This window comes from Paenibacillus sp. JDR-2, assembly GCF_000023585.1.
Classification (GTDB): Bacteria; Bacillota; Bacilli; order Paenibacillales; family Paenibacillaceae; genus Pristimantibacillus.
The window spans coordinates 785,690-901,032 of record NC_012914.1 but is presented as its reverse complement, the minus strand read 5'-3'; the positions used below and the strand labels follow the sequence as shown (position 1 = coordinate 901,032).

General features: G+C 51.6%; 96 protein-coding genes and 1 riboswitch (1 of these 97 cut by a window edge). Of the genes, 25 read left to right on the top strand and 71 right to left on the bottom strand.

Annotated features, from left to right (window positions below):
- Positions 1–316: 316 nt before the first annotated feature.
- The 4 genes from PJDR2_RS04005 to PJDR2_RS03990 all read right to left on the bottom strand — a co-directional run bounded on the left by PJDR2_RS04005 (position 317) and on the right by PJDR2_RS03990 (position 5,542).
- Positions 317–1,972, bottom strand: coding sequence for an alpha-amylase family glycosyl hydrolase (locus PJDR2_RS04005; protein ID WP_015842400.1), 1,656 nt, complete (start codon positions 1,970–1,972; stop codon positions 317–319).
- Positions 1,973–1,981: 9 nt separating this feature from the next.
- Positions 1,982–2,830, bottom strand: a complete 849-nt coding sequence (locus PJDR2_RS04000) for a sugar ABC transporter permease (RefSeq protein WP_015842399.1) — start codon at positions 2,828–2,830, stop codon at positions 1,982–1,984.
- A complete protein-coding gene (locus PJDR2_RS03995; RefSeq protein ID WP_015842398.1) occupies positions 2,827–4,134 on the bottom strand; it encodes a carbohydrate ABC transporter permease in 1,308 nt (435 codons plus the stop codon). Before PJDR2_RS03995 ends, PJDR2_RS04000 begins: the two co-directional genes overlap by 4 nt.
- Before the next feature lie 82 nt (positions 4,135–4,216).
- Positions 4,217–5,542 carry a maltose ABC transporter substrate-binding protein gene (locus PJDR2_RS03990; protein ID WP_015842397.1) on the bottom strand — a complete coding sequence of 442 codons (1,326 nt, stop codon included), beginning with the start codon at positions 5,540–5,542 and terminating at the stop codon, positions 4,217–4,219.
- 436 nt (positions 5,543–5,978) lie between these two features.
- Here PJDR2_RS03990 and PJDR2_RS03985 point away from each other — a divergent pair, with 436 nt between their 5' ends.
- Complete coding sequence (locus tag PJDR2_RS03985; protein WP_015842396.1) at positions 5,979–7,013, top strand: LacI family DNA-binding transcriptional regulator; 1,035 nt, start codon at positions 5,979–5,981, stop codon at positions 7,011–7,013.
- A 57-nt stretch (positions 7,014–7,070) separates the two neighbouring features.
- Positions 7,071–7,505 carry a Dps family protein gene (locus PJDR2_RS03980; protein WP_015842395.1) on the top strand — a complete coding sequence of 145 codons (435 nt, stop codon included), beginning with the start codon at positions 7,071–7,073 and terminating at the stop codon, positions 7,503–7,505.
- 77 nt (positions 7,506–7,582) lie between these two features.
- Here the strand turns inward: PJDR2_RS03980 and PJDR2_RS03975 are convergent, their stop codons facing one another.
- The 5 genes from PJDR2_RS03975 to PJDR2_RS03955 all read right to left on the bottom strand — a co-directional run bounded on the left by PJDR2_RS03975 (position 7,583) and on the right by PJDR2_RS03955 (position 14,621).
- The gene (locus tag PJDR2_RS03975) at positions 7,583–9,100 is read right to left on the bottom strand and encodes an MDR family MFS transporter (protein ID WP_015842394.1); all 1,518 of its coding nucleotides are present in this window, start codon (positions 9,098–9,100) and stop codon (positions 7,583–7,585) included.
- Positions 9,101–9,236: 136 nt separating this feature from the next.
- A complete protein-coding gene (locus PJDR2_RS03970; protein WP_015842393.1) occupies positions 9,237–9,866 on the bottom strand; it encodes a fumarylacetoacetate hydrolase family protein in 630 nt (209 codons plus the stop codon).
- A 44-nt stretch (positions 9,867–9,910) separates the two neighbouring features.
- Positions 9,911–11,857: an ABC-F family ATP-binding cassette domain-containing protein gene (locus PJDR2_RS03965; protein WP_015842392.1), complete on the bottom strand. Its 1,947-nt coding sequence runs from the start codon at positions 11,855–11,857 to the stop codon at positions 9,911–9,913.
- Between the two features lie 526 nt (positions 11,858–12,383).
- Positions 12,384–13,769: a class II fumarate hydratase gene (gene fumC, locus PJDR2_RS03960; RefSeq protein ID WP_015842391.1), complete on the bottom strand. Its 1,386-nt coding sequence runs from the start codon at positions 13,767–13,769 to the stop codon at positions 12,384–12,386.
- Between the two features lie 183 nt (positions 13,770–13,952).
- Positions 13,953–14,621, bottom strand: a complete 669-nt coding sequence (locus tag PJDR2_RS03955) for a bifunctional 2-keto-4-hydroxyglutarate aldolase/2-keto-3-deoxy-6-phosphogluconate aldolase (protein WP_015842390.1) — start codon at positions 14,619–14,621, stop codon at positions 13,953–13,955.
- A 178-nt stretch (positions 14,622–14,799) separates the two neighbouring features.
- Between PJDR2_RS03955 and PJDR2_RS03950 the strand changes: the two genes are divergently transcribed.
- Complete coding sequence (locus tag PJDR2_RS03950) at positions 14,800–15,027, top strand: DUF2642 domain-containing protein (RefSeq protein WP_015842389.1); 228 nt, start codon at positions 14,800–14,802, stop codon at positions 15,025–15,027.
- 81 nt (positions 15,028–15,108) lie between these two features.
- Here PJDR2_RS03950 and PJDR2_RS03945 read toward each other — a convergent pair whose 3' ends face one another.
- The 4 genes from PJDR2_RS03945 to PJDR2_RS03930 all read right to left on the bottom strand — a co-directional run bounded on the left by PJDR2_RS03945 (position 15,109) and on the right by PJDR2_RS03930 (position 18,311).
- The gene (locus PJDR2_RS03945; protein WP_015842388.1) at positions 15,109–15,417 is read right to left on the bottom strand and encodes a Dabb family protein; all 309 of its coding nucleotides are present in this window, start codon (positions 15,415–15,417) and stop codon (positions 15,109–15,111) included.
- A gap of 56 nt (positions 15,418–15,473) precedes the next feature.
- On the bottom strand, positions 15,474–16,403 hold the full coding sequence (locus PJDR2_RS03940) for a TauD/TfdA dioxygenase family protein (protein ID WP_015842387.1): 930 nt from the start codon (positions 16,401–16,403) through the stop codon (positions 15,474–15,476).
- A gap of 26 nt (positions 16,404–16,429) precedes the next feature.
- A complete protein-coding gene (locus PJDR2_RS03935) occupies positions 16,430–17,461 on the bottom strand; it encodes an aliphatic sulfonate ABC transporter substrate-binding protein (protein ID WP_015842386.1) in 1,032 nt (343 codons plus the stop codon).
- 256 nt (positions 17,462–17,717) lie between these two features.
- Positions 17,718–18,311: a TetR/AcrR family transcriptional regulator gene (locus PJDR2_RS03930; RefSeq protein WP_015842385.1), complete on the bottom strand. Its 594-nt coding sequence runs from the start codon at positions 18,309–18,311 to the stop codon at positions 17,718–17,720.
- 113 nt (positions 18,312–18,424) lie between these two features.
- Here PJDR2_RS03930 and PJDR2_RS03925 point away from each other — a divergent pair, with 113 nt between their 5' ends.
- A complete protein-coding gene (locus PJDR2_RS03925; protein WP_015842384.1) occupies positions 18,425–19,219 on the top strand; it encodes a 3'-5' exonuclease in 795 nt (264 codons plus the stop codon).
- On the opposite strand, the gene PJDR2_RS03920 is transcribed toward PJDR2_RS03925, so the two are convergent.
- Positions 19,216–20,085, bottom strand: a complete 870-nt coding sequence (locus PJDR2_RS03920; protein ID WP_015842383.1) for an ABC transporter permease — start codon at positions 20,083–20,085, stop codon at positions 19,216–19,218. The genes PJDR2_RS03925 and PJDR2_RS03920 overlap by 4 nt on opposite strands.
- Positions 20,086–20,423: 338 nt before the next feature.
- A complete protein-coding gene (locus PJDR2_RS03915; RefSeq protein ID WP_015842382.1) occupies positions 20,424–21,194 on the bottom strand; it encodes an ABC transporter ATP-binding protein in 771 nt (256 codons plus the stop codon).
- A 336-nt stretch (positions 21,195–21,530) separates the two neighbouring features.
- Here PJDR2_RS03915 and PJDR2_RS03910 point away from each other — a divergent pair, with 336 nt between their 5' ends.
- A complete protein-coding gene (locus tag PJDR2_RS03910) occupies positions 21,531–22,409 on the top strand; it encodes a DMT family transporter (protein ID WP_015842381.1) in 879 nt (292 codons plus the stop codon).
- 177 nt (positions 22,410–22,586) lie between these two features.
- Here PJDR2_RS03910 and hisA read toward each other — a convergent pair whose 3' ends face one another.
- Entirely contained in the window at positions 22,587–23,345 is a 759-nt protein-coding gene (gene hisA, locus PJDR2_RS03905) for a phosphoribosylformimino-5-aminoimidazole carboxamide ribotide isomerase (protein ID WP_015842380.1), read from the bottom strand.
- A gap of 153 nt (positions 23,346–23,498) precedes the next feature.
- Between hisA and PJDR2_RS03900 the strand changes: the two genes are divergently transcribed.
- Positions 23,499–24,275: an exodeoxyribonuclease III gene (locus PJDR2_RS03900; RefSeq protein WP_015842379.1), complete on the top strand. Its 777-nt coding sequence runs from the start codon at positions 23,499–23,501 to the stop codon at positions 24,273–24,275.
- Here PJDR2_RS03900 and PJDR2_RS03895 read toward each other — a convergent pair.
- Both PJDR2_RS03895 and PJDR2_RS03890 read right to left on the bottom strand, forming a co-directional pair.
- On the bottom strand, positions 24,272–25,792 hold the full coding sequence (locus PJDR2_RS03895) for an ABC transporter substrate-binding protein (protein WP_049790014.1): 1,521 nt from the start codon (positions 25,790–25,792) through the stop codon (positions 24,272–24,274). The two genes, PJDR2_RS03900 and PJDR2_RS03895, sit on opposite strands and share 4 nt — an antisense overlap.
- A gap of 187 nt (positions 25,793–25,979) precedes the next feature.
- Complete coding sequence (locus tag PJDR2_RS03890) at positions 25,980–26,861, bottom strand: helix-turn-helix domain-containing protein (protein ID WP_015842377.1); 882 nt, start codon at positions 26,859–26,861, stop codon at positions 25,980–25,982.
- 214 nt (positions 26,862–27,075) lie between these two features.
- Here PJDR2_RS03890 and PJDR2_RS03885 point away from each other — a divergent pair, with 214 nt between their 5' ends.
- From PJDR2_RS03885 to PJDR2_RS03875, 3 genes are all read left to right on the top strand, one after another.
- On the top strand, positions 27,076–28,683 hold the full coding sequence (locus PJDR2_RS03885; RefSeq protein WP_015842376.1) for a glycoside hydrolase family 43 protein: 1,608 nt from the start codon (positions 27,076–27,078) through the stop codon (positions 28,681–28,683).
- Positions 28,684–29,008: 325 nt separating this feature from the next.
- Positions 29,009–29,866, top strand: a complete 858-nt coding sequence (locus tag PJDR2_RS03880; RefSeq protein WP_015842375.1) for a YwqG family protein — start codon at positions 29,009–29,011, stop codon at positions 29,864–29,866.
- Between the two features lie 38 nt (positions 29,867–29,904).
- Complete coding sequence (locus tag PJDR2_RS03875; protein WP_015842374.1) at positions 29,905–30,420, top strand: tetratricopeptide repeat protein; 516 nt, start codon at positions 29,905–29,907, stop codon at positions 30,418–30,420.
- A 22-nt stretch (positions 30,421–30,442) separates the two neighbouring features.
- On the opposite strand, the gene PJDR2_RS03870 is transcribed toward PJDR2_RS03875, so the two are convergent.
- The 8 genes from PJDR2_RS03870 to PJDR2_RS03835 form a co-directional block, all read right to left on the bottom strand.
- The gene (locus PJDR2_RS03870; protein WP_041613282.1) at positions 30,443–32,233 is read right to left on the bottom strand and encodes a right-handed parallel beta-helix repeat-containing protein; all 1,791 of its coding nucleotides are present in this window, start codon (positions 32,231–32,233) and stop codon (positions 30,443–30,445) included.
- Positions 32,234–32,345: 112 nt separating this feature from the next.
- A complete protein-coding gene (locus PJDR2_RS03865; RefSeq protein ID WP_015842372.1) occupies positions 32,346–34,016 on the bottom strand; it encodes an extracellular solute-binding protein in 1,671 nt (556 codons plus the stop codon).
- A 51-nt stretch (positions 34,017–34,067) separates the two neighbouring features.
- Entirely contained in the window at positions 34,068–35,003 is a 936-nt protein-coding gene (locus tag PJDR2_RS03860; protein WP_015842371.1) for a carbohydrate ABC transporter permease, read from the bottom strand.
- Positions 35,003–35,911: an ABC transporter permease gene (locus PJDR2_RS03855; RefSeq protein WP_015842370.1), complete on the bottom strand. Its 909-nt coding sequence runs from the start codon at positions 35,909–35,911 to the stop codon at positions 35,003–35,005. Before PJDR2_RS03855 ends, PJDR2_RS03860 begins: the two co-directional genes overlap by 1 nt.
- A gap of 189 nt (positions 35,912–36,100) precedes the next feature.
- Positions 36,101–37,519 (bottom strand): response regulator transcription factor, encoded by a 1,419-nt coding sequence (locus tag PJDR2_RS03850; protein ID WP_015842369.1) that lies wholly within the window; start codon positions 37,517–37,519, stop codon positions 36,101–36,103.
- The gene (locus PJDR2_RS03845) at positions 37,512–39,302 is read right to left on the bottom strand and encodes a sensor histidine kinase (RefSeq protein ID WP_012772743.1); all 1,791 of its coding nucleotides are present in this window, start codon (positions 39,300–39,302) and stop codon (positions 37,512–37,514) included. Before PJDR2_RS03845 ends, PJDR2_RS03850 begins: the two co-directional genes overlap by 8 nt.
- 142 nt (positions 39,303–39,444) lie before the next feature.
- Positions 39,445–40,428 (bottom strand): Gfo/Idh/MocA family protein, encoded by a 984-nt coding sequence (locus PJDR2_RS03840; protein ID WP_012772742.1) that lies wholly within the window; start codon positions 40,426–40,428, stop codon positions 39,445–39,447.
- Positions 40,429–40,447: 19 nt separating this feature from the next.
- The gene (locus tag PJDR2_RS03835) at positions 40,448–41,425 is read right to left on the bottom strand and encodes a Gfo/Idh/MocA family protein (protein ID WP_012772741.1); all 978 of its coding nucleotides are present in this window, start codon (positions 41,423–41,425) and stop codon (positions 40,448–40,450) included.
- A 131-nt stretch (positions 41,426–41,556) separates the two neighbouring features.
- On the opposite strand from PJDR2_RS03835, the gene PJDR2_RS03830 reads away from it, so the two are divergent.
- The gene (locus tag PJDR2_RS03830) at positions 41,557–42,459 is read left to right on the top strand and encodes a helix-turn-helix domain-containing protein (RefSeq protein WP_012772740.1); all 903 of its coding nucleotides are present in this window, start codon (positions 41,557–41,559) and stop codon (positions 42,457–42,459) included.
- Positions 42,460–42,516: 57 nt separating this feature from the next.
- Here PJDR2_RS03830 and PJDR2_RS33800 read toward each other — a convergent pair whose 3' ends face one another.
- The 3 genes from PJDR2_RS33800 to PJDR2_RS03815 all read right to left on the bottom strand — a co-directional run bounded on the left by PJDR2_RS33800 (position 42,517) and on the right by PJDR2_RS03815 (position 44,411).
- On the bottom strand, positions 42,517–42,900 hold the full coding sequence (locus PJDR2_RS33800; RefSeq protein ID WP_012772739.1) for an RDD family protein: 384 nt from the start codon (positions 42,898–42,900) through the stop codon (positions 42,517–42,519).
- A gap of 133 nt (positions 42,901–43,033) precedes the next feature.
- On the bottom strand, positions 43,034–43,801 hold the full coding sequence (locus tag PJDR2_RS03820) for a hypothetical protein (RefSeq protein WP_041613281.1): 768 nt from the start codon (positions 43,799–43,801) through the stop codon (positions 43,034–43,036).
- 64 nt (positions 43,802–43,865) lie between these two features.
- Complete coding sequence (locus PJDR2_RS03815) at positions 43,866–44,411, bottom strand: GNAT family N-acetyltransferase (protein WP_012772737.1); 546 nt, start codon at positions 44,409–44,411, stop codon at positions 43,866–43,868.
- A 194-nt stretch (positions 44,412–44,605) separates the two neighbouring features.
- On the opposite strand from PJDR2_RS03815, the gene PJDR2_RS03810 reads away from it, so the two are divergent.
- Positions 44,606–47,908 carry an OmpL47-type beta-barrel domain-containing protein gene (locus tag PJDR2_RS03810; protein ID WP_012772736.1) on the top strand — a complete coding sequence of 1,101 codons (3,303 nt, stop codon included), beginning with the start codon at positions 44,606–44,608 and terminating at the stop codon, positions 47,906–47,908.
- Between the two features lie 36 nt (positions 47,909–47,944).
- Here the strand turns inward: PJDR2_RS03810 and PJDR2_RS03805 are convergent, their stop codons facing one another.
- From PJDR2_RS03805 to PJDR2_RS03795, 3 genes are read right to left on the bottom strand one after another with little or no spacing between them, the layout of a single operon-like run.
- Complete coding sequence (locus PJDR2_RS03805; protein ID WP_012772735.1) at positions 47,945–48,946, bottom strand: NAD(P)-dependent alcohol dehydrogenase; 1,002 nt, start codon at positions 48,944–48,946, stop codon at positions 47,945–47,947.
- Between the two features lie 33 nt (positions 48,947–48,979).
- Positions 48,980–49,423: a hypothetical protein gene (locus PJDR2_RS03800; RefSeq protein WP_012772734.1), complete on the bottom strand. Its 444-nt coding sequence runs from the start codon at positions 49,421–49,423 to the stop codon at positions 48,980–48,982.
- Between the two features lie 14 nt (positions 49,424–49,437).
- Positions 49,438–49,902, bottom strand: coding sequence for a hypothetical protein (locus PJDR2_RS03795; protein WP_012772733.1), 465 nt, complete (start codon positions 49,900–49,902; stop codon positions 49,438–49,440).
- A 148-nt stretch (positions 49,903–50,050) separates the two neighbouring features.
- A riboswitch (TPP riboswitch) is annotated at positions 50,051–50,154 on the top strand.
- A 302-nt stretch (positions 50,155–50,456) separates the two neighbouring features.
- Here PJDR2_RS03795 and thiC point away from each other — a divergent pair.
- A complete protein-coding gene (gene thiC / locus PJDR2_RS03790; protein WP_012772732.1) occupies positions 50,457–52,220 on the top strand; it encodes a phosphomethylpyrimidine synthase ThiC in 1,764 nt (587 codons plus the stop codon).
- 324 nt (positions 52,221–52,544) lie between these two features.
- Here thiC and PJDR2_RS03785 read toward each other — a convergent pair whose 3' ends face one another.
- The 9 genes from PJDR2_RS03785 to PJDR2_RS03745 all read right to left on the bottom strand — a co-directional run bounded on the left by PJDR2_RS03785 (position 52,545) and on the right by PJDR2_RS03745 (position 60,291).
- Positions 52,545–53,423 (bottom strand): carbohydrate ABC transporter permease, encoded by an 879-nt coding sequence (locus PJDR2_RS03785; protein ID WP_012772731.1) that lies wholly within the window; start codon positions 53,421–53,423, stop codon positions 52,545–52,547.
- Positions 53,424–53,524: 101 nt separating this feature from the next.
- A complete protein-coding gene (locus PJDR2_RS03780) occupies positions 53,525–54,406 on the bottom strand; it encodes a carbohydrate ABC transporter permease (RefSeq protein ID WP_012772730.1) in 882 nt (293 codons plus the stop codon).
- A 99-nt stretch (positions 54,407–54,505) separates the two neighbouring features.
- The gene (locus tag PJDR2_RS03775) at positions 54,506–55,852 is read right to left on the bottom strand and encodes an extracellular solute-binding protein (RefSeq protein ID WP_012772729.1); all 1,347 of its coding nucleotides are present in this window, start codon (positions 55,850–55,852) and stop codon (positions 54,506–54,508) included.
- A 102-nt stretch (positions 55,853–55,954) separates the two neighbouring features.
- Complete coding sequence (locus PJDR2_RS03770; RefSeq protein WP_012772728.1) at positions 55,955–56,743, bottom strand: response regulator; 789 nt, start codon at positions 56,741–56,743, stop codon at positions 55,955–55,957.
- Positions 56,740–58,494: a sensor histidine kinase gene (locus tag PJDR2_RS03765; protein ID WP_012772727.1), complete on the bottom strand. Its 1,755-nt coding sequence runs from the start codon at positions 58,492–58,494 to the stop codon at positions 56,740–56,742. Before PJDR2_RS03765 ends, PJDR2_RS03770 begins: the two co-directional genes overlap by 4 nt.
- A 99-nt stretch (positions 58,495–58,593) precedes the next feature.
- Entirely contained in the window at positions 58,594–59,016 is a 423-nt protein-coding gene (locus PJDR2_RS31710) for a PH domain-containing protein (RefSeq protein WP_012772726.1), read from the bottom strand.
- Positions 59,013–59,462, bottom strand: coding sequence for a GNAT family N-acetyltransferase (locus tag PJDR2_RS03755; protein ID WP_012772725.1), 450 nt, complete (start codon positions 59,460–59,462; stop codon positions 59,013–59,015). The genes PJDR2_RS31710 and PJDR2_RS03755 overlap by 4 nt, the downstream gene beginning before the upstream one ends.
- Positions 59,463–59,576: 114 nt before the next feature.
- Complete coding sequence (locus PJDR2_RS03750) at positions 59,577–59,888, bottom strand: carboxymuconolactone decarboxylase family protein (protein ID WP_012772724.1); 312 nt, start codon at positions 59,886–59,888, stop codon at positions 59,577–59,579.
- A complete protein-coding gene (locus PJDR2_RS03745) occupies positions 59,881–60,291 on the bottom strand; it encodes a tautomerase family protein (RefSeq protein ID WP_012772723.1) in 411 nt (136 codons plus the stop codon). Before PJDR2_RS03745 ends, PJDR2_RS03750 begins: the two co-directional genes overlap by 8 nt.
- A gap of 112 nt (positions 60,292–60,403) precedes the next feature.
- Here PJDR2_RS03745 and PJDR2_RS03740 point away from each other — a divergent pair, with 112 nt between their 5' ends.
- Together PJDR2_RS03740 and PJDR2_RS03735 are read left to right on the top strand one after the other, a co-directional pair.
- Positions 60,404–61,291, top strand: a complete 888-nt coding sequence (locus tag PJDR2_RS03740) for a LysR family transcriptional regulator (RefSeq protein ID WP_012772722.1) — start codon at positions 60,404–60,406, stop codon at positions 61,289–61,291.
- Positions 61,292–61,364: 73 nt separating this feature from the next.
- Positions 61,365–61,763, top strand: a complete 399-nt coding sequence (locus PJDR2_RS03735) for a GNAT family N-acetyltransferase (protein ID WP_012772721.1) — start codon at positions 61,365–61,367, stop codon at positions 61,761–61,763.
- 218 nt (positions 61,764–61,981) lie between these two features.
- On the opposite strand, the gene PJDR2_RS03730 is transcribed toward PJDR2_RS03735, so the two are convergent.
- From PJDR2_RS03730 to PJDR2_RS03715, 4 genes are read right to left on the bottom strand one after another with little or no spacing between them, the layout of a single operon-like run.
- Positions 61,982–62,584 (bottom strand): response regulator transcription factor, encoded by a 603-nt coding sequence (locus PJDR2_RS03730; RefSeq protein ID WP_012772720.1) that lies wholly within the window; start codon positions 62,582–62,584, stop codon positions 61,982–61,984.
- Positions 62,585–63,748: a sensor histidine kinase gene (locus PJDR2_RS03725; protein ID WP_012772719.1), complete on the bottom strand. Its 1,164-nt coding sequence runs from the start codon at positions 63,746–63,748 to the stop codon at positions 62,585–62,587.
- Positions 63,748–64,506 carry an ABC transporter permease gene (locus tag PJDR2_RS03720; RefSeq protein ID WP_012772718.1) on the bottom strand — a complete coding sequence of 253 codons (759 nt, stop codon included), beginning with the start codon at positions 64,504–64,506 and terminating at the stop codon, positions 63,748–63,750. The genes PJDR2_RS03725 and PJDR2_RS03720 overlap by 1 nt, the downstream gene beginning before the upstream one ends.
- 14 nt (positions 64,507–64,520) lie before the next feature.
- Entirely contained in the window at positions 64,521–65,411 is an 891-nt protein-coding gene (locus tag PJDR2_RS03715; RefSeq protein ID WP_012772717.1) for an ABC transporter ATP-binding protein, read from the bottom strand.
- A gap of 198 nt (positions 65,412–65,609) precedes the next feature.
- Here PJDR2_RS03715 and PJDR2_RS03710 point away from each other — a divergent pair, with 198 nt between their 5' ends.
- Positions 65,610–66,068 carry a VOC family protein gene (locus PJDR2_RS03710; RefSeq protein WP_012772716.1) on the top strand — a complete coding sequence of 153 codons (459 nt, stop codon included), beginning with the start codon at positions 65,610–65,612 and terminating at the stop codon, positions 66,066–66,068.
- Between the two features lie 260 nt (positions 66,069–66,328).
- Here PJDR2_RS03710 and PJDR2_RS03705 read toward each other — a convergent pair whose 3' ends face one another.
- From PJDR2_RS03705 to tynA, 5 genes are all read right to left on the bottom strand, one after another.
- Positions 66,329–66,991 carry an HD domain-containing protein gene (locus PJDR2_RS03705; RefSeq protein ID WP_012772715.1) on the bottom strand — a complete coding sequence of 221 codons (663 nt, stop codon included), beginning with the start codon at positions 66,989–66,991 and terminating at the stop codon, positions 66,329–66,331.
- A 9-nt stretch (positions 66,992–67,000) separates the two neighbouring features.
- Positions 67,001–67,576, bottom strand: coding sequence for a CDP-diacylglycerol--glycerol-3-phosphate 3-phosphatidyltransferase (gene pgsA, locus PJDR2_RS03700; protein WP_012772714.1), 576 nt, complete (start codon positions 67,574–67,576; stop codon positions 67,001–67,003).
- Positions 67,573–67,917: a hypothetical protein gene (locus tag PJDR2_RS03695; protein ID WP_012772713.1), complete on the bottom strand. Its 345-nt coding sequence runs from the start codon at positions 67,915–67,917 to the stop codon at positions 67,573–67,575. The genes pgsA and PJDR2_RS03695 overlap by 4 nt, the downstream gene beginning before the upstream one ends.
- 146 nt (positions 67,918–68,063) lie before the next feature.
- A complete protein-coding gene (locus tag PJDR2_RS03690) occupies positions 68,064–68,522 on the bottom strand; it encodes a GNAT family N-acetyltransferase (protein ID WP_012772712.1) in 459 nt (152 codons plus the stop codon).
- Between the two features lie 58 nt (positions 68,523–68,580).
- Positions 68,581–70,878, bottom strand: a complete 2,298-nt coding sequence (gene tynA / locus PJDR2_RS03685; RefSeq protein ID WP_012772711.1) for a primary-amine oxidase — start codon at positions 70,876–70,878, stop codon at positions 68,581–68,583.
- A 192-nt stretch (positions 70,879–71,070) separates the two neighbouring features.
- Between tynA and PJDR2_RS03680 the strand changes: the two genes are divergently transcribed.
- The 3 genes from PJDR2_RS03680 to PJDR2_RS03670 all read left to right on the top strand — a co-directional run bounded on the left by PJDR2_RS03680 (position 71,071) and on the right by PJDR2_RS03670 (position 73,767).
- Positions 71,071–71,871 carry a helix-turn-helix transcriptional regulator gene (locus PJDR2_RS03680; RefSeq protein ID WP_012772710.1) on the top strand — a complete coding sequence of 267 codons (801 nt, stop codon included), beginning with the start codon at positions 71,071–71,073 and terminating at the stop codon, positions 71,869–71,871.
- 97 nt (positions 71,872–71,968) lie between these two features.
- Positions 71,969–72,775 (top strand): alpha/beta fold hydrolase, encoded by an 807-nt coding sequence (locus PJDR2_RS03675; RefSeq protein WP_012772709.1) that lies wholly within the window; start codon positions 71,969–71,971, stop codon positions 72,773–72,775.
- A gap of 17 nt (positions 72,776–72,792) precedes the next feature.
- Entirely contained in the window at positions 72,793–73,767 is a 975-nt protein-coding gene (locus PJDR2_RS03670) for a sensor domain-containing diguanylate cyclase (RefSeq protein WP_012772708.1), read from the top strand.
- Between the two features lie 165 nt (positions 73,768–73,932).
- On the opposite strand, the gene PJDR2_RS03665 is transcribed toward PJDR2_RS03670, so the two are convergent.
- Positions 73,933–74,202 carry a hypothetical protein gene (locus tag PJDR2_RS03665; protein ID WP_012772707.1) on the bottom strand — a complete coding sequence of 90 codons (270 nt, stop codon included), beginning with the start codon at positions 74,200–74,202 and terminating at the stop codon, positions 73,933–73,935.
- 162 nt (positions 74,203–74,364) lie between these two features.
- On the opposite strand from PJDR2_RS03665, the gene PJDR2_RS03660 reads away from it, so the two are divergent.
- Positions 74,365–75,570 (top strand): MFS transporter, encoded by a 1,206-nt coding sequence (locus PJDR2_RS03660; protein WP_012772706.1) that lies wholly within the window; start codon positions 74,365–74,367, stop codon positions 75,568–75,570.
- A gap of 65 nt (positions 75,571–75,635) precedes the next feature.
- Here the strand turns inward: PJDR2_RS03660 and PJDR2_RS03655 are convergent, their stop codons facing one another.
- The 6 genes from PJDR2_RS03655 to PJDR2_RS03630 form a co-directional block, all read right to left on the bottom strand.
- Positions 75,636–76,835 (bottom strand): glycosyltransferase family 4 protein, encoded by a 1,200-nt coding sequence (locus tag PJDR2_RS03655; RefSeq protein ID WP_012772705.1) that lies wholly within the window; start codon positions 76,833–76,835, stop codon positions 75,636–75,638.
- Complete coding sequence (locus PJDR2_RS03650; protein WP_265525154.1) at positions 76,825–77,823, bottom strand: lysylphosphatidylglycerol synthase domain-containing protein; 999 nt, start codon at positions 77,821–77,823, stop codon at positions 76,825–76,827. Before PJDR2_RS03650 ends, PJDR2_RS03655 begins: the two co-directional genes overlap by 11 nt.
- Before the next feature lie 117 nt (positions 77,824–77,940).
- On the bottom strand, positions 77,941–78,390 hold the full coding sequence (locus tag PJDR2_RS03645) for a GNAT family N-acetyltransferase (RefSeq protein WP_012772703.1): 450 nt from the start codon (positions 78,388–78,390) through the stop codon (positions 77,941–77,943).
- Positions 78,391–78,515: 125 nt separating this feature from the next.
- Positions 78,516–79,286 (bottom strand): ABC transporter permease, encoded by a 771-nt coding sequence (locus PJDR2_RS03640; protein WP_012772702.1) that lies wholly within the window; start codon positions 79,284–79,286, stop codon positions 78,516–78,518.
- Positions 79,279–80,259, bottom strand: a complete 981-nt coding sequence (locus PJDR2_RS03635; protein ID WP_012772701.1) for an ABC transporter ATP-binding protein — start codon at positions 80,257–80,259, stop codon at positions 79,279–79,281. The genes PJDR2_RS03640 and PJDR2_RS03635 overlap by 8 nt, the downstream gene beginning before the upstream one ends.
- A 27-nt stretch (positions 80,260–80,286) precedes the next feature.
- Complete coding sequence (locus PJDR2_RS03630; RefSeq protein WP_012772700.1) at positions 80,287–80,889, bottom strand: TetR/AcrR family transcriptional regulator; 603 nt, start codon at positions 80,887–80,889, stop codon at positions 80,287–80,289.
- A gap of 502 nt (positions 80,890–81,391) precedes the next feature.
- On the opposite strand from PJDR2_RS03630, the gene PJDR2_RS31705 reads away from it, so the two are divergent.
- Together PJDR2_RS31705 and PJDR2_RS03620 are read left to right on the top strand one after the other, a co-directional pair.
- A complete protein-coding gene (locus tag PJDR2_RS31705; protein WP_012772699.1) occupies positions 81,392–88,378 on the top strand; it encodes an Ig-like domain-containing protein in 6,987 nt (2,328 codons plus the stop codon).
- A gap of 92 nt (positions 88,379–88,470) precedes the next feature.
- Positions 88,471–89,088, top strand: coding sequence for a DUF975 family protein (locus tag PJDR2_RS03620; RefSeq protein ID WP_012772698.1), 618 nt, complete (start codon positions 88,471–88,473; stop codon positions 89,086–89,088).
- A gap of 245 nt (positions 89,089–89,333) precedes the next feature.
- Here the strand turns inward: PJDR2_RS03620 and PJDR2_RS03615 are convergent, their stop codons facing one another.
- From PJDR2_RS03615 to PJDR2_RS03585, 7 genes are all read right to left on the bottom strand, one after another.
- Complete coding sequence (locus PJDR2_RS03615) at positions 89,334–90,371, bottom strand: ABC transporter substrate-binding protein (protein ID WP_012772697.1); 1,038 nt, start codon at positions 90,369–90,371, stop codon at positions 89,334–89,336.
- A gap of 100 nt (positions 90,372–90,471) precedes the next feature.
- Positions 90,472–91,308 carry a helix-turn-helix domain-containing protein gene (locus tag PJDR2_RS03610; protein ID WP_041613278.1) on the bottom strand — a complete coding sequence of 279 codons (837 nt, stop codon included), beginning with the start codon at positions 91,306–91,308 and terminating at the stop codon, positions 90,472–90,474.
- 84 nt (positions 91,309–91,392) lie between these two features.
- On the bottom strand, positions 91,393–92,427 hold the full coding sequence (locus PJDR2_RS03605; RefSeq protein WP_012772695.1) for a FecCD family ABC transporter permease: 1,035 nt from the start codon (positions 92,425–92,427) through the stop codon (positions 91,393–91,395).
- Between the two features lie 3 nt (positions 92,428–92,430).
- Positions 92,431–93,507: a FecCD family ABC transporter permease gene (locus PJDR2_RS03600; RefSeq protein ID WP_012772694.1), complete on the bottom strand. Its 1,077-nt coding sequence runs from the start codon at positions 93,505–93,507 to the stop codon at positions 92,431–92,433.
- A gap of 154 nt (positions 93,508–93,661) precedes the next feature.
- Positions 93,662–94,669: an iron-hydroxamate ABC transporter substrate-binding protein gene (locus PJDR2_RS03595; RefSeq protein ID WP_012772693.1), complete on the bottom strand. Its 1,008-nt coding sequence runs from the start codon at positions 94,667–94,669 to the stop codon at positions 93,662–93,664.
- Between the two features lie 233 nt (positions 94,670–94,902).
- Positions 94,903–95,775: a carbohydrate ABC transporter permease gene (locus PJDR2_RS03590; protein ID WP_012772692.1), complete on the bottom strand. Its 873-nt coding sequence runs from the start codon at positions 95,773–95,775 to the stop codon at positions 94,903–94,905.
- An 18-nt stretch (positions 95,776–95,793) separates the two neighbouring features.
- Entirely contained in the window at positions 95,794–96,741 is a 948-nt protein-coding gene (locus PJDR2_RS03585; protein WP_012772691.1) for an ABC transporter permease, read from the bottom strand.
- Between the two features lie 157 nt (positions 96,742–96,898).
- Between PJDR2_RS03585 and PJDR2_RS03580 the strand changes: the two genes are divergently transcribed.
- The 3 genes from PJDR2_RS03580 (at position 96,899) to PJDR2_RS03570 (ending at position 102,117) form a co-directional block, all read left to right on the top strand.
- Positions 96,899–98,647: a sensor histidine kinase gene (locus tag PJDR2_RS03580; RefSeq protein WP_012772690.1), complete on the top strand. Its 1,749-nt coding sequence runs from the start codon at positions 96,899–96,901 to the stop codon at positions 98,645–98,647.
- Between the two features lie 37 nt (positions 98,648–98,684).
- Positions 98,685–100,292 (top strand): response regulator transcription factor, encoded by a 1,608-nt coding sequence (locus tag PJDR2_RS03575; protein WP_012772689.1) that lies wholly within the window; start codon positions 98,685–98,687, stop codon positions 100,290–100,292.
- A gap of 118 nt (positions 100,293–100,410) precedes the next feature.
- Positions 100,411–102,117 (top strand): ABC transporter substrate-binding protein, encoded by a 1,707-nt coding sequence (locus PJDR2_RS03570; RefSeq protein WP_012772688.1) that lies wholly within the window; start codon positions 100,411–100,413, stop codon positions 102,115–102,117.
- A 333-nt stretch (positions 102,118–102,450) separates the two neighbouring features.
- Here PJDR2_RS03570 and PJDR2_RS03565 read toward each other — a convergent pair whose 3' ends face one another.
- From PJDR2_RS03565 to PJDR2_RS03550, 4 genes are all read right to left on the bottom strand, one after another.
- On the bottom strand, positions 102,451–103,416 hold the full coding sequence (locus PJDR2_RS03565; RefSeq protein ID WP_012772687.1) for a glycoside hydrolase family 43 protein: 966 nt from the start codon (positions 103,414–103,416) through the stop codon (positions 102,451–102,453).
- A gap of 58 nt (positions 103,417–103,474) precedes the next feature.
- A complete protein-coding gene (locus PJDR2_RS03560; protein ID WP_416202264.1) occupies positions 103,475–104,278 on the bottom strand; it encodes a carbohydrate ABC transporter permease in 804 nt (267 codons plus the stop codon).
- A gap of 46 nt (positions 104,279–104,324) precedes the next feature.
- Positions 104,325–105,221: a carbohydrate ABC transporter permease gene (locus PJDR2_RS03555; RefSeq protein ID WP_012772685.1), complete on the bottom strand. Its 897-nt coding sequence runs from the start codon at positions 105,219–105,221 to the stop codon at positions 104,325–104,327.
- 85 nt (positions 105,222–105,306) lie between these two features.
- Complete coding sequence (locus PJDR2_RS03550) at positions 105,307–106,644, bottom strand: ABC transporter substrate-binding protein (RefSeq protein WP_012772684.1); 1,338 nt, start codon at positions 106,642–106,644, stop codon at positions 105,307–105,309.
- A 263-nt stretch (positions 106,645–106,907) separates the two neighbouring features.
- Between PJDR2_RS03550 and PJDR2_RS03545 the strand changes: the two genes are divergently transcribed.
- Entirely contained in the window at positions 106,908–107,978 is a 1,071-nt protein-coding gene (locus tag PJDR2_RS03545; protein WP_012772683.1) for a GntR family transcriptional regulator, read from the top strand.
- A gap of 251 nt (positions 107,979–108,229) precedes the next feature.
- Here PJDR2_RS03545 and PJDR2_RS03540 read toward each other — a convergent pair whose 3' ends face one another.
- From PJDR2_RS03540 to PJDR2_RS03530, 3 genes are all read right to left on the bottom strand, one after another.
- A complete protein-coding gene (locus tag PJDR2_RS03540) occupies positions 108,230–109,060 on the bottom strand; it encodes a sugar phosphate isomerase/epimerase family protein (protein ID WP_012772682.1) in 831 nt (276 codons plus the stop codon).
- Positions 109,061–109,178: 118 nt separating this feature from the next.
- Positions 109,179–114,842, bottom strand: a complete 5,664-nt coding sequence (locus PJDR2_RS31700; RefSeq protein ID WP_012772681.1) for an S-layer homology domain-containing protein — start codon at positions 114,840–114,842, stop codon at positions 109,179–109,181.
- Between the two features lie 34 nt (positions 114,843–114,876).
- On the bottom strand, positions 114,877–115,343 hold the 3' portion of the coding sequence (locus PJDR2_RS03530; RefSeq protein WP_012772680.1) for a carbohydrate ABC transporter permease. The gene runs 424 nt beyond the window's last position; only the last 467 of its 891 coding nucleotides appear in the window; its start codon lies beyond the right edge, outside the window — the gene reads right to left on this strand; its stop codon occupies positions 114,877–114,879.

The window sequence follows — 115,343 nt, the reverse complement described above, 5'->3', positions numbered from 1 at the left end:
ACTTCGGACTCGAGCACTCCAGCTCCACCTGCTGTAACACGGTTTTTCCTTGCTATTTCGCTACTTCGGACTCGAGCACCCCAGCTCCACCTGCTGTAACACGGTTTTTCCTTGCTATTTCGCTACTTCGGACTCGAGCACTCACGATCCACCTGCTGCAACACGGTTTTTGCCTGCTATTCCGTACACATCTGGCACGTCAAACAACGCCTGCCGAGCTGCAGCAAGTTTTTTGCCTGTGCGTTACGACCGGGTGGCAAGAAACCTTCGTCCAAACATACAACAAAAAATCCGGTGCCTGAGGCACCGGATTCGTCTACTTCAATATAACGCTGCTGTATGGCGGCAGCGTGACGCCGCCGCCGCTTAACTCGGCGGCGTTATCGCTCTTACGGCTCAGCTCCGCGAATGAGCCGAACTCTCCGGCCAGCTCCGCCTTCTGCGGCTGGCCGGACAAATTATGCAGCACGAGCACGCGCTCGTCTGCTGTTGCCCTCACGTACGCGGATACTTGCGGTACCGCGTTCTTCAAGCTGTACGCGGCGATACCCCCGTCGCGCAATGCCGGCTCCTCGCTGCGCCACTTGAGCAGCATCCGATACCAAGCAAGCAGCGACTGAGCATCCCGCTGCTCGCTTTCCACCGATACGGCCGATCCGGCAACATTGTATTTACTCTGCTCCCAATTTGTCTGGCCCTCCCCGCCTTCCGGGCTTGCATACCAGACCATTGGCTCGCGCAAATACTCATCCGGCTTAGCCCCAGCCATGCCAATCTCTTCGCCGTAATAAATAAACGGATTTCCCGGCAGGGTGAGCAGCATGGCCGCAGCCATCTTGGCATGGGCCAGATTGCCGTTTAAAGCAGTCATCACCCGAGTCTGATCATGGTTGCTCAGAAACGGCGCATCCACATACGTTCCGCCCGAGGACTTCTCGTACAACCCGTATGCCTTGCCAAGCGTAAAGGCCAGATCCGAATCCCGCTCCCGGTCAGCCGCGCTGATCAGCTTGCCAGCAAGATCGAAATCAAAAGCCGAGTCCAGCCCCTTATCCAGATAAGGAGCAATAACAACCGGCGAATCCCATACCTCGCCTACCAGGTAGGCATCCGGCTTCACGTCGGACAAGCCACTGCGAAACTCCTGCCACCATTTTTGATTCGCCGCTTGAATCCCGGCGCTATTAATGGTTGAAGCATAGTCTCCGTAAATATGCTTGGCCGCATCGAGCCGGAAGCCGTCCAGTCCCTGCTCCAGCCAATATTGGCCGATGGACGCAAGCTCTTGGCGTACATCCGCATTGTCAAAATCCAAATCCGGCATGCCTTCCCAGAACACGCCTAAATACTTGCTTTTCCCGTCAGCCGCCAGATGCCACGGATTGCTGCCAACCGCGCCGTCCGCCTTCGCATCCTCATCGGCCCCGGCAAAATGATACCAGCTCCGATACGGACTATCCGGATCCGCAAGAGCCTCCTTAAACCACGGATGCTCCGTGCTCGTATGATTCACGACCAGGTCCTGAATGACCTTGATACCGCGCTTATGCGCCTCAACCGTCAGCTTCTTCAGATCTTCAAGCGTACCGTAATCCGGATTGACCGCCCGGTAATCCGTCACGTCATACCCGTGATAGCTTGGCGAAGGATTAATCGGCATCAGCCAAATCCCGCCGACGCCGAGCTGCTGCAGATAGTCCAGCTTAGCCGTTACGCCGTTCAGATCGCCAATCCCGTCCCCATTCGAATCATAGAAAGACCGGACAAAAATCTCGTAATAAACGGTGCCCGGCTGTTCATCCACCGGCTCCGCGGCAGCTTCCTTTACAGCAGCGGCAACCGTCGGGGCAGCCGAGGCAACAGGCTCATCTTCCACCTTCCCGACGCCAGCGTTATTCACCGAGCAGCCCGCAAGCGAAGCTGCCAAAGCGGCAGCAACCGCAGCGCGGGCGCACCAGCCTCTATAAGCCATAATCGCCCTTTATCCTTTCGAAGCGCCTGCCGTAAGCCCTTGAACAAGGAACTTCTGCAGGAAAACGAAGAGCAGCGTGATCGGAACCGCGATCAAGACAGCGCCGGCGGCAAACATCGTAAAGTTCGAGTTCTGATACGAGCTGACCAGATCCCACATGCCTACGGCAAGCGTCCAGTTCTCTTTCGAACGAAGCACCAGCCGGGCGAAAATAAAGTCGACCCAAGCTCCCGCAAACGTCGTCAGCGCGACATAGATCAGAATCGGGCGGGCAAGCGGCAGCATGATCCGGTAGAAAATCTGCAAGTGGTTCGCGCCGTCAATCCTTGCCGACTCATCAAGGCTGCGCGGAATCGTATCGAAGAACCCTTTTATCACAAACCCGTTCATCAATACCGAACCAGCGGAATAAACGATGATAATCGCTGCGTGGGTATCAAGAAGGTTAAGCTGAAGCAGAAAAATATACACCGGCACCAGGCTCATAAAGCCCGGGAACATGCCGAGGACAAGCAGGGTTGTCAGCAGGGTTTTCCGCCCCTTGAAACGGAAGCGCGACAACGCGTACATGCTCATCGTCGACAGAATCGTCGAGAAGATCATGGACAGGAAAGCAATTTTGAGCGTATTGAGATACCATCTGCCGTACAGGAATACCTTCGAATGGAACAGCTCCGTGTAGTGCGACAGCGTAAACGACTTTGGAATAAACGAATCGCTGTACAGCGAGGTACCCGGCCGGAAAGAAGACAGCAGCACCCAAAGAGCCGGATAAAGACAACAGATCGCAAGCAAGGTCAGCACCACGTAGCTGAGCGTCAGACGTATATAACGGTTCTTCGATTGACCAGCCTTCATTGGATCATATCCTCCTCTTTGAACGACTTCGTGCGACGATAGTTAATAATCGAGAACGTTGCGATAATGATGAAAATAATAATGCCAATCGCCGAAGCCATATTGAATTGGCTGTTGTTCAGCGTCAATTTGTACAGCCACGTAACAAGCAGGTCCGTGCTGCCCGCATATTGGTAATTGCCGTTCAGCGGTTCGCCGTTTGTCAGCAGGAAGATCAAGTTGAAGTTGTTGATATTGCCGGCAAACTGCGTAATCAGAATCGGCGCCGTTGCAAACAGGACAAAAGGCAGCGTTACGATTCGGAACTTCTGGTAGCCGGAGGCTCCGTCCACGTCCGCCGCTTCGTAGAGATCCTTCGGAATAGCGGTTAGCACGCCAAGAATAAGAACCATCGATACCGGAATGCCCACCCACATATTAACGAGAATAGCGGTTGCCTTCGCCCAGGTCGGATCCGTCAGCCAAGGCAGCTTGCCGAAACCGAAATACGACAGGTACTGGTTAATCGGGCCAAATTGTCCGTTGAACAGGTTGCGCATAACAAGCAGCGAGATCAGCTGCGGAATCGCGTAAGGCAGAATAAAGAGCGTCCGCCACAGCTTTTTAAACTTAACATCCTTCTGTTCAATGAGCAGAGCAACAAGCAGGCCGCCGAAATAGCAGGTTGCGGTCGCAAGCACGGCCCAAATAATCGTCCAGGTAAAGACGCCAAAAAACGTTCTGCTCCAGGATTTCAGCGTCAGCAGGTCCTTAAAGGTGTTGAAGCCAACCCAATCGACCAGCTTCGCCGGCGGAATATGTTGAGGCAATGAGTAGTTCGTGAAGGAAAGCAAGATCATGAAGACAATCGGCATAATCGTCAGGAACAATACGCCGAGCCCCGGAATGGTCAGCAGCAAATGAGGAAACTTGCGGTCCCACACATACCTGACGGACTCCCGGAAGGTCGCGGCCTGAATGCCTTGATCTCGATTCGCCCCCGTACGGTACGCATCGCGGATATTCATAATGTAAATGGTGATAAAAAGCGCCAATACCAGAACCGTAATTAGTCCGTTAATCATCAGGAAGATCGAATGATCCCCTTTGACCGTCTGATAAACCTTGCCTACCTTCACCATCTTGGATGGCGTATCGCCAAGCGTCCAAATCCCCCACAGATCATGCACAAGGCGAGGGATAAAATAAACAAGCGCTGCCGCCTCCGTCAGGAGCAGCAGTATTCCCTTCATATATTGCCGGTTGTACAGTTGGCCAAGCCCCATAGATACGGCGGACAAAATAGCACTGCGACGACCATTCATACCCGTGTACTCCTTCCACGGCTTACGCCCGCCGAAACTGCTTTCGGCGGGCGAGCCATCTGTCTCTTATTTCGCTATGCTATTATTTCGTCGTGCCTTTAGCCGCCTCTTGCACTTGCGTAACCGCATTGTCGAGAGCTGCCTTCGGATCTTTGTTCTCGTTCCAGATATCAGCTAGAGCTGCACCGATTGGATCCCAAACGCTGCCCATTTCCGGAATGGAAGGCATCGCTTGCGAATTTACGAATTGCGCCGCAAAACCGCTCGAGATTTCATCCGCTTTGAACGTTGGATCTTCCATCGCTTCTTTGTTCGCCGGAATGGCGCCAGTCAGCGAGTAGTCTTTCAGTTGGCCTGCTTTGGAAGAAATAAAGTTAGCAAACAGACGGGAAGCATTCGGGTATTTCGTAAACGAGTTCACGTACCAAGCTTTTACGCCGGAGAACGAAACAGCCGGTTTGCCGTTGATGGTTGGGATTGGAGCTACGCCAAAGTTAATGCCGAGGTTCTTGAAGTCGCCCACTTTCCAAGGACCCGTAATCGTCATCGCCAGCGATTTGTCAGCGAATTTGCCTTGGATAATGTCCGCGGAAGCGTCGCCGGATTTGATCGGCAGAATTTGCTTCAAGGACTGGAAGTACTTCAGACCTTCAACCGCGCCATCGTTGTTCAGGCCGATGTCAGCAGCGTTTGTACCGTTCTCGCCAAACACATAACCGCCGGTTGATGCGAAGAAGATGTAGTTGAAGTAGAAGTTGCCCATTTCCCACATGAGGGCATATTTATTTTTTGCGGGATCATTGAATGTTTTCGAGAATGTAACGATGTCGTCAAACGATGCCGGAGGAGTCTGTACCAGGTCTTTATTGTAGAACAGCGCGTACGTTTCTACCGAACGCGGGTAACCGTACAGGATTCCGTCCGAAGTTACCGCGTTAACCGCAGCTTCGGCGTTTGCTGTTTTCGTGTCTTCTTCGAAGAAATCGTTAGGAAGAATAAGTCCGGCTGCTACCGCTTGACCAAGGTTGTCATGCGGGAACGTCACAATGTCGGCACCAATGCCTGCAGGGCCGTCAGTTGTCAGCTTTTTCACTTGATCCGGCGACTCTACTTCCTCGATTTTGACTGGAATATTGTATTGCGCCGTAAATTCCTTCGCCATTTCTTCTACGAAGCTGCGTTCGTTCTTGGAATCCCATACGGTAAGCGTTGCGCCTTCTTCCGGTACGATCGCCTCATCTGCAGGATCCTCGCTTGCGCCTGCATTGCCTGCGTTAGCCGAAGCTTCTTCCGTTGCCGCGGGAGCGTTTGTTGCCGCGGAATTACCGTTGTTATTGCTGCCGCCGCTTCCGCAAGCCGACACGATGAACAATGCCGTGATCATCGTCGTTACAAACCATTTTTTCATTCTTAATGATCCCCTTCCGTTTTTTGTATGACTTGGATAGTTGCGCCCGATCTTACCCGTTTTCTGTGTCTGCAGCGGTCTACCGCTATTTGTCGATCTGTGCAAACGTTTGTGCAATTGGCAGCAGAAAATCAAGGGCACTCGTCGTTTTCATCCGTTTTTGGCCTTTTTAACGCCAATACTTGTCATGAAAGCGTTATATCCACGAGCTCATCATACAACAGCCTATTACGTTTGTTAAAACGTTTGCACAGATGATTAGCGCAAGTAAATTTATGGTTATCTCCCGTTTTCTTTGATTTTCTTAAATTTGCCCAATATTTCACTTATTGCTGGGCAAAGTACCGAACTGCCAGTTTACTTTAAATGACCGTTCAAGTAACATGGATGCATAGAGTTCAAACGATTGCATAAGAGTAAGGGGATCACGATAACGATGGTAACCATTAAAGATATTGCGAAAGCTGCAGGTGTTTCCCCTTCGACCGTGTCGAGGGTCGTATCCAATCATCCTCGGATCAGCAAGGAAACGTCCGCCAGGGTAAAGAAGATCATGGAAGAAATGGGCTATCACCCAAACGTCATGGCCAAAAGCCTTGTCTCGAAGACAACCAAGACGTTAGCCATCATGCTCCCCCGCCCCGCGGAAGAGCTGTTCCAGGACTTCTTTTTCGGAGAACTGTTACGAGGAATATTGACCCACTCCACCAGAGCGGGCTACGATATGCTGCTTACGACGGCAACAAGCGCGCATGACGAGACCGAGACGATCTCCCGCCTCGTGTTCGGCCGGCGCGTAGACGGCGTCATTCTGCTGTCCGCAAGAGTGAACGATCCGCTTATCCGTTATTTGCACGAGCAGGACTTCCCAAGCATTCTGATCGGCCGCGCCGGCGAGGAATACAGCCGCGTGATGACGGTCAACAACGATAACGTGCAAGCCGCTTATGACGCCACTCAACACCTGATCAAGCAAGGCCATAGCCGGATCGGCTTTGTGAGCGGACCAACCAATCTGACCGTTTCGAACGACCGGTTGGAAGGCTATAAAAAAGCGATGCGCGAGGCGGGACTGCCCATGCAGTCGGAGTGGATTGTGGAAGGGGAATTTCTGCAGGAAAGCGGCTTCCGCGCGATGTCTTTTATCATGGGACTGCCGGAACGACCGACAGGACTTGTCGTCATCGATGACGTGGTGGCGTTTGGCGTGCTTCGCGGCTTAACCGAAATCGGCTACAAGGTGCCCGATGACATCAGCCTTGTCAGCTTCAATAATATTGCGTTGTCCGAGCTTGCTACGCCGCCGATCAGTTCCGTGGATATCGGTACGTACCAGCTTGGCTATACGGCCTCGCAGCTGCTGATCCGCCAAATTCAAGACGAGCCGATCCATCAATCGCATGTCATTATCCCGCACCGGCTGATCGTACGCGAATCCTCCGTTCGCCTTGCCGCCAGCCGCGGTTTTTAAGTATGCAAAACCTTTCCTTCGCGCACACTACTGCCTAGGAAAGGAATGTGAAACCCAATGACACAAACAAATGACGTTCTCAATAAACAAATCGCCAATTGGAGCGTCCTGTACATCAAATTGCACAACTTCCATTGGTATGTCAAAGGCACTCAGTTTTTCACCCTGCACGTGAAGTTTCAGGAGTTTTACGAAGAAGCGGCTCTTCATGTCGATGAGCTTGCCGAACGGCTGCTGGCGTTAAAAGGCGCACCGGTTGCGACGATGTCGGAATACCTTAAAATCGCCAGCATCAAGGAAGCTTCCGGCAGCGAATCGGCCCACCAGATGGTCGAGGCGCTGATTACCGATTTCTCCATCGTCATCAGCGAGCTGAAAGAAGGCATGGATATTGCGCAAGACGCAGGTGACGAAACCACCGCCGATATGCTGCTTGCGATCCACACCACCCTCGAGAAGCATGTCTGGATGCTGACCGCGTTTAACGCATGATTTCTCGTTCTAAAACAAAAACCCCCGTTTCAGCCTTCCGGCCTCCGCGGGGGTTTTTGTTTTGATGCGAAAAAGATCTAAGCAACCGTTTGTCCAGCTGCCTCTACTTCCGTTTCCTCATGCTTCGTGAGCACTTCCTTCTTCAAGAACCAGGTAATTACAAAAGATACAGCCGCGAATCCAAGCGCTATAGCAAAGATATGGTCAAACGAATTGGCAAATACCGTTTGGATTTTGAGCACGAGATCCGATGGCAATCCGGCCGGAATACCGCCTGTCTTGATCGAATCCACTGTCCCCGGGTCCATTCCGCTCGACAAGCTGTTTATGCCGTCTTTGATACTCTTGGCAAGAACACTGCCGAATACGCTGAGACCAACCGTAGCGCCAAGCGACTGGAACAGCTGAACCGTGCCCAGCGCTACGCCGCTATGCTTCTTCTCTACGGACTCCTGCACGATCAGATTATCTCCGCCAAACAAAGCTCCAATGCCTAGTCCCATAACAAAGAAGGCAATAATAACAAACACCGGGGTTGTGCTTACGGCCAGCTGCGTGAGCATGAATATTCCCACAAGCGGCAGGATGAAGCAGGTAATAAACAGGTTACGATAAGCGACGCGGGTAATTAAAAATCCGTTTACGATGCTGGACGGAATTGCTCCGGCCATAAAGGCGAACATCAGATAGCCCGCTTCGGTTGGCGTAAGTCCCATCACATTCTGCGCGAAGAACGGGAAGGTTGCGATTCCGCCCATAAGCCCAAGCATTAGCGTAAAGACAAGAAGGGATAATACAACGACATTCCGGTTGCGGAACAGATGCAGCGGAATGATTGGCTGCTTCGCTCTCGACTCAATCCGAATAAACAGGCCGATCAGTACAGCTGATAGGATGAGCAGACCTATGATAATAGGCGACGACCAGCTTAATCCCTGATTATCGATCAGTACAGGCGCAATCAGGAAGGACAGCAATGCGGCGACAAGCGTTCCCGCCCCTGCCCAGTCAATCGTATGCTTTTCTTCCCCTTTGGACTCATGCAGTCCTTTGAACAAGAAGGCAACCGCGATAACCGCTACGGGAATATTGATCAGGAACAACCAATGCCAATTGAGATTTCCGACAAAATAACCACCGATGGTTGGTCCGATTAGCTGCGGCAGAATCATCAATGGACCAATAAGGCTCTGCACCTTCGCTCGCTGCTCGAGCGGGAAGGACTCTCCGATAATAACAAGAGCGATCGGCATTAATCCGCCTGCGCCAATCCCTTGAATGCCTCGGCCGATAAGCAGCTGGGCCATGGAGTCGGCGGAGCCGCACACGATGGAACCGAGACAGAACAAGGCCATACAGCTCATGTATATTTTTTTCCTGCCAAATACATCCGCAAGTCTGCCCAATATCGGCATGGCAATCGTCATAGCCAGCATATATACGCCTGCTACCCAGCCGTACAGCGATAAACCGTGCAGCTCGCGGATAATCGTTGGCATTGCGGTCGAGACGACGGTCTCATCCATCTCGGCAAATATAAGGCCAAGAAGCAAGCCGATCAGGATTAGCGTTTTATTGTTTTTATTCACATTCACAGTTAAGCACCTCTCTACTTCTTTGATCTGGAATCATCATACCCGCCGAATTTAAACGGAATTTAAACCGAAGCATAAAAAGAAAAAAAAGACTGTCGATATGATCTCGACAGTCTAACTCTTTTTATGAGGTGTTCTATACCAGCTTCACCGTGCAGCTTGCTGCTTTTTCGCCGTTAAACAGCGCTTCAAGCACGTCGCCGTCATGCAAAGCGGCTACGCCGGCAGGCGTGCCGGTAAAGATAATATCGCCTTCGCCAAGGCCGTAGCGGGAATCGATATGACGTACCAGCTCGGAGATGCTGAACAGCATATCCTTCGAGTTGCCAAGCTGAGCCTGCTCGCCGTTGCGAATCAGGGCAAAATCAAAGGCTTTCAGCCCTTCCTCGCCCGGATAAGCCATCCATTCGCCAAGCGGCGCGGAGGCTTTGAAGCCTTTGGCATCCAGCCAAGGCTGGCCTTTCGCCTTCAGCTTGCTTTGCACGTCGCGCAACGTCAGGTCGAGTCCTAGCGCCAGTCCGTCAATAATCTCGTCCGGCGACATACCAGGTTCAAGCGGACGCGCAATGCGAAGCACCAGCTCCAGCTCGAAATGCACTTCCCCGCGTCCGCCCGGAATTTCAACGACGTTGCCGTTCATCGGCGCGACCGCATGAGAAGGCTTCGTAAAGACAAGCGGCTCCTCAGGTACTTCATTGCCGAGCTCAAGCGCATGAAGCCGGTAGTTCCGGCCGATGCAATAGATGTTGCGAATCTCGTTTGCCATGATTGGAGTTCCTCCTAATAAGAATTGTCATCGAAAGCATGAACCTATTTCTTCTGAGCCGCAATCTGCTCCGCCAGCTCGTTAAGCTCCGCCCAGCGGTCCATCAGCTCTTCCAGCTTGGTCTCCAGCTGCTGCTGCTCATCAACCAATTGCTGCAAGAGCGCAGAGTCGCTGCCTGCGTTATTCATCTTTTCCGTCACCGCTGCCAGCTGTTCCTCCGCTTTCGCGATCCAGCCGTCAATCTGCTCGAATTCCTTCTGGTCCTTGTACGACATGCGCAAGCGTTCGCCGGATGGCTTGCTTCCGCCGTCAGCTGCCGCAGAAGATTCCGCTGCCGGCTTAACTGCCGCTTGTGCCGGTTTTACGCTGCCCGCCGAATCCGTGGAGACGCCGTATTTTTCCGCATACTCCTGATATTCGGTGTAATTGCCGACATGCTGCGTAATCACGCCATCACCTTCAAAGGCGAAGATTTTATCGACGGTCCGATCAAGGAAGTAACGGTCATGGGATACCACAAACACAACGCCAGGGAAATCGTCGAGGTAATCCTCGAGTACCGACAACGTCGCAATATCCAGGTCATTGGTAGGCTCGTCGAGCAAAAGCACGTTAGGCGCGTTCATCAGGACGCGCAGCAGCTGCAGACGGCGCTTCTCGCCGCCGGAGAGCTTGCCGATAATCGACCATTGCATCGCAGGCGCGAAAAGGAACCGCTCCAGCATCTGACCGGCAGAAATAGTCGTGCCGTCTGCCGTCTTCACCTGCTCCGCTCCTTCACGGATATACTCGATGACGCGAAGCGATTCGTCCATCTCTTCATGCTCCTGCGAGAACCATCCCAGCTTAACGGTCATGCCAAGCTCGATCTTGCCTTCGTCGGGCTGCAGCTTGTCCGCTATTAGCTTCAGCAAAGTAGACTTGCCTTCGCCGTTTCGGCCAACGATGCCGACGCGGTCTTCCGGTACGGCGATATAGCTGAAATCGCGGATAAGCGTACGGTCGCCAAACCGTTTGCTGACCGCCTCAATCTCCACGATTTTTTTGCCGAGGCGCGTTGATGCTACAGATACGTCCATTTTGCCGCCTGCTTGCTTCGGCGCTTGCGCCTTAAGCACTTCAAACCGGTCGATCCGGGCCTTCTGCTTGGTCGTCCGGGCTTTCGCTCCGCGCCGGATCCAAGCCAGCTCGTTACGCAGCAAATTTTGACGTTTGTCCTCCGAAGCCGCTTCCCGTTCCTCGCGTTCTACCTTCAGCTCAAGGAAACGGCTGTAGTTCGCTTCATAGAAGAAAGCCCGCCCTTTATCCAGCTCGATGACGCGGTTGCTCACCCGATCCAAGAAGTAGCGATCATGGGTAATCATGAGCAGCGCGCCTTTGCGCTTTTGCAGCATGCTTTCCAGCCATGCAACGGATTCGTTATCAATATGGTTGGTAGGCTCGTCCAGAATAAGAATATCCGAAGGCTGTAGCAGGGCAGCCGCCATCGCAACGCGTTTTCTCTGCCCGCCGGAGAATGTCTCTACCTTATCATTAAAATTCTGGATGCCCAGCCGGCCAAGCGCCGTCTTTGCTTCGCTTTCCAGCGTCCAGGCGTCCAGCTCGTCCATCTTCTGATTAGCCTTGATCAGACGCTCCTGCAACGACTCGTCGCTTGGCTTCAGCTCAAGCGCTTCAAGCGCAGCCGCATATTCGCGCACGGCGCGCAGTTGCGTCGAATCGCCGCCAAGCACATGCTCTAGTGCCGTCTCTCCGGGCGCAAAGGTCGGGTCCTGCGCCAGCATTCGCACAACGACGCGGTTGCCGATCGAGATACTGCCGGAATCGGCAGGCTCAAATCCGGCGATAACCTTCAGAAACGTCGACTTGCCTGTTCCGTTGACGCCGATAATACCGATTTTGTCGCCCTCTTCGACGCCAAAGGTCACGTCCTCGAAGAGCATTTTCTCGCCGTAGCTTTTTGTTATATGTTCAACTGATAATAAATGCATAATAAGTTACCCTACTTTACATCCAAAATGTGCAGCTGGCCTGTAGACAACTGCCATCCGTATCATACCATATTCCGCCGCCTGCTGGCACCCGAGCCCTTGCTCCATGCATGCTCAGAAGTCCCGCCTCACGCCTCACATTAGCAGCTTAACGATGTCGGGCATCGTTAAACTTAGCTTAGCCAGCCTCCTGCAACCAAACCAGTCTCTGCTGCTTCGGCCTACCTTAAGACCCTTTAGGGACCTTAAGTAGCCCATTCACACTCGCTTGAACATACCTAAGATCCCTCAGGGACCTTAACCTTCTACATTTCAACCCGTTTGCGCAAATTTCAGCGTTCTCCGCCAGCCTTAAGGTCCCTAAGGGACCTTAAGTACCCAAGTCACACCTCGCCGAACACCGTTAAGGTCCTTTAGGGACCTTAAGCTCCGACTGTTCAGCGCAAAACCGCCAGCCACATGATGCATCTCCCCGGTCGGCCGCATAAAAAAACAGGCTCCGGGGACCCGGAGCCTGCCTCATCTATTAACGTTTGCCAACCATTGCTTCCGGCTTCACGTATTCGTCGAACTGTTCGGAAGTAAGAAGGCCGCTTGCGATTGCGGATTCTTTCAGCGTCAGTCCTTTTTTGTGCGCGTTTTTCGCGATTGCCGCCGCGTTCTCGTAGCCAATGTACGGGTTCAGCGCCGTTACCAACATGAGCGATTGCTCCAAGTTGCGCTTAATAACCGCTTCGTTTGGCTCGATGCCAATCGCACAGTTATCGTTGAACGAGATCATGCCGTCCGCCATCAGAGCAACGGATTGCAGGAAGTTGTAGATAATAACCGGCTTGAACACGTTAAGCTCGAAGTTGCCTTGGCTTGCCGCGAAACCGATCGTTGCGTCATTGCCGAACACTTGGCATGCAGCCATTGTCAGCGCTTCGCTTTGCGTAGGGTTTACTTTACCCGGCATAATGGAGCTGCCCGGTTCGTTCTCCGGAATGGAAATCTCGCCGATACCGCAGCGAGGACCGCTTGCCAGCCAGCGAACGTCGTTTGCGATCTTCATCAGATCCGCAGCGAGTGCTTTTACCGCACCATGCGCGTACACGATTTGATCATGGCTTGTCAGCGAGTGGAACTTGTTAGGAGCTGTGATAAACGTTTTGCCAGTCAGAGCCGTTACTTCTTCCGCTACCTTCACCGCGAAGTCCGGATGAGCGTTCAGGCCTGTACCAACCGCCGTACCGCCAAGCGCCAGCTCACGCATTTGATCAATGCTTTGGATCAGCATCGCGCGCGTTTTCTCGAGCATGGCATGCCAGCCGCTGATTTCTTGGCCAAGCGTAATTGGAGTAGCATCCTGCAGATGCGTTCTGCCGATTTTGACGATGTTGTCGAACTTCTCCATCTTCTCAACAAATGTACCAGCCAGTACATCGATTGAAGGGATCAGCTTGTCTTCCACGTCGATTACGCCCGCGATATGCAGAGCTGCCGGAAACGTATCGTTCGAGCTTTGGGAACGGTTAACGTCGTCATTCGGGTGAATGCGAGCTTCGCTGCCGCGTTCAGCAAGCAATTGGTTCGCACGGTGAGCAACGACTTCGTTCACGTTCATGTTCGTTTGCGTGCCGCTGCCTGTCTGCCATACAACAAGCGGGAAATGCTCGTCCCATTTGCCAGCCAGAATCTCGTCAACCGCTTCGCCGATTACGCCGGCTTTCTCCTCTTCAAGCTTGCCCAACTTCAGGTTTGCGTTTGCTGCCGCTTTCTTGATGATGGCCATCGCATATACGACTTGAAGCGGCATTTTCTCGCCGCTGATTTTGAAGTTTTCCAAGCTGCGCTGGGTTTGAGCTCCCCACATTCTATCCGCAGCAACTTTGATCTCGCCCATTGTGTCTTTCTCAATCCGGTACTCCATGCTCTTTAACGGCCTCCTTCATGTTTACATGCACATAGTACTACTTTATACAAAATCACCAGGTCATTTCAATACGATTACCGCCTCATATCCATGCCGGGACGGCATAATTCCAGGCCCAGCATGCAAAAACGCCCCAAGTGGGAGCAGCTAAGCCCTCCATCCCCGGGACGTTTCAAAAACTTACAGCCCTTTCGCGGCGCGATAGGCTTCCATATAAGCGCTTGCTTTTTGCTCGATCAGCGAGAAGTCGCCTGTTGCTACGGCATCCTTCGTCAGGTCGGAACCGATACCTACGGCTACGGCGCCCGCTTTAACCCAATCCTTCAGGTTGGAGAGCGATACACCGCCCGTTGGCATAATGTTTGCCTGCGGCAGAGGACCTTTAATCGACGGAATGATGCTTGGCGAGAACAGGTTGCCAGGGAACAGCTTGACTACGTCAACACCCATCTCAAGCGCGCTTTGAATTTCATGAACCGTCATCGTGCCCGGCATAACCGGAATCGCGTAACGGTTGCAAAGCTTAATCGTATCCGGGTTAAAAGCAGGTGCTACTACAAATTCCGCACCGGCCATAATCGCGGCGCGTGCCGTTTCCGGATCAAGCACGGTACCTACGCCGATAATCGCGAAGTTGTCCGCATCCGGCGAAGCCGTGCTGGAATACTCTTTGGACAGCTGTTCAATCGCACGGAGCGCGAACGGCACTGTCATCGTAATTTCAATCGCTTTAATTCCGCCTTTGATGGCACGGCGCGCCATCTCAGCTACTTCCTCCGGCGAATCCGCGCGCAGAACTGCAACGACACCCGCCTCTGTTAATTGCCCAAGTACTTTCAGCTTCTTCATGAAAAATGACCTCCCATAGTCATAGGTGAAATAAACGCAAAAAGATTGAACATTCCCGCTCCATTATAGGCCTATGTTTAACATTCGGACAACCCTGCAAAAAAACTGGTTCCGTTTTCGCTTGTAAGCGGATACTTATAATATACGAATCAGACCTAACTAGAAAGGAATGAATCCAATGACAACGCCATCCGCTTCCCATCTGATTACGCCGGGCTCCACCCTTTTCTCCCTGATGACCCGCCACAAGGGCCAGTTAATGACCGTATCGACCGCAGCCGGCGATGTACAAGGCATTCTGACGGCTTTTGACCCGGCATATCTCACCTTAACCACGGATACAAATCAGACCAAATACGTGCTTGTCATGAATATTGCTTCGTTTGCCTTTGAGCCGGCTTATTAATCGAATTGCGCAAGCAAAAAGAGGGTGTCCCGAGCAGCCTGAACCGGCCCCAAAGGAACACCCTCCGTTGTTTATGCTTCTTTAAACTTCCGAATAATCGATTTCGAGGAACGCTTCCACTTCCTTCTCCCAACGCTCCGATACGAAGGCAACATGCAGCGGATGCTCATTATAAGCCTCGTAGGCCGCCTGGTCGGCGAACTCCATCGAGAACCCGAATTTATAGTCATTCTTCGGGCTTACTTGACGGAAAACCCGGAACTGCTGAACAACGGGAATGGAGCTGAGAATCGCTTTGCCGTCCTCGAGAAACTGTCGTTCCTGCTCCGAGCCTTCGGCATGCTTTAAGGTAAAAATAACGGAATGCTGAATCCATGTTGCTCTGGGCACGTACTTCCTCTCCTTTTTGAACGCTATGATAGGCCAAGCCTGCCCTAAGTATATAATTAATAAGGACGGTCGCCAAGAATGGAAATCCGCTCCGCTACGCGGCGGTTCGGATAATAATCGGAAGAGGCGTAATGCTGGGTCGCGCGGTTGTCCCACAGCCCAATCGAATTTTTCTCCCAATTAAAACGCACTTGATATTCCGGAATCTCCGCTTGACGGAATAAGTACTGGAGCAGCTTCTCTCCTTCTTCCTCATCCAGGCCAACAATACGCGTCGTAAAAATCGGATTCACGAACAACGTCTTGCGTCCCGTCTCCGGATGCGTACGGACAACCGGATGCTCTGCAGCCGGGAATTCAGCCTGCTTCTGGGCAAGCAGCTCCGGCGGCATGTTCCTGCCAAATGTCGGAGTAAAATCATGAATTGCGGTTAAGCCGTTAATGCGCTCCTTCACGGCTTCAGGAAGATTATCGTAAGCAGCACCCATGTCTGCCCACAGCGTGTCTCCGCCTTGAGGAGGCACCTCGGACAACCGTAGAACAGCACCCAGGGACGGCTCCAAACGCCAGCTTACATCGGTATGCCAGTTGTTCTCCTGACCTTTCATATTGGCGTCCTTCTCGAAACGGGTAATTTCGGCGGCCTCGCCTTTTGGCAGGAACGGATGGTTCTCAAGCTCTCCCCATTGTTTTGCAAAATTCAACTGCTGCTCGCTTGTAATGTCCTGGTTGCGGAAGAAGAGAACCTTCCACTCCAGCAGCGCACGGTGAAGCTCTGCTTTGACCTCCGGCGATACTTGCTCTTTAAGGTCTACGCCTTCAATCTCGGCACCGATGACCGGGCCAAGCGGCTTCAGCGTAAACAACGTATAAGGACGGTCTCCCAAGCCATCAGCCAAACGCTGCAGGAAACGAGGGCCGCCTTGAATGGTGCGTTTCGAAAAAAGATCAAATTGACGGGATGTGTCTACGGTTAATTGAGTCATGGGTAATCGCTCCTTTTATAAATGGTTTATTGGGACAGCTTCTCAAGAAAACTGGCGTCGACATGATCCTGGAAGCTAATCTTGTTCTTAATGAAGCCGTTGCCGAGCAAGAGCTCCGCCGACTTCTGCTGAGCATCCAGCTCTTCTTGCTTGTAAGCGCGAAGACTAGGCGCAGAGCTGGCAAGCAGAGCTTTTACTACGCCTGCGTCAATCTTTTTCAGATCCGCATAGATCTGCACCGCCTCGTCGTTATGGGCGTTCTGCCAATCAATCGCCTGCTTGTAAACCTTCAGGAACGCCGTGACAAGCTCCGGATTGCTCTTCGCAAAATCCGTTCTTGCAATAGCCGACACCGGTGCGGCAATCCCTTCATTGGAGCCCGCGATAATCGTCGCTTTGCCCGATGCCGTCTCCTTCGTCGTGTAAGGATCCCAAGTTACCCAAGCATCCACCTTGCTAGTCTCGAAGGCCGGCAGCGCGTCCTCCGGCTGCAGCGCAATCAGATTGACGTCCTTGTCGCTCAGCCCGTACTTCTCCAGCACTTTGAGCAGGAACACATGCGCCGTTGTGCCTTTGGCAACCGCAATCGACTTGCCCTTCAGGTCCTCGACCTTCGAGATCCCTTTATCCTTCGGCGTAATAATCGAGTTGGACAGCTTGCCGTCGCTTAGAAGAGCGATGACCTCAAAAGGCAGGTTTGCCGATAAACCGGAAATCGTAGCGCCATCCCCCAGGAAGGAGAGGTCGACGCGTTTGGAAGCCAGCGACTCAAGCAGCGGAGGCCCGCTCTGGAATTCGCTCCAGCTGACGTCGGCGTTTAGCGTCTTGAACTCCGCCTCAAGCCACCCCTTTTCCTTTGCCAGAAGCAGCGGCGACAATCCACCGTTAATAGCTACGTTGACCGTAACATGCGGCCGTTCACTCTTACTTCCGTTAGCAGATGCCGCGGATGCGGTTGACTCCTTCGACGCTTTGCCGCCGCAGCCGGCCAGCACCGTCACGAGCGCCACAACCGATAAGGCAGTTATCGTTAAAGCCCGAAACTTGTTTCTCTTCATATGCTCCATCTCCCTTAATACAACTTTACTTATTTGTTTAATCGGATTTAGAGAATAAAAAAGATCCGATCCCTATCCTTTCCCTGTGATCAGGTAAAAGGTTAGGAAATCGAATCTCCGGTCGTCCAGTCGATTCTTCATTCTCTTCGTTTAACAAACTGATAAAATGATCAATTTGTCATTTGGTGATTCTGATATTACCAGCTGACTTTTTTGCTGTCAACCACTTTTTTCCGATTATTCCAACCAGTTTGGTTTACTTTTTGACAACAAGCCTCAGCATAATATCTACGGCATGACCGGAAGGCTCGCCGAAGCCGCGGTAGCCCCATATCGACGTGCTTTGAAACAGCGACAGCAGCAGCGTTGCCAGTTCAACCGCATCCCCATCCACTATTGTGCCTTCTGTCTGCCCGTCACGTATTATATCAGCGAGCAGATCGCGGTTAGCCTGGGCTTTCTGATTGATCTCCGCTTTCTCTTCCGGATTCAGCACCTCGGTGGCCTGCGCCTGCAGCACCACCCAGAAATGCGTGGACGTCCTGCCCTTCTGCAGGTATTGCTCGATGAGCCATCTAAGCTTATCCAATGCCGTTCCGCTGCCGCCGCGGGCTTCAAGCAACAGCTCGGTGTACCTTTCCTGCGAGGACTGTACAAGTGCCAATAGAATCTTCTCCTTGGATTCGAAAAAATTATAAACATGACCGTAGCTTAATCCCGCTTCGGTCGCAATATCGGATATTTTCGCTACGGCAACGCCGCGCACGGTAAAAACGGAAGCCGCCGCCGACAATATCTGATTGCGGCGCAGTTCCCTCTGCTGCTGGTCTTTGATGACATTCCTGGCCATAATATCTGCTCCTTCGCCATGATCCTCTCAAGAGGTTCTCATACGCTCATTCCTGTTTCCTTCGCATTTCTGTTAGAATGGATAGGCATGAGCAATTTATCGGGGGTTAATACATGGATTATATAATTCTGGACATTGAATTTAACGGACGCAAATTCGCAAGCGATCTTCCCATGGAAGTCATTGAGATTGGCGCCGTACGGCTGAATGCCGATTTGCAGCAGACCGATATTTTTTCTTCCTTGATCAAGCCGGTCTACTTCTCCAAGCTGAATTCCTTTATTAAGAAAAAGACGGGTATTCCGCAGGAAGAGATTGATATAGCGCCAAAATTCCCTCGCGTGATCGGCGAGTTTATTAATTGGCTGGACCGCGGAGAGCCTTTTATGCTCTTTACTTGGGGCGGCGAAGACCTGAAACGGATCGTCTACGATACGCGGATGCATAAGCTGGATGACGCTTTTTGGCTGTCCATGGATACTTTCGACCTGCTGAAGGGCTATCTCCGCTATAAAAATATCACAAACGACGTCAGCGTAGAAGCCGCTTTGGCCGATCTTAACCTGGTCTTCGAAGGGAATGCCCACCGGGCGCTGGACGATGCGATCATGACGGCTGATGTGTTCCGTGCTATCTTCGAACATTTGGATCTCGATACTTATAAGCAGAAATACAAGGATCTGTACACTAACGCGAAGGAACGCCGCATGGTTAAAAACGCCGTGCGCGCCATGCGTGCCCAAAAGGCAGCCCCCACTTGGGAAATGCTGGTAAGCAAGCATTTGGAAGGCAAGATCGCCTTAACGGATCCTCGCAAGGAAGCCGAGCTGAAGGAATATTTCGAAGCGGAGGCCGCCAAGATGCCGCCGCGGCAGGTTCCGCCGCAGCAAAGCCCAGCCGGCAGCTAACCCTTGTAGCTGTCGCGCCATTTGAGCAGGCGCCGCTCCAGTACCCGTACCAGCGAGTCCGTCAGCTTGCCGACGGCAGCAAAAAGTATAATGCCGATAAACACCACCTCGGTGCGCATAAACGACCGGGCATCTTGAATCAAGTAGCCGATGCCCCGGTCGGCACCCATCAGTTCAGCCACGACAAGCACCAGCCACGCAATACTGATCGAAAGCCGGAGTCCCAGCAGCACGTTGGGCATAGCCGCCGGAAGAACAAGGCGGATCATCTGGTTCACTTTCTTGAATTCCAGTACTCTCGCAACGTCAAACAGCTTGGAATCCACGTTCCGTACGCCAAGAAACGTATTTACATACAGCGGGAAGAACGCTCCAAGCGCGATTAGCAGGATTTTCGACGTCTCCCCAAACCCGAACCACAAAATAAACAACGGCGTAATCGCGAGCAGCGGTACGGTGCGAATCATTTGAACGGTAGGATCTACAATTTCCTCGACCTTGCTGAACATGCCAACCGTAAGGCCAAATAGCAGGCCAAGGCTGCCGCCAAGCAGAAAGCCTATCAGCGCCCGAAGTACGCTGATCTCCAGATGGCGGAACAGCTCGCCGGAGACGATCATTTCATAAAATTCTTTAATAATGAAGGAAGGCGCCGGGAACATCATGGCATCTACGATTCCCGTGCCGCTGACGTATTGCCAGCTTCCAAGAATAATAAGCGGCAGCAAACTGCCCATCAGCAGCTTTCTTCCCTTGAAATCCCCTTTCTTCCTTGCGGCGCGAACAGCAGGGATCGGCTTGGATGCCGCCGGGGATGGCGTTACTCCTTTTAATGCTTCAGTTGCAGGATTGGACATGATTATCATCCTTTCATAGCTCCGGTTGTTTAGGGCAGGTGCTCCTTGCGGCGGTTTGTTCGGTGCTGAGGCTTCGGTTGTTCGGTCGATTGTTCCTTGCGGTTTGGCGCTACGGTTATTTCGGTCGACTGCTCCTTGCGATTTGTTCCTTGATTAGACGTTCTCATTTGTTGGAACAAACACGCAATAGTCACATTCGACCGAAATAACCTCCGCTGGCCTTTAGAACACGCAATAGTCAAGCTCGACCAGAAAACCTTCGCTAACCGATACAAAACACGCAAAGTCACAACAGGCCGAAACAATCTCCGCTGGCGTCTTTATTAACAGAACAACATCGGCCGGAGCTAGATTGTATAAGATTCTTTATCCGGCTCTTCGTGATCGAGAGCCCGGAGGATTAACGTGCGGAGATCCTGGAACGCCGAACCCGTTCTTTTGCGGGGGAACGGAAGATCGATCGGAACGATCGTCTTGATCCGGCCGGGACGAGGGTCCAGTACGATAACCCGGTGCGACAGGAACACCGCTTCGTCGATATCATGGGTGACAAACAGCATCGTTGTGCGGTTTTCGCGCCAAATATCCAGAAGAGCCTCTTGCATATGGCTGCGGGTGAAGGCATCCAGCGCGCCAAACGGCTCATCGAGCAGCAACACCTTAGGATTGCGGAGCAACGCTCTCGCAATAGCCACCCGCTGGGACATCCCCCCGGACAGCTGCTTCGGATACGCTTTTTCGAAGCCTTCCAATTTGACCAGCTTGATCAGCTGATCTACCTTCTTGCGGGTCTCCGGATTTCGAAGGGATAAATCAGCGGCAATGTTACGCTCAACCGTCAGCCAAGGGAATAACCGATGCTCCTGAAAAATAAACCCTTTCTCCTGGGACGGCTTCTTCACTTGCTCCCCTTCAAGCAGAACACGGCCCTCGATATCGACATCCAGCCCCGCTATAATCTTGAGCAGCGTGCTTTTTCCGCAGCCGCTTGGTCCAATAATCGATACAATCTCCCCTTGATTGATGGTCAGCTTCAACCGGTCAAGCACGGGAACCGCCTCGTTAGAATTGCGGAACGTTTTGCTTACATCTACAATCTCCAATAATGCCGTCGACATAGCCGGCACCTCCTCTGCCTGATTGTTCATCACATAATTTAATTTTTCCTTATTGGAATAGTTGGAATTAGGATAAAAAAAAAGATCCAATGGACGTCTAAGCAGACAGTTCCATTGAATCTCTGGTTGGTCCAGTCGATTCGATCTCCGTGTTACAGACTGACATTTTCGTCAATCCGTATCTGTTGATAAGATCATAGCGGGTTGGGAAAAGACTGTCAATCGTTTTTTGCAGCCTAAAAACCAACAGTTACAAATTGCTCCTTTTACCCGCCTGTAGTAGTATTACATGTTGGGATTTTTATACGAATTTATTGCATGGGAGAAGTAACATTCATGAATCGCGCATCCAAGTCGTTCTCCGCCTACGAGCTCCTCTACGTCGTTGGCATCATCGCCATCTCATTCTCGTCTATTTTCATCAAATGGTCCAGCGCCGAACCTTCGGTTATCGGCATGTACCGCCTCTACCTGACTGTCCTGATTATGCTGCCGCTAGCGTGGAAATATAAGCAGGAGCTGCTCTACCATACGGCTCGCCAGCTTCTGCTGCTGCTTGCTTCGGGTGTTATGCTCGCCTTGCATTTCCTGTTCTGGATGTCGTCCCTGAAGCATACCACGGTTGCGAGTTCTACGATCTTCCTGGCGCTTGAACCGGTGCTTGTGATGCTGGGCTCTTATCTCATCTTCAAGACGAAGGCTAACAAAATGATGCTGCTGGGCATGGGAATCGCCATGATCGGCACGGTTATCATCGGCTCCAGCGACCTGGCCTTATCGAAGGAAGCTTTGTACGGCGATGTCCTGTCGATTCTCGGCACGATTGCGGTAGCGCTCCATATGCTGATCGGCAAGCAGCTCCGGAGCAACACAAGCGCCTTCGCCTATAACTTCCTTGTGTTTACGATTGCCGCTACAACGCTTGCCGTCTATAACCTCATTCAAGGCTACCGGTTTACCGGCTACAGCTCGCATGAGTGGGGCATCTTCCTGCTGCTGGCGATTGTGCCAACCCTGTTCGGCCATTATCTGTTCAACTGGCTGCTGAAATATATGAATGCAACGGCCGTCTCCATGTCCGTGCTGGGCGAACCGGTTATCGCTTCGCTGCTGGCATGGGCGCTGCTCAAGGAAGCTCTCACGGGCTGGCAGCTTGGCGCAGGTGTCGTAATCCTCTTCGGTGTGTGGCTGTTTATGCGCCACGGTAAAGAGTAGGGTCGGATTAATTCCGCCATAATTAGAACGCAAAAAATGTATCTCCTTCCGCTGCTGTTGCCTTCCCTTTGCCTTAACAATTCTACAAGGTTGCAAAGGGAAGACAAAGGCAGGCGCTGACGCTCTCCAGGAGATACATTTTCCGCTTATCCTCTATTTGGCGATTAAAACGACCGCTTATCCGCGCGAGCAGTAAGCCACAACCTCATCGTAGGACAAATTGCCGCCGAAAATGTCCAGCGCGCTGCCGATCGTAATGTCCAGCTTGCCGTCCGTCAACCGGCGGAACAGCTCGAGATCTTCCAGCGAGCGGGCGCCGCCGGCATAAGTCGTCGGGATCGTTACCCAATCCGCCAGCTGCTTCACCAGGCTCTCCAGAATGCCTGTCCGCTTCCCCTCCACATCTACCGCATGCACGAGAAACTCGCTGCAATACGATTCCAGCTCGCGAAGATTCGCTTCGTTTACCTGGAAGCTGCTGAAGGTCCGCCATTGGTTCGTCACGACATACCAGCTTCCGTCCTTTTGCTTGCAGCTCAGATCGATAACAAGCTTGTCTTTGCCAACCTCGGAGACAATCCGCTTCAGGTTGTCCATATTGAGCTCGCCGTCACGGAAAATATAAGATGTCACAATCACCTGCGAAGCGCCAGCTTCGAGATATTTTGCCGCGTTATCCGCCGTAATTCCTCCGCCGATCTGCAGGCCTCCCGGATATTCGCGCAAAGCGGACAACGCCGCTTCTTCATTACCTCCGCCCAGCATAATGACGTGACCGCCTGTGAGCGCATCCCGCTTGAACATCGAAGCGTAATAAGCCGAGTCATGCTCGGACACAAAATTTTCAACCACGCGCCCCGGATTGGCATCCAGCGTTTCTCCAACGATTTGCTTCACTTTCCCGCTATGCAGGTCGATACACGGTCTGAACTTCATGCAATCTCCTCTTTCTCGTCTTTAAGTCCTTTTATTGTAACAGAACTGTCCATCATGGCGTATGCCGCATAGGCAAAATTTTAAAGCCTTCGAACGGATGGACGTATGTTACACTAGAGTACGAGAGTTAATAGAGAAGGAGATTCGCAAGCAATGAAGTTTGTATCCTGGAATGTAAACGGCCTTAGAGCTAGTGTAAATAAAGGGTTTTTGGATTATTTCAACGAGATGGACGCGGATTTCTTCTGCCTGCAGGAGACAAAGCTTCAGGAGGGACAAATCAAGCTGGAGCTAGGCGAAGCCTATCATCTGTTCTGGCATTATGCCGAGAAAAAAGGGTATTCCGGCACGGCGATTTTCACGAAGCATAAGCCTCTATCCATAAGCTACGGCTTAGGCGAAGAAGACGAGGATACCGAAGGACGGGTTATTACGCTTGAGTACGAGAACTTCTATCTCGTGACGGTGTACACGCCAAATGCTAGGCGGGACCTGTCGAGGCTGGATTTCCGGCTGGCTTGGGAAGAAATGTTCAGAGGTTATCTCATTAAGCTGGACGAACATAAACCGGTGATCGTATGCGGGGATTTAAACGTGGCTCATCAGGATATCGATCTAAAAAACGCCAAGTCGAACCGAGGCAACTCCGGCTTCACGGACGAGGAACGGGAGAAAATGACGCGTCTGCTAGACGCCGGATTTATTGATTCCTTCCGTTACTTGTACCCGGACCGCACCGATGCGTATACCTGGTGGTCCTTTATGCCGAAGATCAGGGAACGGAATGTCGGCTGGCGCATCGACTATTTCCTTGCGTCCGCAAGACTTGCCCCGGCCATTGTTGAAGCAGGCATCGATTCTCAAATTCTCGGCAGCGACCACTGCCCGGTTGTTCTGACCCTCGACACGGAAAAGGGACACCAAGCTTAACGCTTAATGTCCCAATCTTGCACATGAATAAACATGCCGTAATCCGAAGGATTCACGCCGGTTACCGCATTATTCACAACACTCAAAGAACGAGTCGCATAAATGGACAGCATGGGCACGTCTGCCGCCACAATCTGTTGAAGCCTGCTGTAGGATTCCTTAATGTCGGCTTCGCTCTTCTCCGATTTCAGGAAAGAGAGCAGCATGTCCACTTCGGGATTACGGTACCCGTTAGGATTCCCCTTCTGCAGAAAATAGCTCACGTCCGGCAGAGGATTAACGAGTGACATCGAGACCGTCATAACGCCAAGATCGTAGTCTCTTTCAACAATTTTGTGGATTAGCGGGGCCAGACTCACCATTTGAATTTTTGTCTCTATTCCAACAGCCTCTAAATCATCGGCTGCCATTTTGGCCGCCTGCTCCAGCGTGCTGTCCCCGGACAAGACGGATAACGTCAGCTGCTTACCGGGTACCCAGCCTGACTCCGCGAGCAGGCTTTTTGCTTTGTCCGGATCATATTCAACTTGCTTGACCGACGGATCAAGGTAAGGGCTGTAGCTGGTGAACAAGCCGTCTACCGTCTCTCCCGCTCCCCTCAGCAGATCGTTCACAATCCTCTCCCGGTTAATCGCGTAAGAGATCGCTTGCCTTTGCCTTGCATCCGGCAGCTCTTGTTCATTGATATACATGAACTGGGTCGTAATAGATGGACCATTCACCGCCGTCACATTCGGGAGCGCTTTGATTTTACCGTAGTCATCAATCGGGATAACCCCAAACGACGGGATATTGAGATCAATATCCCCGCTTTCGAGCTGATCGGCAAGCGCCTCGCCCTTCAATATTTTAAAGTTTAACCGGCCGATTCTTGGCGCTCCCTTGAAATAAGCAGCGTTTGCCTTCATCTGGACAAGTTGATCCCGCTCGTAGCTATCGAAATGATATGGACCATTGATGACAGCTGATTTTTGCACAAAATCACCGTTCCTAAGCTGATCCACCGGCTCATTCTCAAGCGCTTTTTTCGGGAGAGTAAACAAGTTTCGGCCTATCGTGTCCTGCATAATGGTTAAAGTTGTCGGTTCTTTGGTCTTGATCGTTAAAGTATGCTCGTCCACTGCTTGTACACCGGTTAACCCCAACTGCTCCTGCGGCCGGAACCCCGCTGAATCTGTCCCCTCTATAATGGAAAACATATACGCATAAGTCGAAGCAATCTCCCTGCTTGTCATCAGCTGCAGCGTAAAAACAACATCATCCGCCGTGACAGGACTCCCGTCGCTCCATTTGGCGGCCGGATTCAGGTTGATTGTAAATAACGTATGATCCATTGTGGTAATGGAATCCGCCAGCATCGGCTTAAAGGTCAAATCCTGATCCAATTCAAAGAGCGGCAGATACATTAAACCGGAGATATACGAAGAGACCTGTCCAACCGGTGACAATGGATTGAGAGTGTTAGGCGAGTACGTTACTCCGATATTAATGGTTTTCGCCGAGGAGATCGGCTTCATGGATAGTTCCGTTCTACTACATGCAGATAGGATAAACAGCATAGCTATCAGCAGTCCTAACAGGGAGCGCATACGACTAAAGTTATGCAAGCTAGCGTCACTCCTCTTCAACAATCCAAGCGTAAACGGCTGCCGAAAGCATACGTTTCGCGAAAAATACCTCTTCCTATAGTTTACCACTATATGTCTAATCGTGGAATCTATCCCTGAAACGGCTCGGAGATTCACCGGTCCACCGCTTGAACTGTCTGCTGAAATGGGCAATATTGTTATAGCCAAGTCTCGAGGAGATTTCTTCAATGGTCAGCTCGAGATCCATTAGCAGCAGCTTCGCCTTCTTCAGCATAATCGTGGATAGATATTGCCTCGGGGATACGCCAAAGGCCCTACTAAAGAGACGGTTCACCGACGAGGTGCTGTAGCCGACCGCAGCGGCAATCGAGGTTATCGTATCCTTGTCATTCATAATTCCGGCATCCGCAGCATCCTCCACGGCTTCCTCCAGCATGATGGCGACCCGCGAAGCCAGCTCGGAATTTCTAAGGCCGGCAGGGTCTTGATTCAGCTTGGACAACGTACCGCTAAGGACGGCAAACAGCTCAAATAACGCGGATAGGATATGCATGCGGGCTTCCGTTCTCAAGACCGCTTCATGCGATACCGTTAACCCGATAAGCTTGTCCAGCGCCGGCCTTATCGCCATAGCAAGCTCGCTGTCCGAGGGGTAGAAGCATCTTGGGCTCCGGCAGAGCAGTTCGCGGAACGACGGCTCGTCCACGTCAAAATGAAGACAATAATACGTCATGTCTTCCTCGCCCGACACCCGGCTTTCATGCTGGTCGCCAGGCCTGAAGAGCAGCAGGTCGCCGGCTTTTTGCTTGTAGCTTGTCCGTTCAACGCTAAACTGCTGGGTACCCGTCAGAACCAGATTGATCTCAAACAACGGATGTTTGTGAAGCGGATAACTCCAGCCGGGATCAACGGTTCGGGAGTGGGCTCCGAACACCCGGAAGGTCGAGTCCATATCGGGGAGCATAAACTCCCTTTTTTGACGCTCTTTTTGCTCCATTTCAAACTCCTCTCCAGCAGCGCCCTCAGCTTGATCGATTTGGGTAAATACTGTCCTGCTATGGATATGGGATATCCTTAAAGCCCTTGATAATATAAAAGATATTATAACATACCAGCCAAAAGAAGACGGTAGCGAAGAAGGGTAATTCCTATACACTTCCAGTCTTTCCAATGGCTTATTTGCTGACTGATGAGAGGAGAATTTTGTCGATATGTCTGCTATTACGAATCCTATTCTTCCCGGCTTTAATCCGGATCCTTGCATTTGCCGCGTAGGCGAAGATTATTATATTGCGGTGTCGACCTTCGAGTGGTTTCCTGGCGTGGGAATTTACCATTCCAAGGATCTGAAAAACTGGCGGCTTGCATCCCGTCCGCTGAACCGCCTAAGCCAGCTGAACATGATGGGCAATCCGGATTCCGGCGGGATCTGGGCGCCTCAATTGTCTTACAGCGACAATCAGTTCTGGTTGATCTACACCGACGTAAAGGTTGTTGAAGGGCAGTGGAAGGATTGCCACAACTACCTGGTTACCTGCGATACGATTGACGGCGAATGGTCCGAGCCGATTCATATGAACAGCTCCGGCTTTGACCCTTCCCTCTTCCATGATGAGGACGGCAGAAAATATTTCGTGAATATGATGTGGGATCAACGCTTGGGCAATCACCCGTTCTACGGGATCGTGCTGCAGGAGTATGATGCGGCTGAGCAGCGTCTGGTCGGCAAAGCGGAAGTCATTTTCAAAGGCACCGACATTAAGCTAACCGAAGCGCCGCATTTGTACAAAATAGGCGGCTATTACTACCTGCTGACCGCTGAGGGCGGCACTAAATACGATCATCAGGCAACTATCGCCCGCTCGAAAAATCTCCGCGGACCGTATGAGGTGCATCCGGAAAATCCGTTAATTTCCTCGCATGCTCATCCCCGGAGTGCGCTTCAAAAAGCGGGACATGCTTCCATCGTTCAGACGCATACGAATGAATGGTTCCTTGTCCACCTGGTGGGGCGTCCGCTCTCCCGCGAAGGACAACCATTGCTGGACCCTCGAGGTTATTGCCCGCTTGGACGAGAAACAGCTATTCAACGTCTTGAATGGCATAACGATTGGCCTTATGTGGTAGGCGGCAATAAACCTTCGCTGACCATTGAAGGGCCAAACATTGAAGAAGTGGTGTGGGGACCCGACTTCCCCGAGAAGGACGAGTTCGATTCGGAGACGCTGAATCCGCATTTCCAGACTTTGCGTATTCCGCTCGGCGAGAAGATTGTGACCTTGAAGGATAACCCCGGCCATCTACGCATCTATGGGAAAGAATCGCTGACTTCGAAGTTCACGCAGGCTTTTGTTGCCCGCCGCTGGCAGCATTTCAACTTTACCGCGGAGACGAAGGTAGCTTTCAACCCAGAGACGTTTCAGCAATCCGCCGGTCTCGTTAACTATTACAATACGCAGAACTGGACCTCGTGCCAGATTACCCGGCATGAAGAGAAAGGCCGTATTCTGGAGCTGGTTGCCTGCGATAACTTCTCGTTCTCGCAGCCGCTGCAAGGCTCCGAGGTTGTTATCCCAGGCAGCGTGGCATACGTATTCCTCCGCGTTGACGTTACGGAGCTGACTTACCGCTATTCGTACTCGTTCGATGGCGACAGCTGGACAACGCTGCCGGTTACTTTCGAGTCGCATAAGCTGTCGGATGATTACATTCATGGCGGCGGCTTCTTCACCGGCGCGTTTGTCGGCATGCAATGCCAGGATACTTCGGGACGGAGTCAGTATGCAGACTTTGACTATTTTGTTTACAAAGACAACTAACTCAGAAGAGGGAACGGACATCTGAGCTCGTCATGAGCTCGTCATGGCGGGAATTGTTCTCCTTCCGGTTGCTGTTGCCAGTGTGAAATTTTGATTATACTCGTTTAACGAGATTTCACACTGACAAAGGCAAGCGCTCCGCTCCTCCAGGAGAACAATTCCCTCTATTCCTCGCCGTTGTCTTATTTTTTTGGGGGACCGAAAGAAAAGGAAGGCCTGCTTAATTGGGCCTTCCTTTTTTTTATATTGGGATAGTTCTTCTTTTCCAGTAAATGATAGAATGAGAGTTACTGATTCTAACCTAACCGTGGATTGGAGGAGCTGTATGATTGACAGCAAGATAGAACAACTTATTCGTTCCAGTAATCTCGAGAAATATGAAGATGCCATTATCTCTAATTGTTTATTATCACTTAGAATGACCACGGAAAACCGGGACGATGGTAACATCCCTGTTGCACATTCTAAGCTAGGCGGCAAACCAGATCTGCCAATTGGATTTGCTTGGCCAATGTATGAGGATCGTTCTCTACATTTTGTTGCACAAGTTAATCTTGGAGAGCCGGAAAATAAACTTTCTCTATTGCCTGATAAAGGTCTACTCAGTTTCTTTTATGATTCGCTTGAGCAGCCGTGGGGATTTGATCCCAATGACCGTGGAAGATGGAAGGTTCTCTATTTTGATCGTATCGAAGATCTAGAAAGAAGAGAAGAACCAGAAGATATCATTGAACAAGGTAGTTACTCGTCATGTATGACGGTCTTCAACCTACAGACAACATTACCTCCTGTCGAATCATTGTTTATTGAGAAACTTCGATTAACAATTGAGGAAAAGGATAACTACTATGCCTTACTCGAAGAAATGGAAGAGCATTATAATTTTGGCGATACGAGTCATAGATTATTGGGACATCCCAATCCAATTCAGAATGAGATGCAATTAGAGTGCCAACTAGTCACTCATGGTTTATACTGCGGAGACGGTACTGGGTATAGGGATCCAAGGAGAGAATTGCTCGAACAAACAGCAGACTCCTGGAAGCTTCTCCTCCAAATCGACTCGGAAGAAGAAATTGGAATGATGTGGGGAATGACAGGCAGGTTGTATTTCTGGATACGCGAAGAGGATCTCAAGCAACTGAATTTTGAAAATGTATGGGTCGTTTTACAATGCAGCTAATAACTTAGTAACTACCACAGCTATGGGAGTCGTGAAATATGACAAGAGACGATTTGATAAGAATCATAGAACGCCGAGAAGAAGGACGAGCAAAGCAGGATCAAGAAATTTTAAGCGAGGTACGCGAGCAGCTGTTAGAACTGCTTTCCTTGTACCCCGATGATGCGGAGATTAATTACCAGATGGGGATAGCCTATGATAATTCCGGTCTAGGAGATAAGGCGATCCCCTATTATGTGCGCGCGATTGAGCTAGGCTTGTCCGGCGCCGATCTGGAAAGATGCCTGATGGGACTTGGCAGCACTTACCGTTACTGGGGACAATACGATAAAGCGGTCGCGACTTTGCGCAGAGGCATGAAGGAATTTCCCGAGAACCGCGCTATTCAAGTATTTCTCGCCATGGCGCTGTATAACAGCCACAGCTACAAGGAAAGCGTGGAGCTTCTTATCGCTAACCTCATGGAAAGCACCACGGACGAGAAGCTCCATTATTTCAAACGCGGAATAAACTATTACAAGGAAAATCTCGATGAAACGGCTGAAAACGAATAGCTATAGCATTGTCGAGCTATTGTTATTCCACTCTTGTCTGCAGCCCCTGGCCTGCTTCGACAACCGCTTCATCCTCCGGCATCTGCCGTAATCGGACATCCCGCTCAAGACCTTTGCCGAATAGGATGTTGCCGGCGATTCGCACGCCGCTGCAAGCCGTTAGCGTTATGAGACTTCGTACAGGCTTATCCTCATCAGCCGTCATGACGATCTCGTTGCCTGTAAAATCGATTAACCCCGCGCTCTTTGCGCCAAGCGCAGCAGCGTCCCGCGTTTCGATCCTATTGCCCTCGATGCGGATACCGGCATGCACCGGCCGGGCGGCATCCAGCTCGGTATTTTCCGGAGCGATCACGATGACGGGATGATCCGGGCCGCCGCATTCGATAAACCGGTTATTCCGGATCGTCAGATCCCCTACCTTCCCCGACTCGAACCAGCTCTCGGCGTCGTTGGCTACGGAAATGCCGCTCATCGTTAGCCGCTCGAAAAGGTTGCCCTCGATGACGACCTTGCGGCGCGTCGTAACGAGCACGCCCCGCGTCGGAATACGGGCGAAATAATTGCCCATGATCCGTAACTCTGGCGTCCATGTCACGTTCTCGACGACGTCACCCAGATGGATGTCCACCGGCGCCGGCGTCTCTAGCGTTAGCAGCACCTCTCGCGGGCTGAGCCGCTCCGCCGCCTTGACGGTGCCCGAGCCGTAGGCGAGCAGCGAAGCGTGACGAACGAATTCGATCTCGTCGCCAGGGATGAAGGCGTCGAAGCCGTAGGTCTGATGGTGCATGAAGCGCAGCACCAGTTGATCCGGAGCCTGCCTGCCAACAATCCGGAGATGGGTGCCATGCGCGTTGATCGGGTCGTCATGGCCGCCAACGAACCGGCTGTCCGCAATCTCCACCTTCCCCCGGCATCCCGACAGATGGATAAAATCGGCGAACGCGGTCACCGTCCTGCCCGTTTCCGCGCGGGGCGAGAAATCCATCTGCTTGAAGCTTAAATTCTCGCTGAATTGGCCAACGATGCCAAGGCCATGCATGAAATGCATGCCAACCCCGCTCCACGATACATCGCGGCTCCGATGGATAAATACTCCAACCTGGTCGCGGATGCCGTCGCGCATCTGCAATACCCGGCCGGCGGTCAGGCCGGATACCTCGCTTCCATCCTCAACAAAAAGCCTAAGCCGATTCGGCGCCGTTTCCTCCACCATGGATGCCCGCTCAACTAGATTATCGATCCTCCATGTCGTGTTACGGATGGGGTCGTATTCCTGCATCGGCCCTTCCGTGAACCGCCAGCCCTCGCCAACCCAGACCAGTCGGCCTTCCTCGATCGCATATCCACTATTAGGATGGATATCCGCGTCGAAGTAATTGCTTCCGACGGCGGTGATGGTCATTTCCGTCACCGTAGGCCATTCGTAATCGGCATGCAGATTGCGGATCCTTATGCCTTCGCAGCCGTCAATCGCCAGCATCGTCATCTTGCCGCGAAAGACAAACAGCGAGCCGTTACCCTCGAGCGTTAAATCCTTTAAGCCTTTGAGCAAAATGCCGATCGTCTTCGTAACATCGGGATTCTCCGACTCGCTGGCCGTATTCGAAATATAATATGGTGCCCGGATTGCCTCGTCCGTATAGAAATCGTAGCGTCCCCGCGGAATATCCAGCAGCACGGGTCCCTGAACGCTCGATGCGGCTTCGATTGCCCGGCGCATGGCCGGCTGAGCGTCCTTCCCCGAATCGGGGACTGCTCCATAATCGGTCAAGCGGATAACAACCGGATTCTCTGGAATGATCAACACCATCCTTAAAATAAATTTAAACTCTTAATTCAGTTACTAGACGGCGGCCGCGGCCTCCGGCAAAAAGGGAGGAGCTCCGCCGGATAACAAGCGAAGCCCCTCCCATTCCAAGCCTTTATTTCCCTTGCTTCGCCATCTGCTCGGTAACTTCTTTAATCGCATCCTGCAGTCCTTTGCCGTCGTAGCTCTTCTGCACGTCATGCAGCATTTTCACGGGGTCGTCCTTGCCGAGCACGATGCGGGTGAAATCGTCGTCGAAGTTGATCGCCGATAATTTGTCCTTGGCTGGCGTCGACATCGAGAAGATATCGAAGGCCGTCGGAATCGCCTTGGCATTGTCCATTTGCCATTTCAGCTCGCCTTGAATGAAATCAACCACGTCATCGCCCTTGGCGACTCTGTTCGCCGGGCTGTCTTCAAGGGCGCTTGCGTCTCTCCAGGCGGCCAGCGCCTGAATAATATCGAGCGACGGATATTCCTTGTGTAGGTCAATAAAGTTATCTCCGTCCTTCGGACGAGTAATCGTAATTTGGTCGCCGTTCTTCGTATAATCCTTGCCCTCGATACCGTAGTCGTACATTTCCTTCGCCTCCGGCGAAAGCAGCCAGTCGTAAATGCGCAGAATGCGGTCGAGCTTCTTGTCGTCGACGTCGGCGTTAATCATCGATTCCGACCAGAACGATTGCGTCGTATGACGGTAAACCGTGCCGTCGGCGGCAGGCCACAGATGAAGAATCTTTACATGGTCGAAAAATTTCTCGCCGAGGTTGTTCTTCTCCCACTCGGCTTTGATCCCGGTTGGACCGCTGACGGAGCCGACGTTATACGCAAGCGCCCCCGCCTTGCCTTGATAAAACTTCTGATTCGCTTCGCCGGCTTTTTCAACCGCAAAGTCCTGATCGAGCGCACCGTCCGCATAAAGCTTGCGAGCCTCTGTAACAACCTGATCCATCTGCTTGGAAGCGAAGTACGGAATCCATTTACCGTCCTCCTGCAGCCAGCTGGAGTTGTCGTATTGCGGGAATGCAGGCATGAAGACCGATTTGAAGTAGCCCAGCGTGTTCATGACAATACCGGTCGTATCCTTTTTGCCGTTGCCATCGGGGTCCTGCTCGGCAAACGCTTTCAGCATCGCGTAAAATTCGTCGAAACTTTGCGGGTCCTTAATGCCGAGCTTATCCATCCAGTCCTTGCGCACGTAGATAGCCCGGTCGACCGCCCACATGTCGGTATTCGGATAGGTCATCCGCGGAATCGCATACAGCTTGCCGTCGCGGTAGACGCCTTGCACGTCCGGTGCCTTGGCTACTTTCTCAACGTTCGGATATGCGCTTAAATCATCCGGCAAAGGATGAATGAGCTCTTGGCTGACCCATTCGTTGTACGTACCCGGATTGTCGTTGACGATGCTGTTGGTGATAATATCCGGCAGCTGGCCGGCAGCGGCCCAGACCTGGTTCTTCTCTTTATAGCTGTCCCAGCCGATATCGACCGGTTTAAGCGTCACGTTAAAGTCCTTCTCTAGTTTTTGCACGAGATCATCATGCTGCTGGAAGCCGACGCCGATTCCCCACCAGGAGAGGGAAATATCCATATGATCCTTGAACGGATTGTCCGCCGCCGGAGCACTCGAAGCACCTGAATCGGCAGGATCGGCAGAGGCCGCGGGTGTATTATCCGAATTGTTCGCGTTCGAATTGCCGCCAGAGCTGCTGCAACCGGAAACGATCGATGCCGTCAAGACGGTGATTAAGCTGAGCGAGCCCAGCAGTTTTGCTTTCCTCATTTCTCTTATCCCCCTAATGTTAAATTTTATAATAACAGCATGACGCCCTTATTATCCTTTAACGGATCCTATCATAACGCCTTTGGCAAAATATTTTTGCAGGAACGGATACAGGCAGACGATCGGCAGCGCGCTGACGACGAGCACCGCCATCTTCAGCATCTCCGGCTGGAGACCGGTATTCTGCAGCTGAACGCTGGTCGTGATGCTCGAGAGCACCTGCGCATAATTGGTCAACAGTTCGCGAAGGAGGGCCTGCATCGGAAGCAGATTCACATTGGTCATGAACAAAACGCCGTACCACCATTCGTTCCAGCGGTCGACCGCGTAGAACAGGGTAATCGTGGCAATCATCGGCATCGAGATCGGCACGATGATTTTAACCAGCACCTGAAGCTCGTTGGCGCCGTCTATCTTGGCCGACTCCTCGAGTGCCGCCGGAAGCGTCCGGAAGAAGGCGATGCAAATGATCAGGTAGAACGTGTTGACCGCTACCGGAAGCACCATGACGAGCAGATTGTTGATCAAGTGCAGATTTTTCATCGTTAGATAGAACGGGATGAGTCCGCCATTGAAGAACATGGTGAAAATGATGCCCGACATGACGATTTTACGGCCGGGAAAACCCGTCTTGGACATGACGTAGGCACCCGTGATAGTTACTAGCATGTTGATTGACGTGCCGACGACCGTCACAAACAGCGTGACCAGCAGGGCCTTCAGAAACCGCGGCTCATGTAAAATATAACTGTAGGCTGACAAGTCGAAGGTCGTCGGAAAGAGATAGACCAGCTGCTTGGAGATCGCTGCCGTGTTGCTGAACGACATCAGCACGACATTGTAGAACGGCAGTATCGTACTGAGCGTAAGCAGAATAAGTACGAAATGAATGATGATGTCCGCGATGCTGAACTTGCGCTGCCTTCGCGGCCCCTGACGGACTTCGGGCGACGATTGGCCCGCCGATGCGGCCGAATTCGATTCCATTATACCAGTCCCTCCCCGCCCAATCTTTTTACGATGAAGTTGGCGCTATACAGCAGGGCGAAGTTTAGAACCGCCTTGAACAGGCCGATTGCGGTCGTGACGCCGAACCCTAAGCCGCTGTCGAAGGCCGACCGGTAGACGTAGGTGTCGATAATGTCGCCGGTGCTGTAGACGCCAGGATTGTATAGGTTGAAAATCTGATCGAAGCCGCCGTTCATCGCATTGCCGACGGCCAGAATTAGCAGAATCGCCGCCGTGCCGCGAATCGAGGGCCAAGTGACCGACATCAGCTGCTGGAAGCGGCCGGCTCCGTCCACATAAGCAGCCTCATACAACTCCGGATTGATCCCCGCGATGGCCGCCAGGTAGATAATCGCGCTCCAGCCGACCTCCTTCCATATGCTCGAGATGAACAGGATCGGCCTGAACAGTGACGGATCGGTCAGGAACGTGACTTTCTCAAAACCTAGCGAAGCGAGCAGCTCGTTGAGCACGCCGGCGCTTCCCAGGAAGTTGAACATGATGCCGCTGATGATAACCCACGAAATAAAATGCGGAAACGTATATACGGTCTGGTAAAATTTTTTGAGCTTCTCTCTTGCCACCTCATTGATCATCAGCGCAAGAATGATCGCGACCGGAAATTCGAAAATGATCCTGCCGCAGCTGATGTAGACCGTGTTCCAAAACGCTTTCCAGAAATCGCTCTGCCCCACCAGTTCCTTGAAGTTATCGAGGCCGATCCACGGGCTGCGGAGTATGCCTTCGCGGATGTGAAAGTCCTTGAATGCGAGCAGCACGCCGTACATCGGAAGGTATTGGAACAAAGCGTAGTAAAGCACGGTAGGAAGGAGAAGCAGATACAGATAACGGAATTTATAAAGTTCCTTCCCGATAGATTTCCCCATTGCGAACCTCCTTGTAAGCGTTGCCATCCTTTTGCTATTACCTATGCTACCAGCCAAGCCGCGCCCCGGGTATGCACGCAATTTATAGGTTCCGCCTCCCAAACCGTCCTTGCATAAAAAAAGAAAACCTTCGGCGAAGGTTTTCTAAAAAGAATCCATAGCGGTACTAAAAATAATGCATATCGAAAGTCACTTCCGCTCGCTGCGGTATTGAGTCGGCGTCTTGCCGGTCATTTTCTTAAACAGCCGCGCAAAATAAAAATAGTCGTTGTATCCGATTTTCTCGGCAATCTCATGAATCGAATAATCGTCATTCTCATCGAGCAGCTTGCATGCATGCGCGATCCGAAGCTGTGAAATATAGCCGACGAACGTCTCGCCGACTTCCTTCTTGAACAGCTGACTGATATAGCTGGGATTCATGAAAAATTGCTCCGACAGGCCCTGCAGCGACAGCTCCTCCCGGAAATGGTCGGTCACGTACTGCAAGATCTGGTTGAAGGTCCTGTTCTTCGTCTCCGGGGGATGCGCCTCACCGCCGCGGCAGTGGCGGACGACAAGCGCCTGCAGCTCGCCCAGCATGTCGAACACGTCGCCGAACGACTGGACTAGCTGCTCGTAGCTGTACAGCGTTTCCTCCGTCTGCCCCAGCTTGAACAGAAACGAGATCGTCATGTTGTACACCCGGAAGGCGTGACGGGTGGACAACGCGTCTTCCCGAAACAGCTCCGCGATATGGCGGAACGCCGCATCGATCGCCGGCATGTCCACCGCGGCGATCGCGTCGCTTATCTCCGACATTCGCCGGTTCAGCTCGTTTTCCTTGTACGGCCGGTGTTCGTAAACACCCCGCTTTCCCGTCACGAAGAATTGATGGGCCAGCATATCCGCGCCCGCAATGGCGCTGCGCACCCCGCTGAGATCGGTAATCCCGGCACCGATGCCGATACCCGATAAATCAGGCGGGAACTGCCTCCTCCACCCGCTTGCCAGCTCCTCCGCCTTGACCGCCCCGAGCAGATAGGCGGTCTTCGACGGTCCCATCTTCAAGCGGATCGAAGGTCCGCGCAGGCCGGGCAGCTCGCCCTGCCCGACCGATACGACCGGGACGATGCCCGCCGTCGCCCAGTCTCCAATGCCAATCCGCTCGAGCTCGCCTTGAAGCTTCGCGCGGGCGTCTTCGCTTGGCTCCTCCAGCAGTTGAACGAGCGGCGAATCGGCCGTTCCTTTGGCGGCATCGAGCAGCTTGCCCAGCTTCATCAGGACGCCGGAAATTTCCGGCTCGTCGAAAGGCTTCAGACAATAAGCGACCGCTCCGTACGACATTGCCTTTTGCGCGTAAGCGAATTCGGCGTAGCCGCTGACGACGACGAAATGGACAGGAAAGCCCACACTCCGCCCCCGCTGGATCAGCTCCAACCCGCTCATCTCCGGCATCCGGATATCGGTGAAGACGACATCCGGCCGGAGCCTGCGCATCGCCTCCAGCGCATCCGTCCCGTTATTCGCTTGTCCGGCCACTTCGAACCCGTAGCGGGCCCAATCCACTAGATCTTTGAGACTTTCCAGCACCCAACTCTCGTCGTCCACAATAAGCACCTTATGCATCAGGCGCCCTCCCCTCTCCTATGATCAGCTCGACCCGCGTGCCGGATCCCGCCCCGCTGTCGACGCGAAGCCCGCAGTCGCCGCCGAACATGAGACGGATGCGGTTGTTGACGTTAACCAGGCCAATGCTTTTGCTCTCGCCATGCTCCTCCGGCCCCGAGGACGTGGCAGACATCATGAGGCGCAGCTCCTCGAGCCTTGCGGGCTCGATGCCAACGCCGTCATCCTCCACTTGCACAATCAGCTGACCATCGCCGCTTACGGCGCCTCTGATCCACAGCCGTCCCTTCTTCAGCGTTGGCTCAAAGCCGTGATAGATCGCGTTCTCCGCAATCGGCTGCAAAATCATTTTCGGTACGCGGAACGCCATCGCATCGTCCGTTAGCTCGTATTGGACGTCGAACCTGCCCTCGAAGCGGATTTGCTGGATGCGGATATACGAATCGACCATCCGGATTTCCTCGCTCAGCGGCACCTCGCTCGAACCCTTGATGCTGTAGCGGAAAATACTCGACAGAGACCGCGTCATCGTTTTGATTTTATCCTGTCCCTCGACGACGGCGATGCCCGTAATCGCTTCCAATGTGTTGTACAAAAAATGGGGATTAATCTGGCTGCGCAAAAAGGCGAGCTCCGACTTTTTCTTCTCCAGCTCGGTACTGTAAAGCCGCGTATTGGTCTCGAGCAGGCTCTGCGTCAAATGGTCGATCTCGTCAAGCATGCTGTTCAGCTCCGTTGCCACGATGCTGATTTCCATGTAGCCATGGAGCGAAATCCGCTTTTTGAGCTTGAGCGGATCTCCCCGCCTGAGCGTCGTGATAAAGAAGATCAGCCTTTTCAGCGGACGCAGGATGTTGTTGACGATAAACATAAACGGAATGGCCAGCATGAGCAGGGCAATGCCGAGAATAATCAGCTCCTGCCTGCGGATGTCGAGCAAATCGCGCAGCAGTTCGTTTTCGGGCACCATGCTGAGAACGGTGCCGTCAATTTCGGGCAGCGTTTCCGACTCGACCACGTAACTTTGGTTTTTCCATTTCACGATTCGGTTGTCCCCGCTTGGCGGGTTTTCTTCCATGGCCGGGAATTCGCTCCCCGCGCTCAGCGAGGAATTGCTTGCGACGACTTTGCGGTCGCGGTCGAGCAAATAAATTTGCGTGCCGGGCTGCTTCGAGGAGTATTCCTGCTCGCCCATGAGGGCGGTTGGATCAACGACGAAGAACGCCGTTCCGATATTGCGGTTGAACAGTTCCCCTGGCCGCGAATAAACGATGGACGTAGCGAAGACAAGCATGTCCGCGCCGCCGTACAAATTTTCGAACTTGCGCATCCCCTCATAGTTGGCGTTCAAACTCTGATCGGAGAGCTGTGCCCGAAGCGGCACCAGATAGCGGTTGCCCCCGGCCAGGTCGATCCATGTGTCGTTGTTGCCTGAGATGATGATATCCTGGATGCCTTCCTTCAGATCCTTCTGACCGCTCAAATATTTGGTCAGCTTGGTGAACTTGTCGTAACGGACCAGATTGTCCGTCTCAACCAAATAATCCTGTATATCCGGATTGTAGGAAATATCCTGCATGAGGCGGTAGATGACATCCCGGTTGGAGGCGACGTTCTTCTTCATTTCCGTCACCGTCTGCCTTACGTATTCCTCATGGCTGCGGGTGATCATCCCAGACATCATGGTGTAGGTATGCAGAACGATCACCAGTATGACGATAATGGTCGAACCGGCCAAAATAAGCAGTTGCGAACGGATCGACAGTTTTCTCAGGAAAGCCATGGCGCACCGTCCCCGACTTCAAAATCTTTATGTGCTATTATGAGCATGAACAAAGACGGGCGTCAATTGGCGCCTCTGGAGATTGCGAAAAGCCGATGGACGCCTTGCGGTTCCATCGGCCTATTTATTCTATTATTCCCTATTACAGCGCGACCGGCTGTCCCAGCTTCGCGGACTCGTAGGCGGCCAGCGCCACGGCGGCGGACCGCAAGCCGTCTTCGCCGGTTATCGGCACCGGCCGACCCTCCAGCAACGACCCTACGAACGACTCGATCATCAGCCGATCCATATCGTCGCCCCAATAGCTCCAGCTGCCTTTGCCGGCAAGATCGCTGTACACTTCATTTTTCTGGGCGAAGCCGTCGACGGCGATGCAGCCTTTCGTGCCGATGATTTCCATCGTCACGTCGCCCCAGGTAGGGAACGATTTCGGACGGGACCAGCTTGTATCGATAACGGCGAAGGCGCCTCCGGCGAATTTCACGTGAACGAGGCCCGCGTCGTCGATTTCCGTTTCGCCGAACCGCGTTGCCGCGTATCCGTAAACCTCCTTCACCTCGGTGCCGATCATCCAGTTCAGCAGATCCATCACATGGACCGTATGGTCAAGCAGGGCTCCGCCGCCCGAAAGCGCCTTGTCGGTAAACCAGCCGCCGGGATTCGTCCCGTGGTTGGTTCCTTTGACGGCGACGATGTCGCCGATATCGCCGCGCTCGATCGCGGCTTTGGCACCGGTCACGGCCGGCAGATAGCGGCATGGAAAGGCGGTCATCAGCTGGACGCCGTTATCCCGTGCGGCGGCGATCATCCGTTCCATTTCGCTGACGGAGATGCCAAGCGGCTTCTCGCACAGCACATGCTTTCGCGCTTCGGCCGCCGCGATCGCATGCTTGGCGTGATGGACATTCTCCGAGCAGATGACGATGGCATCGGCGTCGGTAGCGAGCAGTTCCCGATAATCGGCGTAGTAAGGCAGGCCCGTGCTTTCGACGATCGATGCCACACGGCTCTGCGACTCGTCGGCGATGCCAACGATCTCGACCTCCGGCATAGCGGCCAGACTCGCTAAATAGCTGTATGCATGGCCGTGCGCAAAGCTGATCAGACCTACTTTCAGTTTTTTCACCGTTTACTCCTCCTTGCGATTATAATAAAACGACTTTTCCCGTTTTTATCGATTCCAGCGCGGCCAGTGCAATGCGGAGCGCCTCCCGCGCGTCCTCCGCCGTAACAAGCGGCTCCGCGCCGTCCCGCACGCATGCCAGAAAATGCGCCAGCTCCCTGTCGTACGGACTCAGAACGCCAGGGCTTTGCGGAATTTCGGCGAACCGCCCGTCCCTATCAGCCTGAGCGCGGGTGCGGACGTGCAGCGAGCCGGAGGCCGCGCTGTCCAGCCGGATCAGTCCCGCAGAGCCGGAAATTTCGGCCGCGTACCGGAACGGACCGGGATCGCCCCAATGCGCTTCCAGGTTGGCTGCAGCCCCGTTTGCGAACTCCAGCGTGACCAGTGCGTAATCCGAGTCGTCCGTGCAGGCATTCATGGCGTAAACCGACTTGACCTCTCCCCAGATCCACCGCATAAAGTCGATGTCATGGATCATCATGTCGACGATAACGCCGCCGCTTTTCGCATGATCCTTGAACCAGTCCCTCGCGATTCCGGGATGGCCCCCGACCCGCTTCGTATGGGCTACACCGGGTTCGCCGATTCTCCCGTCTTCAATCTGCCTGCTTGCCTGCTCGTATTCAGGAAAAAACCGGACGACATGTCCAACAAAAAGCCGAACGCCGTTTCGGCGGCAAGCCTCAATGATCTCATCGGTATCCTCCAGCGACAACGCCACCGGTTTCTCGCAAATGACATGCCTGCCGGCCTCCGCCGCCTCCAGCACGGCCTGCTTATGCAGATAGCTTGGCAGCGCGATGCTGATGACCTGCGCATCCGTCTCTCTCAGCATATCGGCGAATGAACAGAAGGCGCGTGTTCCCGTCATGCGGGCCAGCTCGCCGGCCAGCTCCGCATCGATATCGCATACGCCAACTAGCTCAGCATCCGCCATTCCGTCGAAGTTTTTCGCATGCACATGCCCCATGCCGCCGCAGCCTACCACCGCTACTCTCATCTCGGACACTCTCCTTCTTTTATGGTATACTTCACATAAATTATCTTAGTACGAGGGTTTGCGGGCTACAATTACGATATTTGGGCCTTTTGTATCCAAATTGACTATGGCGCAAAGAGGGCGATCAACCGGTGAAAAACGTTCAGGTGCATGTCCCGGAAAGCGAACAATTTCAGGAGCCGATCCATTACCAGAACCAGCATCTCTGCATCAAAGCGTGGCAGTTCACGGACGAGTCGAAACCCGGCCCGTCGAATAGGCGCTGGCATTATCACAAGGAGGTCGAACTCATTCTGGTGCAGGATGGGTCCATGAATTTCCATACGCCGGGCCATTGCTACGCGCTTGACGCGGGAGATGTCGCCATCGTTGGCTCCTCTGAGCTCCATCTCAGCCAAAAGACGTCGGACGGGCCTTTAATCTATATCGTGCTGCACGTTGATCTGCAGCGCTATTTCGACCCGGCGATGATGATGTATTACCGGCACTTCTCGGAACTCATCCGACCTCTCGAGGAGCTGAACTATATATTCAGGGAGAACACCGCGGCAAGGCGGGAGATGGCCGGCATCCTGACGGACATACACGAGGAAATGATCGGCATGCGGAAGGGGTACGAGATCGCGGCCAGCATGCATATCAAGCATTTGCTGCTAACGCTGCTCCGCCACGACAGCCGCGGGCTGCTGCAGAGCTACGAATTCGTGGACGACGCCGTCATGCGCCCCGTTCTCGACTATGTAAGCCGCCATTTGAGCGAGCGCATCGACATGGACGAGGTAAGCCGGATCGCCCGGATGAATTATAGTTATTTTTCCAAGTATTTCAAAAAAGCGGTCGGCGTTTCGTTCGTCGATTACGTCAACCGACAACGCATACTCAAAGCGGCGCATATGCTCGTCGCGGAGCCTGCCAGCGTCTCCTCCATTGCCGCGAGCGTCGGCATCGAAAATATGGCGCATTTCTACGAGCTGTTCAAACGGTATAACGGCTGCACGCCGAAGGAATACGCGCGGCGGCTGCTCCGGAGCTAGTACGGAGATGACACGCAGGCCGGTTCATTCCGGCAGCGCGTTTCCTTTTACCGATTGCTATTTATTGAGTTCAATTACCTTAGTTCTCATGAGCATGTCGCCCAGTCTCCTCCCCTTAATCAGCAATAGGAAGAGTTCGACCGGCCACACGATCAGAGATATATTCCGGAGAAAAAGCCTCAATTTCCCTGGCGTGTTATGAGGATTAGAATATTCCCTTACACCCAACCCTACTATTCGTTTGCCGATGCTTCTGCCGCCTATAAGATCTCTATTAGAGATAACAAACAGCACTAGAAACAGAAGCGGATAAAATATTTCAAATGGTCGATTAGAATTTTCTTCAGTCGAGTTGATATTAATAAAGATACTAATTGGAACAAAGATAAACAGAACCAAGATATAATCGATAAAAAATGCCAATAGTCTATTCTTCTTCATTACTGCCCCTGCTTTCAACGTTAAGTTTTTATGGTATTTCTAGAAAAATACGTTATAAGCAAACAATATCCTCCTTCAACACAATAAGAAACTAAAACAAAAAGGCTGCCCCCTCTAACGGGAGACAGCCCGGTTATACCATGGAATTCGCGATTTTCAGCAAGGTTTCCGGTTTGTATTGGACCTTCAAATATTTCTTGTTCCCGATCGCAAGCGTATACTGCATTCCGTTCTTCTGAAACCTCAACTCATAGGCTAAGTTATTATTTACTCGATAGAGCGCCTTGGTTCCGTCTTTCAAAGTGTAATAAGCATCATCGTTATCAAATTTGAACCGATCCAAATCCACGGTTACAGGAGATGCTTTAACCTTGAAAAAACCGTTTATTTCATCGCTCCGATACAGCAGCTCAATCGAGCTGTCATCCTCGATATAGCCATGAAATTCAGTAACTTTCCTAAAAGGCAGCTCGGTTGGGGTTAGAAGATGACGCTTGAATTTGGTTTGATATTCTCGTATTAACCGGGCCTCGTCCGCCAGCGGGTTGAAGCCCTCATATAAAACGTGAATCTGAGTGATACGGCCGTAGTTAACGGACAATTCCCATATATAAGCCAGTCGTTCGGTTTTTCGCTTCTCGTCATAGAAGCTCACCATAAGGATTTGTTCTCCGCTTATTGGCGAAGGCGCAAGCTTGTAGCTTTGAGCGGAAACATGCTCCGGAATCTCGGGAATGCGCACGTAATCTTGAGCGATATAGCTTTGTGCTTCTCTATAGTCATTACGCGTAATGGCATTGGCGAATTCAATTGCAGGGTTACTCTCTTTTGCAAAAGCAGTCGTTCCGGCTAACGAAGTAAATCCGAGGATTATCACGATTGTCCATATCCACTTTTTCAATAGCAAACACCTCATTGATGGGATATCTCTATTTATTCCCAAAATAAGGAGTTGAATGCGTTCTTTATCGCCCTTCCCATTCCTCGCGCAAAATCCCCATCCGAATGGAATCGTAGTACTCGCCATTATACAAGCGTACCTTGCGGATTCTTGCTTCCATCGTCATTCCAAGCTTCCCGGCGCAGCGGATCATTCGATTATTGCCCGACCAAGTGGTGAGCCCGACTCGCACGAGCGGCATAGCCCCGAACAGATAGTCGATCCATAACGTCAAAGCCTCCGTTCCGTAACCCCCGCTCCAATGCTCCGGGCTGTAGATCGTAATGCCAAGCTCAAGCCACAGCGAAGGCTTGTCTTCCCAATAGTAGGATACGATCCCAATGATCTGTCCTTCCGATTCCATAATCAGCATGGAAGGACCGTCATCGGCGGACAGCCGGACCTCCGTTTGGGTTTGAAAGGCTTCGAAATCTATTCGGTTATGAGGGAAATAAGGGGCGTCCCATTTTTTCCACTCCGGATTCTCTTCCCCGTATTTTAATTGCCACAGCCGGTACATATCTTCCCGTTCAATGGTTCTAAGCGCTAAGGTTTCGCCGTCAATACGCATGTTGTATTCCTCCTTCCAACCTTTCTTCAAGTATACGTTAGTAGGTGTCCGTTAAAGGGAAAAAAACAAATAAAACCGTAAAGAACCCTACTTTTGAACTAGTCCATGCGGTCCCTCTTTTACAATACCCTATCACACAAATCTGGAAGCACGTGGTAAACTAACGCCGGAAAGATACAATGGGAGGTATGGTTATGGAGAGATTGCTTCAAGTGAGACACAAATGGCTAAAGTTGTTGCTGTTAATGCTGCTGGTTGTACCTGTTCAGTATCAATGGACAAGCAATAGCGCTCATGCGGAGGGACCATCGGACCCTGCCCCTTTCATCAACGCTAAGGTCGTCAACGAGAATGCGGGCAAAAAGGTATTGTTCGACAACACGCACGCGCAAACGGCAGGAGCTGCAGACTGGGTAATCGACGGCGGATTCTCGGATTTCGCCAACGGGCTTGCCAACAATGGCTACTACGTCCAAGAGCTTCGCAAGTCTACAGCCTTTACGTATGACGATTTGAAAGGTTATGACGTTTTCGTTATTGCTGAACCTAACATTCCGTTTAAAACCTCGGAGCAAGCGGCCATGGAGCAATATGTCGAAGGCGGCGGCAGCATCTTCTTCATCGGCGACCATTACAACGCAGACCGGAATAAAAACCGCTGGGACGGCTCGGAGTCCATTAACGGTTACCGCCGCGGCGCATGGACGAATCCTGCTCAAGGCATGAGCGCGGAGGAAGCCAATTCCTATGCCATGCAAAATGTCGCAAGCTCGGACTGGCTGGCCGATAACTTCGGCATCCGCTTCCGTTACAATGCGCTTGGCGACATTAACGCAACCAACATTGTGGCTCCAAACCAGGCGTTTGGCATTACGGAGGGCGTATCGGCCGTAGCTATGCATGCCGGCTCGACGCTTGCCATTATTGATCCGACAAAAGCAAAAGGCATTGTGTACCTTCCGCAAACGAATGAAGCTTGGGCAAGCGCGGTTGACCAAGGGGTCTATAACGGCGGCGGGAAAGCGGAAGGCCCTTATGTCGCCGTCTCCAAGCTTGGCGGCGGGAAAGCGGCTTTTATCGGCGATTCCTCCCCGGTTGAAGACGTAACGCCTAAATATTCGCGTGAAGATACGGGCGCGAAGAAAACAACTTACGACGGCTTCAAAGAAGTGAATGACGGCGTTCTGCTTGTTAACATGATCGATTGGCTGTCGACGAAAGAAAGCTATACAAGCCTGAGCCAAGTAAACGGCTTGCAGCTTGACCAGCCTACTGCTCTTCTTCCATTCGAGACTCCATCCCTGTCCACTGAGCCGCAGCCTGAACCATGGTCTGCTCCAAATGCGGGCTACAAATGGTATGACCGCTCGACGTATAAAGCAGGTTCATTCGGCGGGGTAGCTGCGGTCTCCAATCCGGCGTACAGCTTTGTCCGCCAGGCAACGCTGCCCAGCAGCGGAACGTCGTTCCCGGTTCGCGTCGTATTTAACAACCTGGCTCCTAATTCGACCGTGAGCAATTATCAGATCGGCGTTTATTTAGTAACAGGCGGCGCCCAGATCGCTCAGGTGCAAAATGCGGACGGAACTTGGCCAACCGCTTACGGCTACAGCGCGAACTTTAACGTTACGGCCGATGCTACGGGACATGCTTATAAGGATTTAACCATTCGCTTAAAGTCCGGCTCCACCGGCGCGGCTAATCTTCGCCTTAGACAAAACAGCACGAACCTGCTGACAGAAGGCGTTACGCTCGGCAACGTAGCCGCTGAGCCTCTTCCGGGCGATGAAGGAGGAATTCCCGCCAAAATCACGATCGCGGAATCCCGTGCCAAAACCGTCGGCGCTACCGTTACGGTTGAAGGCGTGGTGACGACGGAGCCCGGTATTTTCGGCGGACAAACCTTCTACCTGCAGGATCAGACGGGCGGTATTTACGTGTACCAGAACGCAGCCGGTTATCATCAGGGCGATGTTGTCAAAGTAACCGCGACTACGGCACTTTATAATACCGAGCTTGAGCTTGGAGATATTGCCGCCATCGAAAAAACGGGAACGGCAGCTTTACCAGCCCCAAGCCCCGTAACCGCGGTGGACAGCTCCAATCAAGGCCAGCTGCTGCAGCTGAATGACGCGACGATTGCCAACATCATCTCTGCCACGCCATCCGGATCCTTCGAGTTTGACGCTGTCAGCGATAACGGAACGGTTAATCACATCCGTGTTGACGGACGTACCGGCCTTACGCAAAGCAGCTTCCCTTACACCGTAGGCCAAAAGGTAACGATTACCGGCGTGTCCGCTATCTTTAAAGACTTGTTCCAGCTGAAGCCGCGCAGCCTCGCGGATTTCATGGTTGTACAGCCGGTGGATAACGAGCCGCCAACCGCTGAAGCCTCGCTGTCCGCTTCCCCAAATGCGGAAGGTTGGTTTAATCAGGATGTCCAAGTGACCGTAACCGCTAAAGACAACTCGGAAGGTACAGTAGAGTCGTTTTACGCGTTAAACAACGACAGCTTTGCGAATTATACATCGCCCGTTAACGTAACTGCAGAAGGCAATCATACATTCTCCTATTACGCGGTTGATGCTGCAGGCAACAAAAGCAGCGTGTCTTCGGTCAATGTTCAATTGGACAAGACCGCTCCAGCAGCAGTATTAACGCAGTCCGGCGGACAAGTGTCGGACGTTGTTGAGACCGCGAACCTTGTCTATGACCTTGCAAGCAGCGATTCGCTTTCCGGCGTAGCTTCGGAGCAGTTGCTCTTGGACAATAACGTAATTGCAAACGGCTATTCTGTCGCAGCCTCCAAGCTTGGCATCGGAAGCCACACGGTCAAATACACGGTAACCGACAAAGCAGGCAATACATCCACTGCAAGCTACACGTTCAAAGTGACAAGCAAGCCGCTTGCCACCGGCGCTCCGGGAACACCGGTCTTATCCCATAACAACGGCTGGGATAACGGCCTTCAAGACGGAAGCTATACGGTAACGATGAACCTCTGGTGGGGCAATAACGGTTCCGAATACCGGCTGTACGAGAATGGCGTCCTGATCGATACCGTTGAATTGAAAGACGCTTCTCCTTCCGCCCAATCCGTTCAAACCAAAATCGCGGGCAAAGCTAACGGAACCTACACGTATACGGCGGAATTGATTAATGCGTATGGCAAAACAACCAGCAGTACGCTGGTCGTAAAAGTAACCGACGCTTCCCCGGGCAAAGCCGTCCTGTCCCATGACAACTGGGATCAAGACGGAAACTACAAATTAACGATGAATTTGTGGTGGGGTACGAATGCCACGGAATACCGCTTATACGAGAATGGCGTACTGATCGATACGCAATCGCTGAAGGATGTTACTCCCGCGGCGCAAACCGCTGTAACCGTCATTTCGGGCAAAACGCCCGGTACTTACGAATACCGCTGTGAGCTTGTGAATGCGGCAGGCGTTACCACGAGCGATACGATTACCGTTACGGTCAGGAAATAATGGCTTAAAAAACGATCGGCAAGAACCCCCATGCCTTTATGGCATGGGGGTTTCGCTTTTTATGCGGACAACCACTTTTCCTTTAAACTCCCCTTCCCCGAAGTACCGTAGAGCTTCGGCGGCATCCTGCAATCCATACAGCCGGTCAATGACGGGAGCAATCCGGCCCGCTTCCACAAGCGACTTCCATACCTGTTGATCCGCATGATTGGGCTTATGAACCAGAATAGTCATGTTCTTCTTCTCAAGCCTGCGGATCAGCGGTGCGGCGAGCAGCGTCTGGAGAAGACGAGGCATTAAACCGCCAATCATGACGTATGTGCCGCCTTTTTTTAGCGCACGCTTCACTTCGAAAACGGAACGGGTTCCCACTACATCCAGGATAAGATCGTATTGCCGGCCATTTGCGGTAAAATCCTCTTTCTTGTAATCCAGTACATGATCCGCTCCGAGGGTTAGCAGCATGTCCCGCTTGCCCGCACGGTCAACGGCGGTTACCTCCGCTTCGTGCAGCTTGGCATATTGGATGGCAAACGTACCGACACCGCCCCCTGCCCCATTGATGAGCACTTTCTGGCCCTTTTGCAAATTTCCTTTATCGCGCATTCCCTGCAGGGCAAGCACGGCGGCTTGCGGAATCGCTGCCGCTTGCTCGAAGCTCAGCCTCTCCGGCATTGGAGTCAATGCCTCCTCGCCCGCGCATACGTATTCGGCAAATCCGCCCCAGCCGCAGCCGGACAGATCGCCGAACACCTCATCGCCGGGCCGGAACCGCGAGGCGGAGGCGCCAACGGCGATGACTCTTCCGGCAATATCGGCGCCAAGAATCGGGAACCGCGGCTTGCGGAGTCCGCCAATGCGGGTTATGTACGGTTTGCCGCGGAGCAGATCCCAATCCCATGAATTGACCGAAGCGGCATGAACCTCGATCAGCACTTCATGCTCCTTCGGCACGGGGACATCCACTTCTTTGATTTGGAGAACCTCCGGAGAACCGTAAGCCTTATAGACCAGCGCTTTCATCTTGCGAGCCTTCATGTCCGTCCTCCATTTTACGCCGTTCAAATCGCATTAAAGCTTTTCCATCGCTTGGTTGATCTGCTTTAGAAGAAGCGGGTTATCTTTGTTGTACGACCAATAGGTCACGATTGCATTTTTCTTTTTCAATAAAGTTGGGTACAAATCTTTTAACTGTATTGGAGTAGGAGTACCATCTGATTTTTCTACACGGACTCTCTCCTTTTCAGAGCGGAACACATATACGAGCAAAAACTCACGATGGGCCATATCTGCAGCCGGCAAAGCTAATTCCAAAGGTACGGGTTCTTTTCCGTTGATTGCAATGGTAGGACTAGCTGCAAGCAGGTTCGCCTCATCGACCGTTAACTCACGAACTTCAAGGCCTTGCTTCTGAAGAGCTTTGCTCACGTCATCGGCAGTCAAGGCTCCTTTGCCTGCACAAGCAGACAGCAGCAGGACAAACGTAACCAGCAAGATTCCCGTTAATTGTTTCATTTCATACTCCCTATCTATATCCATCTGAAAAAGAAACCGTAGTCGACTTTTACGTTATTCCTCTTCGCCCAGTCGGCGATATCCGCGAAGCCTTTATCCTCTTCGTCCACATACCTGAAGCACATGCGGACAGGAACAATTCTCGCGCCATGAGGCTTAATCCCGATAATCGGGTGAACCGAGTCCCGCCTGATCATGATGACCTCAATCTGCTCCGCGGTGATTGTGCTTCCGCTCAGCAAAAGCGTATCCTCCTGCAAACAGAGATCAATCGGCTTCTGTACCGCCCGGTACAGAGACCAGAGCAATGCGGCAGCGCAGAAGCAGAACACCACGATACCCCATACGTACAGGATCGTATCATCGTCTTTTCCCCGCAGCGTACTAACAAGAAAGAGTGAACACAGCACCGTCATCGCAAAAATGTTTTTAACGCCCGAAGGGTTCCTAACCGCATGCTTGAATGGCTGTTTGTCCAATTCATCCAACCTCCCCTGATCAAGTACGAGATTGTATATTACTATTCAATAAACCCCCAAATCATCCTGCCTATCAGCCATAAAATGAAAGATTCCTCTTGAACGGCTGCTTGACAGACCCTTTTTTCGAGTGTACTCTTTTGACTAGGAATTCCACTAGGGGCGCCCGCAAGGGCTGAGATAAGGCGTAGCCTTGGTCCCTTTGAACCTGATCTGGGTTATGCCAGCGTAGGAAAGTGGTCTTGTGCGCGTCAGCCATATGCGATAGAAACGGGTGCGATTGTCATTCGTCCGTTTCGATTTGCACGGATTTCGACACCTCAAGCCGCTCCCGACGGGGCGGCTTTTTTTGTTGCCGGTGATCGTCCGGCCGCATCAAAAGCTGCCTTTAGGGAGCGACCGGGGGTTGCAAGCTGTGCCCTGCCGGGGCGAGCTCTGCCTATTTGTCCGTGTCTAACTGCTGAAGCTATCCCGCGTACAGTCTCATTTCCCTAAACAACGGCCTCCTAGCGGACATTCCGAACCTATCGAATGTTCTTAAGGAGGTTTTTTTGATGCCGATTTTATCAACGCCGCTACCGGGCAGCCGCAAAACGTATGTGAGAGGATCGAGGGAAGATATTCGGGTTCCCATGCGCGAAATCGTATTATCCGACAGTCGGGGAAAAGACGGACAGCCGCAGCCCAACGAGCCAGTGCGGGTGTATGACTCAAGCGGCCCGTACACGGACGAGTCCTACGAGGCCGATGTGCGTAAAGGACTCCCTGTCCTGCGCGGCGGGTGGATCAGCGACCGCGGCCACACGGAAGCTTACGACGGCCGGATCATTAAGCCGGAAGATAACGGATTTTCGGACGAGGAACGAGCAAAGAAGAATGGCGAGGAAATTTTCCCTTGCCTGAATCACCGGCCTCTTCACGCAAAACCGGGGAGAAACGTCACGCAGCTTCACTACGCCCGCAAAGGCATCGTGACTCCGGAAATGGAGTTTATTGCGATTCGCGAAGGGGTTGATCCGGAGCTGGTCCGTTCGGAAGTGGCCCGCGGGCGCGCGGTTATACCGGCCAATATCAACCATCCCGAACTCGAGCCGATGATCATCGGGAGCCGTTTCCATGTGAAGATTAACGCCAACATCGGCAATTCGGCCGTTGCGTCCTCCATTGAAGAGGAAGTCGAGAAAATGACGTGGGCAACCCGCTGGGGAGCGGATACGATTATGGACTTGTCCACGGGAAAAAACATCCATACGACACGCGAATGGATTATTCGCAACTCTTCCGTTCCCGTTGGCACGGTGCCGATTTACCAGGCGCTTGAAAAAGTGAACGGAAAAGCGGAAGACCTGAACTGGGAAGTGTTCCGCGATACGTTAATCGAACAAGCTGAACAAGGCGTCGATTATTTCACTATTCATGCCGGCGTGCTGCTGCGTTACATCCCGCTTACGGCCAAACGCGTTACCGGCATCGTTTCCCGGGGCGGCTCCATCATGGCTGCCTGGTGTCTCGCCCACCACAAGGAAAACTTCCTCTACGCCCACTTTGAAGAAATATGCGGGATTATGAAAGCCTACGACGTGTCGTTTTCGCTTGGAGACGGCCTTCGTCCAGGCTCCATTGCGGATGCTAACGACGAAGCTCAATTCGCGGAACTGAGAACGCTTGGAGAATTGACGGAAATCGCTTGGAAGCATGATGTTCAGGTGATGATCGAAGGCCCGGGCCACGTTCCCATGCATTTGATCAAAGAAAACGTCGACCTCCAAATGGAGATCTGCAAGGAAGCGCCGTTTTATACCCTGGGGCCGCTCACGACGGACATCGCACCTGGCTACGACCATATCACATCGGCGATAGGAGCAGCGATGATCGGTTGGTTCGGAACGGCGATGTTATGCTACGTAACGCCTAAAGAACATCTGGGCCTCCCCAATAAAGAAGACGTTAAAGACGGTGTCATCGCCTACAAAATAGCAGCGCATGCCGCAGACCTTGCCAAAGGACATCCAATGGCGAAACTCCGGGACGACGCCCTGTCGAAGGCAAGGTTCGAATTCCGATGGCGCGACCAGTTCCATTTGTCCCTTGATCCCGAACGGGCGATCGCCTACCATGACGAGACGCTGCCCGCCGAGGCGGCGAAAACAGCGCACTTCTGCTCGATGTGCGGACCAAAGTTCTGCAGCATGCGGATTACGCAAGACATCCGGGAATATGCGGAAGCACGCGGACTGAATAACGAAGCGGCTTTGGAAGCCGGAATGAAGGAGCAGGCGGATTCGTTCAAAATGTCCGGGAGCAAGCTATACGGCTGAAATAAAACGGTGCGTTTCCAGAGTGATTCGAAGGCGATTCGGCAACAGTAGTAGAGCTACGTTGGATTTCGTACAGCATGTCAGACTAATTTTGACCAGTTACTCGATCTACATTGGAATGGCTACAGGATAATTAGCTCATTTGGACGATTCTTGCTCATTCCGGCCCCTTATACTGGAACGAATCCAACGCAGCCTCCGGAGTCTTCCTTTGCCCCCTGATTTCATTGGCGTAAATCCAACATAGGGGTGAAAACAACAAAGGGCTGTGCCCAAGTCATTATAAATGACGATGGCACAGCCAGCCCCGTTGCTGATTTCCGTTTAACCTTTTACCGATCCGGCCGCAATACCTTCTACGATCCGGTCGCTGAGGAACAGGAACGTGATAAGGATAGGCAGGATGCTGATCATCAGCGTGGCGCCGATTGCGCCCCAGTCGGTAGTATATTGGCCGATAAAATTTTGCACGCCAACGGTCAGCGTTTTGAATTTATCCGAGCTGATAAACGTGTTGACGAAAATAAATTCGTTCCAGTTATAGATCATGTTGATGATGCCCGTTGTAGCCAGAACGGAGCTTGTCATCGGGAACACGATGCTAAAGAATACTTTATGAATGCTGGCTCCGTCAATGATAGCCGCTTCCTCGACTTCCTTCGGCAGAGCGACATAGAAGCCAAGCAGGATCATAATCGTGATCGGCATGTTAAACGCCACATAAGACAGGATGAGAGACAACGGATTGTCGATCAGATGAACCTTGTTGAACATGCTGAACAGCGGAATCAGCGTCGAGTGAACCGGAATCATCATGGCGACCATAAACAAGCCAAGAACAAGCGAGCTGAGCTTCCATTTCATGCGGGTAATCGCAAACGTCACAAGGCTGCCAAGCACAATCGTTGCGGCCGTTGCCGCTACCGTAATCCATACGCTGTTCAGGAAATACGTATCGATATTGCCTGCATTCCACACTTTGCTGTAGTTGTTCCAGTGCGGAGGCGATGGCAAAGCAAACGGCGATAGATTAAACACTTCCTGGTTGTTTTTCAAAGAGAAGAACAAGAGCCAGATGAGCGGGTAAACCTGGAACACCGCTACGGCGATGAGAACAATGTACAGTGCAGCGTAGCCGACCTTCATCCCTATTCTCGAACCGGATTTCGCTTCTCCGCCCAGTTTCATAGTTGTCGATGACATGAAGCGTACCTCCTGAAAAGAATTGTCACACAAATAGCCTAGATAAGGCTGTTTGTGATGATTCTTACTTCGTAAGCATGAGTTTAAAGAATTGTTTAAACTTAGGAATACTGGATCGTGTCTTTGCTGGCTGTTGCCTTGCGGATGATCCATGTTGCTACCAGACAGATAACAAGCAGGAAGAAGCCCACCGCGCTGCCGTAACCGAAGTCGTAAGCTTTAAACGCTTTATGGTACATGTACGACGCCATCACTTCACTGGAGCCGTTCGGACCGCCGTCCGTCATGACATAGATCAAGTCGAAGTATTTCAGGGAACCTACAACCGCCAGGACAACCGTTACTTTCACCACTTCCATAACAAGCGGGAATTTGATTCTCCAAGCGATTTGGAACGAATTCGCCCCGTCAATCTTAGCCGCTTCTTCCAAGGAAGAAGGGATGTTCTTCAATGCCGCATAGTAGATCAGAATATAGAAGCCCGCGTACTGCCACAGAATCGGAATAAACAAAGCGAACAAAACAAGATCCGTCTCTGCAAGCCAAGCGGGAGGATTTGCAACGCCAAGGGATTCCAGCAAGCTATTCATAATGCCGTTAGTAGGATGATAGATTTTGAGCCATAGCTGAGCGATAGCCACCGAGGACAGCAGCATCGGGATTAAGTAGATTTTGCGGAACAGGTTTGCTCCTTTGATTTTTGCCGCGAGCACCATTGCTACGACGAGATAAACGATAAGGCTCGCCATGGAAAATACAGCCAGCAGAAGCGAATGTCCCGCACTGCTCCAGAAAGCATGATCCTTAACCAGCGTTGCGTAATTGTCGAGGCCAACCCACTTCATAGCGCCAATACCGTTCCATTCATTCAGCCCGTAATAACCCGTAAGGACGATCGGGATATAAACAACGGCCAGAATGAGCAGAAGGGACGGCAGCACGTATAAAGCGATGACTTTCTTGTTAGATAGCACCTTATCCAATTTGGCCGACTCCTTTCTCTGTCAAAAATAAGGAGAGCCGCCTATCCGGTATTTCCGAACCCGGCCGGATAGGCCTCTCTTTATGTTTGGATGTCTGAACTAGTTGCCTTTCGCGATGGCCGCATCTTGCTCGGATGCAAATTTCTCTGGTTTAACGGCTTTGCCGAAGAGCGATTGGATCATGTTCAGATGAGTCTCAGCCGCGTTAGCCGGCAATTGAACGTCCGCGAACAAGGTAATGCTGCTTGCTTTGTTCAATTCGTTGAACAGATCGATGTACAGCTGTGGAAGCTGGATCGAAGAAGTATCGATCTTCGTAGCCGGGATAACGCCAGCGCCGGTTACGGATTGCTCGCCCCACTTCGTTACGAAGTATTGAACGAATGCTTTCGCTTCTTCTTTTACTTTGGAGTTTTCCCCTACGAATAAGCCTACGCCAGGACCGCCAACCCAGCTGTCGGCGTTGCCTTTGCCGCCTTCAACCGTCGGGAATTTAAAGAATCCGACGCTGTCGCGGAACGATTGCGGAATGTCTTCGTTGGTTGTGAAGTTCGGCAGCTCCCAAGTACCCATCAGGTACATTGCGGCATTGCCGTTCAGGAATTCGGATTTCGCTTCTTCGTTCGACAGGCCGTTAAAGCCTTTAACGAATGCGTTTGCGTCAACCAGGGATTGCACTTCGGAAGCCGCCTGTTGCAATCCGGGATCCGTAAACTTCGCTGTACCTTTAATCGCGTTTGCCACAGTCTCTTGGCCCGCAATGCGGTCGGCCAGGTACATATACCACAGGGAACCCGTCCAGCGGTCTTTGTTGCCAAGCGCGATTGGAGCTACGCCGTTGCCTTGCAATGTTTTCACAACTTGCTTGAATTGCTCGTACGTTGTTGGGATTTCAAGATTGTATTTTTTGAAAATTTCTTTGTTGTAATAGATCGGAGCGATGTTGAACTCCAGCGGCAGCGCATACGTTTTACCGTCGATCGCGTAAGCTTCCGTTGTGCCTGCCACGAATTTGCCGTTCAACTCGCCGCTCAGCAGATCGTCAACCGGCGTGAACAGCTTGCCGTCTACGTACGGCTTCAGGAAGCCCGCCGCCCACGTTACGCCCACATCAGGAAGCTGGTTGGATGCGGAGAGGACCTTCAGTTTGTTTTTGTATTGCTCGTTATCCAGTACCTCTTGCTTGATCGTCACGTTAGGATGTTCTTTTTGGTAATCGTTGATGATCTGGTTAACGATTTTGTTCTGGCCCGCTGATACGCCTTCCGGCCACAGATGCATGAAATTGATCGTTACCTTCTTGTCGGAACCGCTTTCAGAAGAGCCCCCGTTAGAAGCTGTGTTACCGTTATTTGAGCTGCTGCCGCTGTTGCTGCCGCATGCTGCCGTTACGATGGCGAGACAGAGAATAAGTCCGAGTGTCATCCATTTCGATTTCTTGAACACGTTTACAACCCCTTTTTGACTGATGTGTTTGTGTTGCTAAACAAATTGTAACAGCGCTTTCACAGCAGCATAAGGTATCGCGAGTTGGGAAAAATACTACTTTTATTGGATCGTCTCCTCCGCGTGCGAGACGTTTTTCCGGTATTGCCCTGGACTTACACCTTCATGCGAGCGGAACACTTTGACGAAATATTTGGCCGTCTGATACCCCGCTTTCTCGGCGATTTCATTGATGGATAGACGCGTATTGGTCAGTAACTCCTTGGCTCTTTGCACCCTTCGTCTTGTCAAATAATCGCTGAAGGTCAGCCCGGTCTGCTCCTTGAAGAGGACGCTGAAATAGCTTGCGTTCATATGCAGATGATCGGCAATATCCCTCATCGTAACAGGCTCATGCAGATGCTCCTCCAGATACTGAATCGCTTCCTTCACCGGCGCGCTGTATTGCGTCTCCTGTTCGGTGGTTTCCAGCAGCTTCGTATCGACAAAACGTTCCATGCGTTCAATCCGGTTCAGCTCTTCCTCCTTGCGGAACGCAAGCTCCACGGCTTCCACCAGCTTCTTCTTGTCCAGCGGCTTGAGCAAATACTCGATAACGCCAAATTGCAAAGCCTTATGGGCATAGTCGAACTGCGGATGGCCGGAAATGACGATGACGACCGGCGGATGCTGCCTGTCCCTCAGCTTCTCCACCAGTTCCAGCCCGTTAATCTCCGGCATCCGGATATCGGTAATAACCAGATTGGCTTCATTCGCCTTCAGCCATTCCAACGCTTCCACGGCACTGGACGATGTCGTGATTTCGTAGCGGCCAGCCGACCACGACTCCAGCACCTTCCGCACGCCCTCCCTTGTTCTTGGCTCATCATCTACGATCAGAATCGTCTTCATCTTGCCTCGCCCCCATGTTCAATCGGTATTTCAAAGGACATCCTTGTGCCCGTTCCCTGCTCGCTCTGAATCTGCAGGCCTTCCGTCTCTTCCCCGTAGTAAAGCCTGATTCTCCGGTCGACGTTGGAGATGCCAACCCCGGTTCCCTTTGCATCATGGACATGTCCCTGCTTCATCGCCGCATACAGCGACTGCACCTTGTCAAAGTTCATGCCCGGGCCGTTATCCGTAACGGAAATCCGGATATATCCCGGCCGTTCGGTTTTCTCTATGCCGATCACAACCGAGCCTTGTCCGATTCTCTGCTCTACCCCATGCGAGATCGCATTCTCGACAAGCGGCTGGATCAGGAGCTTCGGAATAGGAACGCCCCGGAGGCTCTCATCGCCTTCAATCGACCACTTCAGCCGGTCAATCAAGCGCATCTCCATGATTTTCAGATAACGCTCCGCATGCTCCAGCTCATCGGCTACCGTTACCCATTCGTCACCGTCCGCCCGGTTAATCACATACCGGAACAGGCCGGACATCGCTACAACGACCTGGGACAGCTCTTCTTCATCCTTGTCCTCAAGCGCCCAATACAATGCCTCCAGCGTGTTGAAAAGGAAATGCGGATTGATCTGCGCCTGCAGCGCCTTCAGCTCCGTTCTGCTCTGAATGATCTCCTTCTCGTACACCACTTCAATCAGCTCATTCAAATAGGCGACCATCTGGTTATACGTGTTGTTCAGCTCGTTAATCTCCAGCGTGGAGGACGTTACCGGTATAGGCTTCAGCGAGCCGTACTTTGCGCCTCTCATCGCCTTGATCAGATTAAGAATCGGGCTCGTAATCATGGTCGACAGGATAAAGGTCAAGATCAGGAACAACAGTACCCCAACCATAACCGATACGATGATGGCCGTGCGCAGCACCGAGACTCCTTCTGCCGCATATTCGGCCGGCGTAAGGATCAGTACCTTCCAGCCTGCCGCTGCCTCTAACTGCTTTTGAATGGGAATATACAATCGTCCATGCATGCTGATGGTCTTCCCGTCCGTCCTCTGGAGTACGTCCTGCGGAATGTCCGCCGAGAAGTTCGCCGCGATAATCTGGCCGGAGCCGTCGATCAGCCCCATCTCCTCTTTGCCGTCCGAGGATGTATTGGTATCGATAAGCTCAAAATATTTTTTGTCTATTCGGACCAATAAATACCCCGCATTGGAAAAGGACTGGTCAATTAGGCGTACGCGGCGGATCGCCGTAATCTGATTCGGATTGTTCGGATCGATGCCGAACCATACCAGTTGACCTGCGGCACGGTCCGCCTCCCGGATCCATTCATTGGGTACCCGGTTATACAGGCTGATATCCGTAAGAGGGAACAATACCCTGAAGCCATTCGAGTATAATTCGATGGATTGTACGCCGCTTACATACGCCTGTTGTTTCCGGATTTCATGCTGAAGCACCTGACGCTCCTCGAAGGTCAGGTTGGTGCCGCCCGCTTCCTTGGCCATCAGGTTTTGAATCGATGCGTTGGTAGCTACCTGCATGGTGAACGTCTCCATCTGATGGAGCAGAACGTCCATTTTGCCTGTCGCCTGTACGGCTGTTTGTTGAATATGATTTTCGGCATTATTGCGCAGCAGCTCCGATACTTGTCCGTAAGTAAAAAAGCCTACCGAGGCAAGGACGAGCAGCATAACGAGCACGAATCCGAGGAAAATCTGATTCCGCAATGTGTTCATGCGATTAAACTGGAACAACCCGGACACCCCCGCCTAATATCTGTCGCCATTACTATACACAATATAAATAAAAAAAAGAAAGCCCCTTCATTGGGGCTCGTTATTCAGTAGTCAAGGTTATTCCAGCTTCAGCCGAGGGCATCTTTGCTTCAGTTCGGCAAGGAAGGCCTCCCGGTCAAGCGGAGAAATATAGATCATATCATAAGCTTTGTAGTGGATTTCCAGTCTATCCGCCGAAGTAGCCGTACTGGCTGTAATCGAGCGGACTTGCTTGATTTTGCGGATGCTGGCAAGAGGGACAACGGTTCGGATCGGCCCCATTCTGACAAGCAGGTCGGAGCCCGTCAGCTCATAGGATACGCCAAGCCATATCCATAGCATAAATACGGCGGTAGGAATACATAAGGCAAGAACAAGGATGGTCTCAAAAACGCCTGCTCCGTCAATGACAAACGGAGAGATTGCCGAGAAAGCCAGAATGCCCACCGTAACCCAGATCGTAACCGACAGCCATAAATCCCTTTTTGGAGCAAAAATCACGGCTTTACCTCCCTGTTCAAAAGCTTCTCCAGACGTTCCTTCACCGGAAGCCATTCTTCCGAAATAATGCTAAATACAACATAATCCATACCGTTGTATTTCCTGCGGAGCACGCCTTCGCGCGTTGCTCCTAGCCGTTCTATCGCCCTCTGGGAGCGATGATGCGAGGTTGTTGTGATAAGCTCAACCCGGACGGCCCCCCACTGCTCGAAAGCATGCTTCAGGAGCAAATATTTGCATTCGGTATTAACGGCTGTCCGCCAGACCTCGGGCGAATACCAGGTCCAGCCGATATTCAGGTTGCGGTGGGACGGGGCGATACGGAGAAATCTCGTTGTCCCGACAATCCGGTTTAGCTGTTTATCAAAGACAACGAACGGAAACTCTTCACCCCGTTCCGCTTGCCTTCCAGCGCTGCAATATTCATCGCGGCAGCTCCTTTCCATAACCAATAAATATTATCCATATTTTACTATTATTTTCATGGTCATCCTTGCTTGTCAAGACATAAAAAACCGCAGGATAAGCACCTGGTGATGCCGTAACCTGCGGTTTATTTTTTACTGTTGGGACCGAATACGGTCCATTGCGGAAGCGGCTCTAGGCCATCCCGCATAAAAAGCCAAGTGCGTAACCGCTTCGATCAGCTCCTCTTGCGCCAGGCCATTTTCCTTTGCAAGCTGCAGATGATAAGGGAGCTGCTCCATATGCCCTCCAGCCACCAAAGCCGCTACGGTAATCAAACTTCGCTCGCGCAGCGAAAGTTCTTCCCTCCGCCATAAATCTCCAAATAGGATATCCTCGGTATAGCGGGCAAACGCGATATCGCCATAGGTTGGCCCGATATGAGCCGTATCGATTTTTCTATGCATCGGGTTGTACCTCCCTCTTCCGTTCAAGCATCTGGGCTATTCCGTTCCCAAACGTCCAATCCTCAAGCTCCGTGCCAACAAGCACGACAAATATATCCTCCGCTCTCACTCCGCACGCTGGCAAAAGCTCTGCCAACCGGGCATAAAAGCCTCTTTTCTGCTCCTCCGTCCGTCCGGACTTCAAGGTAATCTGGACATAGAGCAGCCGGTCCGTTCGCGAGACGTTCAGATAGGCCGGATCGTAATAGAACTCCCCTGGCTTATGCCCATGAAACACCTGAAAATAATCATCCTCCGGTACGCGGAAATACTCGGTTAACGCCTGATGAATCGCATGGCTGATCGCCGGCAGCTCCTCCTGCTTATATTGATCTTCCCTATAACTGACCCGGATAAAAGGCATCTGTCATCACTCCCTTAAGTGAGATGATTTCATTGTATATCCTCTTACTTCATCTATATAATTGAATTAATTAAACAACTCATTCAAAAATGTAAATGGAGATGCTTCATAAATGGATTTGAAGGAACTAACCGCTTTTCAGACGATATTGCAGGAAGGCAGCTTTGCGAAGGCGGCAGCCAAGCTGAATTACGCCCAATCCACCATTACGAACCAGATTCAGCGCCTGGAAAAAGAGCTCGGCTTCCAGCTGTTTGACCGGGGCTGGGAAGCCGAGCTCACCCCTGCCGGGCAAATCTACGCCGCGGAGGTAGAACGGCTTATTCAACATTGGCATTATGTGTCCGATCAAGCAAAAGCGATTCTGAGGGAGGAGACCGGCACCCTTCGGATTGGCATGCTGGAGATGCTTGCCCGGCAGATCATGCCGGAAGCGTTATGGCGGTTCCGGGAAGAAAAGCCGCAAATCGCCTGCCAATTCGTGATCGGCAACACCGACCTGGTGGCAAGCGAGCTTCGCCATAAACAGTTGGACTTTGCGATATGCGGCGAGCCTCCCGACCTGTCGGGTCTACGCTTCGAACCTTTGTATGAGGAGAGGATTGTTTTTGCAGCGGCCAAGGATCATCCCCTTCACCAGCGGGACGGAGGCAGTCTTCCCTTTCAAGAGCTGCTGCCCTATCCGATGGTGGTTGGGGGGCCAACCTGCCTGTACTATCTGTACTTATCGAGGCAGCTCGCCAGATTTGACAGCATGCCGATGCTCCATTCGGTCAGCCAAATCTCCGCTATTCCGGGCTTTGCGGCACGTCCGCCGTTTATCGGCGTTGTCCTTGCTTCAACCTCTCTGCCAAACGGGGTATTGCCGATTCCCGTTGACTGGGAGGAGCATTCGATCCCCGTTGGTCTGCTAGAGCGGCGGGATTCGGTTTACCCATCAGCTGCCCGCGAACGGCTTATCGAAATCCTCAAGGAGGTCTGGTTCACTGAGGCTTACTAAAAAGACCGTTGACAAGGCGAGCAATCCCCTATATTTTTCTTAATAACAAATCGTAAAAAGAGGTGTATCCGCCATGCCAGTTGAATTCCGCATTGGAGCTCCTGTTACAGCTGTGCAAGTCGCCGAAGTGTTCCGAAGCTCCGGCATCAAACGACCCGTCGATGATCTAGCCCGCATTCAGAAAATGATCGACAACGCCGATCTCATCCTCTCGGCTTGGGATGGCGAAGAACTGGTCGGCATTGCCCGGGCGGTTACCGATTTCTCCTATTGCTGCTATCTCTCCGATCTGGCCGTCAGCAAGACGCATCAACGTCTCGGAATCGGCACGGAGCTGGTGAACCGGCTGCGGGAGCACATAGGCGAAGAGGTTGCCCTTCTTCTGCTGTCCGCGCCATCCGCCATGGATTATTACCCGCAGATCGGCTTTAACAAAGCGGAGAACGCGTTCCTGATTAAGCGGGTAAGATAACTCCCAAATTCATCTTCAACAACCGGACTGCGAAAATACAGGCGAATTCCTCCTGAAACAGCAGGAATTCCGATTAAAAAGCAAAAGTACAGCTAATCCGCGGCAAGATGCTCATTGAGCATTTTTCCATCGGAATGAACTGTACTTTTGCTTTTTCATTCTATATTCGAACCTCAACCATCCAATTAACTTGCAGTTGTGCAGGCAACGGCAAACTTCTAATCCAGCCAGCCGTTTTTCTCCGCGATTCCGATCGCGTCAATCCGGTTCTTGGCGTCGAGCTTCTGAATGGCTTCGGACAAGTAGTTACGCACGGTACCCGCTGACAGAAACAGCCGGGAGGCAATTTCGCCGGCAGGCAGACCTTCGCGCGCCAGACGGAGCACCTCCCGCTCCCGTTCGGTGAGCGGATTCTCCGCTTCCCAGAACGACAAAGCAAGCTCCGGACTAATCGCCCGCTTTCCCGCATAGACGTTGCGAAGCGCCGCGGACAGCTCATCGATCGGAGAATCCTTAAGCAGGAAGCCCTTCACCCCGGCCTTCATGGCCCGCTGGAAGTATCCGGAGCGGGAGAAGGTTGTCAGAATGACGACCAGGCAAGAATGCTTATCCGCACGCAAGCGTTCCGCAACATCAAGTCCGGTCAGCTTGGGCATCTCGATATCCATCACGCAGATATCCGGCTTCAGGCTGCGAATCATTTCTAACGCCTGTTCTCCATCCTCCGCTTGTCCGACGACCTCGATATCTTCTTCCAAATCAAGCAGGGCGCTAAGCGCTCCGCGCAGCATTCCCTGATCCTCGGCTACAAGTACTCTCATTTATGTGGAGTCTCCCTTCTTCGATGACGAGCGTACTCTAGGCACGATAATCGTAATAACGCTGCCGCTGCCTTTCGCGGACTTGAATTCCAGCTTGCCGTCCACCAGATTTAGTCGTTCCTGCATCCCTCTAAGTCCGTTATGCGCAGGACCTTTATCCGCCAGGTTACAACCAACTCCGTTATCCCGGATAGCCAAGCGATACTGGTCAGGCGTCACGGCCCACTCAATGACACATTGACGGGCTTCGCTATGCTTCACGACATTGGTTACGGCTTCGCGCAGGCACATGCCCAGCATATTATCGATGAGCGGGCTTAGCGAGGCGGAAGCGGGATCGCCTTGTACCTTAATGGTTATAAAAGCTGCCGCCAGAATTCGCTTGGCATTCGACAATTCATCCTGCAGCGTTACCGTATTCATCCCCGTGACCAGCTCCCGGACCTGCTTCAGCGCCGCACGTGAGGTAAGCTGAACATCCCTTATTTCCTGCTTCGCCCGGTCCGGATGATGGGCAATAAGCTTCTCGGCCAATTCGCTCTTGAGCGTGATCATCGTAAGGGTATGGCCAAGCGTATCATGAAGCTCGCGGGAAATCCGCTGCCGCTCCTCCTGAATGGATAAGCGCGAAATTTCATCATTGGCAAGCTCAAGCTGCGCACGAAGCACTCTGGACCGTCGTCCGATAAACATGACAAAAGGAACCAGCAGTACCGCAAGCATAGCAGGCAATAAATTATAGAGCCCTTCCAGGCCGTTCGTTTCTTCGTAGTGCCAGACCTCCATCCCGTACAACAGAAGCACGCCGGACATGGCAATTGCGATCTGACGAAGGTTTGGCAGCATGCCGACAAGCGATGCCGTAAAAAAGCCCATGTACATGAAGCTTTCATCATACCGCCAACTGAAATACCCGATCACGAGCAATTGAATAATAACCGCCCAAATACGCCAGGCTTTGCTCAAATGCCCCGTGATATAGCTTGCGATAAACAAAACAATAAGCGGGAATCCTATCCATTGCTCCTCGGACGGTCTTTCCGCGAGTGCCATGACCGGGAATAAGATATAGATGAGCCATAACAGCATAAAGAAAATGGGCGGCCCTCCTTCGGGGGGCCGCTTCATTATAAATCGACGTAAATCATGCAAGTATTTTTGCATTACACCGCTTCCTGTTTTTTCATGATATAAGACGAAATCGCAAGGAACACCACCACGTAAGCAACCAGTATTCCTACGCCGGTCCAGTTAATGGACACTCCGGCAACCGCATCCCAAGCCCCTTGGCCAAGACGGTAGGTTGGCGTCAAGTGAGCAATGGTCTTCATGGTGCTGGACATGGTATCGGTCGGGAACCACAAACCACCCAGAATGGACAGCCCCATATAGCATATCATGGAAAGAACTTGAACAAAATCCGCATTTTTGATCGATCCTATAAGGGTGCCAAGACCCATAAACGAGAACCCGCCGATAAAGATAAACAATCCGCAAGCAATCCAAGTGGATGCGCTTAGGCTAACATCCTTAAACACTCCGCCAACAACGAACATAACGATGATAATAGCCAGGTTAATAACGGCTTGCGACAATACTTTGGACAGTACGTAAGACCAAGACGGTAACGGCGTGATTTTTAGCAGAGACAGCCATCCTTGGCTCCGCTCTCTCGACAGCCGCTGCGCATAGGAGGTCAGGCTTGCCCCTACAACGCCGTACACCGTCATCGACATCAGATAATAGGCTTTCCAATCGACATTGCCAACTTGCACATTATCGCCAACGGTATTGGTAAAGATAAAGTAGAAAACAACCGGCATAATAAACGAGAAAATAACGAATCGGCGGTTACGGACGGTACGCAGCAGCTCTGCTTTGCATTGCGCAAGCGTTGCCTTCATGCTTGAAGATTGACTCATTGTATATATCCCCCTTAGTTCGTGGAGTGGACAATGGCCTGGAATGCATCCTCAAGGCCGCCACTTTGAATTTCGATATCTTTCATCTCAATGCGCTGTTCGATCAACGTGATAATCAACCGGTCGGTATCCCGGCTATGAAGCTTCACGCGTCTTCCGTTCCATTCCACGTCGATAACTCCCGGCAGCGCCTGCAGCTGATCGTTCGTTACGGAAGCACCAGCCGTAAAGGAAATGACGCGGCCCGTTGTTTCGGCTTTGATCTGACTTGGCGAACCGTCCGCTACAACCTTACCCTGATTGATAACGACAATGCGATCCGCGAGGCTGTCCGCTTCTTCCAGGTAATGCGTTGTCAGAACAACCGTGCGGCCTTTGTCCGCCATTGAACGGATCGTATCCCAGAACATTTGGCGGGAGGTGACGTCCATGCCCACCGTTGGTTCATCGAGGAAAATAATTTCGGGATCGCCTGCCGCCGCAAGCGCAAAGCCTAGACGGCGCTGTTGTCCGCCGGAGAGGGACGCAGCCATTTTATCCTTTTCCTTCTCCAGACCGGAGATCCGGAGCAGCTCCTGCAAGGAGAGCGGATTGCTGTAGTAATTGCGGAACAGCTCAATGGTCTCCGCTACCTTCAAGTTATCAATAACGCTCACATCCTGCAGCATCGCGCCAATCCGGTTGCGGACCTTGATGTCCTTCGGACTTCCGCCCAGCAGCTTGATTGTTCCGGAGGTTGGCTGCTTCAGCCCCAGAATCATGGAGATCGTTGTTGTTTTGCCGGCGCCGTTAGGCCCAAGCAGCGCGATCACCGTGCCTTTTTCCACCTTCAGCGATAAATGGTCCACGGCTTTTTTGCCTTGGTAGATCTTCGAGACCTGATCCAATTCGATTGCGTAACTCATTGTCTGCTTCACTCCCGCTATCTATAGTTTGCTGTGCTGTTCACGTCTCAAGTTGTTATCTTGCTTATATACACATCTTACCTTTTCGAGCTGAGTGCTCCTACGCATGAACGTAATCTCTTTGAGATGACAAATGTCATATCATGGACATGATAAGTTACAATAGGACAAACAGGCATTTTAAAGGAGTATACCGACATGATTGATTCCATCTTCGAAACCCATTTGCAGGTGACGGATTTAGACCGTTCCATCAAGTTCTATACGAAACTGGGACTAACCCTTGCGTTACATAAGCCCGAGCGAAGGTCAGCCTTTTTCTATGTGGGAGAACGCAGAGACCTGCTTGCGTTAAAGGAGCTGCCCAAAGGACAGAAGCTTCAGCCGCGTCACTTCGCTTTTGGCGTTCGCATTGATGAGCTGCTCACGGCTTCAGACTGGCTGATAGAACGGGGAATCTACCCGCTTCCGGGCTTTGGCAAAAAAGAAGCTCCTCCGGAGCCTTTCGTCCATGCGTGGATGCCGGCTGCCAGCGTCTACTTCAACGACCATGACGGCAATGAGCTCGAATTTATGGCATGGCTGGACGATGAGCCGCGGAACCTTAACTATGTTCCTTACTTAAGCGAGTGGAATGAAATCAAAGAAAAAAAATAAGACCTTCAGGGGTCTTATTTTTTGTTATCTGTGATGCTGCTGTCAGTTGCCCATATCCTGTATGAAATGCAGGATATGGGCTTAAAATGAGGGCGATTAGAGGTTTATACTGTACAGAATGCAGTATATTGGATGAATTGTGGTTAGTTCGAGCGGTTTAGCTGCTAATAACCTGCATTCCGTGCAGGTTATTTAATATATAAGGCTTAGATCGACGATTATGCTGCACTTCGTGCAACGTAATTTCCTCACGATCCACTCTACCGGTTCCCGTCCCATTCCTCGTAGAACTGTTCTACGAATTGCTCCATATAGCGGTGACGTTCCCCGGCTATCCGTCTGGCCGCATCCGTATTGACAAGATCTTTGAGCTTCAGAAGCTTCTCGTGAAAATGATTGATCGCCGTACTCTTCCCGTTCCGGTATTCCTCGGCGGTCATCTCGCCGCGGGGCGGAATAGCCGGATCATGGATCGGCGTGCCCTTCCAGCCCGCGTATACGAAAGCCCTCGCGATCGAGATAGCCCCAATGGCGTCAAGCCGGTCGGCATCCTGCACAATCTTCCCTTCCAGCGTGCGCATCGGAGGGTTTTTCCCGCCGTTGTAGGACATGTTCGAGATAATATCCATCACGTGAGCGCGGTGTTCTTCCTCCGGCAGATTGGCCTCCAGCCAGTCCTGAACCTTCCGCAGTCCCTCTTCCTTCGAAGGATTCAGCTTCTCATCCGCCACATCATGCAGCAGCGCCGCAATCGTGCAGACGAACGGATCCGCTCCTTCCTCGCGGGCGATCCGCTTCGCCATTTGCACAACCCGATGTATATGCCACCAGTCGTGGCCGCTTGCATCGTTCTCCAACACGGAACGGCTGAACTCTTCCGCCTCGCGGATAATCTTTTCTTTATCGTCATGCGTGATCGTCATAGCTGCACCTCAAGTGTTTAATAGATGTATGTTTTTCTTTATGTAGTTGTAACCGGATAATACGGTTAGAATGAATGCCGCGAGCATGAGCAGCTGGTCAATCGGAATAAGAAGCCCTACTGACCTGAAGTTTAACAGAACGACGGTAATCGCGATGACCTGAGCTGCCATTTTGAGTTTGCCATATCGGTCTGCCTGCATGGCGATTTGTTGAGCGGAAGCAACCAATCGTATGCCTGTCACAACAATTTCCCGTGCAATGATACCGACTGCAATCCATGAGGCGATCATGTGTTGGCTTACCATCAGAATCAATGCCGCCGAGATAAGCAGCTTATCCGCCAGGGGATCAAGCAGCTTGCCTAGGTTTGTAATCTGGTTGTATTTTCTGGCGATATGACCGTCCAGCTTATCGGTCGCGGACGCCAATACAAAGACAAGGGCCGCATAGTATTTGCCGTAATGATTCAAATGCTGCAGAAATTCGGAATGCGCAACAAGCCAGTCAGGATAGATCGGAAACAGCAGAATAAACAGCGGAATCAGTCCGATCCGGGCGAGCGTAATTTTATTGGCCGTATTCATGCGTCTCGCGTCTCCTCCTTGCCTTTACGGAAGGCTTGAGATGCATTTCTATCATAGGCAACCCTGCATAGCTTAACGAAAAGAACCCCGATTGCGATAAAAAGAACGGTAACCCAAAACGTAAACGCGCCCGTATGTCTCGTAGCCGTATACCACAGCGGCATAGAACCCGGGTTCCATGCATCAATCGCAAAACGGTCATACCCGCCTTCTATGAACATCATCGCCCAGATCAGATAAATCTTCGCCATGGCATAACCGGCAATACAACCAGCAAATCCGCCTAAGTAGTAGTAAGGATTGACCTTCCCTAACGCTCCGCCAATCAGACCGTCATTCATATTCGCCGCAGCTCCCTCCTTAAAGGTCCGGATTTTGTTTGTCATTTTCTACCGATAATGTTAATCGAGAACCATCTCCAACCGCAAGCTAAGCTGACAAAAATAAAACTCCGCCTCAATGGACGGAGTTGATCTTCCATAGTAAGTTACAGCACCTTCTCATAACAGAGGCTGGATTCGCAATCGGTATATTCGCCGAAGCGGTCGATCTCGTAATAGCCTTTGCTCGTGTAAAAACGAAGGGCCTCCGGCTGCGGCGCTCCCGCTTCCAGCCGCATGATCCTGCGGTTCATCGCAATCGCCTGTTCCTCCAAAGCGGATAAAACGGCGCCTGCAACCCCCTGCCTGCGGTAGCTGGGGTCTACATAGAAGCGCTTCAGTTCAGCGACTGCCTCGTCCAGCGGACGAATAGCGCCGCAGCCGACTGGCGTCCCATTGTTATAAGCGACCATAAAGATCATATCCCTCACCTTCGGATCCGAAAAATCCACCGCAAAAACTTCGTCCGGATTGGAGTAGCGCTCTGCCAAATCCTCGTCCAGCTTCCGGATTAATTCATGCAAGTCTTTGTTGTCGTGGGCAACTTGGACAATCATCCGTTCCATCGGGATCTCCTCTTTTCTTTTTACCGCAAGTTCTACGTTATATTTTCTATTACCATTCTTACTCTTTGCCGTTCAAATTAAGCGTTGGCGTCCGGTCGAAAAAGTTCCACGGCTTAAGCAGCGTATACACCCATTCCGTCGGCATAATCGGCCATTCCTCGGCGCGCGCCACATGAGTGGTGCCCGTCGTCATCCAGACCACGTTGTCCGTGTTGACGATCGATTCATTATCCGAGACGAACAATCCAAGACCGGTATCCGTTTTCGCGCGGTTCGGGTATTTGCCCTCCGGATAACGCTCGTTCTCATAGTAGCGCGTGACCCAAAGCTGCTTATCCATAAAGTTAACGCGGTTGAACAGCCATTCGTCCTCGCTGAAGTTCGCACCTTTGGCAATCGGATGCGTGCCTCCGGCATACGGGATAATCTGATAGGAGACCGGATTGCCTACCTTGTTCTCTTTATTCGTGTTTGTGATCAGGCGAATGGTCGAAGCGTCGAACTTCTGAGCCGCCTCCTGCTCCGTACCCACAATACGAGTCTCGGTCTGCATCGTGCTCTCGCGCGGGCCGCCGGCCGTATTGTCCGCCACGACGGGATTAATCTCCATCAGGGAATTTTGCTCGCCGTCCACGTCCATATCGAGACGGAAGTTATAAATATGCTGATGCGTCGTACCCACGATGTTATGGTCAATCAGCGTGCCGTATTTCGTATCATCGGCAGCTGTCTCGTCATGCATCGTGCTGGATTCCACGCCTTTTACGGCTTCAATGCCGGTAGCACCGGCGTTAATGCCGATCGTGCCGTTTTGCGCGAATACCCAGTCGAAAATATAATCGTAATTGCCTACCGTGCTGATCCAGCGGACAACCAGCTCGCGTCTTTCCGCGCTGACATTGTTCTGTCCCATCTCCTGATGCTTGTATTCCGGACCCGCGTAGCGTTCGAAGATCGCCATCGCGCCTGGAATGTTCATCGCCGCGCCCGTATAATCGGCGATCGTCGCATCCAGCAGTACGGCATTGTCGGGCACATCCTTGCCGCGGGCAAGCGAGGAAGTCAGAGTCCCCATGCCGTACTCGCCCGAATCGAGGTAAGCCTTGAAGTACCAGCCTACATCCGGATCGCCATAAGGAACGATCATGCCGCCAAGCGAGCCCTCGTACATGATTTTGCGCTTTTTGCCCTGATCGTTATAAGTTACCGTCGACAGAATCGGACCTACGCGAGAGTCCAAGCGAAGGTGAAAATCCCAATTCTGCCAATGAATCGTATTGCCGGTAATCGTATAGTTCTTGCCTTCGGGCTCCGTGATCTCAAGCGGCTTCGAAGGCGTTGCGGCTGTCATATTGCTGCCGTCATACGGGGTTGCCTTCATTGGGATCGGCACGACGCCGGCATCCTCAATCTTGATAACCTTCTTCTGCTCGAGATCGACCACCGCGACCAGATTCTCGATCGGATGCGCCCAGTAGTTGCCGTCCCCCGTGTTCAGATAAGCGACTACCTTAAGCAGCCTCTTGTCCTGCTGCAGCTCGTCCTTGCCGTCGAAATAACCAACCGTCAGCGGCGTGGATACGACCTGCTTCACATCGTTAATGCCGCGTTTCTTCAGTGCTGCCGCATATTCCTCGCTTTCCTCGATGGCGGTCTGCACCGTACCGAAATCATCAAGCAGCACCATGCCATGCGCGCCTTCGATCGGCTGCCATGCGGTTACTTTTTTGGTTGCCAGATCAACCGTCCCCTCAATAACATGCTTGCCGTCCAGAATAACGACCGCAGCGCAGCGGTGAGCCGTTACTTCCGTGCCTTCAAGCGCAAACTTCCATACCTGCTCCTTTGGCGGAGCCTTCAGCGTAATTTCGGTAAAGCGGTAGTTGTCCCCGAATTTCCCTTCCGCCTTCAAAATATTAACCGTCTCCGCAATCTCGGAGGAAGTGAGCGGATTCAGTGGGTTAGCCTTTTTCTCTACCTGGAACGTCTGATCCAGTCCCGACTGGAATACTTCGCTGATAAAATGATGGGAAACGTACGCCAGGTTTTTCTTCATAATCACCGGGGCTTCCATCTCCAGGCGTTGACCGTTCACCAACGCGATATTGGAATTTGGTTTTACCTTGACCAACGTGCTGTTCTTGGTGATTGCGATCGTGCCTGCGAAGCTGTCCCATTTCACCACAGCCCCAAACCCCTCCAAGGTTGTGCGAAGCGGAACAAAATCCTCCGAGCCTCCATGCGCTTCGGCAGTTGGTGCGGACAGCGGCGCGACTATCCCGCTGCCAAGCGCAACGGTTAAAGCCGTGCCTAGTACCGCCGATTTTTTAGCAAGCGAACCTTTTAGCTTCTTCATCTTTGTATGCCTCCCCATTCTCTTGCGTCTTTCCATGACGTTAATTTACCTGACATTCGAGAGCGGAGAATTGTAAAAAACGGAACAATCTCAAAAATTATGTTAGAAAATATAACTCAAACTCATTGACGAAAGAATAATGCCTTTGTTATTGTTGTACGCATATTAAGGTTGCGGGAGGAACGGACACAGATGATGGAGGAACTCGTTAGCGGCATCCAATACGGCTTTGAATGGGAAACAACGGGCTATACGGAACGAAAAATTCATTATAACGGGCAGCCCGTTATCTATTATCAGTTCAAGACGGATGCATCCGGGCGGATGATCCACGTTGTGCCGGACGGCTGCGTCGACCTCCTCTTCTGCTGCCATCCCGGAAAGCCTTCCGCCAGGGTTTGCGGCACCGTGCTGCAGGGAAAAGAGCTTTATTTCGAGTCTGATACTACTTATTTCGGGGTTCGCCTGTCCGCAAGACTAAGTCTTCTGCTGCCTAATCTGCCATTGAAGGAAGTCATCGAGGTCCAAGTGCCGTTCGAGGATTCATTAAAGGTATACAAAGATACGGGAGCTATTATTGCGGAGCTTCAAGGTTTCTCCGAGCGGATAACAGGCTTTGAAAAGCTTTGTCTGCCCATTCTTTCGGGCGATGTCCGTTCCATCCAGATGATTGATTACTGCCTGACTTCCATGCAGCGTTCAAACGGCAGCGTTACGATCCGCGAGTTGGCAGAGGATACCGGCTACTCCGAGCGTTATATCCGCACAAAGTTCGAGCAGTCCCTCGGGATCTCCCCCAAGCTGTACAATCGGATTATCCGTTTCCAGCGTTCGCTCGGCGGCATCGTAAGAGGCGCATCTTCCTTGACGGATGTAGCGATGGAAGGCGGTTATTTTGACCAGTCCCATTTCATGAAGGAATTTAAATCTTTCAGCCAGCTCACCCCTATTCAATTACGGAAACACGTGAAACCTTCCTCATCCTTCCTCTAGTAAATTCGACACAAATCTACAATAGTTCATCCCAATTCCAAATTAATCCGATATAATGTTCATAGTGTTACACTTCTCTCAAGAGGGGAGACCGTCTATGAATACGGATATTCTCACGCGCAATAACGTAAAAGTGTTTGGCCACGGCAAACAGGCTATCGTATTCGCCCACGGCTTTGGCTGTGACCAGAATATGTGGCGGCATATGGTTCCCCTTTTCGAACAGGACTACCGGATTGTTCTATTCGATTACGTCGGCTCCGGAGCATCCCAAATCAACGATTACAGCTCAGACAAATATAACAGCTTAAGCGGCTATGCCGAAGATGTGCTTGATGTGATGGATACGCTTCATTTGGAGGATGCCATATTCGTTGGTCACTCCGTGAGCGGCATGATTGGCATGCTTGCTTCGATTCGGGAAAAGAAATATTTTCAGAGGATTGTTATGCTTGGCGCTTCCCCGCGGTACGTCAACGATCTCCCAAGCTATTATGGGGGCTTTGACCGCAACGAGATTGACGAACTGCTGCAGATGATGCAGATGAATTTTATCGGCTGGGCAAGTTACCTCGCCCCTATCGTCATGCAGAATCAGGAGCGTCAGGAGCTGTCCGGCGAGCTGGAGCAAAGCTTCTGCTCCAGAGATCCGCATATCGCCAGGCAGTTCGCGGAGGTGACCTTCTTGTCCGACTGCCGGTCTGAGCTGTCCTCCGCATCAATCCCGACGCTTATTTTGCAATGCGCGGATGACAGCATCTCGCCTCCGGAGGTTGGCGAATTCATGCATGCGCAGCTGAAGAACAGTACGTTAAGGCATATGAAAGCAACCGGACATTATCCGCATCTCAGTCATCCGGAAGAGACAACGCAGTATATTAAGGAATATTTGGCGATTTCCTGAAGAAAGGCAGTATTTGAATGGATACCCTGTTAAATGAAGCTCCTTGCGGATATTTCTCGATAACCGACAAGGGACTAATTCAATCGGTCAATCAGACACTGTTAACGATGCTGGGTTATGACCGCGAGGAATTACTGGAACGGCATATCGAGTCCACGATGTCGGTGGCGAATAAAATGTTTTTTCATACGTATTTCTATCCCTATATCCGGCTTTACGGCCAAGTGGATGAGATGTATTTCTCGTTCCGGACGAAGGACGGCAAGGATCTTCCCGTTCTCTTGAACGGCATCAGGAGGAACCGGGACGGCAAAGCCGTGATCGACTGCGTCGCATTGGAGATGCGGAAACGGATTGAGCATGAGAAGGATATTATGAAGACCAAGCAGCAGCTTGAGGTCTTGTATCAGCAGACGAATGAAGCCAATCATAGGCTGGAGCTGCTGCATGCCCAATACGAGAAAAAGCAGCAGGAGCTGCTTGATCTTAACGAGAAGCTTGAGGCTCTCGCCTCGACGGATCCGTTAACCGGCCTGAAGAACCGGCGGTATTTCCAAGAGCAGCTGCAGAAATATACGGAGCTGTCCGAACAGACGGAGGCCGCTCTCTCGCTTTGTATCGTTGATATCGACCGCTTCAAAAGCATTAACGATACGTACGGTCACCCTGTCGGCGACCTTGTCCTCACCCGGCTGGCCCAGCTGCTGCAGGAGCAGTCACCGGACGGGGCCGTTGTCGCCCGCTTCGGCGGAGAAGAGTTTGTCATACTGCTTCCGGAACTGGATCAGGAGCAGGCACTCGTTGCAGCGGAGCGGTACCGTGCAGCCACGGAGACAACTCCGCTTGGCGATCTGCGTATCACCATCAGTATTGGCACAGCAACCTTTGCTGCCGCGGAAACCGAGCTATCCCTGCTCCAGCAGGCCGACCAAGCGCTCTACCATTCGAAAAACAACGGGCGTAACCGGGTTACGCATTACCGTGGACCATAATAAAGGCAGTCCGTACCGCCGGTATGGACTGCCTTTATTCGCTTTCTCTTTTGCTAGCCCTTATATGGGCCATCCTTAGCGATGCGCGGCATCGTTAAGGCGATTAACCAGCCACTTTTTCACGGCCTTAACGATACGCCGTATCGTTAAGCAGTACCCAGGCCATCAACGATGGCCTGGCCCCTCCTTAACCCCATTAATTTTAAAGAATAAGCCATATAGGAACAAAACCGCAAAGAGCAAAGCGGCGGAAATAAGGAGGATATAAGCTACCCGGTACTTAACAAATTCTCCGCGAAAAACAATAAGCTCCACGCACGCAATCATACTTAGACCAATATTTTCTCTATTGTACTTCGTTAATTTATAACGGAATATTCGATAGGTAAGCAAAATAAAGATAAAGCCCAGAATAACACTTCCGAAATAGATCACGCCAGCAACCTCCCTATAGTTACGCAGCTTCCAGTTATAACCAAATAATACCATGCTACAAAAACTTAATCTACCCGCCGCCATCTTCCACTTTACATTAAGAAATTTACGAGTAAGATTGTTAAGACAGTCAAATCTTCATGCTCGAAAGGAACCGTCATCATGTCATCTACTCATACGCTTCAATCCCCGGCAGCACCGGCGGACAAAGCATCGCTTTCCAAGGGGCTGCTGCTTCTGATGGCTTTTACCGCCGGTATGACCGTTGCGAATTTGTATTACAACCAGCCTCTCCTGGCGGATATCGGCCGATCCTTTGGCGTTGCCCCCGCTAAGGTTGGTTTTGTCTCCACCTGCACCCAGATCGGCTACGCTTTGGGCATGTTCCTGTTTGTGCCGCTCGGTGACATCAAGGAACGAAAGGGACTTATTACCGTTCTGCTCTCGCTGGTCTGTCTTTCCCTGATTGGCGTAGCCACCGCGCAAAATCTCGCATGGATGTTTATCGCAAGCTTTGCCGTTGGCCTGACAACCGTCGTGCCGCAAATCCTCATCCCGCTTGCCGCAACATTGGCAGCACCCGGCGAACAGGGTAAAGCCGTCGGCACCGTAACAAGCGGTCTGCTGCTGGGCATCCTGCTTACTCGGACCGTGTCAGGCCTAATCGGCGGAACCTGGGGCTGGCGATTTATGTACGCCGTAGCGGCGGCAGCCATGCTGGCTCTGCTGCTTCTGCTCCGATTCAAGCTTCCCGTAGCCCGCGCAACCGCCGAGCTTCGCTATAGCGAGCTGCTGCTTTCCATGGGCAGGCTCGTGAAAAAGTATTCGACGCTGCGGGAATCCGCTTTGATTGGTGCCGCCAACTTTGCCGCCTTCAGTATTTTCTGGACGGCATTATCCTTTTACGTCGAAGGCGAGCCTTACCATTACAGCAGCCAGATCGCCGGCCTGTTTGGCCTAATCGGAGCGGCCGGAGCATTAGGAGCTCCCTTCGTAGGCAGACTTGCCGACCGAATCCCGACCAAGTGGATGATTGGCGCATTAATCGCGCTTAATATCATCGCGTACCTGTTCTTCGGGCTGCTCGGCGGCATGTTATGGTCACTTATTGCAGGCGTTATTTTGCTTGATCTAGGCGTGCAAGGCACTCAGGTTGCCAACCAGACCCGCATCTATGCCCTGGAGCCTCCGGCGCGCAGCCGTCTGAATACCGTTCAGATGGTAACCACCTTCCTTGGCGGAGCGATTGGGTCGTCCGTAGGCAGCTTCGCCTGGCATGAATGGGGCTGGAGCGGCGTCTCGTTCGCTGGCGGGATTGTAGGTCTGCTTAGTTTTTCCGTATGGCTGATCCACCGTTTGAAAAAGTAAAGCATGCGAAAAACGCTGTAAAGCCGGTCCACCGCCAGCTTTACAGCGTTTTTTCCTTCTTATGACTACATTCGCTCCACCGCTCTTTTCCGCAAACGTTTATAGCCTGCGGCAACCGGGCTGGAGCAGACGCGCACCGCATATTGATCAAACACCTCTGCAAGCACGTCATGCTGGAATTGCAGCTTTGCGCGTTTATAGCCTTCGCGGACCAGTCTTTCGCGCAGCGGCGTATCGCTTGCCAGCCTGACTACTGCATCCGTAATCGCCATTACCGACTCTGGTTCCACCAGAAGACCCGTCTCCCCATCCAGCACCGCTTCCGAAGCTCCGCCGGAACGCCCGGCAATAACCGGCACGCGGGCGGAAGCCGCCTCCAAATAGACAATGCCGAACCCTTCGGCGTCGCCTTTTTCAAGCTGCCGGCTTACCATAATGAACTGATTGGCTAAATTATAGTAATCATTTAAACGCTCCGTGCCGCTTACTCCCCCCACGAACCGGACCTTGCCTGCCACGCCAACCGTTCCGGCAAGCTGCTCCAGTCTTTCACGCTCCGGCCCGTCTCCTACAATGACATAGACGGCGCCCGGAATATGGCGCAGAATCGCAGGCATTGCTTCGATCACCTTGTCATGGCCTTTGCGGGTAACAAGCCTCCCTACCGACAGCAGCACATACTTCCCTTCCAACCCATGCTCCCGCCGTAACTCCTCGTCAGCCGCCTTTGGCTCGAACAAGCTTTCAACGCCGGGATGAACAATCCCGATTCTACCGGGCTCCACCCCGTATTCCTCGACCAGATGACGAGTGAACTCGCTGTTGACCAGCACACCGTCCGCCTTGCGCAGAATCAGCTTTACAATCTGATTAAGTCCGATATAACGTCGGAACATCAGCATATCCATGCCATGGGCCGAGATGATATACCGACGTCCGCCAAACACGCGGAATAACAACCCGATAAAGCCGATTAACACATACCCGTATACCGTGACATCCGGTTCTTCGCTGCGCAGCGTTTTTTTGACCTGACGGAACAAACGTCCCCAACTGAACGCATCGGCACGCTCCCCCCGCATAAACGCCCCTCTTATGGTTCGGTAAGGCTGACCCTCGTCAAAGGAAGCACAACCCGGATATGCCGGTGCAATTACGGTCATCTCGTGCTTTGTATGTTTGGACAGATTGTAATAGTAGTTCTGCATACCTCCGACACCCGGCGGAAAAACCCCCGCGACCAGCACGATCTTCCTACGTTTCATATACCTTCTCCCCTCGCGTCAGATAGCATACAGCCCGAATAACCGCCCAGAAGAGCACCTCCGCCATAATATTCCACAGCCGGGCAATAACCGAAATCTGGAGCGCCGTCTCCGTCCCAAGCTTCATGGACAGGAAATAGACCAGGAAGCCTTCCCTTACGCCAAGCCCGCCAGGCAGCGGACTTACAAGCCCGATAAGCCAGGATGTCGCGAACGTTCCGGCAGCATAGAACAAACCTATCTTCCCTTTATCAAAGCTGTTGGTTAATAGCCAAAAAGCGATCCCCATGACAAAGTGGCTGGCCAGAAAGCATGCCAAATAAGCAAAAAACTGATTCCGCGTCAGGCTGACCTCCGAGCCTGCCATCTGCGCGCCGCCAAACGACTTGGTTATTTTACCGATCATCTTCTGCAGGAATTTCCACCTTGAGGCGCGGACGAACAAGCCTTTTACCGCTACCGTCAGCGGGTTGTAGAACAAATAAATTAACGCAAACACGATAACCAGCAAGAGCCCCACCCAGACCGGAACAATATGCAGGCTGACAATCAGCATCATGGCGTAGACCAGCGCCGCCGCAACAAGCAGAATATTCTCGTACACAATGGCGGCAAATTGGGCATCCAGCGGTACCCCGGCTTTGGTCGCCATCACAATTCGTCCGGCAACGTTCCAGAAGCCTCCGGGAATGTACTTGCCGAACTGGGTTTCAATAAAAATACGGAGACCGCCTAGCATCGGAAGTCTCCCCCTGCCGCTGAAGCGGCCGGTATCGGATAAGGAGGCATTGACGATTAACACCCAAATACCGGCTTGAAGCATCAGAAAGATCGAAAATAAGAGCAAGGACAAGTAAAACCTATCGTTCGCATGCACGAGGAAAGACGTAAGGTCCCCCAGCTTGAGCGGGATGTTGCGAACGATAAATACGACGATGATGGCCAAGACAGCGACCTTGAGCACCGTTGGCGCCAGCTTGCGGTACATCGGCAACCATCAACACCTCCTGACTATAGTTAAGCCATCTTCTCATTATAGGAATGTTCTGTTATCCGTGATTTATCTAGAATGCCGAATTTGGTAAAATCTAATACCTTTTGCCGTTTAACCCAATTCCCGAAGCTGCTTCTTGAAGCCCTGATTATCGCTGGAGTAGCCCAGCGCGCGGTAGAACTGATGAGCCTTCTCACGGTAACCGCTGGATACAAAGATAATGTAGCTGCATACGCGTTCCTCTGCGAATTGCTCAAGCCTCTTCATCAGCATTTTTCCAACGCCTTGTCCTCTGTAATCAGGATTAACCACCACATTCTCCACGACCAGAAATGGATGGCAGCTCCCGACGAGATCATAACATTCTATACCCATTGCGGTTCCAATCACCTTATCGCCGTCACAAGCCACTGCCAGAAAATAGCGCGGATCCTCCGTCACTTTTGCCAGCTGTCTGCCCATCGCTTCTATATTAGAAGGAACCTCCATCAGCACCTCGAACAGCTTGGCCAAATCCTGAAGATCCCGTAGTTCCGCTTCCCGTATTTCAATCGTTGTCATATCCAACACATCCTCCAGTCTTTCATTCCCATAGATTATTGTATCATTGCGTTGGACCAAGGCCAAAAGCCGAACAACAAAAAAACCGCCGCCTTGGAGGCCAGCGGTCATTGCTATCTGAGGAGTTAATCGGCTGCTCGCCAGTTGATCATTCTCGAAATGAAGGCAAACGATACGATAATGAAACCAATCAGGACGAACATATCCACGGTCACTTCATGCGTCCAGCCTTTGGTCAGCATCTCCCGGAGCGCGGAGGCGGAATAGGTCGTCGGAAAAATAACCCCGATATATCTCAGGACCGGCGGCAGCTGGCTGGCTTCCATCATAACGGGCGACAGGAATCCGACAAACATCATCAACCCCTGCACAAGCATATTCGTCATCTGGTGGTCTGGGGACCAGAATCCGATTCCCGCCCCAATGCCGACCATGCTTAATACGGCCAGCAGGAAGATCGGAATAAGCCCCCACTCGTAATGCAGCCTGATTCCGTAAGCAAACTGCCCGATAAACGCCATGATGATAACCGAAGGCATTGCCGTCATCAGTCCGCGCACCAGCTGAGTGACGACAAAGACTGCTTTTGAGATTGGAAGTGAAGAGTAGAAGGTAAAGTACCCCGCATGCTTCTGCCAGGAGATCTCCTGTCCCAGCGCGTTAAAGCCCATCATAATAATGGCAAATACGATATTGCCGACGATGACATTCACCATGATCTGTCCGGAGGAGATCCCGTACATAAACTTCATGAACAACAGCGTGGTAAGAGGAAAGATCGTCGCCATAATAAAGATCCATATCCATTGCTCCCGTACGATGGCAACCTGGATTCGCAACAGGATATACAGCTCGGTCCACATTCGTCCTTTGACAAAAGCAAGCGCATTAGCCAATGAAGCTCCCCACCTTTTCCTCCTTGATAACATACCCCGCAGCTTTCTCCTTCTGACTGTCAATGTAGAGATAAACGTCCTCCAGATTGGGAGGAAGCATCGCGTATTCATCAATAGGCAGGTCATTCGAATGAACCATCCAGTCCAGCATCGTACCCGCCCGGTTCTTATCGATTAGAAGCCGCAGCCGGTTCTCGCCAGTCTGCTGGATGTTTCCCCACTCCTCCAGCCGTTTCATCAGATTGCCCGCTTCGCCTTCCACCGCCGTCAGCTCCAGCTTCAGCCTGCCGTCCACCCGCTGTTTCAGATGAGGAACGCTATCGATCTCCAGAAGTCTTCCGTAGTTGATAAAAGCAACACGGTCTACCACCCTCTCCGCTTCCAGCACGTTATGGGTGACGAGAAGAATGGTAGCTCCTTGGCGGTTCCGCTCCACGATAATATCCCATACCAGCCGCCGGTTCAGAGGATCAAGCTCGTTCGTCGGCTCATCCAGCACAAGCACGCGGGAATCGCCGATAATGGTTGTTCCGATTCCGACCATCCGTTTCTGCCCGCCGGACAGCTTCTTGAGCGGCTTGCCCGCAAACTCCGCCATGCCGAATCGCTCCAGCAGCTCCATCGTCTGCTTCTCGGCTTCCTTCTTGGGCATCCCGCGAAGAACGCCTGTGTAGAGCAGAGCCTCTTTCGCTGTCAATGCACCAAGAGCATGCGGCTCCTGCGCGTAATAGCCGAATTCCGAGGCCACCTTCTTCGCCTGCTTGAGTACATTAATGCCTGCGTACCGGACTTCGCCGGAGGTTGGTGCAAGCAAACCGACGATCTGCTTGATTAACGTGCTTTTGCCCGCGCCGTTAGGCCCAAGCAGTCCAAGAATCTCGCCTTCCCGGATGGAAAAGCTGATATCGATGTTGGCTTGCTTCTTCCCCTTCTTATACACCTTGTTGACCTGGTCAATTTCGATTAGATCCATCGGCAATCCACCTCTTGCTTCCCAAGATTATTGGTTTGTTACAGGTGCAAACAGCTGCAATCCAACCCGGCGCATCCCATCCCATACCGGTGAAGAAGGATCATCGGTGTTGACCAGTCCTACGCCTTGAATAAAGCAAAAGTACCCCCATGCGACTTCATGCGCATCATATGACTGAAGCTGTCCTGCTGCTTGGCCTTCGGCGATGACCGTCGTCAACCCCACGGTGTAGTCATTGGCGAACTGGTACATCGCTTCCGCTTCCTCCGGAAACCGTTGATGCTGACCCAGCACATATTGCACCAGACGCAGGAAGGAGGAGTTGCTGGCCGCTATCTGAATATGCGCGTCAATCATGGACTTGATCCTGTCCAGAGGCGTTCCCTCCCCTTGCATGAACGCAAGAAAAGGCTGGCGGAACCGCTCAAGCGGTTCCAGCACGGCGCATCGGAACAACTCCTCCTTGCTATTGAAATAGAGCAGAATCGTTGCGGCGCTCATTCCCAAGCTTTTAGCCAGCACAGCGAATGTTGTACCGGAGAAACCGTTTTCGGGAAAAACGGTGACGGCTGTCTGTAGAATAAGCTCCCTTTTCTCTTGTCTGGCTTGTTCATTGACCGTTCTTGCCATGCTCGATTGGCCTCCTTTTCATTAAATATATGAACGTTTATTTATATAATAAGCATCGTTCCTTAAATTGTAAATAGCCCCATTAAGAAACAAGTGACTTTTTTCAACCTACTTAACCTTTACCTCCTTGGATTTCAGGAAAAAAATTTCTTTAGACTCCTCGTTTTCTAGCTATGTAAAACATAATATTTTTTTATTTTTTAATCCTCTTATTCTTTTGTGAAATCAACTGTTTTCATATTATCCAAGACTTCAAAACCTAATATTCCCAGCCAAAAACAAGAAATTTTATCGCATCTCTTTTTTATCACCTTAATTCCAGATTAAGGAACCAAAAACCTTGTCGAAAAAATGGATATTAATAGAAAAGTTCGAGTTGACGCTGTCGCCTGCTGTCATTTATAGTTATTTAGTACTAGTTTGGTGTCGAATCTACCAGGGACTTTACTCCTAAAATTTGACACAACGAAAACAACTCTATGAACAGAAAGGAAGTGAGTCTATGTTGGCTCGATCATCGGCCTTTACAAGGATCGCTCTATTGCTTCTTGTACTAGGTGTCATGCTCGCAGTCACGCATCCAACTGCCACCAAAGCAGCAGTAAATGTGGTTGACATCAAGAGTAATGCGATGAATTTGGGTACCCCTACCCTACTTTCCGGCACTGCCGGGAAAAAGGACGCCGTCTACAAGTATACGAACGTCATCACTAGAGACGGTGTTACGATTGATGCCAAAGTTACCATCAAGGAACTAACGAGCGGGGCCTCGCTTGCAGGCAATGTTCTGGACAATCCCGGTACAGGCTTCGACAGCCGTTTTAATCCATGGATAACTACCAGCTCCGGAAGCGGTTATCTGACTTTCCACTTTGATTTTATTGACCAGGCAACCGGCGATCCGGTTTCGATCAAGAACTTCTTTGTGACGTTAATCGATATTGACGGCAGCAGCGCATCGGCTAAGGAATTTATCGAAATGTCCGGCTTCGCGAGCTATTCTGTGAATAATCCTACACAGCTTGTTATTGGTAATGGGACGAATGGCAGAACTCAGTTTGCAGGAAGAAGCTCTTCCCTGTCCGGAACGACATTCGATAACACAGCTTCTGCAATTGTCAACTATACCGCGCCTATTAGCGCGCTGGACCTTGTTATTGGTAATACCGCCACCCTAAGCCAAAGGCAGTTCTCCATCAACTTTGGGGCTGCGGGAGGAACGTTTACCAATCCGGAACAACATGACAACAGTGCCTCCCCAACCATCGACGTTACCATTGACGACGGCGGAGACGGCAAACTGACCGCAGGCCAAGATAACATTGGTTCGGTAAAAATTTCGGGCTCTACAAATGCCGGTACGGGGCAGCCCGTCACCCTTACGGTGAAGGATTCCTCGGGTACCGAACGAAATTACGCAACAACCGTCGGGTCCGACGGCAAATACTCCGTTCAGCTTGATTTCTCCGCGCTGAAGTACGGCACCATTACCGTAGCGGCCGATACGGTCAATGCACAAGGCAATCCGGTCAAGACGGCAACGGATTCGACGGACAAAGTGAATACGGCACCAGTTGCCGAAGCTGCTTCTTTCTCAGGGGATCGAGATACGGTATTCGACAAATCCCTGAGTGGCAAAGGAAGCGACATCAATGGTGATTCAATCACCTATATACTTGTTTCCGGTCCTTCGCACGGCACCCTAACCCTGAATCCAAACGGCTCGTTTACATACACGCCGGCTGCGAATTATATCGGTCCGGATAGCTTCACTTATAAAGTAAACGATGGATCTCTGAATTCTACTGCGGCTACGGTATCTCTAACGATTAATCCGGTTAATTCCGCGCCAGTAGCTTATGATTCCAGCACAAGCACTACGGAAAACACGCCGGTAGACGATACCGTCTCCTTCTCCGATGCAGACGGAGATGACCTTCTTCTGTTCGTGAAAGATGAACCCGAGCACGGTTCAGTTGACCTGGACTTCCAAGACGGTACTTACACGTACACGCCTGATGACGGCTTCATTGGGACAGACAGCTTTACGTTTACCGCTAATGATGGCGATTTGGAGTCCAATGTCGCGACGGTTACGATTAACGTAACAGCAGCTCCTAACGCTGCTCCGGTAGCACAGGATGGCAGTAACACTACCAATGAAGATGTTTCGGTTTCGGGCGCAGTAACTGCAACCGACGGAGACAATGACAACGTAATCTATACGCTGGTCACAGCACCGGTTAACGGTACGATCGTACTGAACGCAGACGGTACGTACACTTATACGCCAAATCCAAACTTTAACGGTACCGACAGCTTTACCTTTAAAGCGAATGACGGCAAAGCGGACTCTAACATCGCAACCGTCAATCTGACGATTAACGCAGTTAACGATGCACCTACCGCAAACAATTCGAGCAAAACAACGGATGAGAACCAGCCGGTAAACGGAGTGGTGACCGGACAGGATATCGAAGGCAGCACGCTGGTTTATGAGCTTGATACGGCGCCTGTTAACGGTACGGTCGTCTTAAACGGCGATGGCACCTACACGTATACTCCAAACCCGAACTATTCCGGCTCGGACAGCTTCACCTTCAAAGCTTACGATGGCCAGCTTTACTCCGCGCCTGCTACCGTAAGCATCACGATTAATGAAGTCAATGAAGCTCCCGTTGCCCAGAACGACACTCTGCAAACCGAGGAAGACACACCTCTTAACGACAGCGTTCATGCAACGGACGGCGACGATGATACGCTTCACTATTCGGTAGTCAGCCAGCCTTCCCATGGCGATCTGGATCTGGACTCGGACGGCACGTTCACCTACACGCCGGATCCTAATTACAATGGCCCGGACAGCTTTACGTTTAAAGCTAATGACGGCTCGGTAGACTCGAATACGGCATCCGTGAACATCACGGTAACACCGGTAAACGATGCTCCAACGGCCGACGCTTCCAGCAAGACAACACCTGAGGATACCGCATTAAACGACAGCGTATCCGGCCAGGATGTAGAAAACAGCACGCTGACCTATACGGTTGTTACGGAACCTGCTCATGGCGAGCTTGTACTTAATCCGAACGGCACTTATACCTATACACCGGATAAGGACTACAACGGTCCCGACAGCTTCACGTTTAAAGCCAATGACGGAGAACTCGACTCTGCTCCGGCAACCGTTACGATCACGGTTACACCGGTAAACGATGCTCCTTCCGCGGTTAACAGCGGCGTCACGACAAACGAAGATACACCGATCAACAATTCCGTGTCCGCAAACGACGTGGATAACGACACCATCACTTATACGGTTAAAACCGAACCCGAGCATGGTACGTTGGATTTGAATCCGGACGGTACTTATACGTACACGCCGGATCCAAACTTTAACGGCGAGGACAGCTTCACCTTTGAAGCGAATGACGGCCATGGCGGCAAGTCTACCGGCACCGTTACGATTACTGTCACTCCGGTAAATGACGCGCCGGTTGCGGAAGCCGGAACGGAAACAACTGCCGAAGACACACCGGTTAACGGATCGGTCACGGGAAGCGACGTGGAAGACAGTCCGCTGACTTACACGATTGTGACTCCGCCGCAGCACGGTACGGTTGATTTGAAGCCGGACGGCACTTATACGTATACGCCGGATCCTAACTTTAACGGTGAGGACAGCTTTACGTTTAAAGCAAACGACGGCACTGATGATTCAGCTCCTGCTAAAGTGGACATCACCGTTACTCCGGTAAATGATGCACCGGCTTCGGAGAACAGCACTGTCAGCACGGCAGAAGATACAGCTGTTAACGATAAAGTGAAAGCAAGCGACGTAGACGGCGATACTTTGACCTATACGCTTGTTAACGAACCGGAACACGGGACAATTATTTTCAATCCGGACGGTACCTTTACTTACACGCCGGACCGGGATTACAACGGCCCGGACAGCTTCACCTTTACGGCAAATGACGGAGAGCTGGATTCTACCGAAGCTACTGTCAGCATTACCGTAACTCCTGTAAACGACGCACCGACGGCAAATGCAGGAACCAACGCAACGCTTGAGGATAAGCCGGTAACCGGCACAGTAACCGGCAATGACGTAGACGGCACAACGCCTACCTACGTTCTTGTAACGGAGCCTGAGCACGGCATGGTTACTCTGAATCCGAACGGCACTTATACGTATACGCCGGATCCTAATTACAATGGTCCGGACAGCTTTACCTTTAAAGCAACCGACGGAACGGCCGATTCCGAGCCGGCAACTGTAGAGATTACGGTTACTGCCGTGAATGACGCACCAACGGCATCGGATGATTCCAAAGTCGTTGATTCCGGCTCCAGCGTCACTGACAGCTTCAAGGCTAATGATGTTGATGGCGATACTCTTACCTTCTCGGTTGTAACTCCGCCGGCGCATGGTAAGGTTGTTATCAACAACGATGGTACTTACACGTACACGCCAGACGCTGGTTATGGCAGCACTGACACCTTTACGTTCAAGGCTAATGACGGAGAGCTTGATTCCAATACGGCTACCATCGCTTTAACCGTTCGTCTGCTTGACGGTTGGGTTGGCGACCGTCCTGTTACGGATTCATCCGAATGGACCGTAGCGCCTAACAAACCGCTCAAAATCTCGGCTATTACAGAAGTAACCGCTACGGCAGTTACGGCAACCTTTGACTTCGACGGTCCGGATAGCGGAACGGACAATGATTCGGTTACCCTGACATTGGCTAACGGCGATACTTACCAGACAGACGGATTCAAGAAATGGGAAAACGTGCAATACCGTCTTCCTTCCGAAGTAACTAGCGGCGCTCATAAGGTAACCTTCACCTCTTCTAAGGGTAATGAAGCTTTACCGGCTGAAGCAGCTTCCAAGCTTCAAAACAATAATTTTACCGTGATCCGCACCGTGTCCGTAGACGGAACGGTTAAAGATCGCAACACCCAAGCTCCGATCGAAGGAGCAAAGGTAACCTTGTATGATCCAACTGGAACCAATAAAGTGGCTAATACAACTACGGATGCTTCCGGTTTCTACAAATTCCCGAATGTCCGTACCGAGCATTACCTGATTGTCGTAGAGAAGCAAGGCTACGCAACACGCAATCAAGTGATTAATGCTTTGCCGGGCTTGGCGGCTGAAACAACGATTCATCAAAACTTCGAGCTTGTGAAATACATCTTGAAACTTAGCGCTAACCCTAGCTCCATCGTAGGTGACGGCCATACGGTTTCGAAACTGACGGCCATTCTGACTGACATTGACGGCAAACCGCTCAAGGATGTCAACATCACCTTCTCCGCATCGCTCGGAACCTTCCTTGGCGGTTCCCCAACCGCGGTGACGGATGCAGCAGGCAAAGCAACGATAGAGTACCAATCGTCCAAGATCGAGGGTATTTTATCGCAAAGCGTTCCTGTAACGGCTACGGCTAATGACGTAGAACGCAGCATTTACGCGCAAGAGCAAATTATCATTACCTTTGAGCCTGCTTCCGTAACGGGCGTTGTAGCTACAACGGATAACGGAACGCGTACGATCGTTGCAGGCGCGGTCGTTAAAATCACGAAAGACTTTGACGGCGACGGCATTATCGATTTCGCGGCTGAAGCCATTACCGACGCAGACGGCAAGTACAGCATCGCCGTTCCGCGCGGCGACGAAAGCTACGATATCGAAGTCATCAAGACCGTTCAAGTAGGCGGCCAGACCAAAGAGGTTTCCTTCAAGCAAACCGTTGAAGTTGGCGCGGTAAGCGGAAATCCTGGCGAAGTTTTTGAATCGACGAAGACCATTACCGGTCTCCTTACGCAAAAGCTTCCAACCGGTCAAAATGACATGCTTGAAGCAGATTTCATGAACCAGGTAACCGTGAAGCTGATTGGTCCGGCACCGGATCATAAAGAATATACGGCACCTTTGAAAGATGGCGTATTCAATATTCCCGGCCTTGAGCTGAATACGGAATATCAGATTGCCATCATCTTTAAGGTTCCGGATGCCGAACACGGCGGCTTCAAAGACATTATTATTAACGCATTAGACAACAACGGCACGCTTCCGAAGATCAAGCTGGCAGCCGATGGCGAAATGAACATTCTTAACGAGCTCATTGACCCGTATGGCGACATTACCGACATCAATACCCATGCTGCCATTGACGGAGCAACCGTAAAGCTGTATTACGCAAACACGCCGCGCAATATTACAAACGGCAATACGCCTGGTACGGAAGTGAAATTGCCTGCAATCGCAGGCTTTGCTCCAAGCGACAACGCGAACCCGCAGACAAGTAAAGACGGCGGTAAATACGCGTACATGGTCTATCCGACAACCGATTACTACATCGTAGCAACGGCTCCGGGCTATGTCGTTTATACGAGTCCAACGATCCCTGTCGAGTTTGCGATTGTCCGCCACGATATTCAGATGTCCAAAGCGTCTGTTGCTCCTGCAGGCAAACCGAACGTCGTTGTTAACGTATCCGTAGACAAGGACAGACAAGAAGAAGGAACAGCAGGCAAGATTAAAGTGGAGTACCTGAACAACGGTACAAAACAAGCTACCGGCGCAACCGTAACGTTGACCCTGCCTGAGGGCACAACGGTAACCAATGCCGACGGCGGCAAGGTAGAAGGCAACAAAGTGACTTGGAACGTGGGAGATTTGAACATCGGAGACAAAGGCGTACGCAATGTAGAAGTGAAGTACCCTTCCATTAAGGAAACGGAACTTCTTGCTACGATCTCCGCGGAAGGCAAAGCCAGCCAAGAGCTGCTGAACCCTGAAGCGGCAAAAGCATCCGTGAAAGTATTGCTCTTCAAGACCGGAGACGAGACTGTGAAGCATCAACGCTACATTCTCGGCTTCCCAGACGGCAAATTCAAACCAAGCCAGAAGCTGACCCGCGCAGAGCTTGCGGCTATTATCGCACGCCTCCTGAACGGCGGCTCGACAACGCTGAAAGCCGAATTCAAGGATGTACCTTCTACCCAATGGGCAAGCGGTTATATCCGGATCGTAACGGACAGCGGTATCTTTAAAGGCTTTGCAGACGGTACCTTCCGTCCGAATCAACCTGTGACGCGCGAAGAATTGGCTACCGTTATGGTACGTTACCTGAAGCTGGAGACATCCATGCCAATTACACCGCAATTCGGAGACAGCGAAGGCCGCTGGTCCTCCTCGGCAATCGAGGCATTGTTCCGTAACGGACTGACAACGGGTTATCCCGACGGTACGTTCCAACCGGGCAAAGACATCGTACGTCTTGAAGCCGTAACGTTGATCAACCGCCTTCTGTACAGAGGCCCGCTGACTGACGTAGAACCATCCTTCCCGGATGTTGCGAAGAACAACTGGGCGTTTGGTCAAGTCGAAGAAGCAACAAGAAGCCACGAAGCTACACGCACTTCGGACGGCAACGAGCATTTCGTTAAAGCAATCGACGACAATGTGAAGTAAATCGTTAGGGCCGGCAATCCTTGAAGGACTGCCGGCCTTTTTTTACGGAATTCCTCAAAAGATAGAGACAAATAGGAGAGTGTTTTTTCACAATGAATGCATCGTACTCAGAACTTAGAGCAAGAGCGAGACAGAGCTTGGACGGCAACTGGGCCAAATCCATCTTGGTCCTGGCCATATATGTGATCGGGAGCGGTATAATTGGAAAACTTAACTTTATTCCGTTTATTGGTTACGTGGTTCAACTGCTTATAAGCGGGGCCTTTACACTTGGCTTAGTCGTCTTCTTTGTTGGTGTCGCACGTAAGGAAGGGCCGGATTTTACCGCGCTCTTTAGCGGTTTCCCTCATTTTATTAAAGCCTTTTTCGTTTACATCTTGATGTCCCTCTTCACATTATTGTGGACTCTTTTGTTCATTGTTCCAGGCATTATTGCTTTCTACCGGTATTCGCAAACTTATTATATTCTGCGTGACAACCCGGATATCGGTGCGCTTGAAGCGATCCGCCAAAGCAAGGAACTAATGAAAGGACGCAAGCTGAACTTGTTTGTGCTTCATCTTACGTTTGTCGGCTGGTTTCTCCTTTCACTTCTCACCTTTGGGGTCGGAATGTTATGGCTCTACCCCTACATCCAAGTCACGCAAGCTCATTTCTACGACGAGATTACAGGCAGAACAACGCCTCCTCCTCATCCATTATCCTTCTAACGAAACGTAAAATGCTTATTGGGCCGTAATCCGGCATTACTTGATTCTAACGAAACGTAGACACGTTATTTCCATGAATACGCCCTGCAAAGCAGCTTAAACAGGCAAATAACGATACCAGGTTTCGTTAGATCCTATCAGAGACTAGAATCGACGAAATAAGAATATGACGTTTCGTTAGCTGTCGCGAAAAAGAGGCGGTTACCTAAGCCAATGGCTTTTGGTAACCGCCTCTTGCTATCGCATTACTTCTGAAGCGCCTCAAGGACCGCTTGAACCCCGTAGCTGTTGCCGATTGGCCCGTAGCCCAATGCCAGCTCGCCGTTGATGCTGTACACATGGTTGTTAGCTACGGCCTTCAGCTTCTTCCATACCTCGCTGTTCTCCCACTGATCGGTAGCGGCAGGAAGCGTCTTGTCGCTGTAGTTGAAGTAACCGAGGAACAGATAATCCGGATCCAGGGCGCTAAGTCCTTCCAGACTAATCTTCTCTCCATCCGCCATTGCATCGGAGGTTGGAGCTTTCAGGTCCATGCCTACATAATATTGCTTCGTGTAATTGGTACCCTGCAGCCACACTTCGTTCTCGCGAACCTGTACGAATGCAACGTTACCGTCCAGACTTGCCAGCTTTTCCTTCGCAGCTGCCAGATCCGCGTTATACTTGGATACGTATTGCTCGGCCACGTCTTCTTGTCCCAGAATCTCGCCGAATTTCGTAACAAGCGCCGGCCAATTCGAGAATACGTCCGTTTGCTGCTCGTCAATAACTACCGTAGGCGCAATCTTGGTCAGCTCTGCGGCAATATCCTTATTAACCGCATTGCCTGCAATAATCAAGTCGGGTGCGTAAGCCAACAGCTTCTCCATGTTGACCTGCGTGTTCTCGCCAACGATTTGAATATCCTTCACTTTATCTACGTAAGGCTTGTATTCATCGGAGTGAAGCACGGACTGCTTCTCCGTGAATGGCAGCGCCAGACCAACCGAATCGACATTAAACAGCAGCAGCGAGTCGGCATATCCCCAATGGACAACCGCGATTTTTTTCGGCTGCTCTTTAATGGTCACCTCGCCGTTTGCATCTTTAATCGTACGCGGGAATTTAGCCGCATCAGGCGTGCCTGTTGCTTCCGGTGTACTTGTTGCCTCATTTGTCTGTCCGGCATTATTCGTCTTATTGCCAGCGTTATTGCCATTGCCGCCGTTATTGCCGCCGCAAGCGCTCAGCAGCAGCGCAAGGCCTAACGCCATTAATAGAATTGGAAACCATTTTGCTTTCATTGTTCATTCCCTTTCCCGTTCTTATAAGTAATAACAATTATCATTATCAATTAAATCCTATCATCCCCCATTGATAAAGCAAATAGAGAAATTCCCGATGTTATGATGGACGATTTCGCTTCTGATGAAGGCCGAAAAATCCCGGCGAAGATCCCTTATGCTTCTTGAACAATCGGCTGAAATAATACGCATCTTGATAGCCGACGCTTCTTGCAACGGCTGCCACGGTGAACTGTCCGGTCATAAGCAGCTCGTAAGCCCTGTTGATCCGGTATTGAATCAAATAATCAATCGGCCCGATTCCGGTATAACGCTGGAACAAGGAAGAGAAATATTTCGGCTTCAGCCCAAAACGCTCCGCCAGCTGGAACAGCGTAATCGGCTCGTCAAAATGATCATGAATATACGCGGTCGCTTCTTCAATCAGCAAATGGCTTGCTTTGTTTTGCTGCGCACGCTCGGACTGCAGCACCCGGTTAATCAGCTGGTAAAATAACGCCTTCTTCTCCAGCAGCATCATCGCATCCGGCGATGATGAAGCCTTCAGCAGCTTCTCAAGCAGCTGCAGCAGCTCCGGATTCTGCGGAGTATGAAGCATATGCGCATCCATTAACTGCCGGGCATCCTCCGTGCCTGTACGCACGGGGATATAATGAACAAGCCCATACTCAAAGCCTTGATCCCCGGTATGAATCTCGAGCCGCTTCTGCATGCCGCCGAGCATTACTTTTCCCGGCTCAAGCAGGAATCGCTCCGTTTCGTTAAAAATAAACTCGGCCTGTCCACGCAGACTTATAATAACGGCGCATTTCGTTGTTGGAGTATCCACATGGCCATCATAAATGGCGCCAGCCTCCATCTCCGTCCGGTACACCCCGTATACTTCAACCGGCTGCTTCACAAATGCCTGCGCCAATTCTTCGTGCGGATAAGCCATTTCGGGCACTTCCCCTCCCATTGTATTTGCAAAAAAAGCCGGTCAGCCCCGCTAAGGGCTAACCGGCTAATAATCGTCTACCGCTTATCCTTTTGTCCGGAACATCAAGTAGAGGAAATATGGAGCTCCAATAACCGCAACAACGATGCCTGTCGGAATCTCCGACGGCTGCAGAATCCATCTGCCAAGCGTGTCGGCTACAAGGACAAGCAGTCCTCCGGCAAGCGCCGTGGCGGGAAGCAGGATCTGATAGCGTTGCCCGACCAGCCTTCGGGCCAAATGCGGCGCGATCAACCCGACAAAGCCGATACTGCCGCTGACCGCTACGCAGGAGCTTGCCAAGCCAACGGCAGCGGCCAGAAGCCAGATCTGCTGCTTGGCAACGGCTGCTCCAAGTCCCGTAGCAAGCGGCGCGCCAAGATTAAGGACATTAATCGTTTGCGACTTGAAATAGACGAAAGGCAGCAGCACTACGATAAACGGCAGCAGTGCCGTTACGTAGCTCCAGTCCTTGCTCCAGATGCTTCCCGCTATCCATGTCGAAACGAATTGATACTGCTCCGGATTAATCCGCAAGGAGACAAGAATCGTCACCGCCGAGAAGCCCGAGCTTATCGCTACGCCGTTCAGCACAAGCCGGTTCGAGGACAGTCCCTTATGCTTGCGGTAAGAGATAATAAAGACCAGCAATGCGGCAACGCCGCCTCCCAGCCATGCGAGAATCGGCAGCAAATACGCCGGCGCTGATGTCGGGGAAGAATAAAACGCTACATAAAGCAGAATAACCATGCCCGCTCCGGAGTTAATTCCGATAATGCCGGGGTCAGCCAGCGCATTTCGGGTCAGAGCCTGAAGAACGGCGCCGGATACGGCCAGCCCCATGCCGATCAGAATGGAAATGATAATACGGGGCAGCCGGAAATCAAACAGCACCAGATGCTGCTGGGCGGTTCCGAAGCCAAAGAGCGTTTTGACCACGTCTAGAGGAGACATTCGGATAACCCCGGTGTTCATGCTTATTAGAAAAGCTGCAAGAATACCGATTAACATGACGGAAATAACAAGAGTATTGCGCCGTTTTCTGCGTACTTCGGTTAAGGAAATCATCGTCCCTTTCATCGGTTACAGCTCCCTCCTTTCCTTGTTGGCAAGGTACAGGAAGAATGGAACGCCTATCAGCGCAATCATTGTGCCAATTGGCGTCTCATAAGGAGGATGGACCGTTCTGGCTGCCAAATCCGCAAGCACAACAAGCAAAGCGCCAAGCACGGCCGAGGTCGGAATGATCCATTTGTAATCCACGCCCACCAGCTTGCGGGCCACATGCGGAACAAGAAGGCCGATAAACGATACAGCCCCTGCCACCGATACAGCCGAACCCGCCAGCATAATGACGATGATAACGCCAGCCAGCTTAACAGGTCCCGTCCGCAGGCCAAGGCCCTTGGACACTTCTTCGCCTAGACTCAGCATCGTGATGGAACGAGACAGCACCATTGCTGCGATAAGCGCAACGCCTACCCAAGGAAACATAATTTTAAGCTGCTCCCAGCGGATACCGGCAACCCCTCCGGCATACCAGAAGGCGAGCTCCTGGCCAATGCGGAAGTATAGTGCAATCCCTTCGCTTAGTGCAGTTAACAAGGCCGACAACGTTACGCCCGCAAGCACCATCCGCATTGGCGTCAGCCCTCCGCGGACGGACGCCCCTAAAGCAACGACAACAACAGTGCTGACTGCCGCGCCAAGGAAAGAGAATAGAATAATGTAGGGATAGGAAAGACCCGGAAGAAAAGCAAAGCATAAAGCAAGAGCAAAGGCAGCGCCGGAGTTTAGCCCCAGCAGACCCGAATCGGCAAGCGGGTTACGCGTCATGCCCTGCATAATCGCGCCCGCAACCGCAAACGCGCTGCCCACCAGCATGCAACCCAGTACCCGCGGCAAGCGAAGCTCCTGAATAACCTGATGCTCCTTCATATCCGGATTAAAATGAAAGATTGCCTCCCATACGGTCAGGAATTTGATGTCCATAGCGCCAAAAGAAACCGATAGTCCCAGCGCCAGTACCAGCGCAACAAGACCTCCGAGAATGATAAGAATTGCGGTGATCGGCCGGGAGTACAGCCGTTCAACCGCCGGGCCTGCCGAGGCAGGTTCTGATTCCAATTGAGAGTTATGTAGCCTAGAGTTATCAGCCATATCGTCTTATCTCCGCTCCACATGAATTAATATAAGTGCTGTATAGAGGAAATTATACTCTCTTCAATAACGCAAGGCGAAACGCCGGAAATACTCGGAACGGAAAAAAAAGGGAGCAGCAGCTCCCTCTAATCCCTACTACTTTCGTATTTCATTATTTCACGAGATCTTTCAAGACATTGTCGATCATTTGGGAGCTTGCTACCGGTCCGTAGTACAACCAGCTGGACGTCCTGTCATATTCATACACATGACCGTTCTTAACAGCCGGAATGGATTGCCAGATCGGATCCTTCAACGCTTCGGAGCCGGTCGCTTTGTCGCTGTTGACCAGAATCAGATGGTCAGCGTCCAGATCGGCAAGCTTCTCAAGGGAGATTTCATTCCAGCTGCCCGTTCCGGAAGCGGAAATTTCTTTCACGACATTCGGAACTTTCAGGCCAAGGTCGTTATAAAGAACCGTGCCGCTCGAAAGTTTATCGCTAACCACAAAGAATTTGTTTCCTACAAGCCATATTGCCGCAACCGATTGGTCTGGAATGGCTGCCTGAAGCTTTGTTTTCGCATCTGCCGCTTTCGCATTGTAATCGTCAAGTACCTTTTGAGCTTGATCTTTCTTCTGCAGCACTTCACCGATTTTCAGAAGCGCTTTGCGCCAATCGTTATTCACTTCGTCGCCCAGAACAAAGGTTGGGGCAATCTTCGCGTATTGATCGTATTTGCCGCCGTCAACCGTGCTGTTAGCGCCAAGGATCAGCAGATCCGGAGTGAAGCTTGTTACCGCTTCGTAAGGAAGATCATACGCGATTGTCGGAATATCCTTCAAATCGCCTTGCAGGTATTCTTGAATACCGTTTGCTACGCTCCATTGAGCAACCGGCTTCACGCCAAGAGCGACCAGGTAATCTTCCAGGTAGGAAGCGATAATTCGTTGCGGATTAGCCGGAATCGTAACTTCGTGGCCCATGCCGTCCGTCAGTTTTTGCTCGGTTGGCGCCGCTGCCGTCTCCGTCGCCTCAGGCGATGGCGATGCGCTTTCCGTTGCCGCCGCGTTATTCGCAATACCGTTATTTTCTTTATTCCCTCCGCATGCCGCAAGTACAAGCGAAAGAGACATTACACTCAAAAGTACAATAACTAGCTTCTTTCCTTTACCGAACACAAATACGTCCCCCTATAAGCTGTTACGCTGTAATCTCGTTAATTGACTAAAGTGATGATAACAATTCTCATTATCAAAGTCAATCCTTAATTATAGGAAGAAACGCAAACACGATCCGTATTCGGTGCTCCTCTCATAAATGTTGCGTTTGTGACAAAAAACCTCTACTCGTGACTACTCGTGATGAGCGGCCGCGCTTAGAGGCTGTTTGTATTGTTGTATGGAATTTCGGTCTATTCCTTCACGGCGCCGATTACGACACCTTTTACGAAGAAGCGTTGGAGAAACGGATATACGATTAGAATCGGCAAAGCGCCAATGAAGATCTGCGAAGCGCGGAGTGTCCGCTGCGACATGTTCGCGATAGCGGTTGCGTCAAATGACGTCATGTCCGACTGCACGATAAGCGTCTGCATAAAGCTCGCGAGCGGAAGCTTGGCTGCGTCCTTCATGTAGATCAGGCCGTCAAAGTACGCATTCCAGTGGCCAACCATGGTGAACAGTCCTACGGTCGCAAGCGAAGGCAGCGAGATCGGCAGATAGATGGAGAAGAAGCTCCGAAGGTGGCCCGAGCCGTCCATAAACGCCGCTTCCTCCAGCTCTTTGGGCACCGTGCGGAAGAAGTTCAGGAGCAGAATCATATTGTAAGCCGCCACCAGCCCCGGCAGGACAAGCGCCATGAGATTATTGATCAGGTGCAGCTTCAGGATAAGGATGTAGCTTGGAATGAGACCTCCGCTGAACAGCATCGTAATGACGAAGTACCACAGGTAAATGTTTCTCGCGCGGAATACCCTGGTATCCTTGGACAATGCATAAGCCGCAATGGCGTTTACGAACAGGCCAAGCGCCGTGCCGAGCAAGGTACGCTCGATAGCTACCCACAGCGCGGTAAGAAAGTTCTTATTGTCGAACGTCTTGGCATACGCCTCGAAGGTGAAGCCCTTCGGCCAGAACGTGACCAGGCCTCCGTTCGCGGCGGCGCTGGAGCTTAAGGACACCATTAACAGATGGTACATGGGCAGCAGGCACAGAATCCCGATGACGAGCAGAATGACGTTATTAAACGCTCTGAATACGCGGTAGGGTATCGTTTTGTGATACATGGGTTCCCCTCCCCTTTCCTAGAAGATTCGGTAACCGGCGAATTTGTAGGCAATCCGGTAAGAGATCACGATCAGAACCAGACTGATGACCGACTTGAACAGACCAACCGCCGTTGCGAAGCTGAACTGGCCGCTTAACAGGCCTTCACGGTAGACAAACGTGTCGATGATGTCGCCCTGCTGGTAGATCATCGGACTGTACAGGTTGAACACCTGATCGAAGTTGGCGTTCAATACGTTGCCCATAGCCAGCGTTGCGACTACGATCAGCATTGGCAGGAGCGACGGAAGCGTAATGTGCATCGTCTGCTTCCAGCGGGTCGCTCCGTCCACCTCCGCCGCTTCGTAAAGGGCCGGATTAATCCCAGAGAGCGCAGCCAGGAAGACGATGGTGTTGAAGCCGAATTCCTTCCAGACGTCGCTTACGACGATGGTCATCCGGAACCAAGTGCCGTCCCCGAGAAAGAAGATCGGCTGAATGCCAAACGCGCTTGTCAGGAACTGATTGACGATACCGGTCTGGCCAAGCACGTCGATCAGGATGCCGGACAGCGTAACCCAGGACAGGAAGTGAGGCAGGTACACCAGCGTCTGAACGGAGCGCTTAAGTCCCATGCTGCGGACTTCGTTGAGCAGAAGCGCGAAGGCGAACGGGATGATGAGGTTCAGGACGATTTTTGAACTGGCGAACAGCAACGTATTCCCGATAATCTTCACAAAATAATCGTTGGAGAACATGTAATTGAAATGCTTGAATCCCACCCATGGCGAATGAAGGAAGCCAAGCCGGGCCTTATAATCCTGAAAGGCCATCACGACACCCGACATCGGGATGTAGGAGAAGACAAACGACAGCAGAACGGCCGGCAGCACCATGAAGTGGAGAATCCATGGCTGCTTGTAGCGTCGTCTTTTGCCGGCTTTCGGCGGTGTCGATAATTCGAGACTGTTTGTTGTATTTTCCATGGCACTCTCTCCTATCTATTTTCTAAAAATCGTTAACTGGTATAATGGAGCAAATCCTTGCTTAGCTATCGTAGCAATCAAGCGCATCGTCCCACTATAGGACATTGTTAGGATCGATAGGGTTTTGTTAGGCATATCTCCGGGGGGAACGGAAACGATGAAGAAAACGAGACAGCCATTGCAGATCAGCCTGTTCGTTAAATATTTAGGGCTTATTATCCTGCTGTTTATACCGATCGGCATTTTATTCGCATATTCCAACAATGTCGCCACCGGCGTCATCGGCAAGGAAATCCGCAACTCGAACATCAAGCAGCTCAGCTTCCTGTCCAGCCAGATTGAATCCCGGATCAACCAGACGATGGATTTCGTGTTCACCTTCTCGAAAGATCCCAACGTGCAGAAGTACAACGGGCTTAACATCTGGGACGATAACTATGATTGGATGCAGACAAGATATATGGTTTTGGAGAAAATGGCGCTTCAGTCCGGCGTCGTCAACATCTGGCCGGTCGAGTTCACGGTGTATTCGCAGCTGCACAAGGAAGCGCTCTCAAATTCCAGCACAAGCGTTGCGTACGACGAGGATTATCTAAAGCGCAATATATCGAAGAACTGGACCTATAGCGAGGGAGCGACGGGTACGGAAGGAATGGCTTTCCGCTGGTATTATGCCGACTCGCTTGGCCAGCAGAAGCTTACGGGCAGCAATCTGGTCGTCGGAGCCAGCTTTGGCTCCTCGAACATCCAGAATATGCTGGATACGTACAAGGAAGGCGGACAAGGCGATCCCCTCTTCTACGCCCCGGGCCAGAAGCCGATTCTGAACAGAAGCGCCTCCCCGGAGCTTGCGGAGGAGTTGACCCGTTACTTGGACGGCCAGAAGCTCGAGGATTCGATGCAGAAGACGATCAAGCTGAACGGGCAAAGCTATCTCGTCAGCCTGGTGAAGTCGCCGCAGCTGGAGTGGTATCTCGTCGATCCGGTGCCTCTTGACCAAATTCTCGGCCCGATCTCGTCCAGCCGGAATCTGTTTTACCTGGCTATGGCCTTGTTGCTCGTTATCGGAGCTTTCTTCTCGATCGTGCTCTACCGCGACGTGCAGCGCCCAATCCTGAAGCTGATCCGCGGACTCAAGAAGGTTCAGCTCGGCGATTTCTCGGCCCGCATCCATGCCAAGGCGAACAGCGAATTCACCTTCCTGTTCTATCGGTTCAACGATATGTCGGCGCAGATCGAGACCTTGATCGACAACGTGCTGAAGGAGAGGCTGATTGCGCAGGAAGCAACGATGAAGCAGCTGCAGGCGCAGATCAATCCCCATTTTTTATATAACTGTCTGGGATACATGATCAATATGGCGCAGATGAAGGACGAAGAGGCCGTCGTCAAGATGGGCTACAGCCTTAGCTCGTATTATCGTTACATCACTAGGATGGAGAAGCCGGTATCCAGCCTTCAGGACGAAATTCAGTTAATCGTTAACTACTTGGATATTCAAAAAATGCGAAACGGACGGATCCACTATTCCATCGATATCCCGGAAGAGATGCGGGGACAACAGGTACCGCGGCTTATGCTGCAGCCCCTGGTGGAGAACGCCGTCATTCACGGGGTAAGCAAATCCTATTCCTCCGGGGAGATCCGCATCGCCGGACAGATCGAAGGAGGCTTCTGGCGGATCTTCGTCGATGACGACGGCCCTGGCTTGGATGGCGAAAAGCTGGAGCTGATGAATCAGAAAATGAGAGGCCCTATGCAGGATGATATGGGGTATGGGCTTTGGAACACCAATCAGCGAATTATCCATTGCTTTGGTCCCCGCTCCTCCCTGTCCTTCTCCTCATCCGAGCTTGGAGGCTTCCGGACCGAGATCGTATGGGAGATTCCGAAGGAAGCTTCATAATCCCAATTACGCAGCACACTTACAAGGAGGCTCTTCCATGCAATTGTTAATCGTAGACGACGAAGCCCATTGGGTTGAGAATCTGTCCATGCACAAGCCTTGGCATACGCTTGGGATCGAGTATGTTCACCGCGCCTATTCCGCCCGCGAAGCGCTGCAAATCATCGGCACGAATCCGATCGATATCGTCATTTCGGACGTGCTTATGCCGGAGATGACCGGAATCGAGCTCATTGAACGGATTCGGGAGCAGGACAAGCGAATCAAGTGCATCATCCTGTCCGGCCATGCAGACTTCGAATACGCCAAGGAGGCGCTTCGCCACCATGCCGTAGACTATTTACTGAAGCCGCCGACCAACGAGGAACTGCTTGGCGCCGCGCAAACCGCGATCGATCAGCTTAAGGCGGAATGGGAAAACGTCAGCTCCCAGGAACGAACGCAGTTCGCACTGCGCGAGAACCTTCCGCTCCTTAGGGGCCAGCTGCTTCTTGGCGCCTTCCGGGGAGAACGGATAGCGGAAGAGGAATGGATCCGGAAGCTGGACATGTACGGCTTGCCATTCCGGAGCGGATCCTGCGCTCTGGCGCTCGTGCGCCTGGAGGACGAGTTCGGCCATTACCGGGGCAACGGACAGCATCTTGTGGAATACGCCATTATGAATATCGCGGAAGAGATTCTCCAGGAATTCATGGGCGTATGGAGCGTTAAGGAGGAGCACGGATACCTGGCCTTTCTGCTGCAAGCCAAGGAGCATCCGGCGGTAGATCGGCCCGACATCCTGCTTGAGAAGCTTGCCATGCAGATACAGGCCAAGGTGAAGCAGTTCCTGAAAGGCGCCGTCTCCGTCGTGGTGACGGATTCGTTCCTCTTCCCTGAAGAGCTGCCGGAGCAATACCGGCAAGCCGTCTCCTACTTCCGGCAAATCGTCGGGGATGAACAGGAATTTGTCATGAAAGTGGACGGTACGAGGAAAGCGACCGCTTTTGGCGCGCTTGATGTCATTCACGGTCATCCCGGGCTCCTCAACCTTGCGGAAGCAGGCCGCTGGGAGGCAGCGGAGGACAAGCTCGCCGCAGCATTCGACGAGCTGGAGGACAAAGGCTCCGAGTCATGGGAACATTGCCTCGAGATGGGCTATACGATCAGCTCCGCCTTCATGCACCTTGCCCATCGCAGCGGCCACACCTTGGCGGATTTGATCGGGCCGGACATGGAGCTGCTGCAAAGCGGAGAAGCCTTCGCTTCGATCGGCAAGCTGCGGAAGTGGTCGCTTAACGCTCTGGCGAAGCTGCGCGAAGGAACGGCTCACGACGCAAAGAATGCCCGCTCCCAATACGTGCAGAAGATCAGGGATTACGTGGACAAGCATCTCCATCTCGACGTATCGCTGCGCGCGCTGGCGGATTACGTCAATCTTCACCCTACTCACCTTTCGAAAATCTATAAGCTGGAGACCGGTGAAGGAATCAGCGACTACGTAGCCTCCGTTCGGATGGAACGCGCCTGCCACCTGTTGAAGGCGACCGATAAGAAGATTTACGAAATCAGCGCCGACATCGGCTACCTGGATCCCGCTTACTTCATCAAGGTGTTCAAGCGGCAGTTCGATGTCACTCCGCAGGAATACCGGGATGGACGTTGATTTTGCGCCAACAGCCTAAGAGAGTCCTACGAAAACTAATATCGCCATATAGATGCCGTCCCCGAACTCTTGATAGAGTTACACATGAAGACACCAAACAACGTTGGGGGATAGATAAATGAGCAAACTTAAGAGAAATTGGCTCGTACCTGCTGCCATGTCGCTCGTCGTTCTGGCCGGCTGCTCGAATAATAACGGCGGCAACAATGCAAGTCCTTCCGCTAGCGCCGACGCAAGCCCTTCCTCTTCGGCGCCGGTCGAGCAATCCGCTGCCGATAAAGCCTTCGAGGCAGGCAAATACGACCCGGCAATCGAGATCAGCACCATTCTTATGCCGAAGAAGTATAGAGAAGGCGAGACCAAGGAAAACAACGTCCACACCCGCTTTATGGAGGAAAAGCTTGGCATTAAGCTGAGCAAGGACACCTGGTTCCCGGCAGGCAGCGACCAATACAAGCAGCAGCTCCAGCTTGCCCTGACTTCCGGCGAGAAGCTGCCAGACTTCATTATGGTGCCAACCGATCCGGTCCTGACCAACCAGTTGATTGATTCCGGCGAATTCATGCCGATCGACGAGCTGTTCGACAAATACGCTAACCAAACCTGGAAGGACCACGCGGCCAAGCATCCGGAGCTGTGGTACCCGTTCACCAAGGACGGCAAGAAGTGGAACCTGCCAATTATGGAATACACCGATAATGACGATACCGTGCTCTGGCTGCGCGAAGATTGGATGGAGAAGCTGAATCTGCAGGCTCCGAAAACCATCGCGGATCTCGAGAACATTCTGGATAAGTTCAAGAACGAGAACCCGGACGGCTTGGCTGCAAAAGACGTTTACCCTCTCGCCGTCTCGCTTAAGAGCAACACGAACACCTGGATGGGCGGCCTGGACTGGCTGTTCGGCGCTTACGGCACGATTGAGGAGCAATGGAACAAGGATGCGAGCGGCAACCTGGAATACGGCTCCGTAAATCCGGGCGCCAAACAGGCGCTCGCGAAAATGCAGGAATGGATGCAAAAAGGCTACATTCATCCGGACGCTGCCCTCTGGGATGAAGGCAAGTCTGCCGAAATCTGGACCAAAGGCAACGCAGGCGTCTTGCCTGGCGCGAACTGGGTTCCCGACTGGCCGGCTCCTGACCTACTGAAAAACGTAAAAGGCGCCAAATACAAAGCTTATCCGGTTCCGGCCGGACCAGACGGCAAGATCGGCACGAAATGGCAAAACTCCGGCGTTAACAGCAGCTTTATGGTCAACAAAAACGCCGAGCATCCGGAAGCCATCATTCTTTATTACAACTACCTGCTGGATAATCTCGCGAACCCGGCCGTTGGCAGTGAATATGAGTACGGCTTCGCCAAAGGCTACGACTGGGATGTCGTCGACGGTGAACCAACAAGCGACCAAACGAAGATCAAGGACTTCAACAACGAATTCCAGTTCATCACTGGTCCTGCCCGTATTCCGGACTTGTACATGAAGACGCTGGTGAAGCTGGCGGAAGGCAATAAGCCGGAAACACCTTACGAGAAGCAGCTGTTCGAATTCCGCAAACCGGAGAACTGGTACGCCGCAAAAGTGGTTATGTCGCAGATCGACGTCCGCAAGCAGAACTACTTCACGGGCGCGGCAACGCCAACGATGATCTCCAAATGGAACCTCCTCCGCCAATCCGAGCTGGAGACGTTCAACAAGATCATTTACAACAAGCTTCCGATCGACGCGTTTGATACTTTCGTCTCCAGCTGGAAATCCAACGGCGGCGATCAAATCACGCAGGAGGTTAACGACTGGTTCAAGTCGGTATCGCAAGCGCAATAACAAGCCTAATAGGCATACGATAAAAGGCAGTCCCAATCGTCCATTTCAAATGACGATCGGGCTGCCTTTCTTTTTTTTTTACTTTTCGAAGCTACGTTGGATTTGTTCCAATAAAAAGGTCCAGAATGAGCCGCTGTCGTCCAATTGGACTGATTATACTGAACGGATTCCAACGTAGAGTGAGTTGCCTGTTAATATCGCACTTTTATGTTGCAAGAAATCCAGTGTAGCCTGCTACAAATCAGAATTCCGTTACACAAACGTCAAATGGCTGCCCAAAAGTCTTCTTCATCGACTTTTGGGACAGCCATTTTGTTTGTTAGACTCCTCTGTCTACGAGGAAGCTTCCTCATGAGGAAGCTGCAATGCCGCAACGGATGCCCGGAAATCCGGTCTACCGTCTTCGGTCCACTTCAGCTCCGCCACAAAGGTATGACGGTTCGGGTCGTACAGCGGATCGCCTACAATCTCTTTGTAGGTTCTGGCGTGGAAGACAAACAGCGCGGTTGTACCGTCCTCTGCCACCGTAAAGTTATTATGGCCGGGTCCATACAGGCCGAGCAGCTCATCGGTTGTCAGTACCGGTACCGGCGATTTATCCCATGATGCCGCATCAAGCAAATCCGCATCAGCGGATGCTTCCAGAATTCCCATGCAATAGTTGAAGTCCGTCGCGCTTGCGGAGTAGGACAGGAAAACGCGGTCTCCCCTGCGGATAAAGGCTGCCCCCTCATTCACTTTAAAGCCGATTCTTTCCCAGTCCAGATCCGGAATAGAAATCATCGTTTGCTTGCCGGTAAGCGTCCACGGATTGCTCATTTTCGAAATATACAGATTGGAATTCCCTTCAATAGCCGGATCCTTCTGCGCCCAGACATAATAACGTTCTCCGTTATGCTCGAAGGTTGTGGCATCCAGCGAGAAGCTCTCCCAAGCCGCACGGACCTGTCCCTTCTCCTCCCACTCGCCTTCCAGCGGATTGGCACTTGCGCATTCGAGAACAAACATCCGGTGGTCGAACAGGCCTTCATTCGTCTCCGAAGTATGCGCCGCGGCGAAGTAGACATACCATCTGCCATCGATAAAATGCAGCTCCGGCGCCCAAATATTCGCGCTTAACAGCCCTGTCTCGTGCTTTCTCCAGATTACAACAGGAGTTGTTGTAACAAGCCCCTCAAGGTTCTGCGCCCTGCGGATTTCGATACGATCATACTCTGGTACGGATGCCACGAAATAATAATAACCGTCCGAATGTCGGTAAATAAATGGATCAGCTCTTTGCACGATCAATGGTTTCATGGCGTATAACTCCTTTTGTTGATCTCTCCAGCCTATCAACTGTGTCATAGTTTAAATACTAACCTTTAACAGCACCTGCAGTCATACCCTCTATGAAATATCTCTGGAAAGCGATAAACAGTATGAAAATTGGAATGATGGAGAAGAAAGAGCCCACGATCAAAAGGTCATAGTTATTCCCATAAGGAGTTAACAAAGTTTTCAAACCGATTGGAAGTGTAATTTTACTCTGATCTCCCAGCACCATGAATGGCCACAAAAGATTATTCCAGCTATTCATACCATTCAGAATGGCCATTGCCGCAAAGGAAGGCTTCATAATCGGCATAATCAGTCTGAAATAAATCGCATATTCGTTGGCGCCATCAACTCGCCCGGATTGAATAATTTCTTTGGGTATGCTTCTTAGATATTGCCTGAAGAAGAATATCGTCCCGGCATTCGCTATACCCGGTAAAATGACAGCTGAATAGCTATTCACCATATGCAAGTCATTAATTAGGCTATACAAAGGAACCAGCAATATTTCGAAAGGCACCATCATAATGAGTAAAACACATATAAAGAGGAAGTTCTTACCTTTAAAATCATATGCCGCAAAACCATACGCAACAAAAGCGCTTACAAAAAGGGTTACAACCACTTGAACGATTGTTAAAGTCATACTGTTCCAAAACCATACAAAATAATCATGTTGTCCAGTAAACAGATAGTTGAAATTGTCAAAGCTCATTATTTTAAAATCCAAACTTAAGTTAAGACCATATCTTATTAATGATTCACCTGGTTTAAAGGAAGATAGGGCCACTGCATAGAATGGAATCATAATTATAACGAACAGTATAATAAAGATACTAATCATGACTATTCTAGCAATTAAGTTATTCTTCGATTGACTTGCGCCCATTTTAATCCTCCTCCTTTTTGAACATTCCACTAAATTTCAGCTGCGTTAAATTGATAACCATAGCAATGACTAACAGAACGATACCAACCGCGGCTGCATAACCCAGCTTATTCTTCTCAATCCCTTGTCTGTACAGATAACCGACAATGGTTAAGCCAATATTTTTCGGTGAATTGTTACCGTTAAACATCATTAAGCTCTCGGTAAACATTGCCAAACCTGCATAAACACTAATTGTCGTAACATATATCGTGGTCGGCTTCAATAATGGCATTGTAATCGCTCTAAACTTTTGCCAAGCAGATGCCCCGTCAATTGAAGCAGCCTCATAATATTCATTGTCAATGCTTTTCAAACCGGATAGATAGTACAGCATATTAACGCCTGTCCATCTCCAACATGCAAGTATTAAGAGTGCCGCCATACTCCATTCTCCGTCTTTCAAGAATTTAATAGGCTCTACACCAAATAAACCTAGGAAACTGTTCATTAATGAACCTTCCATTTCGCCGAATGTAAGGCGGAAAATGGTACCCGCAACTGCGACAGACGTCAATGCAGGGAGAAAGAACGAAGATTTAAAAAACTCTCTTCCCATCATTAACTTACTGTTTATCATAACGGCGAATAACATTGGAAAGGGGATTAACAGCACTAAGGTTCCCAGCATGTACACGACGCTGTTTTTAATAGCCGTCAAAAACACTTTGTCTGTCAATAATTTCGAATAATTCGCTTCACCAATCCACTTAGGATCCTGTCCCAACATCCTATCTTGAAAACTCATTACGAATGAATTTGCAAGCGGATAAGACCAGAATATTAAGAATATGAGTATGAATGGCAATACAAAAACATAAGGCGCAACTTTTTGAGAGTATACAAATTTCTTTATCATAATCTCAATCTCCCTTGACTATGATTAAACCTGCCGACTACTATACCTGCCGACAGGTTTAATCAAAATCATTTACTTATTATGTTTATTTCAATTCTTGTTCAATTGCTGCTTGTGCTTCATCCAGAGCTTCCTTCACATCTTGGCCATCCTCAAAGATAGCATTCAAAGTAACCGTATTGAAGATATTGCCGATCGTCGGTGAAGCTTTAACGGATTTGATCGCTTGAATTTCGTCTTTAATTTCATTCAAAGTATCAAACGCATTGGTTTTGAAATATTGGACGTACTCGTTATCAGGGTTTTTCGTTACAGCATCATCTTTCCATACATCCATGTTGATTGGGTCAAATCCAAGCGTATTCCAGATTTCAGTAGTAGCTTCTTTTGAAAGCTTAGCAAAAGCTACAAATTCTTTTGCCAACTGAACGTTTTTACCACTCTTAGTAACAACTGTACCTGTACCGCCCAAACCAACGGAACGTGGGTCGCCTTCTTTAAATACAGGCAATGGAGCAATTGCATACTTACCTTTAAGATCCTTCATTTCGTTTACGAAACGGGACATATACCATTCAGGCATTAATGCACTTGCGTAGTTGCCCTTGTTGTATTCGCCTTTTGCTTCTTCTGTATCCGGTTGTCCGCCTGGGATCGTATGAATAACATTATTCTTCTGCAGGTCTACTAACATTTCAAGCGCTTTAACCATTTCAGGCGAGTTAACTTTTGGATTGCCATTCTCATCTGTAAAATCGGAATTTTGCTGAGCAAGCAGCAGCGATTCTTGCCAAGTAGCTGATGTATCAGCAGTTCCTAAGTACTTGCCCGTTTTTTCGAATACTTTGATACCCGCTTGTTTGTAATCTTCCCAAGTTTTAATCGTCTTGTAGTCAACACCTGCTTGTTCGAGAATTTCAGTGTTGTAGAAAGCAAGCGTTGCACCTACGTGATAATCAAATCCATAAACCTGGTCAGCTTTGCTGTAAATCGCGACGCGTGAAGGAACGACAACGTCTTTGTACGGTGCGAAAACATCATTCAAAGGTTCCAGTGGAACGTTGTCACCTTCCAGGAATTTAGGGAATTGACCAAGCTCGATATCCGCGATATCAGGAGCACCTTTTCCACTCGTAACCGCCAATAAGAGCTTGTTATGCATATCATCATAAGGCATAACCGATACATTTAACTTAATCTGTTTGTCTGGGTTCGCTTGATTCCATAACCCCAGCATTTTATCCAAATGCTTGCCGTGCAAATCTACGAATGTCCAGAATGACAATTCTGTTGCATTCTCACCAGCATCAGCGCCTAACTGCATGGATTCCGATTTTGAATCAGAAGACTTACCACATGCCGACAAAACAAGTGACAGAATAAGGATCGTAACGATAGAAATTAAAGTACTTTGTTTTTTCATTTGTTCGTCATCCTCTCTTTTTGTTGTTAAACGTTTAACAATGGGTTGACTAGTTAGCAATGTTAATTTAAGCGGTTACAGTTTGTCATTGGCGCCACTATCCTTAACATTGTTCTAACCGTTTAATGAAAAAGACCCCTTCGTACTCCCTCTCAGATTCGATATTGTAAGCGCTTCACAACTCGTATTATAATGTATAGGTAATATGGTTCATATAACCAATTGAGTATAAAATTATAAAATTTATGGGGAGATGCGGCAAGTTGAAAAAGCTGGCGCTCTACAAGCAAATTCAAGAAGATATTATGAGGAAAATTAAATCAGGGCTGCTTCGGCCAACGGACCGCATCCCTTCTGAGCAAGAACTAATGGATGAATTCAAAGTAAGTAAAATAACAGTCAAGAACGCCTTAACCCTACTAGCTGACGAGGGATTAATTATACGCGTACAAGGCAAGGGTACTTTTGTCTCCGCCAACCTCGATGTTTATAACATCGTTGCGCCGCCAACTTTGCGCAGCGTATCGTCCTTACCACTCGTCGGCTACATCATTCCAACGATGAGAACCCGTGTTATTCAGAAGCTCGTCGACTACACGGAACAATTCCTGCAAGAAGCTGGCCTCAGCATGGTACTGAGCATCACGCGCGAGTCCTCCGCTATCGAATCGAATGCCATTCGCACACTGACGGATCTCGGTATACAGGGGCTAATCGTTTTTCCGACAGAGGATGAAAAGTACAACGAATCGCTGCTGCGTCTGTCGCTCGATAAATTCCCATGCGTGTTCATCGACCGGTATCTGCGCAACATTAAGACGTATACCATTACATCTGACAATTACGGCGGTGCGTACAAGGCAGTCTCCTACTTGCTGTCCAAGGGTCATCAGCGGATTGCGCTCATCTCGCCTGAGAACGCTAATACAGTCGTGGAGGATCGCACGTTCGGCTTCGAGAAGGCGTACACGGATCAAGGCATATCGATCGACAAGAGCTTGTGGTGTCACATTCCTCTCGACATTCTACGGGGTGAGCAGGCCTTGGACTATGTAAGCGACTTCTTACAGGTGCGCAGCGGAATCACTGCAGCCTTCACCTTGACTGAGGAAACCGCACGCCTTACATCAGCCGCCATCAGTCTTTTGAACCATCACACAAACATCGAATTGCTATCTTTCGACAATCCTCATATAGCACGCGTGGCGTATGTGCAGCAGGATGAACAGGAGATGGCACGAACAGCCGTAAGACTGTTACGTGAACAAATGGACAATACATACTCGCCGAAGAACGCTGTCATTCCCGTGCAGCTCATCTTTCCTAGCAGCTAGAGAAGAGTGTCTGCTTTACTTCCAGCTGCATAGAGTATAGCAATATAGGATAAAGGTGGGAGCACCCTGAAATTATCGGGTTATCCCGTGTTCCGATGAGACCGGTCGGCGATATTCTGGTCAAAAATCCAGCAAGCTTGTCATTGGCGCCTCCATTCCAGACTTTCACCGTAGAGATGACGCCCATGCTGGGCGTACATAGAAAACGGCTCTCCCTGTCGGGAGAGCCGTTTCACTTTCATTAACTCTATTTAGATATTAGCAAACACCTTATCAAACCCGGCTTTGGAGCGCTCGAGCGCTTCTTCGACCGAATTAACGATGTCGCCCGGCGCCAGAATTTCTTGAGCAACCGCGCCCGTGTAGCCAATCTTCTTCAGGCTGCGCAGGAACCCAGGCAGATCGATAACGCCTTCGCCCGGATACACGCGATCATTGTCAAGCACCTGCTCGACAGGAATGTCTTTCGCATCGTTAATATGAACATGGACGATTTGCTCCGGAGACAGCTTTTCGATATCTTCCGTACCCAACCCGTTTGTATACCAATGATAAGCATCAAACAGCAGGCCAACGTTCGGAGCATTGATCGCATCCGCAAACGCAAGCGTATCCTCCATGGAATAGATAAACGGATACTTCCAAGCCGTACGCAAATGATGCGGTCCAACAAACTCCAGTCCAAGCTTAACTCCGTAATTATTTAATATGTTTGCAGATTCTCTAAGACGGCGAACCGCCTGAATGGTGAAAATCCCCGGGGACACGTCCGTAGCCGGCAAAATATACGTGCAGCTTGCCGTACAACCAAGTTGTGCCGCGGCTTTCGCCTGCTCCTCCAGTTGAGACAGCCCGTCCCGGAACGCTTCGTCCGTCGTGCGCCATTCAATCGGGAAGCCGCATGATCCGACCGAAATCCCGTTCGCCGACAGCAATTCTCTTGCGCCGTCCAAACCGTATGTATGAATAAGACCCGCAGTATCCAGATCTACCGATTGAAATCCGTACCGCGCCGCCTGCTCAATAAAGGCTTTGTCATCACCGATTGGTCCAATTCCTGCCCGCGTTAATCCTTTCAGCATCTGATCAGCTCCATCCAAATGTAAATAAGTACTAGTATCATTATACAAGAGCCTGTCCCCCGTCACTATTATAAAAAGGCGCCATAACAATTGTTAAATGGCGCCTTTTTATTCTGTTTTATTGCAGCAGCCTGTCGAGCAGACGGGCTAGCCCAACAGCCGCTTCCGCACGGGAAACTTCCTTATCCGGAGCGAAGTTTCCGTTTCCGGTACCATTCATCAAGCCGGAAGCAAAAGCCTTGTTAACCGCCTCGAGCGCCCAGCCGGAGATCGCGTTAATGTCGTTATATTGGTGTCCATCCGTCACTCCAGCTGTCCCAACCTTTAGTTCAAATGCTCTTACAATCAGAGCCGCCATCTCTTCCCGGCTGATCTTGTCGTTAGGCGCAAACGTGTCCGCGCCTCGCCCGTGAATCAAGCCGGCTTTCGCGGCAGCCGCAACCGCATCCGCATAATAAGCACCCGCATTTACATCCTTAAATGGCAGGTTATCAGAAGCAGGCAGCTCCAGCACCTTCGCAAGAATAACCGCGAATTCACCGCGCGTAATCGACCGGTTTGGCGTAAAATGCTCCGCATCCGTACCGTTAATAATCTCCAAGGCTGCAAGTTGCTGTATCGCATCGCTGGCCCAGGAGCCTTCCGGAACATCGGCAAAATGCTTCTCTCTCGTCAACACCGCGTAGCTTCCAGACTGAGTAATAAACGTCCGGATAACCATGCCTTCCTTATCCGTGCGGCCGCCGGTATAAGTCCATTCGCCGTCCAGAGCGTCCCTATAAATACCGGCAAGCTTCGGATTCAGATCCCCGGTTACCGGAAGCTGCAGGGTAACGGCATGAGACCATTGCGTCAGCTCCAGCTTGCGGCCGGCTGCTGTCTGGATATTAACTTGAAGATTGTATACCACTCCCGCAGAATGCCAGCCTTCGCCTGTCGAGACGGGAACCGCAGCGGGACCCTTGGAACCGGTTAAGGAGATGTATAAGCTCGCACCAGTTGACCCTCCCTGTCCGCTTACCTCGAGATATCTGGATGCGTTCACAAACACACCGGCATCTACCGTGAGAACCGCATCGCCAATCTTAATTTGCAGATTGTTTTTCCCCATCAGCTCTACCGCCTGAAGCGGCAGCTTCAGCGTGGTTACGCCGGCAGGAGCGTTTAACTGAACCGTTCCTTGCCCCGTAGGCTTGAGCTGGTCAGCCGTCACTTCCCAAACGGTCTTATCTTGAGGGACGCCCGGATTAGACGGCCCGCTTGGCCCCGGATCTGTCGGGTCCGTAGGGTCTGTTGGATCCGTCGGATCGGTATTCCCTTGATACAAACCAATGGAGTCAAAGTACAAGATGCCGCTGCCCACCGTACCGTCCCCCTGATTCACGTACAGCGAGAACTCCGTAATCGCGTTCAAGTCCAGCGTGCCGTTGCCCGCCGTATTCCACGGCGCATGCACGAACTGATCAAACGGCATCTTCAGCACTTTTGCCTGCGTGCCGGTCAAAGTCAAGTAATACTCCCAAGTCTCGCCGTCCGCTTCCTTGAACTGCACGACCAGCTTGCGGCCGGAGCCGTCCGGCGTATACCAGAACCGAATACCGTCCTCGCCGCTCCAATCGGACAAGCCGAGCAGCTTTGTAGCCCCGGCAAAGTTTGTTGCCGCATCCGGATACGAATATTCGTACTTCATACCGAAACGTCCGCTTTCCTTATGCTCGGCATCCGGCGTTATCGTCAGGCTGCCGCCCCAAGGGTTGCGGGTGTACGCCTTCAGAGCAACCAGCTCCCGGCCGTCATAGTAATCGAAGTTGTCGATTACCGGAATCGTCGTCAGTCCAACTTCATCCAAGCTAACCGAATAAGATCCGGCTGAGCCGCTGCCTTTATTCACGTATATGGAGTATTCGGCTACGCTGGATACATCCATGACGCCATCCCCGGTTGACCACTGCGTACGGGTTAATCCGGCAAGCGGAATCGTCACAAACTGTTCCTCCGTACCCGCCATATTCACCTGCGCTTCCCAAATATCGCCGTCGGTCTCTTTGAACTGGAAGGTCAGTCCGTGATTCGCGCCGCTTGGCAGCATCCAGAACTGAACGGCATTGCCGCCTTCGGACCAGTTCATGGCGCCAAGCGCCTTGTTCACGCCGGCGTAACCTAGCGCATCGGTTAAGGTGTAGTCCAGTTTCAACGCGTAACTTCCGCTCTTTTTCCAAGCCGAATCCAGTGATGCCGTAATCATATCGCCGCTTGTATTACGAACATAAGCCGCCCCAACAAGCGAGGAGCTGCCTTGATAATAGTCGAACGAATCGATATCCTTGAGCTTCGCGGCTTTGATATCATCCAGATAAATCGCGCCGGTACCGGCTTCTCCCGCTCCTCTGTCCACATAAACCGAGAATTCCGCAATGGAGCCGATGTCGAGCTTCCCGTTATCCTTGCCGCTCCAGCTAGGCATCGCAAACAGATGGAAAGGAACGCTGACGGTCTGCGCAGCCGAACCGGACGTGGCGATTTTCGCTTCCCAATACTCGCCGCTTGTTTCCTTCACCTGCACCGTCACGCCCCGCTTCCGGCCGTCCGGCTCCAGCCACAGCTGAATACCGTTGTTGCCGGTCCAGTCAATGCCTCCAAGCTGTTTGGTCACGCCGCCAAAACCTTTGCCGGTTAAATCATAAGCCAGCTTTAGACCCAGTCCGCCTTCGCTCTTATGATCGGCATCCAGAGACAACGTAATCGGACCGCCATCCGGGTTAACCGAGTAACCTGCAGCCAGCTTGGCATTATCGCCGCCGTAGCCTTCGAACGTATCGATCATAGGCAGGCGATAAAGCTTAATATCGTCAATCATTAAGGTCGTATCGCCAGCCGGACCGTCAAAATAAAGGCCAAACGAAGCGGCTCCGCTTAAATCTACCGTACCGTTGCCCTGTCCGGCATGGCTGCTCTTCCACCAATCCGGAATATAGAAATTTCGGAACGGGAGCTGTACCAGTACCGGTTCATTGCCGCTGATGCGGGTATCCGATTTCCACACTTCGTTTTGCGTTCCCATGCCTTCGGTCAACTGCAGCGTGAGGCCAACCTCCTTGCCGCCCGGGTTCACCCACAGCTGAATGCCGCTGTTGCCAGACCAATCGGCGCCCGCCAGATCCTTCTCCATGCCGCCCCAGCCTTTGCTGAGATCCGTAACAAGCTTCATCGCATAGGCGCCGTTCACCTTGCCCGCCGTATCCAGCGACAACGTAACCGGCGAGCCGTCTTGATTGGCTTTGTAAGCCGCACGGAGAGCGTTGTTCGAGCCTGTATAGCCTTCAAAATCATCGATAATCGCCGATTTCTTTATCTCCGCCGGCGGATCCAGCTTCGCGCCGCCTACCCCGATCTGCAGGCTGCTGACCTGCGGATTCCAGCGCTGATCCTGATGGCTTTCCGGCACAACCGGGAACTCAAACTTCACATAACGCGTGCCTGCCGGCAGCTGATAAGCGATATAGTCGGTTTTCGCCCAATAGCCTTCGCCCAGCTTGCTCGTTTTCACCACGTTCGTGAATTCGGTATAATCCGTGCCGTTCGCCGACGTATAGAACTTGAAGTCCGGCAGCACGTAATCGGCCGGGTTCTGCCTGGCGTACTCGTAGAACTTGAAGTAGTTCATGTCGCCTTCCGCCTTGTACGTGAACCATTCGTGCTCGTTGGACGTACGGGACAGCCGCTTCGCATCGCCTCCGAAATATTCCGGCGTATCCGACGAGAAGCCAAGGTTCGCCGAATGCGAATCCATCTTGAGGAAGTTGTTCAGATCATCGGATAAAATCCCGTTCGTAATGCCGCCCTGCTGCACGGAGTCCGGGAACGTAAGCGCCGAACCGTCATGCTCATACTCGATAACAACCTTGCCCAGCTGCCCCGAAGCGGATGCCGCCGGATAGTCGATCCGCAGCACCTTTACGCCGTCAGCCAGCTCGCCGGTCGTATACGACCGTTTTTTCCAGGTGCCGCCCGACTCCGCCGCTTCCGCATCAATCAATTCAAACGCCGATCCATCCGTTGAAGCGGATAGACTGAAGTTTTGATCGCTGCTTGCCGAAGCGACGTAACCTTCCACCGTCACGGACTTCACCTTAACCGGCGTGCCGTCTTCATGAAGCGGAATCGCGTATTGCACGTTTTGCTGATTGTCGGTTGCCAATGCTTTGATACGGGATACATCACCGCCAAAAGCACCCGGATCGCGGCTTTCGTATTCCAAATCCGACGTATGGCTGTACAGCTTACCGAAATTGCGCATTTCGTCCTGAATGACGTGTTTTGCCGCAACCGGCCCGATAACGGCCGAAGGTGCGGATTCGCCAGCGCTGTTCTTCGCCGTAACCCGGTAGTAATAAGACTGTCCCGTTACCGCGGATGTATCGTCAAACAATTGGGATTCCGTTGGTACCGCATCATATACGTTTTCGCCAACTGTCGTCCAGCCGCGGTCCGGCTGCTCCGACCGTTCAACCCGGTAAGACGATGCGCCAACCGAACCCAGCCAGCTGATGGTCGACACGGAATCAACCGGCAGCATGACGGGAGCATCCGGCTTCGGCAGCGAAGGAGGCTCGCTGATTCCGCGGATCTCAAACGCCTTATCCCTCAGCGTGTTCAGCATATTGGTCTCGTCAAAGCCGTCACCCGAAGGGAACCCGGGCCAACGGTACGCTCCGTAAAAGACGCCGTTAAACGTCGATTCGGTATGCGGATAGAAGCCGCCGTCCCGGCTATGGTAACGAAGACTCCAGATCATCGCGCCGGAGGTCCCGTTCTCGATCGCGTTATCGAGGAAGGCTCCGAGTTCATTCGTTGGCTTGAAGCCAAATTCGCCTACGATAAACGGCTTTTTGCCCGCAGCCTTATTCTTGTCGACGTTCACCTGGGAAGCATAACTCGGGTAATGGTCCGGATAGTAGTGGTTGGAGACGATATCGATCGCGTCATCCGTCAGGGAAGCGTCGTCGATGCCGTATTTGCCGTCGAGCACGAGATGGTTGGCGTCGATGCTTTTAATATAAGTTGCCATATCATGCGTCCAGCTCGAAGATTGAGGCACCAGTTCGTTGCCCGTCTCCCACGCCAGAATGGTTGGATCATCCTTGTAGGCAACCCCGGTGAACGTATTCACGCGGTTAAGCGTATAAGAGATGACCGACTTGAAATCCGCGATCAGCTGCGGATCGGTCCAGAACGCGTCTTTGCTTTTGCCCCGGAAGGCCGCGTATTCCGCAATCCCGCCTTGCCATTGATACTGGTCCACAAAAGGAAGAATCAGATGAATCCCGTACTCTCCGGCCAGCTGGATCATTTTATCGTAAGCGACAAACGCATCTTCATTAAAGATCAGCTTATCGTCCGAGCCGACGCCCATAATGTGGCGCACCATGTCGGCAGGATCATCCGCTTTGCGTACGGAGAGAACATACGGCCTAGTTACCGTACCGCCCATCTGGACAAGCGTCTTGAACGCATCCTCCTGCTCCCACTCGGTTGGCGTCCGCCAGTAGATATCCTCAACCATCGACAGGGTTGGCACGTTGGCCGAAATAAACCGGAACTCCCGATCGCCGTCCATCAGCTTATCGCCGCTGCGCGTGATAAACGGGGATGCGGATTCCGTTACGATTGGCTCTCCCGCTTCCTCCGCGTATACCCTCGAGCCCTGGATTCCGGGCATAACAACGGAAGCCGCTACGAGCACCGCGAGACCAAGCGACAGCATCTTCTTGCGTATAAACATAAGTCCACTCCTTCAAAGGTAATCGAGACTTTAGTTATTTGACCGAACCGTTGACGATCCCGGAGAAGATGAAACGCTGCATAGCAAGGTAGAGGATAGTCGTCGGTATAAGAATAATAAGCAGCGCCGCGCATACCACGTTCCACTGCGCGCTGTTGACGCCCACGAAGTTCATCAGCCCCGTCGAGACGACCCGCAGCTTCTGCGACGGCATGTACAGATACGGGATATACATATCGTTGTAGATCGAGATGCTCTTCAGAATTACCGCCGTCGCCGTCGCAGGCGCAAGCAAAGGGAAAATAATCGAGCGGTAGATCCGGAAGAGCGACGCGCCTTCGATCATGGCGTTTTCGTCGAGGTCGTAAGGAATGTGGCGGATAAACTGCAGATACAGATAGATCTGCACCACATCCGTCCCGATGTATAGAAGTACCGGACCGTAGAGGGAGTTGAACAGGCCAAGCTCCTTGATAATGCCAAAGGTAGCGACCTGCGTAG

What these genes read in the sequence shown, in the direction of transcription:
- PJDR2_RS03810 (WP_012772736.1), top strand. Translation starts at nt 44,606, where the DNA reads ATGGAGAGATTGCTTCAAGTGAGACACAAATGGCTAAAGTTGTTGCTG.
- PJDR2_RS03850 (WP_015842369.1), bottom strand. Translation starts at nt 37,519, where the DNA reads ATGCATAAGGTGCTTATTGTGGACGACGAGAGTTGGGTGCTGGAAAGT.
- PJDR2_RS03920 (WP_015842383.1), bottom strand. Translation starts at nt 20,085, where the DNA reads ATGATAATCATGTCCAATCCTGCAACTGAAGCATTAAAAGGAGTAACG.
- hisA (WP_015842380.1), bottom strand. Translation starts at nt 23,345, where the DNA reads ATGAAGTTCAGACCGTGTATCGACCTGCATAGCGGGAAAGTGAAGCAA.
- tynA (WP_012772711.1), bottom strand. Translation starts at nt 70,878, where the DNA reads ATGAAGAAGCTAAAAGGTTCGCTTGCTAAAAAATCGGCGGTACTAGGC.
- PJDR2_RS03885 (WP_015842376.1), top strand. Translation starts at nt 27,076, where the DNA reads ATGTCTGCTATTACGAATCCTATTCTTCCCGGCTTTAATCCGGATCCT.
- PJDR2_RS03880 (WP_015842375.1), top strand. Translation starts at nt 29,009, where the DNA reads ATGATTGACAGCAAGATAGAACAACTTATTCGTTCCAGTAATCTCGAG.
- PJDR2_RS03965 (WP_015842392.1), bottom strand. Translation starts at nt 11,857, where the DNA reads ATGCATTTATTATCAGTTGAACATATAACAAAAAGCTACGGCGAGAAA.
- PJDR2_RS03875 (WP_015842374.1), top strand. Translation starts at nt 29,905, where the DNA reads ATGACAAGAGACGATTTGATAAGAATCATAGAACGCCGAGAAGAAGGA.
- PJDR2_RS03995 (WP_015842398.1), bottom strand. Translation starts at nt 4,134, where the DNA reads ATGAATGGTCGTCGCAGTGCTATTTTGTCCGCCGTATCTATGGGGCTT.
- PJDR2_RS03575 (WP_012772689.1), top strand. Translation starts at nt 98,685, where the DNA reads ATGCAATTGTTAATCGTAGACGACGAAGCCCATTGGGTTGAGAATCTG.
- PJDR2_RS03695 (WP_012772713.1), bottom strand. Translation starts at nt 67,917, where the DNA reads ATGAATGACGGTCTGATTGGCGGAGCGTTAGGGAAGGTCAATCCTTAC.
- PJDR2_RS03635 (WP_012772701.1), bottom strand. Translation starts at nt 80,259, where the DNA reads ATGGATCTAATCGAAATTGACCAGGTCAACAAGGTGTATAAGAAGGGG.
- thiC (WP_012772732.1), top strand. Translation starts at nt 50,457, where the DNA reads ATGCCGATTTTATCAACGCCGCTACCGGGCAGCCGCAAAACGTATGTG.
- PJDR2_RS03815 (WP_012772737.1), bottom strand. Translation starts at nt 44,411, where the DNA reads ATGCGTATTGACGGCGAAACCTTAGCGCTTAGAACCATTGAACGGGAA.
- PJDR2_RS03540 (WP_012772682.1), bottom strand. Translation starts at nt 109,060, where the DNA reads ATGCTGAAAGGATTAACGCGGGCAGGAATTGGACCAATCGGTGATGAC.
- PJDR2_RS03900 (WP_015842379.1), top strand. Translation starts at nt 23,499, where the DNA reads ATGAAGTTTGTATCCTGGAATGTAAACGGCCTTAGAGCTAGTGTAAAT.
- PJDR2_RS03935 (WP_015842386.1), bottom strand. Translation starts at nt 17,461, where the DNA reads ATGAAGAGAAACAAGTTTCGGGCTTTAACGATAACTGCCTTATCGGTT.
- PJDR2_RS03555 (WP_012772685.1), bottom strand. Translation starts at nt 105,221, where the DNA reads ATGATAAAGAAATTTGTATACTCTCAAAAAGTTGCGCCTTATGTTTTT.
- PJDR2_RS31700 (WP_012772681.1), bottom strand. Translation starts at nt 114,842, where the DNA reads ATGTTTATACGCAAGAAGATGCTGTCGCTTGGTCTCGCGGTGCTCGTA.
- PJDR2_RS03730 (WP_012772720.1), bottom strand. Translation starts at nt 62,584, where the DNA reads ATGAGAGTACTTGTAGCCGAGGATCAGGGAATGCTGCGCGGAGCGCTT.
- PJDR2_RS03785 (WP_012772731.1), bottom strand. Translation starts at nt 53,423, where the DNA reads ATGTCATCGACAACTATGAAACTGGGCGGAGAAGCGAAATCCGGTTCG.
- PJDR2_RS03620 (WP_012772698.1), top strand. Translation starts at nt 88,471, where the DNA reads ATGAATGCATCGTACTCAGAACTTAGAGCAAGAGCGAGACAGAGCTTG.
- PJDR2_RS03950 (WP_015842389.1), top strand. Translation starts at nt 14,800, where the DNA reads ATGACAACGCCATCCGCTTCCCATCTGATTACGCCGGGCTCCACCCTT.
- PJDR2_RS03915 (WP_015842382.1), bottom strand. Translation starts at nt 21,194, where the DNA reads ATGTCGACGGCATTATTGGAGATTGTAGATGTAAGCAAAACGTTCCGC.
- PJDR2_RS03755 (WP_012772725.1), bottom strand. Translation starts at nt 59,462, where the DNA reads ATGGAAAGGAGCTGCCGCGATGAATATTGCAGCGCTGGAAGGCAAGCG.
- PJDR2_RS03725 (WP_012772719.1), bottom strand. Translation starts at nt 63,748, where the DNA reads ATGCAAAAATACTTGCATGATTTACGTCGATTTATAATGAAGCGGCCC.
- PJDR2_RS03670 (WP_012772708.1), top strand. Translation starts at nt 72,793, where the DNA reads ATGGATACCCTGTTAAATGAAGCTCCTTGCGGATATTTCTCGATAACC.
- PJDR2_RS03720 (WP_012772718.1), bottom strand. Translation starts at nt 64,506, where the DNA reads ATGAGTCAATCTTCAAGCATGAAGGCAACGCTTGCGCAATGCAAAGCA.
- PJDR2_RS03940 (WP_015842387.1), bottom strand. Translation starts at nt 16,403, where the DNA reads ATGACTCAATTAACCGTAGACACATCCCGTCAATTTGATCTTTTTTCG.
- PJDR2_RS03705 (WP_012772715.1), bottom strand. Translation starts at nt 66,991, where the DNA reads ATGACGATCACGCATGACGATAAAGAAAAGATTATCCGCGAGGCGGAA.
- PJDR2_RS03855 (WP_015842370.1), bottom strand. Translation starts at nt 35,911, where the DNA reads ATGGGGAAATCTATCGGGAAGGAACTTTATAAATTCCGTTATCTGTAT.
- PJDR2_RS03910 (WP_015842381.1), top strand. Translation starts at nt 21,531, where the DNA reads ATGAATCGCGCATCCAAGTCGTTCTCCGCCTACGAGCTCCTCTACGTC.
- PJDR2_RS03770 (WP_012772728.1), bottom strand. Translation starts at nt 56,743, where the DNA reads ATGAAGACGATTCTGATCGTAGATGATGAGCCAAGAACAAGGGAGGGC.
- PJDR2_RS03660 (WP_012772706.1), top strand. Translation starts at nt 74,365, where the DNA reads ATGTCATCTACTCATACGCTTCAATCCCCGGCAGCACCGGCGGACAAA.
- PJDR2_RS03895 (WP_049790014.1), bottom strand. Translation starts at nt 25,792, where the DNA reads ATGAAGCCGATCTCCTCGGCGAAAACCATTAATATCGGAGTAACGTAC.
- PJDR2_RS03680 (WP_012772710.1), top strand. Translation starts at nt 71,071, where the DNA reads ATGATGGAGGAACTCGTTAGCGGCATCCAATACGGCTTTGAATGGGAA.
- PJDR2_RS03550 (WP_012772684.1), bottom strand. Translation starts at nt 106,644, where the DNA reads ATGAAAAAACAAAGTACTTTAATTTCTATCGTTACGATCCTTATTCTG.
- PJDR2_RS03955 (WP_015842390.1), bottom strand. Translation starts at nt 14,621, where the DNA reads ATGAAGAAGCTGAAAGTACTTGGGCAATTAACAGAGGCGGGTGTCGTT.
- PJDR2_RS03860 (WP_015842371.1), bottom strand. Translation starts at nt 35,003, where the DNA reads ATGGAATCGAATTCGGCCGCATCGGCGGGCCAATCGTCGCCCGAAGTC.
- PJDR2_RS03845 (WP_012772743.1), bottom strand. Translation starts at nt 39,302, where the DNA reads ATGGCTTTCCTGAGAAAACTGTCGATCCGTTCGCAACTGCTTATTTTG.
- PJDR2_RS03565 (WP_012772687.1), bottom strand. Translation starts at nt 103,416, where the DNA reads ATGAAACCATTGATCGTGCAAAGAGCTGATCCATTTATTTACCGACAT.
- PJDR2_RS03605 (WP_012772695.1), bottom strand. Translation starts at nt 92,427, where the DNA reads ATGAAAGGGACGATGATTTCCTTAACCGAAGTACGCAGAAAACGGCGC.
- PJDR2_RS03715 (WP_012772717.1), bottom strand. Translation starts at nt 65,411, where the DNA reads ATGAGTTACGCAATCGAATTGGATCAGGTCTCGAAGATCTACCAAGGC.
- fumC (WP_015842391.1), bottom strand. Translation starts at nt 13,769, where the DNA reads ATGGAGTACCGGATTGAGAAAGACACAATGGGCGAGATCAAAGTTGCT.
- PJDR2_RS03585 (WP_012772691.1), bottom strand. Translation starts at nt 96,741, where the DNA reads ATGGAAAATACAACAAACAGTCTCGAATTATCGACACCGCCGAAAGCC.
- PJDR2_RS03650 (WP_265525154.1), bottom strand. Translation starts at nt 77,823, where the DNA reads ATGTACCGCAAGCTGGCGCCAACGGTGCTCAAGGTCGCTGTCTTGGCC.
- PJDR2_RS03800 (WP_012772734.1), bottom strand. Translation starts at nt 49,423, where the DNA reads ATGAAACAATTAACGGGAATCTTGCTGGTTACGTTTGTCCTGCTGCTG.
- pgsA (WP_012772714.1), bottom strand. Translation starts at nt 67,576, where the DNA reads ATGAATACGGCCAATAAAATTACGCTCGCCCGGATCGGACTGATTCCG.
- PJDR2_RS03590 (WP_012772692.1), bottom strand. Translation starts at nt 95,775, where the DNA reads ATGTATCACAAAACGATACCCTACCGCGTATTCAGAGCGTTTAATAAC.
- PJDR2_RS03580 (WP_012772690.1), top strand. Translation starts at nt 96,899, where the DNA reads ATGAAGAAAACGAGACAGCCATTGCAGATCAGCCTGTTCGTTAAATAT.
- PJDR2_RS03805 (WP_012772735.1), bottom strand. Translation starts at nt 48,946, where the DNA reads ATGAAGGCTCGCAAGATGAAAGCGCTGGTCTATAAGGCTTACGGTTCT.
- PJDR2_RS04000 (WP_015842399.1), bottom strand. Translation starts at nt 2,830, where the DNA reads ATGAAGGCTGGTCAATCGAAGAACCGTTATATACGTCTGACGCTCAGC.
- PJDR2_RS03925 (WP_015842384.1), top strand. Translation starts at nt 18,425, where the DNA reads ATGGATTATATAATTCTGGACATTGAATTTAACGGACGCAAATTCGCA.
- PJDR2_RS03990 (WP_015842397.1), bottom strand. Translation starts at nt 5,542, where the DNA reads ATGAAAAAATGGTTTGTAACGACGATGATCACGGCATTGTTCATCGTG.
- PJDR2_RS03930 (WP_015842385.1), bottom strand. Translation starts at nt 18,311, where the DNA reads ATGGCCAGGAATGTCATCAAAGACCAGCAGCAGAGGGAACTGCGCCGC.
- PJDR2_RS03970 (WP_015842393.1), bottom strand. Translation starts at nt 9,866, where the DNA reads ATGGCAAACGAGATTCGCAACATCTATTGCATCGGCCGGAACTACCGG.
- PJDR2_RS03645 (WP_012772703.1), bottom strand. Translation starts at nt 78,390, where the DNA reads ATGACAACGATTGAAATACGGGAAGCGGAACTACGGGATCTTCAGGAT.
- PJDR2_RS03710 (WP_012772716.1), top strand. Translation starts at nt 65,610, where the DNA reads ATGATTGATTCCATCTTCGAAACCCATTTGCAGGTGACGGATTTAGAC.
- PJDR2_RS03835 (WP_012772741.1), bottom strand. Translation starts at nt 41,425, where the DNA reads ATGAGAGTAGCGGTGGTAGGCTGCGGCGGCATGGGGCATGTGCATGCG.
- PJDR2_RS04005 (WP_015842400.1), bottom strand. Translation starts at nt 1,972, where the DNA reads ATGGCTTATAGAGGCTGGTGCGCCCGCGCTGCGGTTGCTGCCGCTTTG.
- PJDR2_RS03690 (WP_012772712.1), bottom strand. Translation starts at nt 68,522, where the DNA reads ATGGAACGGATGATTGTCCAAGTTGCCCACGACAACAAAGACTTGCAT.
- PJDR2_RS03735 (WP_012772721.1), top strand. Translation starts at nt 61,365, where the DNA reads ATGCCAGTTGAATTCCGCATTGGAGCTCCTGTTACAGCTGTGCAAGTC.
- PJDR2_RS03985 (WP_015842396.1), top strand. Translation starts at nt 5,979, where the DNA reads ATGGTAACCATTAAAGATATTGCGAAAGCTGCAGGTGTTTCCCCTTCG.
- PJDR2_RS03560 (WP_416202264.1), bottom strand. Translation starts at nt 104,278, where the DNA reads ATGATTAGTATCTTTATTATACTGTTCGTTATAATTATGATTCCATTC.
- PJDR2_RS03610 (WP_041613278.1), bottom strand. Translation starts at nt 91,308, where the DNA reads ATGGCTTATCCGCACGAAGAATTGGCGCAGGCATTTGTGAAGCAGCCG.
- PJDR2_RS03615 (WP_012772697.1), bottom strand. Translation starts at nt 90,371, where the DNA reads ATGAAAGCAAAATGGTTTCCAATTCTATTAATGGCGTTAGGCCTTGCG.
- PJDR2_RS03570 (WP_012772688.1), top strand. Translation starts at nt 100,411, where the DNA reads ATGAGCAAACTTAAGAGAAATTGGCTCGTACCTGCTGCCATGTCGCTC.
- PJDR2_RS03870 (WP_041613282.1), bottom strand. Translation starts at nt 32,233, where the DNA reads ATGGTGTTGATCATTCCAGAGAATCCGGTTGTTATCCGCTTGACCGAT.
- PJDR2_RS03865 (WP_015842372.1), bottom strand. Translation starts at nt 34,016, where the DNA reads ATGAGGAAAGCAAAACTGCTGGGCTCGCTCAGCTTAATCACCGTCTTG.
- PJDR2_RS03750 (WP_012772724.1), bottom strand. Translation starts at nt 59,888, where the DNA reads ATGCATAGAAAAATCGATACGGCTCATATCGGGCCAACCTATGGCGAT.
- PJDR2_RS03745 (WP_012772723.1), bottom strand. Translation starts at nt 60,291, where the DNA reads ATGCCTTTTATCCGGGTCAGTTATAGGGAAGATCAATATAAGCAGGAG.
- PJDR2_RS03655 (WP_012772705.1), bottom strand. Translation starts at nt 76,835, where the DNA reads ATGAAACGTAGGAAGATCGTGCTGGTCGCGGGGGTTTTTCCGCCGGGT.
- PJDR2_RS03980 (WP_015842395.1), top strand. Translation starts at nt 7,071, where the DNA reads ATGACACAAACAAATGACGTTCTCAATAAACAAATCGCCAATTGGAGC.
- PJDR2_RS03675 (WP_012772709.1), top strand. Translation starts at nt 71,969, where the DNA reads ATGAATACGGATATTCTCACGCGCAATAACGTAAAAGTGTTTGGCCAC.
- PJDR2_RS31705 (WP_012772699.1), top strand. Translation starts at nt 81,392, where the DNA reads ATGTTGGCTCGATCATCGGCCTTTACAAGGATCGCTCTATTGCTTCTT.
- PJDR2_RS33800 (WP_012772739.1), bottom strand. Translation starts at nt 42,900, where the DNA reads ATGAAGAAGAATAGACTATTGGCATTTTTTATCGATTATATCTTGGTT.
- PJDR2_RS03740 (WP_012772722.1), top strand. Translation starts at nt 60,404, where the DNA reads ATGGATTTGAAGGAACTAACCGCTTTTCAGACGATATTGCAGGAAGGC.
- PJDR2_RS03630 (WP_012772700.1), bottom strand. Translation starts at nt 80,889, where the DNA reads ATGGCAAGAACGGTCAATGAACAAGCCAGACAAGAGAAAAGGGAGCTT.
- PJDR2_RS03890 (WP_015842377.1), bottom strand. Translation starts at nt 26,861, where the DNA reads ATGGAGCAAAAAGAGCGTCAAAAAAGGGAGTTTATGCTCCCCGATATG.
- PJDR2_RS03600 (WP_012772694.1), bottom strand. Translation starts at nt 93,507, where the DNA reads ATGGCTGATAACTCTAGGCTACATAACTCTCAATTGGAATCAGAACCT.